At 37.0% G+C, this 92688-nt stretch carries 78 protein-coding genes and 1 tRNA gene (1 of these 79 cut by a window edge); 52 read left to right on the top strand and 27 right to left on the bottom strand.

Annotation, left to right across the window (positions count from 1 at the left end; genetic code table 11):
• Positions 1-144 precede the first annotated feature (144 nt).
• The 4 genes from BZG01_RS08840 to BZG01_RS08825 form a co-directional block, all read right to left on the bottom strand.
• Positions 145-2643, bottom strand: a complete 2499-nt coding sequence (locus tag BZG01_RS08840; RefSeq protein ID WP_101309468.1) for a TonB-dependent receptor — start codon at positions 2641-2643, stop codon at positions 145-147.
• Positions 2644-3510, bottom strand: a complete 867-nt coding sequence (locus tag BZG01_RS08835) for a FecR family protein (protein ID WP_101309467.1) — start codon at positions 3508-3510, stop codon at positions 2644-2646.
• Positions 3511-3996: an RNA polymerase sigma factor gene (locus tag BZG01_RS08830; RefSeq protein ID WP_101309466.1), complete on the bottom strand. Its 486-nt coding sequence runs from the start codon at positions 3994-3996 to the stop codon at positions 3511-3513.
• A gap of 99 nt (positions 3997-4095) precedes the next feature.
• Positions 4096-5043, bottom strand: a complete 948-nt coding sequence (locus BZG01_RS08825; RefSeq protein WP_101309465.1) for a hypothetical protein — start codon at positions 5041-5043, stop codon at positions 4096-4098.
• Positions 5044-5340: 297 nt separating this feature from the next.
• Here BZG01_RS08825 and BZG01_RS08820 point away from each other — a divergent pair, with 297 nt between their 5' ends.
• From BZG01_RS08820 to BZG01_RS08805, 4 genes are all read left to right on the top strand, one after another.
• Positions 5341-7296 (top strand): carboxypeptidase-like regulatory domain-containing protein, encoded by a 1956-nt coding sequence (locus BZG01_RS08820; protein ID WP_101309464.1) that lies wholly within the window; start codon positions 5341-5343, stop codon positions 7294-7296.
• Between the two features lie 189 nt (positions 7297-7485).
• Positions 7486-9273: a translation elongation factor 4 gene (lepA, locus tag BZG01_RS08815; RefSeq protein ID WP_101309463.1), complete on the top strand. Its 1788-nt coding sequence runs from the start codon at positions 7486-7488 to the stop codon at positions 9271-9273.
• A 244-nt stretch (positions 9274-9517) separates the two neighbouring features.
• The gene (locus tag BZG01_RS08810; RefSeq protein ID WP_101309462.1) at positions 9518-10216 is read left to right on the top strand and encodes a hypothetical protein; all 699 of its coding nucleotides are present in this window, start codon (positions 9518-9520) and stop codon (positions 10214-10216) included.
• A 319-nt stretch (positions 10217-10535) separates the two neighbouring features.
• Positions 10536-11234, top strand: coding sequence for a LytR/AlgR family response regulator transcription factor (locus BZG01_RS08805; protein ID WP_180327267.1), 699 nt, complete (start codon positions 10536-10538; stop codon positions 11232-11234).
• A gap of 56 nt (positions 11235-11290) precedes the next feature.
• On the opposite strand, the gene BZG01_RS08800 is transcribed toward BZG01_RS08805, so the two are convergent.
• From BZG01_RS08800 to aspS, 3 genes are all read right to left on the bottom strand, one after another.
• The gene (locus BZG01_RS08800) at positions 11291-11968 is read right to left on the bottom strand and encodes a hypothetical protein (protein WP_143470866.1); all 678 of its coding nucleotides are present in this window, start codon (positions 11966-11968) and stop codon (positions 11291-11293) included.
• Positions 11969-12119: 151 nt separating this feature from the next.
• Complete coding sequence (locus tag BZG01_RS08795; protein WP_180327266.1) at positions 12120-14276, bottom strand: TonB-dependent receptor; 2157 nt, start codon at positions 14274-14276, stop codon at positions 12120-12122.
• 334 nt (positions 14277-14610) lie between these two features.
• Positions 14611-16368, bottom strand: coding sequence for an aspartate--tRNA ligase (aspS, locus tag BZG01_RS08790; protein ID WP_101309458.1), 1758 nt, complete (start codon positions 16366-16368; stop codon positions 14611-14613).
• Between the two features lie 375 nt (positions 16369-16743).
• Here aspS and BZG01_RS08785 point away from each other — a divergent pair, with 375 nt between their 5' ends.
• Both BZG01_RS08785 and deoD read left to right on the top strand, forming a co-directional pair.
• Entirely contained in the window at positions 16744-17211 is a 468-nt protein-coding gene (locus BZG01_RS08785) for a nucleoside deaminase (RefSeq protein ID WP_101309473.1), read from the top strand.
• A gap of 267 nt (positions 17212-17478) precedes the next feature.
• Positions 17479-18195 (top strand): purine-nucleoside phosphorylase, encoded by a 717-nt coding sequence (gene deoD / locus BZG01_RS08780; RefSeq protein WP_101309457.1) that lies wholly within the window; start codon positions 17479-17481, stop codon positions 18193-18195.
• A 371-nt stretch (positions 18196-18566) separates the two neighbouring features.
• Here the strand turns inward: deoD and BZG01_RS08775 are convergent, their stop codons facing one another.
• The 3 genes from BZG01_RS08775 to BZG01_RS08765 all read right to left on the bottom strand — a co-directional run bounded on the left by BZG01_RS08775 (position 18567) and on the right by BZG01_RS08765 (position 21633).
• Complete coding sequence (locus tag BZG01_RS08775; protein WP_101309456.1) at positions 18567-19310, bottom strand: carboxypeptidase-like regulatory domain-containing protein; 744 nt, start codon at positions 19308-19310, stop codon at positions 18567-18569.
• Positions 19311-19777: 467 nt separating this feature from the next.
• Positions 19778-21001, bottom strand: a complete 1224-nt coding sequence (locus BZG01_RS08770) for a 3-phosphoshikimate 1-carboxyvinyltransferase (protein ID WP_101309455.1) — start codon at positions 20999-21001, stop codon at positions 19778-19780.
• 101 nt (positions 21002-21102) lie between these two features.
• Positions 21103-21633: an adenine phosphoribosyltransferase gene (locus BZG01_RS08765; protein ID WP_101309472.1), complete on the bottom strand. Its 531-nt coding sequence runs from the start codon at positions 21631-21633 to the stop codon at positions 21103-21105.
• 313 nt (positions 21634-21946) lie between these two features.
• Here BZG01_RS08765 and BZG01_RS08760 point away from each other — a divergent pair, with 313 nt between their 5' ends.
• The 10 genes from BZG01_RS08760 to BZG01_RS08715 all read left to right on the top strand — a co-directional run bounded on the left by BZG01_RS08760 (position 21947) and on the right by BZG01_RS08715 (position 30308).
• Complete coding sequence (locus tag BZG01_RS08760; RefSeq protein ID WP_101309454.1) at positions 21947-22408, top strand: hypothetical protein; 462 nt, start codon at positions 21947-21949, stop codon at positions 22406-22408.
• An 87-nt stretch (positions 22409-22495) separates the two neighbouring features.
• A complete protein-coding gene (locus tag BZG01_RS08755) occupies positions 22496-23098 on the top strand; it encodes an outer membrane beta-barrel protein (protein WP_180327265.1) in 603 nt (200 codons plus the stop codon).
• A gap of 43 nt (positions 23099-23141) precedes the next feature.
• Complete coding sequence (gene dprA, locus BZG01_RS08750; protein ID WP_101309452.1) at positions 23142-24245, top strand: DNA-processing protein DprA; 1104 nt, start codon at positions 23142-23144, stop codon at positions 24243-24245.
• Positions 24246-24448: 203 nt separating this feature from the next.
• Positions 24449-25783, top strand: coding sequence for an NADP-specific glutamate dehydrogenase (gdhA, locus tag BZG01_RS08745; protein WP_101309451.1), 1335 nt, complete (start codon positions 24449-24451; stop codon positions 25781-25783).
• Positions 25784-25903: 120 nt separating this feature from the next.
• Positions 25904-26680, top strand: a complete 777-nt coding sequence (locus BZG01_RS08740) for a TatD family hydrolase (RefSeq protein ID WP_101309450.1) — start codon at positions 25904-25906, stop codon at positions 26678-26680.
• Position 26681: 1 nt separating this feature from the next.
• Positions 26682-27716: an asparaginase gene (locus tag BZG01_RS08735; protein ID WP_101309449.1), complete on the top strand. Its 1035-nt coding sequence runs from the start codon at positions 26682-26684 to the stop codon at positions 27714-27716.
• A gap of 215 nt (positions 27717-27931) precedes the next feature.
• Complete coding sequence (locus BZG01_RS08730) at positions 27932-28753, top strand: MotA/TolQ/ExbB proton channel family protein (RefSeq protein WP_101309448.1); 822 nt, start codon at positions 27932-27934, stop codon at positions 28751-28753.
• 9 nt (positions 28754-28762) lie between these two features.
• Positions 28763-29212 (top strand): hypothetical protein, encoded by a 450-nt coding sequence (locus BZG01_RS08725; RefSeq protein WP_101309447.1) that lies wholly within the window; start codon positions 28763-28765, stop codon positions 29210-29212.
• Positions 29213-29265: 53 nt separating this feature from the next.
• On the top strand, positions 29266-29841 hold the full coding sequence (locus BZG01_RS08720) for an ExbD/TolR family protein (protein WP_101309446.1): 576 nt from the start codon (positions 29266-29268) through the stop codon (positions 29839-29841).
• The gene (locus tag BZG01_RS08715; RefSeq protein WP_101309445.1) at positions 29841-30308 is read left to right on the top strand and encodes an ExbD/TolR family protein; all 468 of its coding nucleotides are present in this window, start codon (positions 29841-29843) and stop codon (positions 30306-30308) included. The genes BZG01_RS08720 and BZG01_RS08715 overlap by 1 nt, the downstream gene beginning before the upstream one ends.
• Before the next feature lie 231 nt (positions 30309-30539).
• On the opposite strand, the gene BZG01_RS08710 is transcribed toward BZG01_RS08715, so the two are convergent.
• Positions 30540-30613, bottom strand: a tRNA-Arg gene (locus BZG01_RS08710).
• A 222-nt stretch (positions 30614-30835) separates the two neighbouring features.
• Here BZG01_RS08710 and leuS point away from each other — a divergent pair.
• From leuS to BZG01_RS08690, 4 genes are all read left to right on the top strand, one after another.
• Complete coding sequence (gene leuS / locus BZG01_RS08705) at positions 30836-33598, top strand: leucine--tRNA ligase (protein WP_101309444.1); 2763 nt, start codon at positions 30836-30838, stop codon at positions 33596-33598.
• A gap of 81 nt (positions 33599-33679) precedes the next feature.
• Complete coding sequence (locus BZG01_RS08700; protein ID WP_101309443.1) at positions 33680-34540, top strand: YitT family protein; 861 nt, start codon at positions 33680-33682, stop codon at positions 34538-34540.
• Positions 34541-34569: 29 nt separating this feature from the next.
• Positions 34570-35415: a YitT family protein gene (locus BZG01_RS08695; RefSeq protein WP_218973058.1), complete on the top strand. Its 846-nt coding sequence runs from the start codon at positions 34570-34572 to the stop codon at positions 35413-35415.
• Between the two features lie 99 nt (positions 35416-35514).
• Positions 35515-36789: a M23 family metallopeptidase gene (locus BZG01_RS08690; protein ID WP_101309441.1), complete on the top strand. Its 1275-nt coding sequence runs from the start codon at positions 35515-35517 to the stop codon at positions 36787-36789.
• Here BZG01_RS08690 and purN read toward each other — a convergent pair.
• Positions 36781-37341, bottom strand: a complete 561-nt coding sequence (purN, locus tag BZG01_RS08685) for a phosphoribosylglycinamide formyltransferase (protein ID WP_101309440.1) — start codon at positions 37339-37341, stop codon at positions 36781-36783. The genes BZG01_RS08690 and purN overlap by 9 nt on opposite strands.
• 201 nt (positions 37342-37542) lie before the next feature.
• On the opposite strand from purN, the gene BZG01_RS08680 reads away from it, so the two are divergent.
• From BZG01_RS08680 to rprY, 5 genes are all read left to right on the top strand, one after another.
• Positions 37543-37779: an acyl carrier protein gene (locus BZG01_RS08680; protein WP_096429419.1), complete on the top strand. Its 237-nt coding sequence runs from the start codon at positions 37543-37545 to the stop codon at positions 37777-37779.
• 21 nt (positions 37780-37800) lie between these two features.
• Complete coding sequence (gene fabF / locus BZG01_RS08675) at positions 37801-39054, top strand: beta-ketoacyl-ACP synthase II (RefSeq protein ID WP_101309439.1); 1254 nt, start codon at positions 37801-37803, stop codon at positions 39052-39054.
• A gap of 3 nt (positions 39055-39057) precedes the next feature.
• Positions 39058-39798, top strand: coding sequence for a ribonuclease III (gene rnc / locus BZG01_RS08670; protein WP_101309438.1), 741 nt, complete (start codon positions 39058-39060; stop codon positions 39796-39798).
• A 401-nt stretch (positions 39799-40199) separates the two neighbouring features.
• On the top strand, positions 40200-41690 hold the full coding sequence (locus tag BZG01_RS08665; RefSeq protein ID WP_101309437.1) for a sensor histidine kinase: 1491 nt from the start codon (positions 40200-40202) through the stop codon (positions 41688-41690).
• A gap of 6 nt (positions 41691-41696) precedes the next feature.
• Positions 41697-42383: a response regulator transcription factor RprY gene (gene rprY, locus BZG01_RS08660; protein WP_101309436.1), complete on the top strand. Its 687-nt coding sequence runs from the start codon at positions 41697-41699 to the stop codon at positions 42381-42383.
• A gap of 56 nt (positions 42384-42439) precedes the next feature.
• Here the strand turns inward: rprY and BZG01_RS08655 are convergent, their stop codons facing one another.
• The 4 genes from BZG01_RS08655 to BZG01_RS08640 form a co-directional block, all read right to left on the bottom strand.
• Entirely contained in the window at positions 42440-42745 is a 306-nt protein-coding gene (locus BZG01_RS08655; protein ID WP_101309435.1) for a hypothetical protein, read from the bottom strand.
• A gap of 128 nt (positions 42746-42873) precedes the next feature.
• Positions 42874-43068 carry a hypothetical protein gene (locus BZG01_RS08650; protein WP_101309434.1) on the bottom strand — a complete coding sequence of 65 codons (195 nt, stop codon included), beginning with the start codon at positions 43066-43068 and terminating at the stop codon, positions 42874-42876.
• Between the two features lie 163 nt (positions 43069-43231).
• Positions 43232-43447, bottom strand: a complete 216-nt coding sequence (locus BZG01_RS08645) for a hypothetical protein (RefSeq protein WP_124993950.1) — start codon at positions 43445-43447, stop codon at positions 43232-43234.
• Positions 43448-43579: 132 nt separating this feature from the next.
• Positions 43580-44743, bottom strand: a complete 1164-nt coding sequence (locus BZG01_RS08640; protein WP_101309432.1) for a 1-acyl-sn-glycerol-3-phosphate acyltransferase — start codon at positions 44741-44743, stop codon at positions 43580-43582.
• 209 nt (positions 44744-44952) lie between these two features.
• On the opposite strand from BZG01_RS08640, the gene BZG01_RS08635 reads away from it, so the two are divergent.
• From BZG01_RS08635 to BZG01_RS08560, 16 genes are all read left to right on the top strand, one after another.
• A complete protein-coding gene (locus BZG01_RS08635) occupies positions 44953-45708 on the top strand; it encodes a zinc metallopeptidase (protein WP_245870319.1) in 756 nt (251 codons plus the stop codon).
• Between the two features lie 331 nt (positions 45709-46039).
• The gene (locus tag BZG01_RS08630) at positions 46040-46477 is read left to right on the top strand and encodes a hypothetical protein (protein ID WP_101309431.1); all 438 of its coding nucleotides are present in this window, start codon (positions 46040-46042) and stop codon (positions 46475-46477) included.
• Positions 46478-47074: 597 nt separating this feature from the next.
• The gene (locus BZG01_RS08625) at positions 47075-47722 is read left to right on the top strand and encodes a CoA transferase subunit A (RefSeq protein ID WP_101309430.1); all 648 of its coding nucleotides are present in this window, start codon (positions 47075-47077) and stop codon (positions 47720-47722) included.
• A gap of 13 nt (positions 47723-47735) precedes the next feature.
• Positions 47736-48119: a 3-aminobutyryl-CoA ammonia lyase gene (gene kal, locus BZG01_RS08620; protein WP_101309429.1), complete on the top strand. Its 384-nt coding sequence runs from the start codon at positions 47736-47738 to the stop codon at positions 48117-48119.
• A gap of 9 nt (positions 48120-48128) precedes the next feature.
• Positions 48129-48953, top strand: coding sequence for a 3-keto-5-aminohexanoate cleavage enzyme (kce, locus tag BZG01_RS08615; RefSeq protein WP_101309428.1), 825 nt, complete (start codon positions 48129-48131; stop codon positions 48951-48953).
• 74 nt (positions 48954-49027) lie between these two features.
• Positions 49028-50062, top strand: coding sequence for an L-erythro-3,5-diaminohexanoate dehydrogenase (kdd, locus tag BZG01_RS08610; protein WP_180327264.1), 1035 nt, complete (start codon positions 49028-49030; stop codon positions 50060-50062).
• On the top strand, positions 50062-51324 hold the full coding sequence (gene kamA, locus BZG01_RS08605; RefSeq protein ID WP_101309426.1) for a lysine 2,3-aminomutase: 1263 nt from the start codon (positions 50062-50064) through the stop codon (positions 51322-51324). The genes kdd and kamA overlap by 1 nt, the downstream gene beginning before the upstream one ends.
• The gene (gene kamB, locus BZG01_RS08600; protein ID WP_101309425.1) at positions 51311-52318 is read left to right on the top strand and encodes a lysine 5,6-aminomutase reactivase subunit KamB; all 1008 of its coding nucleotides are present in this window, start codon (positions 51311-51313) and stop codon (positions 52316-52318) included. The genes kamA and kamB overlap by 14 nt, the downstream gene beginning before the upstream one ends.
• Positions 52319-52320: 2 nt before the next feature.
• Positions 52321-53718, top strand: a complete 1398-nt coding sequence (gene kamC / locus BZG01_RS08595) for a lysine 5,6-aminomutase reactivase ATPase KamC (RefSeq protein ID WP_101309424.1) — start codon at positions 52321-52323, stop codon at positions 53716-53718.
• Positions 53719-53802: 84 nt separating this feature from the next.
• Positions 53803-55353, top strand: coding sequence for a lysine 5,6-aminomutase subunit alpha (gene kamD, locus BZG01_RS08590; RefSeq protein ID WP_218973057.1), 1551 nt, complete (start codon positions 53803-53805; stop codon positions 55351-55353).
• A gap of 141 nt (positions 55354-55494) precedes the next feature.
• Entirely contained in the window at positions 55495-56283 is a 789-nt protein-coding gene (gene kamE, locus BZG01_RS08585) for a lysine 5,6-aminomutase subunit beta (protein ID WP_101309422.1), read from the top strand.
• A 92-nt stretch (positions 56284-56375) separates the two neighbouring features.
• Positions 56376-57038, top strand: coding sequence for a 3-oxoacid CoA-transferase subunit B (locus tag BZG01_RS08580; RefSeq protein WP_101309421.1), 663 nt, complete (start codon positions 56376-56378; stop codon positions 57036-57038).
• A 91-nt stretch (positions 57039-57129) separates the two neighbouring features.
• A complete protein-coding gene (locus BZG01_RS08575) occupies positions 57130-58335 on the top strand; it encodes an acetyl-CoA C-acetyltransferase (RefSeq protein WP_101309420.1) in 1206 nt (401 codons plus the stop codon).
• 230 nt (positions 58336-58565) lie between these two features.
• On the top strand, positions 58566-59705 hold the full coding sequence (locus BZG01_RS08570; RefSeq protein WP_101309419.1) for an acyl-CoA dehydrogenase: 1140 nt from the start codon (positions 58566-58568) through the stop codon (positions 59703-59705).
• A gap of 105 nt (positions 59706-59810) precedes the next feature.
• On the top strand, positions 59811-60596 hold the full coding sequence (locus tag BZG01_RS08565; RefSeq protein ID WP_101309418.1) for an electron transfer flavoprotein subunit beta/FixA family protein: 786 nt from the start codon (positions 59811-59813) through the stop codon (positions 60594-60596).
• Between the two features lie 143 nt (positions 60597-60739).
• A complete protein-coding gene (locus tag BZG01_RS08560; RefSeq protein ID WP_101309417.1) occupies positions 60740-61738 on the top strand; it encodes an electron transfer flavoprotein subunit alpha/FixB family protein in 999 nt (332 codons plus the stop codon).
• Positions 61739-61849: 111 nt separating this feature from the next.
• Here BZG01_RS08560 and BZG01_RS08555 read toward each other — a convergent pair whose 3' ends face one another.
• From BZG01_RS08555 to BZG01_RS08545, 4 genes are all read right to left on the bottom strand, one after another.
• Complete coding sequence (locus BZG01_RS08555; protein ID WP_218973056.1) at positions 61850-62368, bottom strand: hypothetical protein; 519 nt, start codon at positions 62366-62368, stop codon at positions 61850-61852.
• A gap of 42 nt (positions 62369-62410) precedes the next feature.
• Positions 62411-62533 carry a hypothetical protein gene (locus BZG01_RS21980; protein WP_281256423.1) on the bottom strand — a complete coding sequence of 41 codons (123 nt, stop codon included), beginning with the start codon at positions 62531-62533 and terminating at the stop codon, positions 62411-62413.
• A gap of 734 nt (positions 62534-63267) precedes the next feature.
• On the bottom strand, positions 63268-66849 hold the full coding sequence (locus BZG01_RS21975; RefSeq protein ID WP_101309416.1) for a PKD domain-containing protein: 3582 nt from the start codon (positions 66847-66849) through the stop codon (positions 63268-63270).
• A 2-nt stretch (positions 66850-66851) separates the two neighbouring features.
• Complete coding sequence (locus BZG01_RS08545) at positions 66852-67910, bottom strand: right-handed parallel beta-helix repeat-containing protein (RefSeq protein ID WP_101309415.1); 1059 nt, start codon at positions 67908-67910, stop codon at positions 66852-66854.
• A 294-nt stretch (positions 67911-68204) separates the two neighbouring features.
• Between BZG01_RS08545 and BZG01_RS08540 the strand changes: the two genes are divergently transcribed.
• Positions 68205-71093 (top strand): sensor histidine kinase, encoded by a 2889-nt coding sequence (locus BZG01_RS08540; protein ID WP_180327263.1) that lies wholly within the window; start codon positions 68205-68207, stop codon positions 71091-71093.
• Positions 71094-71099: 6 nt separating this feature from the next.
• Positions 71100-71939, top strand: coding sequence for a LytR/AlgR family response regulator transcription factor (locus BZG01_RS08535; protein ID WP_101309413.1), 840 nt, complete (start codon positions 71100-71102; stop codon positions 71937-71939).
• Positions 71940-71958: 19 nt separating this feature from the next.
• Here the strand turns inward: BZG01_RS08535 and BZG01_RS08530 are convergent, their stop codons facing one another.
• From BZG01_RS08530 to miaB, 5 genes are all read right to left on the bottom strand, one after another.
• On the bottom strand, positions 71959-72540 hold the full coding sequence (locus BZG01_RS08530; RefSeq protein ID WP_101309412.1) for a HutD/Ves family protein: 582 nt from the start codon (positions 72538-72540) through the stop codon (positions 71959-71961).
• 134 nt (positions 72541-72674) lie between these two features.
• Positions 72675-75095 carry an alpha/beta hydrolase family protein gene (locus BZG01_RS08525; RefSeq protein WP_101309411.1) on the bottom strand — a complete coding sequence of 807 codons (2421 nt, stop codon included), beginning with the start codon at positions 75093-75095 and terminating at the stop codon, positions 72675-72677.
• A 564-nt stretch (positions 75096-75659) separates the two neighbouring features.
• Entirely contained in the window at positions 75660-78908 is a 3249-nt protein-coding gene (locus BZG01_RS08520; protein ID WP_218973055.1) for a S41 family peptidase, read from the bottom strand.
• Between the two features lie 236 nt (positions 78909-79144).
• Positions 79145-79663: a GNAT family N-acetyltransferase gene (locus BZG01_RS08515; RefSeq protein WP_101309410.1), complete on the bottom strand. Its 519-nt coding sequence runs from the start codon at positions 79661-79663 to the stop codon at positions 79145-79147.
• Between the two features lie 100 nt (positions 79664-79763).
• Positions 79764-81095 carry a tRNA (N6-isopentenyl adenosine(37)-C2)-methylthiotransferase MiaB gene (gene miaB, locus BZG01_RS08510; protein ID WP_101309409.1) on the bottom strand — a complete coding sequence of 444 codons (1332 nt, stop codon included), beginning with the start codon at positions 81093-81095 and terminating at the stop codon, positions 79764-79766.
• Positions 81096-81524: 429 nt separating this feature from the next.
• On the opposite strand from miaB, the gene BZG01_RS08505 reads away from it, so the two are divergent.
• The 3 genes from BZG01_RS08505 to BZG01_RS08495 all read left to right on the top strand — a co-directional run bounded on the left by BZG01_RS08505 (position 81525) and on the right by BZG01_RS08495 (position 84868).
• Positions 81525-82358, top strand: coding sequence for a universal stress protein (locus BZG01_RS08505; protein WP_101309408.1), 834 nt, complete (start codon positions 81525-81527; stop codon positions 82356-82358).
• Positions 82359-82431: 73 nt separating this feature from the next.
• Complete coding sequence (locus BZG01_RS08500; RefSeq protein ID WP_143470865.1) at positions 82432-82944, top strand: hypothetical protein; 513 nt, start codon at positions 82432-82434, stop codon at positions 82942-82944.
• A gap of 22 nt (positions 82945-82966) precedes the next feature.
• The gene (locus BZG01_RS08495) at positions 82967-84868 is read left to right on the top strand and encodes an amidophosphoribosyltransferase (RefSeq protein ID WP_101309406.1); all 1902 of its coding nucleotides are present in this window, start codon (positions 82967-82969) and stop codon (positions 84866-84868) included.
• A gap of 209 nt (positions 84869-85077) precedes the next feature.
• Here the strand turns inward: BZG01_RS08495 and glsB are convergent, their stop codons facing one another.
• Together glsB and glsA are read right to left on the bottom strand one after the other, a co-directional pair.
• Positions 85078-86055, bottom strand: a complete 978-nt coding sequence (gene glsB, locus BZG01_RS08490; protein ID WP_101309405.1) for a glycine N(alpha)-acyltransferase GlsB — start codon at positions 86053-86055, stop codon at positions 85078-85080.
• 148 nt (positions 86056-86203) lie between these two features.
• Complete coding sequence (gene glsA, locus BZG01_RS08485) at positions 86204-87040, bottom strand: lyso-glycine lipid O-acyltransferase GlsA (RefSeq protein WP_101309404.1); 837 nt, start codon at positions 87038-87040, stop codon at positions 86204-86206.
• A gap of 207 nt (positions 87041-87247) precedes the next feature.
• Between glsA and BZG01_RS08480 the strand changes: the two genes are divergently transcribed.
• The 6 genes in view from BZG01_RS08480 to mraY are tightly spaced (at most 58 nt apart) and all read left to right on the top strand, a layout consistent with a single transcriptional unit that may run on beyond the window.
• Positions 87248-87709, top strand: coding sequence for a division/cell wall cluster transcriptional repressor MraZ (locus tag BZG01_RS08480; protein ID WP_101309403.1), 462 nt, complete (start codon positions 87248-87250; stop codon positions 87707-87709).
• Between the two features lie 58 nt (positions 87710-87767).
• Positions 87768-88673, top strand: coding sequence for a 16S rRNA (cytosine(1402)-N(4))-methyltransferase RsmH (rsmH, locus tag BZG01_RS08475; protein WP_101309402.1), 906 nt, complete (start codon positions 87768-87770; stop codon positions 88671-88673).
• A gap of 2 nt (positions 88674-88675) precedes the next feature.
• On the top strand, positions 88676-89056 hold the full coding sequence (locus BZG01_RS08470) for an FtsL-like putative cell division protein (protein ID WP_101309401.1): 381 nt from the start codon (positions 88676-88678) through the stop codon (positions 89054-89056).
• On the top strand, positions 89056-91173 hold the full coding sequence (locus BZG01_RS08465; protein ID WP_101309400.1) for a penicillin-binding protein: 2118 nt from the start codon (positions 89056-89058) through the stop codon (positions 91171-91173). The genes BZG01_RS08470 and BZG01_RS08465 overlap by 1 nt, the downstream gene beginning before the upstream one ends.
• 10 nt (positions 91174-91183) lie before the next feature.
• Entirely contained in the window at positions 91184-92641 is a 1458-nt protein-coding gene (locus BZG01_RS08460) for a UDP-N-acetylmuramoyl-L-alanyl-D-glutamate--2,6-diaminopimelate ligase (RefSeq protein WP_101309399.1), read from the top strand.
• A 2-nt stretch (positions 92642-92643) separates the two neighbouring features.
• Positions 92644-92688 carry the 5' portion of a phospho-N-acetylmuramoyl-pentapeptide-transferase gene (gene mraY, locus BZG01_RS08455; RefSeq protein WP_101309398.1) on the top strand. 1209 nt of this gene lie beyond the right edge of the window, so only the first 45 of its 1254 coding nucleotides appear in the window; it begins with the start codon at positions 92644-92646; its stop codon lies beyond the right edge, outside the window.

Here is a 92688-nt window from a genome sequence, read left to right as displayed (position 1 = left end):
GAGTCATACTTAATAATTGCTTCGAAAACAAACATTAAGATACTGATTCTTAAGGGATTATCCAAACTTAAACACTGCTTATTCTTCTCATTTTCAACATTATAAGTCAAAACTTAACGAACTATTGGAGTAATCAACTACCATTTAAATTGTGATTTTAAAATACAGACGTATTGAAGTAGGTACAGTTTCGGTATAGATACTGATCGAATTGATCTGATCCAATGGTATTTTCTCGTACGATTCGTAGGTGATGTTGTTGCGGTCTAGAATATTATGGAACAAAACTCCAAGTTCGCATTTTGTCTTTTTGGGATAGAACTTGTAGATAAGAGCTGCATCAAGTCTGGTGTAATCTGGTTCTGCAACAATTTTGTTTCGGCTTGAATAAATAGGAAAGCCTGATCCATAAATATAATTTGCTGAAATGTAAAATGGTTTTAAAGCCAGTAAGCCTGCTGTTTTTATTTCATGGCGCTGATCATGCAGTGCTCTGCGATACTCGTTGGTATTAAAATAATCAAAGTTTTCGAGAGTTTTGCTTAAGGTGTAGGAGATCCATAAGGTATGATCGCCCAGATCCTTTTTGGCAAAAATATCCAACCCGTAACTTTTGCTTTTACCCAAAGATATATTGCCTTCCTGCCGGTATTTGTAATATCGTGTATGTCCGTCAGTTTTTTTATAATATCCTTCAACGCTAAATGTAAATCCATTGTTGTTGTAAGATCCTCCGGCAACATGATGAACTGATTCCAACACGGGAATGTCTTTTTCATTGGCACCGACCCAAATGTAACGGAAATCTCCGGTTTCACTTACTACAGAACTTTTTGTAATGAATTGTTTGTACAAACCCCAGGCTCCATTGATCGCAACTCTCTCGGAAAGTTTTAGACTAAGAGAGATTCGGGGCTCCCAATAAACTTTTTTCAGATTGATTGGATAATTGGCCAGAAACCCTGCTTTTATGGAAACACCGTTGCTAATATTCAGATTGTTTTGAAAATAGCAGCCAATCCGGTCTGCTTTGGATTTTATGTGCAGGATATTGATATCGAGAGAATCTTCCTTTAAATTAACTTCATCGTTGATGTAATTAATTCCAGTCTCAAAATTCTGATCTTCAGCAAAAACAAATGAATTTTTAAGTGTAGCTCTGTATTCTAATATGTTGTTTTTTGATTTATCATCTCTTCTGAAAAACTCTTCGTTGGTACGAATTCTGGTAATGGACACCACATCGCTGGTTTTGGTGTCTAATTCAGACCGGGAAACAGATAGCGAGCTGGTGTTCCCATTCCGCCATACTTTTCCGTAGTTAATAGAACCACCAAACTGATCATTGCCTTCGTATTTGTGCTTTTTTGCATTTGTATACGATTCTGTTGTAATATCGTATGAGTAACGATCTTGTCCGGACATTAAACTAAGCGAAAAATTATCTCCGTTTTCCCAATTGCTTGTAAATTTGAAATTGAGATCATGAAATTTATAATCCGGAGCAACATCCAAATCACCCAAAGAGGAAGCTAAAGCTTTTCCTAAGCCTTGTCCCTGAAGATCTGCGTTTGATGAAGCATACTTAATCTGTTCATCTTTAAAAAGGTTGTAATAGGTTTGCCGGAAAGCCAACAGCAGAGAGGATCGTTTGCCAATAGGCTGTTCGTAGGATCCACTTGCTGTGATATTATTTAAAGTTAGATTTAGAGTCGGTTTAAGCCGACTGCCGTTTTTGCCGGTAATGTGCACAATTCCTCCAACCCGATCGCCGTAACGGACGTCAAAACCACCTTTTAAAACTTCAATGTTTTTTACGACCAAAGGATTCACTGCACCAATATCTTCATAAACATTTTTTAATCCCCAGAGGGTAATGTTATCGAATAATACCTGACTTTCACCTTCGTAAGATCCCCATATAATCAGGTCGTTTTTTTGCTCGCCGGCGGCAAGAATTCCTGGTTGCAAGCGAAGCAATTCAAATACAGAATTGTCGTTGTTGGTTGGTAAAAAACCTGCAATTTTATGATTTAATTTTAGGTTCCCTGCCTGATTGCCCATTTTAATAAATGTTTGAACAATTTTATCGGTAACGGTTATTTCAGGTAAGTCGGTGCTTGCTGCTGTTAGTAAAATATTTTGATTTGCTCCTTGGTTTACAAGAGTATCGTGAATAAAGTATCCCAAATGAGAAGCTAAAATCAGAAAGGTACTGTCTGTTTCTGAAGTAAACGAAAAGTTTCCCTGCTCATCGGTAGCCATGGGCGAATCGTTAATGGTAAGATGTGAAAAAGGAAGAGGTTCAAGACTTTCCTTGTCCATAATTTGGCCAAAAATTCGATATTGAGTAATTCTTTCTTCCGGAAAGATTAAGTATACCTCATTGGATTTTTGGTAATTAAGAGGAAGCTTACGCAGCAGAAAGTCTATTGTTTTATCTTTCGAAGAAAAAGATTTATCGAGACTTACGATATAAGCGGAAAGTAAATCGTTGTTAAAAGAAAGTTGAAAATCATATTGATCCCTTAGATCAATCAATACTTCGCTCAAAGCTTTTTTGTTGGCAGTAACTGTAATTTTTTGAGCAGAAATATTTGAAAAAACCAATCCTAATAATAGAAAGATGATGATTCGTTTCACTTATTGGGCATTAGAGGTTATGATGTAATTGTTGTTGGGTCCTTTTACAAATTTTAATCCAAGAGGCATGCATACAGTATGAAGTACCTTTTCTACAGATTTTTCTTTACCAAACTTCCCGGTATAAATTAAATCAAATTTCCCCTTTTCTACAATTTTAATATCATACTGTAATTCTATTTCTTCGAAAACCAGTTGCAATGGGGTTTTAGTAAATAGAAATAAATTGTTGCGCCATGATATCTTATCCTCTGTGTTTTTACATTTCTGAAGCTCTATTTTGCCATTTTTGGTAACGAAGGCGTGGTCGTTAGGCAGTAAAAGAATTTTATCCGATGTAAGAGTCGAAACAACTTTCACTTTTCCGGTGTAACAGGTTACTTTGTATTGATTTCCCCGGGCATATATATTAAAACTTGTGCCTAAAATATAGGTTTTCCCATAGTTAGAGGCAATTTCGAATTTGCTTCCTTTTGTAATTTTAAAGAATGCTTCGCCTTCAAATTTCACTTTTCTCGAAAATTTCCACCAGTAGGGTTTGTAGGATATGCTTGAGTTTGCGTTTAAATCGACTATTGACTGATCGGGTAAGTTTACACTTAAATGTTCCCCTTTTGGACAATGAATAGTTTTTGTGTAAAGATTAATAAAACCGGTGAATCCGATTAGTATTAATATACAGGCTGCTGCATATTTCACCCATTGCATCCTTATCACTTTAGCAGGTGCTGCTGGAGCAGAGGTTTTCTTCGAAAGCTCTTTCCATACATCCTCTTTGGATTTTGAATAGGCGACTTCGATTTTCGGAAGTGAATTGATAAAATCCATGTCCGGCTTGAGTTCGTTATGTTGCTTGTCCTTTTTCATTTATCTTCCTAATGCATTTCTTAAATACGAAAGTGCGTATGACATTCTTTTTTCAACAGCTTTAACGCTTAGTTCTAATCGGTCGGCAATTTCCTGGTATTTTAAGCCTTCCATTCTGCTCATTAAGAAAACAGTTCGTTGTTTTTCCGAGAGTTCCTCAAGTGCTGTTTCATATTTTGATGTTAGTTCCTGATACGCTAATTGATCTTCAGGTGAGTGATTGTCAATAGCAGGTTCTAACTTTACCAGGTATTTTTGGGCTACTTTTTCTCTTCGGTATTTACTGATAAAAAGATCACTTGCGATTTTGTAGAGTAATGATCGTAAAGGTTTCTCATCGAAATCTAAATTTTTCTCCCACAATTTCATGAAACTATCCTGCGCAATATCAGTGGCCAGTTCTTCATCCCGGGAACGGTAGTAAATATAGTTCCGGATTGAATCGAAATGGTTGTCAAATAAGAGTTTAAATTCTTCCTGTGTCAAGGCTCGGGGATTGGTTTAAGGTAAAAATAAACTTTTTCAGTGAATTTGGTGCAGAGTATTAAAACAATGCTCTGCACCAGTTTTGTTGATTCAAATCTACTATTTATCCCTAAGTCTTAGGTGTTTTCCTATTTCAATTTCTTCAGTTACTGTTTCACCGGCATCATTGGTATATGAGTAAGTTGCTGTGTTGTCACATTCCCCGTTACCATAATCAAGCCTTGCAAATTCAATTTGGTTCTGAGTAAAGATGACCAAACCACTAACAATTACCCGGCAGGTTCCAATTCTTACCAATGGATTTTCTGCATCAATTGTTTTCGAATATTCATTTTGCTCCGAATCTACACAGGTAACAGAACCCCTGATTTCAATTCTGTCATCACTAACATCCCATTTCGTATCCAAACCGGAAACCCATTCTCTGGTTCTCTCTGCAGTGCGGAAAAGAGTTGTTTCATCAGGAAAGGTGAATGTTAGTTCGCTTGTGCATGCAAATTTTCTGGATACGCCTTGTTCGCCAGTGAACTCAATACGTTTCCATCCATCAACAGCAATGCCATCAATCACTAAGTCGAGAGTAATTTCACGAACGGCTCCATCTGTAAAAGGAGCTGCTGTCAGCACAATAACAATGGTACCACTAAGAACGCGACCGTTGTTCAATACTGTTGAATCACCATAATCAATTGTAATTGTCATTGGGAAACGTGTGCTGTCTGCAAATTGTACCGCTACATTAGGTAATTGTTCGCCTTTGTAACGCTTCCAAAGCTGAAACATTTGTCGGTAACGTTCGGCTGCTGTACATTTTGTTGAAGAGGTAACCTCATCAAATGATTCTTGAGCAAATGAAAATAAATCGGTTTCATAATCAACCGATACCATAACATCTTCGGTTGATTCTTCAGAAGCAACTACTGTTTTAACCGTGTTGTTCAATTCAACCTGATCTTCGTTCAATACATCAATTACATCATCGCTTTTATCACAAGAGAAAAATATAACCGCTAAACTTACTATTAGTAAAAAAGAAAACTTTTTCATGATTCTTATTTTTTATGATTTTACATTTAAGTTTTATGAGCTCGCTTATTTGTGAACCGATAAACTGGAAAATCACCCTACCGGGAAAATAATATATTTTCAGCTTGTTGATATATTGTTAATTTTTTTGGATCATTTTTATTTATCTGCTTATAACTAAATCTTCTTATTCCACCTTAAAATATTGATGGATATCGTTGTTTTTTCATACTTAATCTAATTTAACTGTAATTGTTAAGTTATGATCTTAATAAAACTTAGTTTTGCGATAGAATTTTTAAATGATTTCCTTAAGACATGTATAATTATTTCAAGAAGTTTCTGTTAATTCCATTGCTTTTATTGGCAAGTAATTCAATTGCCCAAACCATAATTACAGGCAAAGTTTCCGATAACAATCAGGCGCTGCCAGGAAGCAGTGTTTACATTAAGAACTCCTATTTGGGAACTGTCACCAATGGTGAAGGTGATTTCAGAATAAAAATCCCGGAGAAATACAAGGCAGGCAAACTTCGAATTAGTTCAATCGGCTATCAAAGTCAGGAAATAAATTTGGCACAAAGCAAGTCGCCGCTTGCCATCCAATTGCAAAAAGATACCTGTAATTTGTCTGAGGTGCTGGTAATGCCAAAAGATACCTTGCTTGCTCTACTTCGCAGAGCTTACGGAAAAATAAAGGATAATTATTCGGATGTTGATACACGGATGAAAGGTTTTTACCGGGAATCGTACTTTGTTCCTGAAAGCAAAGAGTATTTGTATTTTGGGGAAGCCTTGCTGGATGTATTTAAAACACCTTATAAAACACAGTCGGAAGGACAGGTAAAGATTCTGGAGAGCAGAATGAATAAACATCCAATGTACGATTCTCTAAGTAGGGTGATGTGGTATGGAGGAATATATAGGCCATTGTTTGGGGATAAGGTTAAAGGGCGGATTGGATTTATTTCTCCTTCAGGTTTTAAAAAATACAGCTACTCCATTGCAAAGTCTCAATTGGATGGAAGGTCTGCTTACAAAATTGAGTTTGTACCCAAAGAGTCGAAACAGGTAGAATACAAAGGTGTGTTTTATTTGGATGTAGAATCGTTGGCTTATATGTATTTTGACTGCACTTATTCTGAATTCGGAAAAGATAAGAGAAATAAATATTTATCCAGACTAGGTAAGCTAAGGAGTAGTCTATGGAGTAAATCAAGAAGAATAAAAACAAAGTATTTGAAAAGGCAAGGGAAGTATTACCTGTCTTATATCTCCGATTGGGAGGAATTGTACAATGAAAGAACAAGCTTGAATTTAGTTCATTTTAATGAATATGTAACTACGAATATTTCTTTAGAGAATGTCGAGCCAATTCCTTTTCAGGAGCAAACCGAATATCGGGATGTTTTTTATTTGAAAGCTAAAGATTACTCCGAGTCTGACTGGAAGGATGAAACACTGATTGTGCCTGATACTTCCTTAAGTAAATTGATGGCGTACAATCCACAGGAGGCGGGCCAGCTTTTAAACAAGACTTATTCGTTGCCCAAAGGTGCTCAGTTTAAAAAGAAATTGATTGAAATTTTGACCAGAACGTATTTTGATTTTGATTTTGAAAGAAAAACGACTTCCGGAATTGAAAACGCAGCCATAGTATACACCCCGGATTCTCATCATAATTTTGGTAAGGAGTTTGATCCTGAAAACAAACAGACTTTTTCCTTTGGGACGAAAATGGGGTATAAGCTAAATTCTTTTTTTGATGTCAATTATTATTCTAAGACATCAATTGGGACGCATTTTTCCGAACTGGAATCTTTAGGCTTTGCCTATGAAACTCCGCTTATTAATCGGGGGCGACAACTTTTTTTGATGTGCGGGGTCAATTATTTCTTTTCTCAGGATGGATACCATATCGGCGATTTTGCCTCTGAATCGACCTTTAAAGCAGGAGGCAAAAAGTTTAGGGCTGATAAAATTGCTTTGTATGTGGGAAAGAAAAAACAGGGCGTTTCTTTTGATTTTGGGTTGCGAACCAAACTTCGCAAATTCTACAGTTTATTTGTTTCTGCAGGTTATCAGCTTGATCTTTCCGAACGGGACAGGTTATTTATACAGGAAAAATCAGGATTCTTTTTAACCCGGAAAAAGACAGATATTTCTTTGAAAGATTCTTCCATTCAATATTTTGAAGATGGAGTACAAACGACCAAAACCAGTTTTGATACTGATGATTTTTATTTGAAAGCCGGGATTCGATTTGTACTTTAATCTCAAATATATTGAATAAAACATTCTCATATTTTCATCAATACCAAATTCTTATTATTCCAAGGATTTGAATATCTTTGCGGATTCAGTTAGGGATTTATAATTGCCAATCACGAATAGATAAAAAAAACGTTCGTAAGTGGTAATTGACAATTCGTAATTACTAATTCTTAATTCGTTATTGATAAGATGAAGAACATACGTAATTTTTGTATCATAGCCCATATCGACCATGGGAAAAGTACCCTGGCCGACCGCTTGCTTGACGTGACCCACACCATTACCGATCGTGAGAAACAAGCTCAGGTATTGGATGATATGGATTTAGAACGCGAACGTGGAATTACCATTAAGAGCCATGCCATACAAATGGATTATGAGCTAAATGGTGAGAAGTACGTATTAAATTTAATAGACACTCCCGGTCATGTTGATTTTTCTTATGAAGTTTCGCGGTCGATAGCTGCCTGCGAAGGTGCTTTGTTGATTGTAGATGCAACTCAGGGAATTCAGGCTCAAACCATTTCCAATTTGTATTTGGCCATTGAGAATGATTTGGAGATCATTCCGATTTTAAATAAAATAGATTTACCCAATGCAAATCCCGAAGATGTTAAAGATCAGATTGTGGATTTGTTAGGTTGCGATGTGGATGATATTCTTTCGGCAAGTGGAAAAACCGGCGAGGGAGTACCTGAAATACTGGAGGCAATTGTTTCACGTGTTCCTGCACCTACCGGCGATCCGGAAGCTCCTTTACAGGCTCTCATCTTCGATTCGGAATTCAACTCGTTTCGGGGAATTGTTGCTTATATCCGCGTGATGAACGGGGAAATAAAGAAAGGCGACACGGTTAAGTTTGTAAATACAAAAAAAGAATACCAGGCTGATGAGATTGGTGTATTGAGGTTAATACAGGAGCCAAGAGCATCACTTAAAACAGGTGATGTTGGTTATATTATTTCGGGTATTAAAACTTCAACCGAAGTAAAAGTTGGAGATACCATAACACACAAAGAAAATCCGTGCAAAGAGGGAATTGATGGTTTTGCTGAAGTGAAACCAATGGTTTTCGCGGGTGTTTATCCTATCGATTCGGAAGATTACGAAGATTTGCGTGCGTCGATGGAAAAATTAAGGCTGAATGATGCTTCTCTTACTTTTGAGCCGGAATCATCAATGGCGCTTGGTTTTGGATTTCGTTGCGGATTTTTGGGCATGCTGCACATGGAAATTATTCAGGAGCGTTTGGATCGTGAATTCGATATGAACGTAATTACTACGGTTCCCAACGTTTCGTACATTGCTCACACCAAGAAAGGCGATAAATTTGAAATGCACAATCCGTCGGATATGCCGGATCCCAATTCATTGGATTTTATCGAGGAGCCATTTATTAGAGCACAAATTATTACCAAGTCGGAATATACCGGGTCTATTATGAATCTTTGCATGAGCAAACGGGGAATAATGACCAATCAGCAATACCTGACCAGTGATAGAGTAGAGTTGACCTACGAAATGCCATTGGGAGAGATTGTGTTCGATTTTTACGACAAACTAAAAAGTATTTCGAAAGGATATGCTTCTTTCGATTATTTTTTAATTGGTGTTCGACCCGCTAAATTGGTGAAGTTGGATATTCTTTTGAATGGTGAAGGAGTGGATGCTTTGTCTACTTTAATTCACTTCGATAATGCCCAGTCGTTTGGCCGGAGAATGTGTGAGAAATTGAAGGAATTAATTCCCCGTCAGCAATTTGATATTGCCATTCAGGGAGCCATCGGAGCCAAAATTATTTCCCGCGAAACGGTAAAAGCTGTTCGTAAAGATGTTACTGCAAAATGTTATGGTGGTGATATCACGCGTAAGCGGAAACTTTTGGAGAAACAAAAGAAGGGAAAGAAAAAGATGAAACAGATTGGTAATGTGGAAGTTCCTCAGAAAGCTTTCCTTGCTGTACTAAAATTGGACTAAATAATTATGAGTTATGAATTAGAAATGATGAATAATTCTGACCAATAAATTTTTAAAAAGCTGTTCTACTCTTAGGACAGTTTTTTTGTCTCTCATTATCTGTGTTTATCATTTCTTTCATAAATAATCTGCGTCTTATTTTAACCTTTCCTTAACTCTTTTTAGCTAAAGCTTAACTGCCTTTCGTTTAGGAGTATCGTAATTTTGATTGTAGAAATTATTATTTGAACCTAAAAGATAAGTTATGAAACGTTTATCACTCTATTTGTTGCTGGTTTGTTTTGCAGTTTTTGCTGCTCAAAGCTCTTCGGCTCAGAAGAAAGAAAAAAAAGATGAAAAACATGAAACGCATGTAAAGGTTAAGCTTATTGAAGATGGGAAAGAAACAGTTATCGATACTGTCTTTTATGATGCTGAAGGTCACCAAAAAATGTTTGAAATGATGGAATTAAAGGGAATGTCGGATTCTCTGATAAAAAAGCATCATGTTTGGATCTCTGATGATGGGGATGAGAATCATGGCAAGCACAAGAGAATAATGAAGACATTTGTTTTTTCATCAGATTCAGCTTGCGATGCTAAGGAGATGAGAGTAATGAATAAAATCAGAATTTCGGATGAGGATGGAAATGTAATTATTCATGGCGGCGATTCATGTATTAAAAAGGATATTCATATTGAAATGCTGGAAGGAGGAGATCATAAAATGCATATGATTGAATCTCATGGTAAAAAAGGAGAGAAAGTTTTTATTATCAACGATTCTGATGACGTTGAAGTGACTGAAGAGAATGGTTATAAAATCATCAAAATTAAAACTTCTGGTGATGAGAAAATGTGGATTGAAAAGGACAAGGATGTAGATATTACAGTAGAAGTAGAGGTTGATGATCAGAATGGTAAAAAAGTGAAGAAAATCAAGAGAAAGAAGAAAAAGGAATAGATCTTGAAAGGATCAAAACAAAATGCCTCGATATTGTCGGGGCTTTTTTGTTGATAAGAAGATGGGTTTTTTCCGTAAATTAAGAATGGCTGTCTTTAATTTGAACTCAAAAAATAAACTGGAAATTTTCTTATATTTATGTCCAATAACAAATTCGTATTGAGCCCACATAATGAACTTAAGCCAAATAAAAATCATTAATAGAAAGTACCCATTTTCGGTATTAAATCTGAAACATCTTTTTTTTATTGGAATAGCTGTAAGCGCAATTCTGTATATTTTTCAGCCTTTTGGGTTTTACAGTTATGAAAATAACAAAATGATCGCGTCGTTGGGATTTGGCACGATCACTTTTCTGTGTCTGCTTTTCATGAATACCTTCGTCAAAAAACAGCTTCATCAACTTTTCAATAAAAAGTGGACTGTTCTTAAAGAAATAGGGTACATCCTTTTCCTTCTGATTTTAATTTCCTTATCGAATTTGTATTATTTATCATTGATTATTAATGGTTTTCAGGTAAATGCATGGTCTTTTCTGTATACCTTATTACTAACAAGCGCGATTGGCATTTTTCCAATTACCGGAATGGTTTTAATTCGTTACAACAGGGCGCTTAAGAATAATTTGAGTCAGATTATTCAAGAAGGACGGAGTGGTGAAACAATGGAGCACAACAGCCCGATCACTTTTGAGAATGCAAACAAAACGGAGTCTGATTTTACAATCGAAATAAATAATTTCCTGTTTTTGGAAGCAATTAAAAATCATGTCCACATCTATTACTTAGTCGATGGACTTGTAAAAACAACAAGTATTCGTAACACGCTTACAAACCTGGTCGATCAGGTACAAAATGATGCTGTCTTTCAATGTCATCGCTCTTTCTTGATCAACTTAAACCAAATAAAGACGGCAAAAGGAAATTCGAACGGATATAAAATTCTCTTGAAAAATTACGAGCAGACAATACCCGTTTCGAGAAAATATGTTCCTGAATTTCAAAAAATAATATACTAGAGATTTGGATGATGAATCCATCATCCAATCTTTAAGTTTGAACGAATCAGTTGAAATTACTCTTGACTTGGACAATTTTGCTGAGCCGTTTTCAATTGTTGTTCTCCCCAATTTGGATCCAATTTGGTTTTTGGCGTAAAGGTTGAAAACATCAATTCTATTTTTTTTAAATCCTCACAAAAAGAAGATTGATCGGCACCCGTAAATTGAGCCATTCTGTTTTTAAACAAAGTCAATAATAGCACGGGGCGTGGATTTTCTCCATTGTAAGCAATTGCTTTGCTGTAAGCCGAAATTACTTCTTTGTAATAAATTTGCCCGTTTTGAGCTGGGTTTTGAGCAATTATTGCCAGGTAGTAGTAGCCTTCCAAAGTATAAACCTCCGATAAATTGGCCGATTTGTTTTGTTTTAAATTTTCAATTTTAAGCAAAGCCTCTTTTAGCAACACCTCTTGTTTCTCTATTGGTGCAGAGAAGGATGCTTTCAAATCAAGAAAGGCGATGTAGTAAGTTGTCAGCCATTCATCAGGAAACATAGTTTCCAATCTTTTTATTTCATTCACAACAGAGAGAAGGTCTGCTTCATTTTGTGCCGTACTTAATTTGGAAAGACTGCTTCCCAGAATTTGGTAAAACTCAGATTTTGTATTTTCATTAGTTGCAATTTGGTTTGTGCACAATGCCTGATTTAATAACATTACCATAAAAACGAGTACTACGCATAATTTTTTCATATGATTATAATTTTAGGTTTTTGCCATATGGAACTTTCCATGCCGGGAATAATCATCCCCTGTGTGCCAAAACACTTTTGCCATGGACGTTTCATATTCTTTAGTATTAAATGATTAGAATTTATTTTGTTGGTTTTTTATTTATTGATTGTTAAAAGCTTGATACATCATAGGCTGAATCGCTTTTTAGCGATATAAAAATGCCCACGTAATAGAATTGCTTTCTTGAATTGACTATTGGTTTGCGATTGTAAATCCCCTCTGTGTTTGTTGCGTTCGAATAAGTGTATCCATATACATTTTTCCTGCCTAAAACATTGGTGACAGATGAGTAGAGAATTACATTCTTACTTAAAAGAAAGGTCATGTTACAATCCAGGCTATGGTATTCAGGAGCCTTCGAATTGATAAAACCTGCTTTGTTTGGGTTGTTGTAAGGTCTTCCACTGGCATAGGAATATGTTAGTCCGGCATAAGCTTTTAAAGCAGGGATTGAATAGCGCAGTGATAAACTGGCATTGTGTTTTGTCGAAAATAGAGGAACCGATTCAACAGCGTAATCTTTGAATAATCTTTTTGAGTCGTTATAAGAGTATGCCAAGGTATATTTTAGTCGAAGCGGACTGCTTTCGCCGGATAAATACGCATCAATTCCTTTGCTTTTGCCGTATCCCAATGAGGAATAGGCATTATTTTGCAGCAAACCCAATCCTTCGTATTTTTTTTTGTACAATTCCACTTTTAAAACCGTTCCATTAAGTTCGTACGAACCGCTTAAAATATAATGCATGCAGGATTCTTGTTGTCCGATGTCATTTTTTGAGAACAACACACCATCTTCCTGTTCCTGAAAGTATTTGCCAACAATTGCTGATGCTTGAAAACCATTATTTATGTAGTTCAATGAAAGTCGGGGAGCTAAGTTCCAACTATTTAGTAGTTCAGAATACTCCACTCTTGCAGAAGCATTTGCGTACAAATACTTTTTCAATTTAAACTGATTGTCTAGATAACCTGCATATAAATTGCGTTGTAAATCATTGTCCATTAAAATGGCCGACAAGTTATCTTCATAGGTTTGGCTGTGGTTTTTTAAATATGCTTCTAAGCCTCCGCGTAGTTTATAAAATTTAGAGATGCTTTTTTCAATTTTGGCTTTCGCATGAAGTTCACTTTCGTGATCGGTAAATGCATCACCAACCAAATTTGTATTTTTATATTTGTTTGATGCGTAGGAGTAAGCAGTCCCCAAAAATAAATGATAATTGTTCTTTGTTCGGGTTGCAAAAGTGGAGTTGATGTAGTAATTGTCTCGGGCTAAGTCAAAATTACGGGTTGGAGTATTGTTCAAATCATCGGTTATGGTTCTAATAAAAGCTGTTCGGTCAATTCCTAAATACAATTTATAAACAGAATTCCTTCCTAATTGTGATCTGATCTGCACTTCACCGGCTAATGATCTGTAATCCTTTTTCCATTGATAGTCATCTGGAAATACTTTGCTGTAAAGGCTTTTGTTTGTGTAATTCACATTGGCCGAAACAGATGCCTTTTTCCAGGCATAAGTACCACCACCACCAATGCTCAATGGCGATGCATTTACGCCAATTTTTGTGCTCGAGGCTGCATCTTTTGTTTCCATAGGCAATATGGATGATAAAGCCTGACCATATTCAGAATCATATCCTCCTAATGATAAGTTGATGCCTTTGAACAGGAAGGGAGAAAATCTCGATCGGACAGGAGTGTTCTGGGCTGTTGAGGTATATGGGAACAAAACGTGCATTCCATCAATAAATGTTTGACTTTCCCGGGTTTCTCCTCCGCGAACATAAAGTTTACCATCTTCACCTACTTTTTGAGTTCCGGGGAGAGTTTGCAAGGCTCCGTAAATGTCACCATTCGAACTTCCTGTTAAAACCACATCAAGAGCATTCATTTTTTCTACCGTACGGCTTCTTCCAATGCTAAATGTGCTGGCAGTAACTACAATCTCATCCAAACCAAGTTCTTCCTGCTTCATGATAATAATCAGACCTTTTAAATTGGTAATTAGATCCTTCTTTTCATGTGTTTGATATCCCAGACAACTCACCACTAAAACCTGTTCTCCATTCGATGTACTTTCAAATTGGAAGAAACCTTCAGTATCTGTTGAGGCGCCTTCAACTGTTCCTTTTATATATACATTCGCTCCGGGTAAAGCTTGTTTGTTTTCATCTGTTACTTTACCTGATATTTTTATTTGAGCATTCAGCAGAAATAAATTCAGCAATAAAAATCCCATTAGGCAAATCGTCTTTTTCATTTGTATCGAGGTTAAAATCATTTTGTTTTAGATACAAGTATACATCCCCAATTGGGTTCTTTTCAAATGTTTGGGATTCATATCTAAAATTAGGGACTAATGACTATTGCCTGTGATCGGCGAAGAGAATTTGTGACGGATAACTAAGCTGTTTGGTGCATTTTTAACGGTTTTTTCCAGACAGTTTTTCTGTGTCTATCATTTTTTTTCATAAGTAATCTGCGTCCCATTTTAAACTTTCCGTGTTGTTTTGAAATCAGCGTCTAAATTAGAAAAAGGCACAAAAAAAGCTCCGATCATTTGATCGGAGCCTGTACTGATATTTTAAAGATCCTTACTTCAACTTCTTTCTGTAGTCAAGACCCAATTCAATCATTTGTGCTTCGGCAATCGGCGATGGAGAATCAATCATTACATCACGGCCCGAATTGTTTTTTGGGAATGCAATAACGTCTCTGATTGATTCGATACCTGCAAACATAGATGCTAAACGGTCAAATCCAAAAGCGATGCCGCCGTGTGGTGGTGCACCATATTTAAATGCATTCATCAGGAAACCAAACTGAGCTTGTGCCTCTTCATCGGTAAAACCAAGATGTTTGAACATACGGGCCTGAAGTTCTGTATCGTGAATACGAATAGAACCACCGCCAATTTCAACACCATTAATAACCAAATCGTAAGCATTGGCACGAACTTTACCCGGATCAGTTTCCAGCATATGGAAATCTTCCTTTTTAGGCGAAGTAAATGGATGGTGCATGGCATGGAAACGTTCTGAATCTTCATCCCACTCTAAAAGAGGGAAATCAACAACCCAAAGCGGTGCGTAAACATTTTTATCGCGCAAGCCTAACTGATTACCCATTTCCAAACGCAGTTCGCTTAGTTGAGGCAATGTTTTGGCTTTTTCACCCACCAAAATCAAAATCAAATCGCCTGGTTTTGCATTACAAGCTTCCGCCCATTTCTGCAATTGCTCTTCAGTGTAAAATTTATCAACCGATGATTTATACGAACCATCTTCGTTGTATCGCAGGTAAACCAATCCTTTGGCTCCAATTTGTGGTTTTTTCACAAAATCGGTCAACGCATCCAATTGTTTACGGGTATACGCAGCACATCCGGCAGCACAAATTGCCCCGATGTATTCGGCTTCATCAAAAACTTTGAAATCACTACCCTTAGCAATTACACTTAGGTCAACAAACTTCATATCAAAACGGATATCAGGCTTATCGTTACCATAAAATTCCATGGCGTCAGCGTAATCCAATCTTGGGAATTTGAAGTTCATCTCCACATCTTTCAATTTCTTGAATAAATGTTTGGTCAATCCTTCAAAAGTATCTAAAATGTCATCCTGCTCAACAAAGGCCATTTCGCAATCAATCTGTGTAAATTCAGGCTGACGGTCGGCACGTAAATCTTCATCGCGGAAACATTTTACAATTTGATAGTAACGGTCGAAACCGGAAATCATCAACAATTGTTTGAATACCTGTGGTGACTGCGGCAAAGCGTAAAACTCACCCTGATTCATTCTTGAAGGAACAATAAAGTCACGCGCACCTTCCGGAGTCGATTTTATCAATACAGGAGTTTCTGTTTCAATAAAATTCAACTGATCCAAATAGTTACGAACTTCGATGCCCATTTTGTGACGCAAAATTAAATTCTCGCGAACACAAGAACGGCGCAAATCGAGGTAACGATATTTCATTCTTAATTCATCACCACCATCGGTATTGTCTTCAATGGTAAAAGGAGGAATTGCCGATTTGCTCAAAATAGTTATATCATCAGCAATAATCTCAACAGCTCCTGTAGGTATTTTGTCGTTTTTACTTTGTCTTTCAGCAACCTTACCGGTAATTGCAACAACGAATTCACGGCCCAGTTTTCTAGCCTTTTCGCATAATTCAGTATTGCTTTCCATATCGAAAACAAACTGAGTAATGCCATATCTATCACGAAGATCAACAAAGGTCATTCCCCCCAGGTTACGTGCTTTTTGCACCCAACCACTAAGCGTTACCGTATCGTTTACATTCTGAATTCTTAATTCTCCACAAGTATGAGTCCTGTACATCTTATACCATTTTATGATTTAACAAGCTATTAGTTATTAGCCATTAGCTGATTCCTGTTATTTAGGTCTGTTTCTTTAGATTTACTGTCGAACAATTATTAATATCAATTGCAGTGGCTAATCACCAACAGCTTTCTGTTATCAACCTCGTTCTTTGTTATTGGTTTTGTTAACTTTGCGAAATTACTAACAATTTGCGAAACTGAATACGCTTTTATTAATAGATTGTTAAATTTTAGCGATAAGAAATAAAATTAGGTCTTAAATTGTATGAAAGCAGTAGTTTGCAGCTCTGTTTTCGGACAATTACAATATGAACCGTTTGCAGTAGTTATGGATAAAATATTCTTTCTCACATCTCAAATCTTTACTAATATGAACCAAGAGTCAGTTATATCTCCGTTTTCCGACGAATATTTTATGAAACAGGCCATGCAGGAAGCCCACAAAGCTTTCGAGGCCGATGAAATTCCGGTGGGCGCCGTTGTGGTGTGCAACAATAGAATAATAGCACGGTCGCACAATCTTACAGAGCGGTTGAATGATGTGACCGCTCACGCCGAAATGCAGGCCATAACTGCGGCAGCTAATTTTCTGGGGGGAAAATATCTCATAGACTGTACTTTATATGTAACTCTTGAACCTTGCAATATGTGTGCAGGTGCATTGGCGTGGTCGCAAATCTCAAAAATTGTATACGGTGCAAAAGATGAGAAAAGAGGATATACCCGTTTTTCGCCCAACCCAATGCATCCAAGAACCGAAGTAGTTTCTGGTATTATGGAACAGGAAAGTGCAGCTTTAATTCGCGACTTCTTTGCCCGTAAAAGAATGTCACTATAGAAAACGGAGAAAAGTGTAAAATAAAAAGGAGCAAAGTCCGATAAAATTATTATTTTTGCCTGCGGTAAGTAAAAAAGTGATTCGTAAAGTATCGTTGGGATAATTCTACTTTTTTAGCACGATTGCCTGCCAAACTACCATCCAACCAATTTATATCCATATTTTTTTCGAAACTGAATAGTATATAATGCTGTTTCTGTGTTTGGTTCTTGTGATCCTTGCCGGAAATCCATTATCTTTATTTGTAAATCTATAAATCAATATATCATGAGTGCACACAATGAAGCCAAAATGGGCGATATTGCTGAAACTATCCTTTTACCCGGAGATCCTTTACGGGCAAAATACATAGCCGATAATTTTCTGGAAGATGTGGTTTGTTACAATAAAGTAAGAAACATGCTGGGTTTCACAGGAACTTATAAAGGCAAGCGCATTTCTGTGCAGGGAACGGGAATGGGCGTACCGTCAATTTCAATTTATTCTCATGAGCTGATTACGCAATATGGTGTAAAAAACCTGATTCGTATCGGAACCTGTGGATCATTTAACGAAGATGTGCATGTTCGCGACGTAATTTTGGCGATGACATCCTGTACCGATTCAGCCATCAATAAGAACTTATTTAAAGGCATGGATTATTCTCCATGTGCCGATTTTGGTTTGTTGAGCGATGCCCATAAGGCAGCCACCGAACAAGGGGTAAATATTAAAGTGGGCAGTACATTAACGTCCGATATTTTTTATCACGATTTAGAAAATAATCCTGAACCATTTAAAATTTGGGCAGATTACGGCGTTTTAGCAGTAGAAATGGAAGCAACAGCTTTGTACACAATCGCAGCCCGAAACAAGGCGAAAGCTTTGGCAATTCTTACCGTTAGCGATCATATCCTAACCGGCGAGGAGACAAGTGCCGAAGAGCGCCAAACAACACTTCATACCATGATAAAAATTGGTTTGGAGACAGCAATCAGACAATAATTTTAGATCAGATACATTTATTGTAAGTATGGGAGAAGCTTTGGGGAGTTTCTCCTTTTTTTATTTTCTATTGATGCGATCCGGAAAACGGAGGTGCAATTAGAAATTGTGCATTATTAATTGCCAATTATTTTGGGCGTGCCCCTCAGTTCTTCGGGTCAGGCTTTATGTTCCAACTCCTCGCCCCAACACACAAATCCAACCCCAGCTGCGGGGTTTCCACTTCAATCCTTCACGCGAGCTCATCTGGTAAATATTATTATTCATGAATAAAAACTTGTTTCTCAGATTGTAAGTAAGTTGTTCAAATATGAAAATAACCTGATCCAATATGTGTCATTGATCATCATTAGGGGATAGCATGCAGGAAATTATAGGTATCCGTTTTTTTCTTTGAAATAAACCGCTTCACCTTTATCTCCATTTTCCAAATCGGTCATTTCTATCCTGAAAATATCATATCCTTTTTTACTCAATTCTTTCGGCGCATCAACATGTAATAAATAGCCATTGCATATTCCATCTGAAATATACTCTTTCACTTTCTGTTTCATGTTAATTTTTACCGGCACTTCATTTATGGTAACCTTTACATCAAGCAAATCAGGATCAGCGCAAAGATCTGTATAATCTATTGCTGATTTAGGAGAGGAAAAGTATTTAGATAAACTCATGGGTCTGCAATATATCGTATATCCGGGGCTTGCCCCTTCTATTTTAAAAACGGTAACTCCATAAATCTCTAGGCGGTGATAATGAATGTTCAACTCCATATCTTCTTCAGCAATAACATTCCAAGCCCAAAATTCAAGGCGCATATCCTCCGGTGATAATAGAGAATTCGATTTAGGGTACTCACATAGTTTCATCGATGCCAATGCAAGGTATTTTCCCTTTTTTACCTTCAGGGAATATCTTCCATCGCTGTTGGTATAGGTTTCATACATTGATTCTTTTCCAAAGTTTCTACCTTTTATTTCAAGAAAAGCACTGTCTTTGGCATTGCCTTCAAAATCAGTTACAATTCCCGAAATAGTTATAGAATCTTTTTGAGCGCTTGCATGCAAATACAGAGAGCAAATTAGGAGTAGAGCAAATAAAATCTTTTTTGTCATGTTTTTTTCAGTTTGGTTTTTATTTGACGCTCTAATTCGAAATAATGTTACATCCTTATCAGTAAATCATTCCTTAAGTACTTTTCGGTATTGTCTTCATTATCTTTTAAATTTTTTATACTGGTTAAAATATATTTTGATGTACATCAAAAATAAGTTTCATGTACATCAAAATAAAACTTGATGTACATCAAACTTATATTTTATAGCTAGTGTATGATCAACTTGTGCTTACCGCAGTTTTAGACCATCAGGATATAGCTATAGACAACAAGGTGGTTCAGGTTATTAAAATATTGAGGAGCTCACTTTAAGTGTCGTTCTCAGTGTGGTTAATAATTGGTTCCCACACTGAAATCGAGAGTGCCAGACTTATTTTAGATCAAATAGATTTAAATAACTGTAGTTTATAAAACAACCCCGTTAGGCTTAGCTTTAACGGGGTTGTTTCTAATATCATATAGGATTTATTCCTTCACTTCAAAACCCAATTCTTTTAGTTGTTCCCAAAAGTTAGGGTACGATTTTTTCACCACGTCGGGCGAATCAATTACCACATTTGGCCGAACCAGTGCGATGGGGGCAAATGCCAAGGCCATCCGATGATCGTGGTAAGTTTCGATCGCAATATTTTCCTCCTCTGCTTTTCGTTCACCATTCCAGGCCAATTCGCCTTCGGCCGGTTCGGTAAGAACGTAACCTAATTTTCCCAATTCGGTGATCAGAGCAAAAATACGGTCTGTTTCTTTAATCTTCAAAGTCTCTAAGCCGGTAAAGTGGAAAGGAATGTTTTTTAAACAGGCACAAACGGCAAATGTCTGAGCCAAATCGGGCATCTGATTAAAATCGAACTTTAGTTTTGTACAATTGGCTGCCATCTTTTCAATGAACATTCCCCGTTTCGAGAATTGAGCTTTAACGCCTAGTTTCTCAAAAACCGGAACCAATCCGGAATCACCCTGAAAACTGTTTCGTCTCAATCCATCTAAATACAGTTTTCCTTCATCGGCCAAAGCCATAAAAGCAAACCAGTACGATGCACCCGACCAATCGCCCTCAACCACATACGGAATTCGCTGATAAGCCTGATTGGCCACAAAAATTTCCTGTCCTTTAAATTCCGATTTCACACCAAACTCTTCCATAATATTCAGAGTCATTTCGATGTACGAACGCGAAACGATTTTTCCGCTTAGTTTAATCCGCAATCCCTTTTCAAGCGTAGGCGCAATTAAAAGCAATGCAGTAATGTACTGAGAGCTGGTGTTTCCCTTTAGCTCTACTGCTTCACCGGTAAGGTTCGATCCAAAAATTTTAAGCGGCGGATAACCATCTTTTTCCAAATAGGTAATTTGAGCGCCTATTGAGTTTAGAGCATCAACCAAAACACCAATGGGTCTTTCCTTCATTCTGTGCGAACCGGTTAAGGTCCATTCGCCAACAATTTTAGAGAGGTATGCAGTTAAAAAGCGCATGGTTGTTCCGGCATGTCCAACATCAAAACTATTGGTGTTGGAATTTAGAATGCTCTGCATTGCTTTTGAATCATCACAATCCGAAAGATTTTTAATCGGCTCAAAATTGCAGCTCAAAGCATTAATAATTTGAACTCGGTTTGAAATGCTTTTAGAGGCGGGAAGAACAATTCTTCCTTCCAGTAAATTATTTTTTTTCGAAATGGAGTATTGCATCGAACTCAGTTTTGTCTGTGTAAAATACCGGGATAGAACAAATCAGGTCATCAAAACCATTTTGGGTTAAGATGACCTGAATGATAATTTTTATGCTTTATTTAAAAGTGGAATACAGAATCAACTTCATATTGAGTAGCCAATTTATCACGGCCTTTCAAAAAGTCAAGTTCTATCAAAAAGTTCACGAAAACATTTTTCAAATTAAACCGACTCAACAAATCGATAGAAGCTTTTGCTGTGCCGCCTGTTGCCAATAAATCATCGTGCAGCAAAACTACATCGTCAGAATCTAAAGCATCCTGATGGATAAAAATTTCATCTTCTCCGTATTCCAAAGAATATTTCTCAGAGAAAGTTGGCGAGGGCAATTTACCAGGTTTTCTTACCGGAACAAAACCAGCACCTAAACGATAGGCTAAAACTGTTCCTAAAATAAAACCACGGCTTTCTAAACCAACAACCTTTGTTATTCCTTTGTCTTTATATTGATTGTAAAGAGTGTCAACTAAAGTTGCCAGATGTTTATCATCTTTCAACATGGTTGTGATATCCTTAAATACGATTCCCGTTTTAGGAAAATCAATTACGTCTCTTATCGAATCTTTTGCTTCCTGAAGTCTTACTTCCATTTTATTTTCTTTTTCCAAACCAGGAGTACGAAAACATCCAATTTCATTCCGTTTTTCTGTCTGTAAGACGCGAAAAATCAGAAGAAGTGGAACATTCACCCCCTCCTCACTTAATTATTCTACAATTACTAACTTGATATAGTGTGGGATAATTCCGGGTAAAAATAAAAAAGTCTGAGTAAATATTCATTATATATTAGTAAAAACTGCATTTATGATTTGAAATGAGAAACTATTTTTCAGATCCCTGGATTTTCATTGCTGAACTCCACTTTAGTTTTTACCTTTGATTAAATTCAATTTTAGAATCAAAATGACCATAAACAATCAAAATCGCGCAGCCTGGATTAAGCTTTTTTACTACGTGTTTATCTTTTTATATCTGGCGGTAAGCATTCTTTTAATTTATTTAAAGGCAAAGCCGATTTATCCAATTTTCGGAGCAATCAGTGGTTTCGTTTTTGCCTGCATCGCACTTAGTTTATCGCTCAATTTGAACTATATTATCTATCAGGAATCAGAAGAGAAAATAATTTTGAGATATTATCCGCTGCACCCTTTTCATCAGAAGTTCAAATCTATTGAAATTCCCAAAAGTCAGTTGTCTCATTTCGATTTAAAAAGAAAACTGTTTGGCTTACGGCCTGAAGTTACTTTGTATCAGCAAACAGAAAGAGGATTGGCAAAATACCCATCAGTTAGTATCTCTTCTCTTACAAAATTTAGTCAGGCGGAAATGATTAAATCATTGCAAAAGAATTCCAAAAAAAAGTAATAAGATTTACTTTTGCGGTGGAGCGTACTAAAACAGATTTGTATGCGTTATCAGTTCTGTAAATCCTTTATTGAAGATTATTATAACATGATTAAAAAAATTAAATGTCAGTTAGCACTGTTGATTGTGGTGCTTGTATTGCCAACTACTATATTGGCTCAGAAAAATGATGTACGACTTAATATTGGAATTCCTTTAGGAAAATATGGGAAGTTTGATCACAATTTTAATGGTTCTGATGAAACCAACTCGCCATCATTCATTATTCAGTTGGAGAAAAACTGGAAGCCTGATTTAAGTATTGGCGCTTATGTTGGCTATGCAGGGCAAAAGCATGAGTTCAATTTGGGTTTTGATGAGGTAAAATATAGCTATTATCGATTTGGAACGGTATTAACTTATGAGTTGAATGGCTGGCTTTCCGAAATGAATATTGCACCTGACAATGGGATTGAAATGTATGCCAGTGTAAAAACAGGGCTTTCTCTGGAGAATCGAAAATCTTCAATTTCCAGATTGGATGGGGGGAATGTCCCTACTGTTAGAACCAACAGAAATAACGAATTGCTTTTCGATCTGGGGGTTTTGCTGGGTACCCGTTACCATTTTTCAAATCAATTCGGCATTTTTGCAGAATTAGGTTGGGGAAATGCAGGATTTTTTACAATAGGAACAACCTTTACCTTATAAATATTTTGTAAATTAGTCCTCGTTTATTTAATTGGATGAATATATGGAGGATATTTATAAAATAGCTATTAGTTTTTTGAATGGGATAGGCCCGGTTAATACAAAGAAAGTAATTGCCTATACCGGAAGTGTTGAGGGGCTGTTTAAGGAGAAAAAGCAAAATCTGCTAAAAATTCCGGGAATCGGACAATCTTTTATTGATAAGCTGGATCGGGATAACGCGATTCAGTTGGCTGAAGAAGAGTTAAAGTTTATTGCAGATAATCATATTCGTGTTAGGTTCTATTTAGAGAAAGATTATCCGCAAAGGCTTTTAAATTGTGCCGATTCGCCTTGCACACTATATTATAAAGGAAATACTGATTTTAATGTGGCACGTACTATTAGTATTGTAGGAACCAGAAATGCCAGTGATTACGGACGGGAGATCTGCAATAAGCTGATACAGGATTTATCCGAAAAGGAGGTTAAGCCGTTAATTATAAGTGGTCTTGCTTATGGTGTTGATATTTGTGCCCATAAGGCAGCTTTGCGAAACCAATTGAAAACTGTTGCTGCAATAGGTCACGGATTGCATATGCTATATCCTTCGCAGCACAAAAGATATGCTGAGGAGATAGTTAACCAAGGGGCATTAATTAGTGAATTCACATCCAAAAGTAAATTCGATCCTAAAAATTTCGTTCGCAGGAACAGAATCATTGCAGGAATGGCAGATGCTACTATTGTTATTGAGTCAGCATCAAAAGGAGGTTCGTTGGTGACTGCCGATATTGCCAATTCGTACAACAGAGATGTTTTTGCATTTCCAGGCCGAACATCTGATAAAGGTTCTACGGGTTGTAATAAACTAATAAAAACGAATCAGGCTCACCTTATAGAGAGTGTTGCCGATTTGGAATACATATTAGGATGGGAAAATAAGAATAAGAGTCCTAAAATGGTTCAGACAAAATTATTTATTGAGCTATCTCCCGAAGAGGAGTCACTTGTTCAGGTACTTAAGGAAAAAGGTAACATGCCTATAGATAGCATTAGTCTGAAAACGTCATTTCCGATGAGTAAAGTGTCAAGTTTACTTCTGAAATTGGAATTTGAAGGCATAGTAAAGTCACTTCCGGGGAAAATCTACACTTTGAATACATGAATTTTATCATTTTTTTTTGATAAATGTTGTAGAGCAGAAAGGGTGGTTTTGTAAGTGGCTGATAATCAATTGTAAAAAGTTTACGAAAACGTTGTAAAAAAAATATTAATTTAATTTGCGATTTTAAAAAAATATATACTTTTGAACCAAGAACTAATATTTAAAACAACACAATCTAATTTAATTTCATAACATAGTTTGGCATGGAAGCAAAGATTAATGAATTCATGGAAGGCCTAAAGGCCAAAACTCCTGGAGAAGCAGAATTTCATCAGGCAGTTCAAGAAGTAGTAGAAACAGTTTGGGAAACTTATGATGCAAATCCTAAGTACAAAGCTGCGAAAATTCTTGATAAAATGTGTGAGCCGGAACGTACAATCATGTTTCGTGTACCATGGATCAATGATAATGGTGAAGTAGAAATCAACCGCGGATACCGTGTTGAATTCAATAGTGCAATTGGACCCTATAAAGGTGGATTACGTTTTCACCCATCGGTTACATTAAGTGCATTAAAATTTTTAGGCTTTGAGCAGACATTCAAAAACTCTTTAACAACATTACCTATGGGTGGTGGAAAAGGAGGTTCTGATTTCAATGCAAAAGGAAGATCAGATAACGAAATTATGCGTTTTTGTCAAAGTTTCATGACTGAGCTTTGCAGACACATCGGTCCTAATACTGATGTTCCTGCCGGTGATATCGGAGTAGGTGGTCGTGAAATTGGATATTTATTCGGACAATACAAGAGAATTCGTAACGAATTTGTTGGTGTATTAACTGGTAAAGGTCTTGAATTTGGTGGATCATTAATTCGTCCTGAAGCAACTGGATTTGGAGCTGTTTATTTCGCTCAGCATATGTTGGCTGAAAACAATGAAACCTTAAATGGTAAAATTGTTGCTCTTTCAGGTTTTGGTAATGTTACTTGGGGTGCTGCTCTTAAATTGGTAGAGTTAGGTGCTAAAGTTGTTACCATTTCGGGTCCTGATGGATATGTATATGATCAGGAAGGTTTAAATGCTGAAAAGATCGATTACTTATTGGATTTGAGAGCTTCTAATAATGATGTTGTTGCTCCTTATGCTGAAAAATTTGGTGCTAAATTCTTCCCTGGTAAAAAACCTTGGGAGGTTAAAGTTGATTTGGCTTTCCCTTGTGCAATTCAAAATGAGTTGAATTTAGAGGATGCTAAATTATTGGAAGCAAACGGATGTAAATATGTTGTTGAGACTTCAAACATGGGTTGTACTGCAGATGCAGCTTTCTATTTAGTGGATGCTATGGCTTTTGCTCCAGGTAAAGCGGCTAATGCTGGTGGTGTTGCTGTGTCTGGTTTAGAGATGTCACAAAACTCTATGCGTTTCAACTGGTCTACTGAAGAGGTGGATGAGAAGTTGGGTCGTATCATGAAAGATATTCACGATACTTGTGTTAAATTCGGTACAGAGAATGGACACATCAACTATATTAAAGGTGCTAATATTGGTGGTTTCGTAAAAGTTGCTGAAGCAATGTTGGCTCAAGGCTGCGTATAATATACTATATTGCCTACTATATAAAAGCCGGCTTTGCCGGCTTTTTTTAATTGATATTCGTTTATTATTAGTTTGGCAAGTCACTGCTGTTTGTATATGTTTGCAGAAAAGTTGTGAAAGATGAAATTGATTGATACCCATTCTCATATATATTCAGATGATTTTAAAGATGATATTGAAGAAATCATCTCAAATTGCAGGAAAGTAAATATCGGGAAAATCCTGCTTCCTAATATTGATTCGGAATCGATACCAAAAATGAATCGATTGGTGAAACGTTTTCCTGATATGTGCGTGCCCATGATGGGACTTCACCCTACATCAGTAAAAGAAAACTACAGGGAAGAGTTGGAGAATTGTAAAGCCTGGCTTGCAAAAGGAGATTATTGTGCGATTGGTGAAATAGGTATGGATTTGTATTGGGACAAAGCTTTTGTGAAAGAACAGCAAATTGTTTTCGATACTCAGATTAATTGGGCACTTGAAAGAGAGCTTCCAATTGTTATTCATGCCAGAGATTCATTCGATGAGATTTTTGAAATATTGGAATCTTACCGCAATAGTAGTTTAAAAGGTGTGTTTCACAGCTTTACCGGAAATACGGAGCAAGCTGTAAAAGCAATTGGTTTTGGATTTCTGTTAGGGATTAATGGAATTGTAACCTTTAAGAATTCCGGACTTGATAAAACAGTCGGATCTATTGGATTGGATCATCTGATTTTGGAGACTGATGCCCCTTATCTGGCGCCTGTGCCAAAGAGGGGAAAAAGAAACGAAAGCTCGTACTTGGTTCATATTGCAAGTAAGCTTTCTGAAATTTATCAGCTTAGCTTAGATGAGGTGGCCAAAACAACAAGTGCAAATGCGGAAAAATTATTCAATATTGAATTGAAGTAAAATGGAACAGAAACAAACTTCTATTTTAATAATATATACCGGAGGAACAATTGGTATGGTGAACGATCCTGAAACAGGTTCGTTGAAACCATTTGATTTTGATCATATCCTAAAACAGGTTCCGGAATTGAACGGATTTGGGTTTAAATTGGAATCAATAGCTTTTGAGCCATTGATCGATTCATCAAACTTAAATCCGAAGGTATGGATAAAGATTGTTGAAATAATAAAAGAGAATTATCAGAAATTTGATGGCTTTGTTGTATTGCATGGAACGGATACCATGTCTTACACTGCTTCAGCCTTGAGTTTTATGCTGGATAATCTGCAGAAACCAGTTATCCTTACCGGATCTCAATTGCCAATAGGTACATTAAGAACAGACGGGAAAGAGAATTTAATTACAGCTATTGAAATTGCTGCAGCTTATCAAAACGGACAAGCTATGGTGCCTGAAGTTTGTGTTGTGTTTGAGAATAAGCTTTTTCGAGGCAATCGAACTACAAAGCACAATGCAGAGCATTTTAATGCATTTCATTCTTATAATTATCCTGATCTGGCAAAGATTGGAATTCATATCAATTATAATTATTCGGCAATTCATTATCCCAGTCAAGTGGGAGAACTAGAAATATCAACCTCTTTGGATCTAAATATTGCGATCTTAAAGATATTTCCAGGTATAAATAAGACTGTGGTTGACTCCATTCTTAACAGTAAAGGATTGAGAGCTGTAATAATGGAAACATATGGAGCGGGAAATGCACCTACAGATAAGTGGTTTATAGACTCAGTTAAAGCTGCAATCGAGAAGGGGATAATCGTATATAATGTTACTCAATGTGCTGCTGGAAGTGTTGAGATGGGCTTGTATGAAACTAGTCTGGAGCTATTACATGCAGGTGTTGTTAGTGGTAGAGATATAACTACTGAGGCTGCGGTAACCAAACTTATGTATGTGTTGGGGAAAAACTTAAATTCAGAACAAATCAAATTCCTTTTAAATAAATCTTTGAAAGGTGAATTAAGCCAATAGTTTATTTGTTTTTCACATTTTTTTTGTAATTTGGTGCACTGTTTAGTCCCTTCTGTATTACATAAAATTAAATTCATGATTATCATGGAAAACTGATGTAGAAAGACTTTTCTTAATAAAAGGAATATTCAACTAAGTAATTAGTTGTTTTAGAGATCGTAATCGTTTAATTTTGTAAAAAATAATTTCGTTAATTAAAATTTGAAAAACAGACTATGAAAAAGTTATTTGCATTTATAGCAGTTATCGGGATGCTAAGCTTAGGAGCGTCAACAAACGTATTTGCTCAGGATGAGACAGCAGAACAAGCTACCGTAGATACAACGCAAGTTGCTGGGGAAGTTGCAGAAGAAGTTGTTGAAAAAGCAAGCCCGGTAATGGAAGAAGAAGCTATCGAAAGTACTTCTTTTCACCAAGTTGTGAAAAAACAATTCATCCAAGGTGGTGCGATGTTTATGAGTTTTGTATTGTTAACACTTATTTTAGGTTTAGCTCTTTCTATCGAAAGAATCATTTACTTGAATATGTCGACAACTAATACTAAAAAATTGTTCGCTAATCTTGAAGATGCATTGAACAACGGTGGCGTTGAAGCAGCTAAAGAAGTTTGTAGAAATACTCGTGGCCCTATTGCCAGTATTTTCTACCAAGGTCTTGATCGTATCGATGAAGGTATTGAAGTAGTTGAGAAATCAGTTGTTTCTTACGGTTCTGTTCAAATGGGTCTTTTAGAAAAAGGTCTTTCCTGGATTGGTTTGATGATTGGTCTGGCTCCTATGTTAGGATTTATGGGTACTGTAATTGGTATGATCGACGCTTTCGATTCTATCCAGTCTATGGGTACTATTTCTCCGGCAGCTGTAGCAGGTGGTATTAAAGTTGCTTTGATTACTACTGTATCTGGTTTGATCGTTGCTATGATCCTTCAGGTATTCTATAACTACTGTACTTCAAAAATTGACAGTATTGTGAACAACATGGAAGATGCTTCTATCTCTCTTCTTGATATCCTTGTAAAATACAACATGAAAAAATAATTTTAGACTATGTCAAATACATTGAGTAAATATTTAAATATTCTCACCTATGTAATGATTGGTCTAACAGCAATTTTTGTTGCCATGTTTTACTTAGGTGGTGATCTACCAAATCAAGCGGATCAAACACCTGTTTATACTGATGTTTTAATACAGTGGGCAAAAGCATTGTTTATTGTTTGTGCTGGTTTGGCTTTGGGTTTTCCTATCATTCAGTTAGTGACTAATCCTAAAGGAGCTGTTAAAGGTTTGGGTGGATTAGTTGGTTTGGGATTGGTAATCCTTATTGCTTATTCATTATCAGATGCAACATTGTTAGATCTTCCTGGTTATACCGGTGCTGATAACACTCCTGGAGCACTGCAATTTGCAGATACAGTACTTTACACCATGTACATTTTAGGTGTTGGAACAGTTGCAGCTATTGTTGTGACCGAAGTATTAAGAAAATTACGTTAAGTAAATGATCCGGGTTTTAATTTCGGATCGATATACCTTTAGATTATAATATTATGGCAAGAAAAACACCAGAGATTAATTCTAGTTCGATGGCCGATATTGCATTCTTGTTGTTAATTTTCTTCTTGGTTTCGACTACTATGGACATTGATACAGGTATCTATAAAAAGTTACCACCAATTCCAGAGGAAGAGGAAATAGACGCACCAAAGGTTAAACAACGTAATGTTTTAGCTATTTTGGTGAACCGCAACGATGACTTATTGGTTAATGGAGAAGTTCTTAGTATTTCGCAACTGCGCGAAAAAACAAAGGAATTTATCCTGAACCCGCTAAATAGTGCAGATTTACCTGAGAAAAAACTTACTACAATCCCGTTTTTTGGAGATGTAATGGTTTCAAAAGGTTTGGTTTCTTTGCAAAATGACCGCGGAACTAGTTACGAAATGTACATTAAAGTACAGGACGAACTTGCAGCAGCATCTCGTGAATTAAAAGATGAGAAGGCAATGCAAAAGTGGAACAAGAAATATGCAGACTTGAATGAGGAGCAGCAGGATGCTGTTAGGGATTATGTGCCAATGCAAATTTCTGAAGCTGAACCTAAAAATGTGGGAGGAAAAAAATAATGGGAAAATTTAAAAAAGGTGGTTCTAAGGAGCTTCCGGAAATTTCGACAGCTTCTCTTCCTGATATCGTATTCATGCTTTTATTTTTCTTCATGGTTAGTACAACTATGCGTGAAGTGGAATTGAATGTAGATATCATGGTTCCAAGTGCAAAAGAAATCGTGAAATTGGAAAAAAAGGATCTTGTTAGTAACATCTATGTAGGTGTTCCAATGAGAAAATTTGCAAAAACGATGGGTACTGAACCACAAATTCAATTGAATGATCAATTTTCAACAGTTGATGATATTCAGGCTTTTATTGCTGCTGAAAGAGAAGCAAGAAAAGAGGAATTACGAAACAAGTTGACTACTTCTCTTAAAGTTGATCAATATACCAAGATGGGTATTATTATCGACATTAAGCAAGAGCTTAGAAAGGCAAGTTCGTTAAAGTTGAATTATTCTACACGTGAAACAGCGGAATAATATTCCAGGTTTATACATATTTAAAAGAGAGTCCAAACGGACTCTCTTTTTTTTGCTGAAACTTTATTGTTCTTCCATTTTGAATAGTGTCTTTCTCAAGTCAATGCGTTTCATAAACACTTTAGATGTGATTTGTTGAAAGTGATAATTGTTTGAGGAGTATTCTTTTTTGATTGTATCCAATGGAATAAAATAGAAAAGCCAATCGATAATTATCGATTGGCTTTTTTGTGACCCGTACAGGATTCAAACCTGTGACCTTCAGAACCGGAATCTGACGTTCTATTCAGCTGAACTAACGGGCCGATTACGTGTGCAAATTTAGAAAAATATTTTGTTCTGCATCGCATCTAAATACATTCCTGTAAAGAAATATAATTCATTGTTTTAAACTTACATGCCTAAACCATTAGAATCCATATCTTAATAAAATAATACTTCCTTCTTAAACTCGGTAAATATTTATAAACTTTTGCTAATTTTGCGCTTTGAAACGCAAGAAATAACCATATTTTATCAAGATTAGCATGGAGTACAACTTTAAAGAAATAGAACAAAAGTGGCAGAAGTATTGGACTGAAGAGAAAACCTACAAAGTTGAAGTGAATTCTGAAAAGCCCAAATTTTATGTGCTCGATATGTTTCCATATCCTTCGGGGGCTGGTTTGCATGTTGGTCACCCACTCGGATATATCGCTTCGGATATATATTCCCGCTATAAAACTTTAAAGGGATTTAATGTGCTTCATCCGATGGGGTATGATGCTTATGGCTTGCCTGCTGAGCAATATGCGATCCAAACAGGACAGCATCCCGCTATTACTACAGAAACAAATATTACCAGATATCGCCAGCAATTAAACAAAATTGGCTTTTCATACGATTGGGATCGTGAAGTTCGTACTTGCGAGCCTGAGTATTATAAGTGGACTCAATGGGCATTTATTCAAATGTTCAATCACTATTTCAATATCGATTCACAAAAAGCAGAATCAATTGAGTCTTTGGTTACACAATTTGAGCTTTCAGGAAATGGAAAAGTGAATGCTGCCTGTTCAGAAACAGAAGTGTTTACTGCTGATGAGTGGAAAGGCTTTTCTGATATCGAAAAGCAAACTGTTCTTTTAAACTACAGATTGGCATATTTAGCCGATACAATGGTTAACTGGTGTCCTAAATTAGGTACCGTTTTAGCGAATGATGAGGTGAAAGACGGAGCTTCTGTTCGCGGAGGACACCCTGTTGAGCAAAAGAAAATGCGTCAATGGTCATTGCGTGTTTCTGCCTACGCAAAACGTTTGTTGGACGGTTTGGATAATTTGGAATGGACTGATTCTTTAAAAGAGATTCAGAAAAACTGGATTGGACGTTCTGTTGGTGCTGAAGTTAACTTTGGCGTGAAAGGTTCGGATCTGAAAATGGAGATTTTTACTACCCGTCCTGACACCATTTTTGGTGTTACTTTTATGGTTTTAGCGCCGGAGAGCGATTTGGTGAAGGAATTAACTACTCCAGATTGTCAGGCAAATATTGATGCTTACATTGAGGCAACCAGCAAAAGAACAGAAAGAGAGCGTTTGGCCGATGTTAAAACGGTAAGCGGTGCATTTACAGGTGCATATGCAATTCATCCTTTTACAGGCAAGGAAATACCTGTTTGGGTGAGTGATTATGTGCTTGCCGGATATGGAACAGGTGCAATTATGGCGGTGCCGGCTCATGATAGCCGCGATTACGCTTTTGCAAAACACTTCGACTTGCCGATTGTTCAGGTGGTGTCAGGTGGTGATATTTCTGAGGAATCCTACGATGCCAAAGAAGGACAATCCATGAACTCTGATTTTTTGAATGGATTGGATGTAAAAGATGCTATTGTAAAGGCAAACGAGGAAGTTGAAGCCAGAGATTTAGGAAAGAAAAAAATTAACTACAGATTGAGAGATGCTATCTTCTCTCGTCAAAGATATTGGGGAGAACCTTTTCCTGTTTATTTTAAAGATGGTATGCCTCAAATGATGGATTTGGATAAGCTGCCTTTAGAATTGCCTGAGATTGATAAATACCTTCCAACAGAGAGCGGAGAACCACCTTTAGGACGCGCAAAAGATTGGATTACCGAAGATGGATATCCAATTGAATTGAATACAATGCCTGGTTTTGCGGGATCATCGGCTTACTATTTACGATATATGGATCCTCGTAACAATGATGCATTGGTTTCTGCCGAAGCAAATGAATACTGGCAGGATGTTGATCTGTATATTGGTGGTACCGAGCATGCTACGGGGCACTTAATCTATTCTCGTTTTTGGAATAAATTCCTTTTCGATATCAATGAAGTATGTAAGGATGAACCTTTCAAGAAGTTGATCAATCAGGGAATGATTCAGGGACGATCGAATTTTGTTTATCGTGATAAGAAATCCAATAAATACATTTCTCACGGATTAATAGGGGAATACGATACCACAGCCCTTCATGTTGATGTGAATATTGTGAAAAATGATGTTCTTGATTTGGAAGCCTTTAAAAACTGGATGCCTGAATATAAGAATGCAGAATTTATTTTAGAAGATGGAAAATACCATTGTGGCTGGGCTGTTGAAAAGATGTCTAAGTCCATGTTTAATGTGGTAAATCCTGACGTAATTGTTGAAGAATATGGAGCTGATACTTTGCGTTTATACGAAATGTTTTTGGGGCCGTTGGAAGCGCATAAGCCATGGGATACAAACGGAATAGATGGAGTTCATAAATTTCTGAAGAAATTATGGAGGTTGTTTCATAATGAAGCAGGTGAATTTGAATTGACAAGCAGTGAGCCAACACAAGACGAATTAAAAGTTCTTCACAAAACAATTAAGAAAATACAGGATGATATTGAGCGTTTTTCATTCAATACCTCAGTTTCAGCTTTCATGATTTGTGTGAATGAGTTGTACACTTTGAAGTGTAACAATAAAGCCGTTCTTGAAAATCTTTTGGTTATTCTTGCTCCTTTTGCACCTCATGTTGCTGAAGAACTATGGGCTTTATGCGGGAATGCAACAAGTATAACGAAGGCAGATTTCCCGGAGTTCAACGAAAGTTTCGTTCAGGAAAATAATCATAAATATCCAGTTTCATTTAATGGTAAAATGAGATTTATATTGGAATTACCAGTAGGTCTGAGTAGGGATGAAATTGAAAAGGAAGTTCTTTCTTTAGAAAAATCTCAAAAATGGATCGATGGAAAAACGCCAAAGAAAATTATTATTGTTCCTAATAAGATTATAAATATAGTAGTATAAATAAATTATTCAAATAAGTTCCTGGCTTTAAGCTTTGTTGACTATTTGACAACAAAACTTAAAGCTTTTTTTTGATACGAGATGAAAATAAATTATTCTGAAATAAAATCCCTGGTAATAATTACAGTCGGGATGGCAATATATTGTTTTAGTTGGGCTGCCTTTTTAATTCCATCCGGTATAATCGGAGGAGGGGTTAGTGGTATTGGCACATTAATTTATTTTGCAAGCGCAAAAGCAATTCCTGTTGGCTATTCCTATTTTATTATTAATGCCTTTTTAATACTGATAGCTCTAAAAATATTGGGTAGTAAATTTGGTGTTAAAACAGTATTTGCGATTATTGTGGGGTCGGTATTACTTTCAGTTTTGCCGAAACTTATTCCTGAACCTTTAGTGAATGAGAAATTTATGGCTGCAATTATCGGAGGAGCATTGGCTGGAATAGGTGTTGGCATTACGATATCTCAGGGGGGGAGTTCTGGAGGTACTGATATTATAGCAATGATTATCAATAAATACAAAAACATCAGTCCCGGACGTATTATATTATATCTCGATATTTTTATCATTGCTTCATCTTATATAGTGTTTAAAGATGTACCTACCATTGTGTATGGTTACGTGGTAATGTCTATTACAGCTTACGCTATTGATATGGTGATTTCCGGATCGAAACAATCTGCTCAGCTTTTTATTATTTCGACAGAGTTTGAGAAGATTGCCAATGAAATTACCGGAACCATGAACAGGGGAGTGTCGGTGATGGATGCAACAGGCTGGTACTCAAAAGAAAATAAAAAGATATTGATGGTTGTGGTTCGAAAACATGAAGCTCCATCAATATTTAAATTAGTAAAACAAATCGATGGAAATGCTTTTATATCAATGGGATCGGTAATGGGGGTTTATGGCTTAGGTTTTGAAGAAATAAGAGGGTAGTTATTATGAAAAAAAGCAGTTCGATACAAATGTCAAAATTTGATTTTCAATCATACCTAATTATCACAATAGGCCTGTTGGTCGGTTCGCTTGCGTGGACCGGATTCATAATTCCTGCAGAAATTGTAGGTTCAGGTGTTGGTGGTATTGCAACTATGATTTACTATGTTACAGGTTTTAAGGTTGGGTATAGTGTTTTCCTTATCAACTCCGTTTTTCTTCTTGTGGCATTGCGTGTATTGGGTTTTGGTTTTGGGGTTAAAACCATTTATGGAATTACTGTTCTTTCCTTTTTTCTTTGGCTGTTTCAGTCCTTAATAACAGAACCTTTGGTTTCTGATCGATTCATGTGTGCTATCATTGGAGGAATACTGGCCGGTGCCAGTGCCGGAATGATATTGTCACGTGGTGGTAGTACAGGTGGAACTGATATTCTGGCGATGATGATTAATAAGTATAAGAATTACAGTCCCGGACAATTGTTACTTACTATTGATGTTGTTATTATTTCGTCTTCGTATCTGTTAGAGCATTCGATTGAACAGGTTGTGTATGGATTTGTTACAATGGGAGTAAGTGCCTATTGTGTTGATATGATTATTGAGGGAAGTAAACAGTCTGTACAGATCTTTATTTTTACACGAAAGCCTGATGAGATCAGAAAAGAGGTTGTTTATTCTCTTGATCAGGGAATAACTGTTCTTAGCGCAACAGGTGGTTTTAGTGGAGAAGATGTTAAAGTATTAATGCTGTTGGCCAGGAAGAGAGAGTCTCAAACCATTTTGAATATGATTAAGCTGGTGGATCCGGATGCATTTATTTCTCTGGGAAGCGTAATGGGAGTTTACGGAAAGGGATTCGATAAGATTAAATAGCAATTTCTTAAAAAAGCTTAAAACAGATATCTGTCAGTAATATTAGTTGTGTGACTATAAAAACAGTTATACCTTTAGGCCTCACAAAAATAAATATCCATGATAAAAAAATTCTTGAACTATAGGTTTCTATTAATTGCAGGTGCCGTTTTGGTAGGTTTAATTATATTTAAATGGTATTCAAACAAAGAGTTAGTAGAACAAATTGATCAGGAAGAAGTGGTAATTGACTCCTCAGAGGTAGCGCAGGTGCATTTAAAATATGGATTTCCCATTGAAGAGTTTTCTGTAGAAACTAATAAGGTAAAACGAAATCATAGCTTATCAACGATATTACGGCAATATGATGTTAGTTTTGGTACTATTGATAATATTGCAAGGAAAGCAAAGAAGGTTTTTAATGTCAGAAGGATTAAGTCCGGGCATGAGTATTCGGTTCTTTTCACCAAAGACAGTTTGAAAACGCCGGAGTACTTTATTTATGAAAACACTCCCGTTGAATATATCGTATTCGATTTACGCGATACTCTGGATGTATTTAAGGGTGAAAAGGAAATTATTCAACAAAGGAAGCAAATAAAAGGGAGTATTGAGTCGTCGTTATGGAATGCAATGGTTGAAGCCAATTCTGATCCTTTACTATCGATTGAACTTTCCGATATTTACGCCTGGACTATTGATTTTTTTGGCATAGGGAAGGGTGATCAGTTTAATGTTATATACGAAGAATCATATGTGGATGACAAACCAATTCATCAAATAAAAGTGATTGCTGCAAATTTTGTACACCATAACTCAGATAATTATGCCTTTGCATTTGTTGAAGGTGATAAAGAAGGTTACTTTGATGAAGAAGGTAAAAGTCTGCAGAAAGCATTTTTAAAAGCTCCTTTGCGGTATTCACGAATTAGCTCTAAGTTTTCTAATAACAGGTATCATCCTGTTTTGAAAAGGTATCGGGCCCATCATGGTGTTGATTACGCAGCGCCTACAGGTACACCTGTTCACACAATTGGTGATGGGGTTATTACCAAAAGAGGATATCAGGCAAATGGTGGAGGAAACTATCTTACTATTAAGCACAATAGCGTTTACACAACAACTTATATGCATCTTTCCCGGTTTGCTAAAAGAATGAATTCCGGCACCAGAGTTAAGCAGGGTGAAACAATCGGATATGTTGGAGCAACCGGTCTTGCAACCGGTCCTCATTTAGATTTTAGAGTTTATAAAAATGGAACTCCAATAAATCCATTGAATATGAAATCGCCTCCAGTGTCCCCAGTGAAAGAAGAAAACGTGCTTAGATACAAGCAGGAAATGGAGAAGTTGATGCAGGAACTGAATCCGAAGGAAGCAATTACTTTAGAGTAATTGCTCAATTATTTTAGGGAAGAATTCATGTTCCAGTTTGTGAATTTTTTCAGCAACATCTTCTGCAGAATCATTGGGCGAAATAGTGCATTTGGCTTGAAATACGATTTTCCCTTCATCATATTTCTCATTTACCATATGAATGGTAATGCCGCTTTCGTTCTCTTTATTATCAACAACTGCCTGATGGACTTTCATGCCATACATTCCTTTTCCACCATATTTTGGCAAAAGGGCAGGGTGAATATTAACAATAGAATTGGGATATTTACGCAGTAAATTAAGAGGAAGCAACCAAAGAAATCCTGCTAAAACAACAAAATCGACCTTTTTTTCAGCCAAAAAATCAATTATTTTATCCGTTTCATTAAATTCTGACCGGGAAAAAATTAAAGTTGGAATATTTAGGCTTCTTGCTCTGGAAAGTACAAAGGCATTGGCGTTGTTGGAAAGTATTGCCGAAATCTCGAATTCGGGTTTGTCGCTAAAATACCTTACAATATTTTCAGCATTACTACCTGATCCAGAGGCAAATATAGCTAGTCGTTTCATGTTGTATTTTCAAATGTAACTAAAACACACAAATATATGCAAAAGGCATTTCGCAGTGAAATAATTTCGCAGAAAAGGAAAAAGAATTACCTTTGACCGCAACTTTGTGAAATAAATTTGAATTATTTAGAGTAAATTTATTTCTTTGCACAGTTGAAAATTAATTAGTTTAAATATTTAATCACTTAAAATTTTAAAGTTATGTCTGATATTGCATCTAGAGTAAAAGCTATCATAGTTGATAAGTTGGGTGTGGACGAAACTGAGGTAACACTTGAGGCTAGTTTCACTAACGATCTTGGAGCTGATTCATTGGATACAGTTGAGCTTATCATGGAATTCGAAAAAGAATTTAATATCGCTATTCCAGACGATCAAGCAGAAAACATTGGTACTGTAGGTGACGCTATTTCTTACATCGGAGAAAACGCTAAGTAATTATTAACCAGAACCTTTTTTATGGAATTTAGAAGAGTAGTAGTAACTGGGCTCGGAACAATTAACCCAATTGGTAATTCTGTTGCCGAATATTGGGATAGTTTGGAGAACGGAGTGGGTGGATCAGGATTGATTACTCATTTTGATGCTTCAAAGTTCAAAACTCAGTTTGCTTGCGAAGTTAAAAATTTCGAGCCTAATGATCATTTCGACCGCAAGGAAGTTAGAAAATTAGATTTGTATGCTCAGTATGCTTTGGTTGCGGCCAAACAAGCTATTGAAGATTCAAATCTTGACCTTGAATCGGAAGATTTAACAAAGGCTGGAGTAATCTGGGGTTCTGGTATTGGCGGAATTAAAACTTTCTTAGATGAAGTTACAGGATATGCAAACGGGGATGGAACTCCTCGTTTCTCTCCTTTTTTCATTCCTAAGATGATTTCTGATATTGCCGCCGGTCATATTTCAATGAAATATGGATTCCAAGGACCTAATTATGGTACTGTTTCTGCATGCGCTTCGGCTTCACATGCAATGATTGATGCAATGAATTACATCCGTTTGGGTAAAGCTAATATCTTTATTACAGGAGGTTCTGAAGCATCTATCAATGAAGCAGGGTTGGGTGGATTTAATTCTATGCAGGCATTATCTACAAACAACGAAGAGTATAAAACTGCATCTCGTCCGTTCTGTAATACCCGTGACGGTTTTGTTATGGGTGAAGGAAGTGGTTGCTTGATATTTGAAGAATATGAGCACGCCAAAAAACGAGGAGCAAAAATTTATGCTGAAATTGTTGGTGGTGGAATGTCTGGTGATGCTTATCACCTAACAGCAACTCATCCGGAAGGAAGAGGTGCGATTAACGCTATGAAAATGGCGTTAGAAGACGCTTGTCTGAAACCAGAAGAAATTGATTATATCAATGTTCATGGAACTTCAACACCTGTAGGTGATATTCCTGAAACAAAAGCGGTTCAGACTGTGTTTGGCGATCATGCCTATAAATTGAACATTAGTGCTACAAAATCAATGACTGGTCACTTGCTGGGAGCAGCAGGAGCTGTTGAAGCTATTGCCTGTATTTTGGCAATAAATAATCAAACTGTTCCTCCTACAATTAACTTTAGCGAGGCGGATCCTAACATTGATGAAAAACTAAACCTTACACTTCATAAGGCTCAGAAACGCGAAATTCGCACAGCTTTGAGTAATACATTTGGGTTTGGTGGTCATAATGCTTCAGTTATTTTCAAATCATTCATTGAATAATTTGTGGTAAAGTCTATATTTCAATCCATAAAACTTTTTTTCTATCCTGAAAGGGAGTTTTATGGATTGTTTTTTGATTCACTGGGAGTTAAACCTAATAATCCGGATTTGTATGAGCTCGCTTTCATACACAAATCTGCAACCATCCAAAAAAAAGGTTACGGTTTAAACAATGAACGTCTCGAATATCTTGGGGATGCTATTCTTGGTGCTATAATCGCCGATATTCTATACAAGTACTTTCCCAATAAGGACGAAGGTTTTCTTACCCAAATCAGATCTAAAATTGTCAGCAGGCAATCCTTAAATAAGCTGGCAGTTAAAATTGAACTCGACAAGCAGGTTGTCTCCAATGTGAACTTGAATAATAACAAGCATATTTACGGAGATGCATTTGAAGCTTTTATTGGAGCTATTTATCTCGATCAAGGGTACGACAAAACAAGAAAATTTATCGAAGATAAGATTTTTAGAACACACATTAATTTGGAAGAAGTGGTTACTGTTGAAACCAATTTTAAAAGTAAATTGATTGAGTGGGCTCAAAAAAATAAGAAAGATGTTTATTTTGATACACACGAAGGTGGTATTGATGATGCATTGAATTTGCCTTTGTTTACTTCTGAAGTTGAGGTGGAAGAAGTGAAAATGGGAACCGGAAAAGGCACATCTAAAAAGGAAGCACAACAAAAAGCGGCTCAGGAAGCTCTTACACGAATAAGTCAAATGGAATTGGCTTTCTAAATCTCTTCGGTTACATCCTGTTATTGATTTTCAAAAAGAAATTTGCGGTTGGTTTTAGGGGATTTTAACGTCTTGTTTGGTGCATGAACGGCATAAAAAAAAGGACGGTAACCACAACCGCCCTTTCATCTAACTATTAACCAAAATTTTTAATCAAGGAGATTGTTTCTTATAGATTCGCTCTCCGTTGGCAAATATAGTGTCAAATTATTAACTTCAAAGTCGTTTTTGTGAAAATTTATCAAAAAACAGCCGTTTTTGTCTAAAATAGATTAAATCCAAATCTATAAAGTGGTGATGAGTTTTGGTAACTGAAATTTTGGTAATTGTATCCATTTAAACTTGTGTTAAAGATTGTTAAGCTGGAATAGCTGCAGCTGCTTTTTTTTATATTTGTATCTATGAATCAAAAATATATTTGGCTTGTAACAATTGTACTCTGTATTTCCTTATCTGGATTGATATTGGTTCAGATTAACTTTTTTCAGTCAGCCTCTAAAATTAAAGAAGAACAACTGGCGCTTACAGTTAGTAAGGCTCTGGATCAGGTTGTCTCAGAATTAGAAAGAGCAGAAAAAGAGCAGATTATTTTGGAAGGTGATGTTTCCAATTTTACTAATGGTACAATTATCAGTTCTAAAAGTTCAGGGTTTAATATAAATATACCGATGGATTTTACTCATGAGAAAGCCAGATTGAGTTTTTATTCGGAGAATACAAAATATGATATTGGGGAAGGGGTCATAAATCCGGATGGTTTATCTGTACTTTCTAAAATGCAGATGCAATTTAATAAAACGATAAATACCGGCAATTCATATGCGTTGATAGCCGGACAATTGGCTAATTCACGGCTTCCGTTAAGCGAAAGAATTAAAATGGAAAAATTGCCTCAGCTTATTCAGGAAAAACTTCGTGAAAATGGAATTAAGCTGAATTTTGAGTATGCAGTAAAATCAAACAACAAATTCGAAAAAAGATCAAAGAATTATTTTCGAAATCCTTCTTTCGAAAAATACAGCAAGCAGTTGTTTCCCAATGATTTTTTCTCCAATCTAAACTTTTTATATATTTATTTTCCCGGGCAACAGAGGTATATGTTACAGTCATACTCTTTGTTACTTCCATCTTTCATATTGACTCTGGTTTTAATTCTTTCCAGTGCATTCACGATTTTCATTATTTTTCGTCAGAAAAGATTATCGAATATAAAGAATGACTTCATTAATAATATGACTCATGAGTTTAAAACTCCTATTGCAACTATTTCGTTAGCTTCTCAGATGTTGAAGGATAATACTGTTACTACAACCGCATCAACAAGAGATCATATTGCAAAGATTATTAATGACGAAAGTCGGAGACTAACCTATCAGGTTGAGAAAGTTTTGCAGATGGCGGTTTTTAATGAGGTTAGAATGAAATTGAAATTGAAGACAATAAGTGTTCATAAAATAATTCAAAATTTATTACCTAACTTTACTATAAGAGTTGAAGACAGAAAGGGGAATATGTATCAGAATATTGATGCAGAGCATGATCTGGTAATGGCTGATGAGGTTCATTTAAGTAATGTAATTGCGAATTTATTGGATAATGCCATTAAATACTGTAAAGATGCTCCGGAACTTAGTATTAGTACAAGAAATAAAAATAAGGGTATTGTTATTACGGTTACAGATAACGGCATTGGAATTTCGAAAGAAGATCAAAAAATGATTTTTGAGCGTTTTTTTAGAGTACATACGGGAAATGTTCATGACGTTAAAGGATTTGGTTTGGGATTGTCTTACGTTAAAAAGATAGTAGATGCCCATAATGGACAGGTTAGTGTTGACAGTATACCTGATAAAGGATCCAAATTTGAAATATATCTTCCCTTAAAAAAATAGATACATATGGAACAAGTTAAAATTTTATTAGCAGAAGATGACGCTAACCTAGGACTTCTGTTAAAAGAGTATTTGGTTGCAAAAGGCTACAACACCACACTTCGTGAAGATGGCGATAAGGCATACGATGAATTTTTAAAAAATCCATATGATCTGTGTATTTTTGATATCATGATGCCGCATAGGGATGGTTTTACTTTGGCCAAGGATATTCGTTTGATCAATAGTGAGATTCCAATCATTTTCCTAACTGCAAAGTCGATGAAAGAAGATGTTCTGGAGGGTTTTAAATTGGGAGCCGATGATTATATGACAAAGCCATTTAGTATGGAAGAGTTATTGGTTCGTATCGAAGCTGTTCTAAGAAGAACTTCAGGGGTAAAAAGTGAAAATACCCAGGAGGAGTTTAAATTAGGGCGCTTTTTATTCGATTCAAAGAAACAGTTTCTTCAGGATGGTGAATCAACAATTAAGCTGACAACGAAAGAATCAGAATTGTTAAAACTTCTCTGTAATAATGTGAATAAAGTTTTGGAACGAAATTTAGCTCTTAGAACGATCTGGTCGGATGATAATTATTTTAATGCCAGAAGTATGGATGTGTATATTACTAAGCTAAGAAAGCATTTAAAGCCTGAGCCGGGCATTGAAATCATCAATGTTCATGGTCGAGGATATAAACTAATCATGTAATAGTTACCTGATATAGAAAACGCCGGTTATTTGACCGGCGTTTTTTTATGAGATATTTATTCTGAAACCTTTTCAGTAGAATCAGATTGTTCTGCTTTCTTTTCTTTTTTAGTGACTTCTTTTTCGCGTTGTATCATATCCTGATACATACTCCGCATGAATTTAATCCCAAATTGCAAAGCGTCTTTTTTGCTCTGAAAATTTGATTTGATTAATTGATGCATACTTAATTCTTCACTCGGATCATCGGTATAATAGAAAATATCAATATTAGGTCTGTTCCCTTTCTTTTTGATTTCCATTCCGAACCAGGTTTCGAATTCCTGGTCTCCTACTTTAATATGACGTACAAATTTTATCATCTTCTGATTTTTTTTCCGTTGCGAAGATACTTCATTTTTTTTTAAGGATGAATATTCAAATTTGAGATGGTATAAAAAAAGAGGATCTTCAATTGAAGATCCTCGAGATTTAAAAAGTAACTTACTTATTATAATGAGAGCTGAGGGTTGGTAACATCAGAAAGTATCTCATGATAGCGACCCGAATAATTTTCCAGACACCAATTTTTAAGTTTCTCAAAATCAGTTGGTGTTAGCCACTGAAAGGCTTTTGTCAACTCTTTACGAAAAAGAGCAAAATCAAAACTTACATTAGCGAGGACGATTTTTGTTTGTTCAAGCATGATTATTCAAGTTTATAGTGTTTAACAGAACTTGTTCCACTAAGCTACAATTTTCTTTGAGGATTGAAGAATACATTAAGAAGTCTTAACATTTTTTACGGTTTTATTAATGTAAGCTTATTCATTTATTGTTCTCAGGTTGAAGGCGTAAAAAAAGGAGCTGCTATAGCTCCTCATTCTGTTTTTTTTCCAACTCTTTAATCTTCTTTTCCTGATTGTTCAATAATACCATCGAAATTGTAAGAATGAACATGACAATCAGTTCAATATAGATTCCGCTCCTGTCAGGAGTTTCTGCCGAAGAGTTCAGGAGGTTTAATATTGCAGCCACCATAATTAAAAAGGTGGACATGATTAGCAGGAGTTTAATTAGTTTCATGTGTTTTTAATTTTAGCGAATCTTAATAGGTGAGTTGCGGAGTATTTATTCCAGATGAATTTTATTTATAGAATGAAATTATTAAAAAATCAGTTCAAAAAAAAATGGCCTTCCTAAGAAAGCCATAGTATTTTATTTGTCAGGGACAAAATCCGGTTTTTTTAATTCCAATCTGTTTTTGACAGGATTCGCATAGATTTCCAGGAATATATGATTTAATCTTTCAAGATTTCCTTCATCCGGATTAATTTTCTTTTCCATGTGCTTTAAGAAAAGATCTTTTTCTTCAGATGTATATTTATCCGCGAACTCATCCGTTTTGTTTACGATATCGTAGGCAATGTAATTGTCAGGCCAAAGTTTGTAGTTCTTGTGTATTCTGTAGTCAATCAAATCAGCAAGAGCTTTGAATTTATCTCTGCTGTCATCCATTTCTTCAATAACGTCAAGCATTATGGAGATCGGTTTTCCGATAACAAAATTAACGCGGCCTTTTTCATTAACCATTCCTTTGATCATGCTTCGTAAATCGTCCTTAGGAGTTTTCTTAAAACCTTCTTCGGTTTCTTTTTTGTATACTTCTAAGGTTTTCATTGCATCGCATGGCTCGTATTCGTATGAAATAGCAACAGGAACAATTCGTAAGCTTTTAAAGTGCTCAGAGAAAGTAACATCTCCACTCATTTGCAGCATTTTCAACAAGCTCTGTTGAGTTCTGTCATCACCATCTTTGGTGCGTCCTTCTCGTTGTGCTATCCAAATAGATGATTTTTTAGTGTTTAATGCATACTGTATGTAAGATGATAATTGCTTAGAGCTGGTAAGCATCTGACGAACAGTTACGTTTCTTTGTACAACGAAGCTTTTGTTTAGTTTAACTAAATCGGCTATCCACGGTTGAATTAAGAGATTACTGCCAATAGCGATTTCAGTTGTTTCAAAACCATTGTTGTAAAGCATCACGTTAAGTAAGGCTGAATCCAAAATGATATCTCTATGATCCGAAATAAATAAATAACTTTCTTTTGGATCAAGATTTTCCAGTCCGTCAATGGTTATTCCTTTGGTGGTGTGGTCAATAATGTGTTGTGCCAGTCGTACAATGAAGTTGCTCTGAAATTCCTTTATTGTTTTTACTTCTCCCAATGCTTTCACAATCATTTCTTTCGAAAATCCTGGAAATAACTGTTGCGAGAATCGAATAAAAGCTTCTTCTTTTATTAAACGTCCGATGGTTTCTACAACTTCGGAATCGTTATATGGTCGAATAGCATCAAAATCTGAGTCAGTGAACATTGCTTGGTTCTTTTTGTTTTAAGGAATGGCAAAAATAAGCAAATTATATGGAATGTCTAGGAAATGGTGCCTGCTTTTTGTTTTTATTGATGTTTAACTCCCTTGAAATTCAAATATTTACATTTGTGAATAGGTGCACTATCTAGCTGTGTTTGGGGAGGATGGCTCTTAATTAAGGTGTTGCAATAACTGTCAAATCGACATGAAATGTGTTTGAATCAATCTTGGCAGAGAATTTGAGTTTTTTATCTGAAATGTCAGTTAAATTAATTGGAGGAATTGTAATGGGAGGAATTTGGATCATATTTATTGCTTTTACTTTGTTGAGCTGGCTTGTGAGCAGTCAGTTAAAAGCAAGATTTAAAAGGTATTCTCAAATACCTGCGGCGAATGGCATGACAGGACGCGAGGTGGTTGAGCAGATGTTGAGGGATCATGGTGTGAGAGGGGTAAGGATTGGTTCTGTTGATGGTCAGTTATCGGATCATTACAATCCGGAAAATAAAACCATTAATCTGAGTAAGGATGTTTACCATGGTAGAAGTATAGCGGCAGCAGCAGTAGCTGCGCATGAAACCGGACATGCAATTCAACATGCCGAAGCATATGCATGGCTGCAAATGCGATCGGCTTTAGTGCCCATTGTTAGTTTTAGTTCCAATTGGATACAGTGGTTGCTTCTGGCTGGAATTGTTATGGTGAATGCTTTCCCTCAACTACTTTTGACAGGGATAGTACTGTTTGCCGGCACTACTCTTTTTAGTATTATCACCTTGCCTGTAGAGGTGGATGCTAGTCGAAGAGCCTTGGTTTGGTTGAAAACATCAGGTATTACAACTTATGAAACACAGAAAAGTGCTTTTGATGCATTGAAATGGGCGGCATATACTTATTTTATTGCAGCTCTGTCTTCCTTGGCAACATTACTTTACTATGTAATGATTTATATGGGAAGAAGGAATTAGACTCTTAAATGAGTGAAAAAATTAAAAAGTATTGTCCTTTTACTATCAGAAAATTCAGTGGCTGATGTAAAAGGACTTTTTTGCTTATACCAATTTAATTTCAAAATAGACTCTAATTAAAATGAATTAATTTTTAGTTGTATCGAAGCAAAGCCATGTTACGATGCATCTTTTTTAACTAAGATATAGCTGAAAAGAAACATTTTATAAGGCATGTTTTGGTATTATTTCTATATCGATTGATTCCTGGTGTTTGTAATAGTTCTGCTAAAAAGTGAAGAATTAGAATCCTTTTTCTTATTTTTAATCTTTCAAAATAAGAAAAAGAGATATGACTAAAATAGCAAAATACGGATTTGTGCTTTCCTTCGTTTGGGTAGGATTTTTATTGGCGATTAGCTTTATGGAAGCCTGGGTTAAGTTTCGGGCTGTGTCGCTTGACCTGCCAACAGGATTGGATGTGGGAGTTCATGTGTTTGGCGCTTTAAATATGATTGAGCGCCTCTTTTCAGCAATGCTTTTGGTTTATGTGTTTATCAATTATACCGATAAAGTTGTTGTGCTTACCGGCTTAACGATTTTCACTTTTGTAGTTGCTCAGTCGGGATATTTGCTCCCTGAATTAAATCAGCATGCACAGTTAATTATTATGGGAATGGTGCCTGAGAAAAATTCAATTCACCACATATACGTGCTTATGGAAGTTGTAAAATTGGTGGCATTGCTGGTTTTGGGGTTCAGACAAGTGCGAATATTCAAACAAGCATAGTTTTCCTGAAATTGTAATTTCTTACGCTCTGTATTCCTAAAATACAGATGGAAGCCGAGTAGAGTATGGTTTCTTGCACATTTGTTAAAAAACAAACAAATTAGTTTGTGGCAAAGTTCGGATTCTCCCAAAAATAATTTTAATAGCTGTTACTTTAAATAGGCAGATTTTACTCTTAATTTAATCGATTGTTGAGTTGTAAGCATTAATATTTGAAGTTTTTTTGTAAGAAACCGTTAAAATATTAGATAGTGTTGTAAAACATATGTGTCAGTAGTTGAAAAGGTATATGTTGTACGGCATGTTTTTGGTGTGATAGTTTATGTAATCAACGATTAAAATTAACACTAATGTTAAAATAACAACATTAAAATGGTCAAAAATTGCCTTTTTGAGCCTTTCTGCAAGCTTGTTTAGAATGAATAAAAAGACTGAAGAGTTTCATATTTGTGCCATTTAGAATGGGTCTTGATACGGAACTCTGCAATCGTTTCCATCAGTGCTTTAAAAAATTATCTTTGTTTCGTAAATAGACTAAAGACTTCTGTTTTATTGATTTCAGAAGTTTATTGGTAAAACGGTAAAAACTATTTTTTGATGAACAAGATAATCTCAATAAAAGAGGCAGTTGCTAAACTGCAGGATGGAATGACCATCATGATCGGAGGATTTCTTTCGGTTGGAACTGCGAATAATATGATCGATCATATCGTTTCTTCCAACGTTAAAAATTTAACAATTATTTGTAATGATACGGCTTTCGCAGATAAAGGTCTGGGAAAATTGATTGCCAACAGACAGGTTGTTAAGGTGATTACTTCTCATATTGGAACAAATCCTGCCACGATTGAGCAAATGAATAATGGAGAGATAGAAGTGGAATTTAGTCCTCAGGGTACTTTGGCTGAGCGCGTTCGTTCTGGTGGAGCTGGTTTAGGTGGAGTTCTTACTCCAACAGGTTTGGGAACTATGGTTGCCGAAGGTAAGGAGATTATAACTGTTGATGGAAAAGAGTTTTTGCTTGAGAAACCTTTGCGGGCAGATGTAGCTTTGATTGGAGCAAGCATTTCTGATACTTTGGGTAATCTTACTTATAGAGGAACTACTCAGAATTTTAATCCATTAATGGCTACTGCAGCCGATTTGGTAATTGTAGAAGCTAAGCAGATGGTAGAGGCTGGAACACTGAAGCCGGAAGAGGTGAAAACTCCATCTATTTTTGTAGATTTTATTGTAAACAACTAACTAATATAGACAAATGGAAAAGGCAATGATAAGAATGCGCATGAGTTCTCATGACGCTCATTATGGTGGAAATTTGGTTGATGGAGCAAAAATGCTTCAGTTATTTGGTGACGTAGCAACAGAATTATTAATCCGTCGTGATGGTGATGAAGGATTGTTTGCAGGATACGAAAATGTTGAATTTTTGGCTCCTGTTTATGCAGGGGATTACATCGAAGCAGTTGGTGAAATTATAAAAGAAGGCAACTCAAGCCGTAAAATGACTTTCGAAGCCCGCAAAGTAATTGTGCCAAGAACAGATATTTCTGAATCAGCAGCTGATTTTCTAGAAGAGCCAGTTGTAGTTTGCAGAGCTGTCGGAACATGTGTTACTCCTAAGAAATCTCAACGTAAATAATTATAAGCCATGGAAAAACTGATCATCACAGCAGCCATTTGTGGCGCAGAAGTTACCAAAGAGCACAATCCAAATGTTCCTTACACTGTTGAAGAATGTGTACGTGAAGCAGGTTTGGCTTATGAAGCAGGAGCAAGTATAATTCATCTTCATGTAAGAACCGATGATGGAACACCAACTCAAGATAAGAATCGTTTCAAAATGGTGATGGATGCGATTCATGCAAAATATCCTGATGTAATTATTCAGCCATCAACCGGTGGAGCTGTTGGTATGACCAACGATGAAAGATTGCAGCCAACTGAGTTGAACCCGGAAATGGCAACTCTTGATTGCGGTACTTTGAATTTTGGTGGCGATGAGATCTTCGAGAATACTGAAAATACCATTAAGTATTTCGGTGAGAGAATGATTGAGAGAGGAATTAAACCAGAATTGGAAGTGTTCGATAAATCGATGATCGACATGGCTCTTCGTCTTCACAAAAAAGGATTCATTAAATCTCCGATGCACTTTGATTTTGTCATGGGAGTGAATGGCGGAATTTCAGGTACTCTTCGCGACTTTGTTTTCTTAAGAGAAAGCATTCCTGCTGATGCAACTTATACCGTTGCTGGTATTGGTCGTTTTGAATTTCCATTGGCAACGGCTGCTATTGTTGATGGTGGTCATGTGCGTGTTGGATTTGAAGACAATACAATGATCTCAAGAGGTGTTGTAGCAGAATCGAATGGTCAGTTGGTTGAGAAAGTAGTTCGTTTGGCGAAGGAATTAGGCCGCGAGATTGCAACACCAGCCGAGGCTCGGGAAATTTTAGGATTAAAGCAAAAGTAGTTAGTACAAAGTAATTGGTAGGTAATCAATTTTACTAAAGACTAATTACTATTTACTCAATACTAAATATAGAAATGAACAAAGGAAATAAATACGGAACACACAGAGTACTTGAACCAAAAGGTACTCTTCCACAACCAGCTCAAAAGTTGGATAACAGCATGTCGATTTACGACAATGAGGTTTTGATTGATGTTCAAACATTGAATATCGATTCGGCAAGTTTTACTCAGATTAAGGGTGCTTGTGATGCTGATAAAGCAAAAATGGAAGAAATGATTCTCTCTATTGTTGCTGAGCGTGGTAAAATGCAAAATCCGGTAACGGGTTCTGGTGGAATGTTGATTGGAACTGTTAAGGAAGTTGGTCCTAACTTTCCAAATCAGGATTTAAAGGTTGGTGATAAGATAGCTACATTGGTTTCTTTGTCATTAACTCCTCTCAAGATCGAAAAGATTACAAATATTAATCTTTCTAACGATCAGGTGGATGCAGAAGCTCAGGCTATTCTTTTTGCGAGTGGTTTGTATGCTGTTCTTCCAACAGACTTGCCCGAGAAATTGGCTTTGGCAGCTCTTGATGTTGCCGGTGCTCCTGCTCAGGTAGATCGTTTGGTGAAAGAAGGCGACACGGTTTGTATCATCGGTGGTGGTGGAAAATCGGGTGTGCTTTGCTGCTATCAGGCAATGCAGAAAGTTGGGACAAAAGGAAAAGTAATTGTTGTGGAATATTCTAAAGAAAACGCACAGCGAATTAAAGATCTTGGATTAGCAACTGATGTTATTGTGGGTGACGCTACCGATGTCATGAATGTTTACGCAAGCGTAACCGAAATTACAGGTGAAGAAGGATGCGATGTAGTAATCAACAATGTAAATGTTGCTTCTACCGAAATGTCATCAATCCTAATCACTAAAGACAGAGGATGCGTTTATTTCTTCTCAATGGCCACATCGTTTAGTAAAGCTGCTCTTGGAGCAGAGGGTGTGGGTAAAGATGTTGATATGATTGTTGGAAATGGTTATGCAATTGGACATGCCGACCTAACATTAGATATTATCAGAAATTCAAAAGGAATTAGAGAATTGTTCGAAAAATTATATGTGTAATGACTAACAACGACAGACGAAGAGATATGTTTCCTGAGGTAACCGATATTCAGTGGAATGACTGGAAATGGCAGGTGCGTAACCGTATTGAAACATTGGATCAGTTAAAGAAATACATTAGTTTGACTGAAGAGGAAGAAGAAGGAGTTCGCAGATCATTGGCATCATTGCGTATGGCTATTACTCCATATTACATGACTCTTATTGATCAGAATAACCCAAATTGTCCGGTTCGTAAGCAGGCAATTCCAACAGCCGCAGAAGTATATCATTCTCCGGCAGATCTTTTGGATCCATTGCATGAGGATGAAGATTCTCCTGTTCCTGGTTTAACTCACCGTTATCCGGATCGTGTTTTGTTTCTGATAACTGATATGTGTTCGATGTATTGCCGTCATTGTACCCGCCGTCGTTTTGCCGGACAGTCCGATGCTTCAACTCCTCAGGATAATATCGAGAAAGCAATTGAGTACATCGCAAATACGCCGCAGGTAAGAGATGTTGTTCTTTCAGGTGGGGATGCTTTGTTGATCAGCGATGATAAATTAGAATATATTATCAGCCGTTTACGAGCTATTCCTCATGTTGAGATTATTCGTATTGGAACACGTACTCCTGTTGTTTTGCCACAACGTATTACCGATAATTTGGTGAAAATGTTGAGTAAATATCATCCAATTTGGCTGAATACTCATTTTAATCACTCCGACGAGATGACTGAGGATTCAAAAAATGCATTGGCCCGCATGGCAAATGCAGGGATTCCTTTAGGAAACCAATCGGTACTTTTAAAAGGGGTGAATGATTGTGTTCACATCATGAAAAAGTTAATGCACAACCTGGTAATGAACAGAGTTCGTCCTTACTACATTTATCAGTGCGATCTTTCGATGGGATTGGAGCATTTCAGAACTCCGGTTTCAAAGGGAATTGAGATTATTGAAAATCTTCGTGGTCATACTTCTGGTTTTGCAGTACCAACTTTTGTGGTTGATGCTCCGGGTGGTGGTGGCAAAACTCCGGTGATGCCTCAATATGTAATTTCTCAGAGTCCTGGAAAAGTGGTGATGAGGAATTTTGAAGGAGTGATAACAACCTATACTGAACCTTCTCATTACGATAATAAATGTGCTTGTCCTGATTGTGCTATGAATGAGAAACATGAAGGAGTTGCGTCACTACTAAATGGAGATAAGTTATCTATAGAGCCAGATCATTTGTCGAGAAAAGACCGAAATAAAAAGATAGATGCCGTTTCTTAACGACATAGATAAATATAGTAGTCTTTCGATTGTTGGACTTGAAAAAAATACCGGAAAAACCGAGTGTTTGAATTATGTGCTGTCCCGGCTTCGGGACAGCCGTAAACAAATTGCACTTACGTCGATTGGTATTGATGGTGAAAACCGTGATCAGGTTACACAAACAAATAAGCCGGAAATTGAGCTTAGCGAAGGGATGATATTTGTGACTTCGGAATTGCATTACAAACAGCGAAAGCTGATATCTGAAGTGATAGATGTATCCCGTCAATCAACCAGTTTAGGTCGGTTGGTAAGCGCAAAAGCTTTAACTAAAGGCAAGGTTCTTTTATCGGGACCGGTTAGCAATCATTCCATTAAGGAGTTAATTGCTGATTTAAAAAATAAAGGTGTAGAGCTGTGCATTGTTGATGGTGCTTTATCCCGCAAAAGTATAGGATCACCAGCTGTAACCGAGGCCATGATTTTGGCAACAGGAGCAGCTCTTTCGGCAAATATTACGCAATTGGTTTACAAAACTAAGTATGTGTATGATTTGATTCAGTTGCCGGAAATTGAAATGAAATTGAAAACTCAATTATCTGAAGTAGATAATGGCATTTGGGCGATCGATTCGGAAGGCAAGTTTCAGGATACTGGAATTAGTTCTGTTTTGTTGATTCAAAAAGAAAAAGATAAGCTTTTTCAGCATGGCAATTGCTTTTTTGTGAGTGGCGCTGTAACCGATCAGTTTTTAGATTTTTTGAAGAATCAGAAACAGATTTCTGAAATAAAGCTGATTGTCAGGGATTTTACAAGGGTTTTCGCCAGTCCTGAAACCTATTATGCTTTTGTAAAGCGAGGAGGAAGAATGCAGGTATTGAATAAAACCAATTTATTGGCAATTACGATCAATCCTGTTTCGCCCGATGGTTACCGATTAAATTCGGATGAGTTGAAAAATGCATTGCAGGAAAAGGTAAATGTTCCCGTGTACGATATAAAAAAATTGTAGTAATGTTTCGAAAAATAGTAGCACACACAAGCGGATTGCAATTTCTAATGGAGGATCTTGATTTAAGATCCCCAATGGGAAGACGCTGCCTGCTGGATTCGAAAATGATGTGTTGCAAAAATGAAATTGCTACAGAATTGAACCTAGTTGATCAGCTGGTGCAAATTTTGGATCTTAACTCAGATTTGATTTTTAAAATTCAGAACAAATTAATGCATTGCCGTGATATACGCGGAAGCGTGAATAATTTGCTGGGGAATTTAGTTCTTGATGATGTTGAGTTGTTCGAAATTAAGGTATTTGCTTTATTAGCTCAGGAAATTGTTGAGCTTCAAAAAGAAGAAAAGCAGAGTTTTCTGGAAATTCAAGATTTGAGTGAATTGATTCGATTGTTGGATCCTCAAAATACAAAAATTCCATCTTTTTACATCTACGATAATTACTCAGAGGAATTGGCCGAAGCTCGAAAAGAGTTGAAATTAGCTAAGAGTAAGAATGGTGATTCTGATTTTGAGATTGAAGCTTTATTCAGCAAATCACAGGCAATTGAGGCAAAGGTTCGAGAGGATCTATGTTCTAAAATCTCTTTACACGGAGCCGGTTTAGCAAATGCATTACAGCAACTTGCTCATTTGGATTTATTAATCGCGAAAGCGGTTCAGGCCAAAAAATGGAATTTTAGTAAAGCGACTGTTTCAGAAGGAAATACAATATATCGGGGCTTGTTTAACCCCATGATTAAAAATGAACTGGCAAACCAGAATAAAGATTACCAGGCTATAGATATTGAGCTTGAAAGTTCGGTTTGTGTAATTACAGGAGCAAATATGGCTGGGAAAACGGTGGTGTTAAAAACACTTGCTCTTTGTCAGTATTTGTTTCAGTTTGGCTTTTTTGTTCCGGCTGCATCGGCACAAATCAGCATTGTTGATCAAGTAATGATATCGGTTGGCGACGAGCAATCAGAATTGAATGGCTTGTCTTCTTTCGCCTCGGAAATGTTGAATGTGAGCCGTATGGTAAAAGATTCTAAAAGCCATAAAAATGTTTTGGTTTTGATTGATGAATTGGCTCGGACAACAAATCCGGTTGAAGGATTAGCTATTGTAAATGCTGTAGCGGATATTTTTTATGAAGGGAAAATTAGAAGTGTTATTACCACACATTACAGTGGATTGAAATCCAAGTTCAGAAAACTTCGGGTGAAAGGTCTGGATAAGGATTTGGGTGCAAATGTAATCACCCACAAAAATATTAACAGTTATATGGATTATTCATTGGTGGAGGATCTTGAAGGGGAAGTTCCTCACGAAGCGCTTCGGATTGCTTCTTTATTGGGAATCGATAAAGAGATTATTGATCGGGCGCAGAACCAATTAGCGAGTAAGAATAAATTATGAGTTGTTAGTTATAAATGATGAATTGTGTGATAGCATTTCTTTATTTATAATTCATAATTCTTAAATCATAATTAGGAAGAAATGATGAGGAGTAAACTAGGTCTTGACTTTAAAAAAGTTGGATACGCCAAAGAGGTGTCGAAGCGAATTGCAGACGATGTTCAAAAATTCGTAGACAACTACTCAACTGTTGCAGTTGAGCGTACTTTGTGTCGTCTTTTGGGAATCGATGGAGTTGATAACAACGAGGTGCCACTACCAAATGTTGTTGTTGATGTACTTCAGGAAAAAGGAGTTTTGAGCGAAGGTGTAATGTTCTTTTTGGGAAATGCTGTTTTGGAAACAGGTTTAAACCCACAGGAAATTGCAGAAAAAATCGCTGTTGGAGAATTGGACTTAACAACAATTCCAGTTCATGCAACCGAGGAAATTCACCAGGCAATTCAACCTTTTGTGATAAAAAGCATACAGGTGATTAAGGATCGCAAAGCGAAAAGAGATAACTACCTGAATACAATTGGCGAAGGTGCTAAACCTTATTTGTACGTGATTGTGGCTACAGGAAATATCTACGAAGATGTTGTTCAGGCTGAGGCAGCTGCTCGTCAGGGTGCTGATATTATTGCAGTAATCCGAACTACCGGACAAAGTTTGTTGGATTACGTTCCTTATGGAGCAACCACCGAAGGTTTTGGTGGAACTGTAGCAACTCAGGAGAACTTCCGAATTATGCGTACTGCATTGGATAAGGTGGGCGAAGAGGAAGGCCGTTACATTCGTTTGTGTAACTACTGTTCTGGTTTGTGCATGCCCGAAATTGCAGCAATGGGAGCAATTGAAGGTTTAGATGTGATGTTGAACGATGCATTGTACGGTATCCTTTTCCGCGATATCAACATGCAGCGTACGATTGTCGATCAGTATTTCTCAAGATTACTGAATGGTTTTGCAGGTGTAATTATTAACACCGGAGAAGATAATTACCTGACAACTGCTGATGCATTTGATGAGGCTCATACAGTGTTGGCTTCCGATTTTATTAATGAGCAGTTGGCATTGGTTGCCGGTATTCCTGAAGAGCAAATGGGATTGGGGCATGCTTTTGAGATGACTCCCGATTTGGAAAATGGTTTCCTTTATGAATTGGCACAAGCGCAAATGATCAGGGAAATTTTTCCGAAAGCGCCTCTAAAATATATGCCACCAACAAAATTCATGACTGGAAATGTTTTTAAAGGTCATGTTCAGGATGCATTATTCAATCAAATTTCAATATGGACCGGACAAGGAATTCAGTTGCTGGGAATGCTTACCGAAGCAATTCATACACCATTCATGTCCGACAGATATCTTTCTATTGAGAATGCAAAGTACATTTTCAACAACATGAAGAGTATTGGCGACGAAATGGAATTTAAAGAGGGGGGAATTATTCGTCAGCGAGCAGCAAAAGTTTTGGATGATGCAACTGAATTGGTTGAGAAAATCGAAAAGGAAGGATTGTTCACAGCACTTGAAAAAGGGATTTTCGCTGATATCAAACGTCCAAAAAACGGCGGTAAAGGTTTAGCTGGAGTTGTAGAAAAAGGAAGCAACTACTTCAATCCGTTTATTGAATTATTGCATAAGAAGTAACAAGTATAAAGTACAAAGTATCAAGTCCAAAGATTTGTGTTTTTGGAGTCGGAAAGTCACCCTTTCAGGGGGGATTAGGGGGGTGTTAAAAGACACGGCTGCGATTGCATTTGATATTTAAAATATAAAGGAGACAAAAAAATGAGTGGAGGTCTTTATTCAACCGATTCCAACGAATTTGATAAAACACTTGATCTAACTAAGATCAAGCCTTACGGCGATACCATGAACGATGGTAAAACTCAGGTGAGTTTTACTTTGCCGGTAGCCAAAGGTGATGAGGCAATTGAAGCAGCCAAGCAGATGATGAGGAAAATGGGTTTCGAAAATCCTCAGGTGGTGTATGTTCAAGAGTTAATGAAAGGGTTTACATTTTTCAATTGTTATGGAAATTGTATTCATACGGTCGATTTTACAGGAATTACTGTTCCTAAAGTGGAAGCAACGGCTATGGATATGCACGAAACGGATGATTTCATTAAAGAAAACATTGGTCGTTCGATTCGTGTATTAGGTGCCAGTACAGGTTCCGATGCGCATACTGTTGGAATCGATGCCATAATGAATATGAAAGGTTTTGCCGGACATTACGGTTTGGAGCGTTACGAAATGATGGAAGCTTTAAACATGGGAAGTCAGGTGCCAAACGAAGAGTTTATCGCGAAAGCAATAGAATTCGAAGCAGATGTTCTTTTGGTATCACAAACAGTTACTCAAAAAGATGTTCACATTAAGAATTTGGTAGATCTGGTTGAGCTAATGGAAGCTGAAGGATTGCGCGAGAAAGTAATTTTAATTTGCGGCGGACCGCGGATTTCTCATGAGTTGGCAAAAGAATTGGGTTACGATGCCGGTTTTGGAATGAATAAATATGCCGATGATGTTGCATCATACGCAGCTCAGGAATTAAGCAGAAGATTAAATAAATAGTACAGAGTCGCTAGTACTTAGTCGCTGGTAGAACTGGTTACTAAAGTCTAAAAACTAGTTACTGATAACTAACTACTTATTACTCAAAAGACATGGATAAAAATGAAATCAGAGAGGTAATTGCCAGGAGAGCTGCTCTCGAATTACACAATGGTGATGTAGTAAATCTTGGAATTGGATTGCCAACAATTATCCCAAATTACGTTCCTGAAGATGTGAATGTGATTTTACAATCGGAAAACGGATTGTTGGGGATGGGTGTTGCTCCTGCTGAAGGAGATGAAGACCCTGATTTTGTGAATGCCGGAGGTGGATTTATTACTTGTAAAAATGGTGCCAGCAGTTTCGATAGTTCTGTTTCTTTTGGAATTATTAGAGGTGGTCATGTTGATGTTACTATTTTGGGAGCCCTTCAGGTAGACGAAAAAGGAAATTTAGCAAACTGGATTATTCCAGGCAAAAAAACTCCGGGAATGGGAGGAGCTATGGATTTGATCGTTGGAGCCAAGCGTGTGATTCTTGCTATGGAACATACTGCACGCGGAAGTCATAAAATCATGACGGATTGTAATCTTCCATTAACTGCAGCAGGTCAGGTAAACATGATTATCACAGAAATGGGTGTTATGGATATCGTTCCGGAAGGAATTCTTTTAAAAGAGATCAATCCTTTATTTACCATTGAGCAAATTCAGGAAGCTACCGATGCAAAATTAATTATTGCTGAGGATTTAATTGAAATGCGTAAAAATTAATAATAGCAAGTAGCAAGATTTCAGTATCAAGACGTACTGCCAGTTATTCTTGGTACTCACTACTTAATACTATGTACTAAATACGAATATTATGAGCAAAGTATATATTGTTGCAGCCAAGCGAACTGCAATCGGGAAATTTTTAGGAGCATTAACTCCTGTTAAAGCCACTGATTTGGCAGCCACAGTAATCAAGAACATCATTGACGAAACCGGCGTTGATGCGGCTAAAATTGATGAGGTTGTTGTTGGTAATATCCTTATGGCTGGTCAAGGTCAGGGGATTGCCCGTCAGGCTTCCATTAAAGCTGGTATTCCTCAGGAAGTTCCTGCTTACGGAATCAACATGATTTGTGGTTCAGGTATGAAAACAATCAATTTGGCCTATGCGAACATTAAAGCCGGTGAAGCGAATTTGATACTTGCCGGAGGAACCGAGAACATGTCGGATGCTGGTTTTGTAATGCCGGGCACAGTTCGCGGCGGACACAAAATGATGGATTTGAAAGCAGTTGACCACATGGTTTTTGATGGTTTAACAGATGCTTTTGAAGGATACCACATGGGAATTACAGCAGAAAACATTGCGGCTAAATATAACTTAACGCGCGAAGAGCAGGATGCTTTTTCTTTTGCTTCTCAGCAAAAAGCAATGGCCGCTCAGGATAAGGGAAATTTTAAGAATGAAATTGTTCCTGTAGAGATAAAATCCCGCAGAGAAACAATCATTTTTGATGCGGATGAATTCATTAATCGTGGCACCAGCGCTGAAAAATTAGCTGGTTTGCGTCCCGCTTTTAAAAAGGATGGAACGGTAACTGCAGGCAATGCATCGGGTATAAATGACGGTGCTGCTTTTGTACTGGTTGCTTCGGAAGAAGCTGTTAAAGAGTTTGGTTTAACTCCTCTTGCAGAGATTGTGGCTACCGGACAAGGTGGTGTTGATCCTGCAATTATGGGGATGGGACCTGTTCCTGCAATTGCAAGTGCATTGAAGAAAGCGAATATGAAATTGGAACAAATGCAAGTGTTGGAATTGAACGAAGCTTTTGCGGCTCAATCATTGGGAGTAGTAAAACAATTGTGTGAAGATCACGCTGTTGATGCTGATTTCTTTGCTGAAAGATGCAATGTGAACGGAGGAGCTATCGCTTTAGGTCACCCAATTGGAGCCTCAGGAACCCGTATTACCGTAAGTTTAATTCACGAAATGAAACGTTCCGGCAAAGAATACGGATTGGCTTCACTTTGTATCGGAGGCGGAATGGGTACTGCAATTATTTTGAAAAATGTTTAAATAGTACTGAGTAATTAGTTTATAGTAGTTGGTACAAGACAAAGTTTATTTATAGTACTAACTACTAGTGTCAAGTTGAACCTGAAAATAGGTTTAACCAGTCAGAGTGCGAAGCTCCTGACAGCGTTAATTCCACAGGTATTCAACATTGTTTGGGTAACACATTACCCGAAATAGCATGGTGGGTCTGATACTAATTTCTAACGACTAATTACTATTATCTGAAAAGAATGAATTTTAGCTTAACAAAAGAACAGGAATTATTCCAGCAAATGATTAAGGATTTTGCTGAGAATGAAGTGAAACCTTTGGCTGCTGAAGTGGACGATTTGGAGCGTTTTCCGATTGAGACAGTAGAGAAGATGGCCAAAATTGGAATTATGGGCATTCCTATTCCAAAGCAATATGGTGGTGCAGGCGGCAGTAATGTAATGTACTCGATGGCCGTTGAAGAGTTATCTGCTGTATGTGCAACTACAGGGGTTATTGTATCGGCTCACACATCATTGTGTGCGGCTCCTATTTTGGAGCACGGAACAGAGGCACAAAAGCAAAAATACCTTCCTAAGCTTGCATCCGGAGAGTGGATTGGTGCTTTTGGTTTGACTGAACCTAACGCAGGTACCGATGCTGCAGGACAACAGACAACCGCAGTTGAAGATGGCGATAATTATATCATCAACGGAAGTAAAATATTTATTACCAATGCAGAATTTGCTCACGTTTATGTGATTTTGGCAATGACTGATAAATCACAAGGTACACGTGGGATCACTGCTTTTATCATTGAGAAGGGAACTCCTGGTTTTTCTATCGGAAAGAAAGAAAAGAAAATGGGTATCCGCGGATCTGCAACCTGCGAATTGGTATTCGAAAATTGTATTGTTCCTAAGGAAAACATGTTGGGTAAATTGAGTAAAGGTTTCGGTATTGCTATGAAAACCTTGGATGGCGGACGTATTGGTATCGCGGCTCAGGCTTTGGGCATTGCTCAGGGAGCTATCAACGAAACAGTGAAATATGTGAAAGAAAGAAAGCAGTTCGGGCGTCCGATTTCTGCCTTTCAGAATACACAATTTCAGTTGGCTGATATGAATACCAAAACGGAAGCTTCGCGTATGCTGGTTCGCAAAGCGGCTTACAAAAAAGATGCTAAACTTCCTTATTCGGTTGATGCTGCAATGGCTAAATTGTACGCTGCCGAAACTGCCATGGAAGTAACCAATAAGGCAGTTCAACTTCACGGAGGATATGGTTATACCAGAGAATATCCGGTGGAACGTATGATGCGCGATGCAAAAATCACCGAAATCTACGAAGGAACATCAGAAGTTCAGAGAATGGTGATTTCAGCCAATATGTTAAAATAAGGATTTAATTATTCGTAGGGACACGACATGTCGTGTCCGTTTAACACGAAACGATTTAAGGACACAACATGTCGTGTCCCTACAATCCCAATAAAAAGAAAAGAAATGAAAATAGTTGTCTGTATTAAACAGGTACCGGATACAACCGAAATAAAAATTGATCCGATTACGGGAACTTTGATCCGTGACGGTGTGCCAAGCATTATGAACCCTGATGATAAGAGTGGTTTGGAAATGGCATTGCAGTTAAAAGATGAAAAAGGAGCTCATGTTACCGTAATTACCATGGGGCCTCCTCAGGCCGATTTAATTCTTCGTGAAGCTTACGCTATGGGAGTTGATCGTGCGATCCATTTAACTGACCGGAAATTTGCAGGAGCAGATACTTTGGCTACTTCGCATGCTTTGGCAGGTGCATTACGGAAGATTGATTTTGATCTTTTAATCACAGGCCGTCAGGCGATTGATGGTGATACTGCTCAGGTAGGTCCTCAAATTGCTGAGCATTTGGATTTGCCCCAGGTATCTTATTTGGAAGATTTAAAATTCGACGGAGATAAAACGTTCACAATGAAACGTCATATCGAAGACGGATACCAAATGCTGGAGGTAGAAGCCCCTTGTGTAGTAACCGTTCTTTCATCGGCAAATACACCCCGTTACATGAATGTTGGCGGCATTGTTGATGCCTATCAAAAAGAGGTTGAGGTTTGGGGATTCAACGAAATTGAAGTTGATGAGAAAGATCTGGGATTAAAAGGATCACCAACAAGCGTACACAAAGCATTTGCCCGTGGTTTGAAACCTGCAGGCGAGCTTTACGAAGTTGGTACTGATGAGGCTGTAGGAATCATCATCAAGAAATTAAAAGAGAAATTCATTCTAAACTAGAAACAATTACCAATTATAAATTACGAATTACGAGTTGTCAAGCAGATGTTGGTTTTAGACTGTCATTTGAAATTGATAAACCAATTGTAAAAGTTTCCGTAATTCGTAATTATTTATTCGTAATTACTTATTCGTAATTGATCATGAAATTAGAGGAATACAAAGGCATTTACGTTTTTATCGAACAACGTGAAGGCATCATTCAGAACGTAGCTTTAGAGTTGCTTGGACAGGCCAGAAAGCTGGCTGATGAGTTGAACGACAAAGTGTACGCAATGCTATTGGGACATCAGATTACTGATCAGGCACAGAGCTTAATTGCCCGTGGTGCCGATGAGGTGATTGTTGTTGATGCCCCAGAATTAAAAGAATATACTACAGAACCATATACACAGGCAATTTGCCAGATTATCAACGAAAGAAAACCGGAATCTTTATTTATCGGGGCAACCACTTTGGGGCGTGATTTGGGGCCAAGAGTTTCGGCCCGCGTTGGCACTGGTTTAACAGCTGATTGTACCAAAATTGAGATTGGTGAAAATGGCGAAATGCTAATGACCCGTCCTGCTTTCGGAGGTAACCTTATGGCGACTATTGTTTGTAAAAACCATCGTCCGCAAATGGGAACGGTTCGTCCGGGAGTATTGTTTGCCATGGATGCTGACGAAAGTCGTACCGGAGCTATCGTGAACTACGAGGTGAAATTCAATGCTGCTAAGTTTCGTGTGAAATTGTTGGAAACCGTAAAGGAAGACAACAATTTAATTGATATTACCGAAGCCAGAATTTTGGTTTCAGGTGGACGTGGAATTGGTAATAAAGAAGGTTTTGAGGCAATGGATGCATTGGCAAACACATTGAATGCGGAAGTTTCGGCTTCCCGTGCCATGGTTGATGCCGGTTACATTGGTCACGACCGTCAGGTAGGACAAACAGGGAAAACTGTTCGTCCCGATTTGTACTTTGCATTCGGTATTTCAGGAGCCATTCAGCATGTTGCCGGTATGGAAGATTCCGACTTGATTATTGCCGTAAACAAAGACAAACACGCACCAATTTTTCAGGTTGCTGATTTGGGTATCGTTGGGGACGCTAAACAAATCATTAAAAAGCTAACCGAGAGATTGGAGAAACAAAATTAATCACACCATTAACTACAAGTTGAAAGACTCGCTCGATTGTTTTCGGACGGGTCTTTTTTTGTGAAACCTGACGGAGTCTTTAGACCCGTCAGAGTTGTAAGAGATGAAGAATTAGATTTCCAACCAGTCATCCATCTCGATAAAATCGACCTGTTGCAGATGCATATATTTAAAATTTGTTTCATCATCGAACCATTCAATTACTTCTTTTCGTTTCAGATTGGTCGGTTTGCCCGATAAACAAGTCAGATAGCTGCTCCACGGATAGTCCACAGCAATATCCGTAAATCCATGATGGATTGGGTTGTTGTGGATGTATAAGACCAGTGTTCGGAAATAAGTTTCGTCATCCACAAGTTTTCTTTTAAAAGGGCGTTCGAAAAGGGATCCTGTTCGCTGGTACTTTTTATTAATGTATTTGGAGCAGGCATTAAAAAGATGTGAAAAGTGTTTTGTGGGATTTGGCTTTTTGATACCAACTCTATCAGGTTCTTCGAACTCTGACAGGTTTTCATCCGGTTGGGTTTGAAACCTGACGGAGTCTTTAGACCCGTTAGAGTTTAAATGTTTGTAAATCCCAATTTCTTTCTCCGATTTTATTCTAATCAGTAAATGAAAATGATTAGGCATTAAAACCCAGGCAAAGGTATCTGCAACAGGCTCAATATACTTCTAGTAAAGTTTTAGGAAGTGCTTGTAATCATCTGTCTCCCGATACAAATTACATCCATCAATACCACGATTATAAATGTGATAGTAAGTATCATATTCTAAAGGAATCGTTGCTGACGGCATTTTGTTTTGGTTAGTTATTGTTTAAACCAGACAGGTTTATTTACAGTTTATTTGTTAACCTGTCTGGTTTTTTCTTTTTGGTTCTGAATTGATTTTAAAAATACAAAAACAATAATCAAATTTTATTAAATCAATCAAATTATTGTTTATTGGAGTGATTCCTTTAGCTAAAGCTTCTAAAAAACATCCTTCAACATCAAGGCAAGGTTTTATATTATTTTGCTGATATTATTACTATATCAGAAGAATAAACGAGAGTATTTGCGTAACAGATTGTATGCTCAGCTGAATGAATGATGCTGTCTGCAAATAAAATTATACTGTCTGCTGAATAAATAATCTATTCAGATGTCATCTGAATATTTCTTTTTCTCATCGGAAACAGTTGTTTTTTCATCTGATATTATCATTCATTAAGATGACTTGTATTAAATTTATCTGAGTAATCTAATTTATCAGTTTTATTGATTAATTATTAAGCTGAGTATATTATTTCGAATAAGTTGAGAGCCATGGCGGGCGAAAAAAATCGAAAAGTTTTAATAATTGCATGCCGATTTGAAACCCAAAAAGGCAGATACATTTAACAATCAATAATTGCGGAATAGGTGTTGAGTTTGTTTCGATACAGAATTTTGTGAAGCCTTTGCTGTATGCAATTGAGATCGTAAATAAAAAGGGAACCCGTTACAAACAGATTCCCTTCCCTCTAACTAAAATGTACTTCTACTACATCATTGTTTAACAATTTTGAAGCTGACAGCTTCGTTTTGGTTGATAAAGTGAACAAAATACAATCCTGCCGGATAACTTGTCAAGTCTAGAGTGGTTGTTGGTTCCAGTTGTTTGTACAAGATTAGTTTTCCGGCTGAATCGAACAGTTTTACCTGTATGTTGGTTGAGTAATTGAAATTTTCATGCAAATCGATCACCAACTTTCCTTTTGTTGGGTTCGGATAAATGGAGATGTTCTTTTTGATAAGCTCTTCGATTCCCACCAAAATGACTTCTACCTGTTCGGATATTTCTGATTTACATCCATACTGATTCCAAACCTCTACGGAATAATTTCCATCCAGCGACGGCGAGAATTCCTGATTGGTGGTTCCATTCTGCATTTCGTTGTTGCGATACCATTGGTATTCTGTGGCAGAGGTTGAATACAGTACGCCATCGATGTAAGTTGCGACAGGAATTTCCGGTAAATCATGAACGGTTACTAATACTTGATCGGCAGCCGAACAGCCATTGCTGTTTTCCACACGAAGAGCGCAGGTGCCGGTTGAACCGATTTCATGTGCATATGTTCCTTCCACATTGTTCCAAAAGTAGTGAGCGTAGTCATCCGAAACCGTAAAAGTATGAGTTTCACCCTCGCAAAGATCAATATCGTCACCTAAATTAATATCCGGACTTTCATTAAAGGTAAGAGTCGCCGCATCCGTTGCTTCGCAACCATTGGTATCCACCACTTTCAAAGTATAATCTCCTTCCGCCGAAGCGATCAATTCGTTTGTACCTTCTGTATTGTTCCAGAAATACTGCGCAAAATTATCCGCCACACTAAAAGAATGTTCACTGCCTTCGCAGATTTGCACATCGGCCCCTAAGTCAACAGATGGAGCAGTATGGAAAGAAAGATTTGCCACGTCAGTTGCCTCACATCCATTGGTATCCACCACTTTCAGAGTATAATCTCCTTCCGCCGAAGCGATCAATTCGTTTGTACCTTCTGTATTGTTCCAGAAATACTGCGCAAAATTATCCGCCACACTAAAAGAATGTTCACTGCCTTCGCAGATTTTCACATCGGCCCCTAAGTCAACAGATGGAGCAGTATGGAAAGAAAGATTTACCACATCTGTCGCTTCGCATCCGTTGTTGTCCACCACTTTTAGGGTGTAATCTCCTTCCGACGAAGCGATCAGCTCATTTGTGCCTTCTGCATTGTTCCAGAAGTAGTGAACGAAATTATCCACTGCACTAAAAGTGTGTTCACTGCCTTCGCAGATTTTGATATCGGAGCCCAAATCAACCGATGGTGCAGTGTGGAAGGAAAGATTTACCACATCTGTCGCTTCGCATCCGTTGTTGTCCACCACTTTTAGGGTGTAATCTCCTTCCGCCGAAGCGATCAGCTCATTTGTGCCTTCTACATTGTTCCAGAAATACTGCGCAAAATTATCCGCCACACTAAAAGAATGTTCACTGCCTTCGCAGATTTGCACATCGGCCCCTAAGTCAACCGATGGTGCAGTGTGGAAGGAAAGATTAACCACATCTGTCGCTTCGCATCCGTTGGCATCAATCACTTTCAGAGTATAATCTCCTTCTTCGGAAGCGATCAATTCGTTCGTACCTTCTGCATTGTTCCAGAAGTAGTGAACGAAATTATCCACTGCACTAAAAGTGTGTTCACTGCCTTCGCAGATTTTGATATCGGAGCCCAAATCAACCGATGGTGCAGTGTGGAAGGAAAGATTTACCACATCTGTCGCTTCGCATCCGTTGTTGTCCACCACTTTCAGGGTGTAATCTCCTTCCGCGGAAGCGATTAACTCGTTTGTACCTTCTGTATTGTTCCATAAATACTGCGCAAAATTATCGGCTGCACTAAAAGTATGTTCGCTGCCTTCGCAGATTTGCACATCAGCACCCAAATCAACCGATGGAGCAGTATGGAAGGAAAGATTTGCCACGTCAGTAGCTTCGCATCCGTTGTTGTCCACCACTTTTAGGGTGTAATCTCCTTCCGCGGAAGCGATCAATTCATTTGTACCTTCTGTATTGTTCCAGAAATACTGCGCAAAATTATCGGCTGCACTAAAAGTGTGTTCGCTGCCTTCGCAGATTTGCACATCAGCACCCAAATCAACTGTTGGTATTGCATGTATGCTAATCAAATCTGTCATGCTTGAAACATCTGATAAGGAATAGGTATCATTGGTTGCTGTTAATGATACGGTAAACGAACCAGCTGTATCGTAAGTGTGCAGAGGATTTTCTTCGGTACTTGTACTTCCGTCACCAAAATCCCAAAGGTAAGTTTCCCCGTCGGTTGAGTTGTTGGTGAATTGTACATCTGTTGGTCCGCAGCTTTCTGTTTTGTCGGCGATGAAATTGGCAACAACCCGAGCTAACCTATTAATTGTATCGGTAGTTGCAACGCTCCACTGTTTGGTGTCATCAAGGAATTGAACATGAATGAGCTGATTGTCTCCAATAGGAAGATGATCAAGATGAATGGATTCTGACAAGGTGAATGGAGTAATCGATTCACTTAAATCAATTTGTTTGATACTTGTTACATCATCATTAAACCAATATCGGTACGAAGTAATTTTTCGGGCAATAATTCCGGAATTGCTGCCATATTTTCGAATAAAAGATGTCGCTGGAACGCTCCATTGATTCGAATCATCTTTGAAGCGCATGTGTATGGAATGAAAGCCACTTGCCAGCAGTTTGGTGTCCAAAACCTGATTGATTACAGCAGTATCGGTTAAAGGCAAAGATGAGGCAATTCGATTGCTGAAATCATCATCTATCCAGTATTCAAAACCATTAATTTTTCGAACGATACTTTCTGTTCCAATTTCGTATTTTCTGAAAAAAGAAGTTGCAGGAGTGCTCCATTGCTTTGAATCATCGCGAAAGCGAAAGTGTATGGAATGGAATCCGGTTGCTAAGGTTTTTGTATCCATCACCTGATTCAGATTGGCGATGCCGGTAACAGGAATTGCCGAAGCATGTCTGTCTGCGAAATTATCATCAATCCAGTATTCAAAACCATTAATTTTCCGAACGATACTTTCTGTTCCAATTTCGTATTTTCGAAAGAATGATGTTACCGGAGTACTCCATTGCTTTGAATCATCGCAAAAGCGAAAATGAATGGAATGAAAGCCTGCAGCCAAACTTTTTGTATCCATCACCTGATTGAGATTGGCAATGTTTGTCACAGGAATGGCTGAGACGATCCGACTGGCAAAATCATCGTCTATCCAATATTCAAACTTCGAAATATTGCGGGTGACCGCAACTGTTCCGTCAGGATATTTCCTGAAAAAATCAGTTACTGGCACAGACCATCTTTTGGAATCATCTCTGAACCTGAAATGGACAGAGTGAAAACCATTGGATAAGCCGGTAGTGATTGTATTATTGCTTAATTCAAGTGTTGCAACTCCCGTTTCTGTAACTGATATTCGAGATGTAAAATTATCATCGAACCAGTATTCATACTTGTCAATGTTTTGGGAGTAAAGAGTATGCGTAATTGAAAAAAGCAATAGTAATAGAATTACTTTTTTCATATTTATCTGTTTTGAGCTGAGATTTTAAATTGAATTGGAAGATCGCCATCGGTATTGGTTGTTCTTGATATGGTTTTTTCTTCGATTAATGGAATAACAGGTGCACAATTGTTTTTGTAAGGAGTTGGATTATCTAAATTGTCTTTGGTTCCGTAAATTCCGATTTGAGTTCCATCGTCTCCGTTAATAGCGTCGTAAGGAGCCTGTAAATGCAAATCAAAATCGTAAGCGTAAATTGTTGTGCTCCCGTCCCAACTTGTAAAAACAGATGCGCCGTTTGATGCTGCTACGATTTGATTACTGGTAAAAGTATTGTCGGCTATTGGGTTAGTTTGGTAATCGTAGTTGCTGATGATAAGATTTTTGTGCAGTGTTATGTTGTTGCAGTTTCTGAGTAAATCTGCAGTGGTTGTTCCATTGTAATAAATAATATTACTTTCAAGAGTACATTCAGCGCAGTTATAACACTGGTAATTTACTGCACCATGTAAAAATATGTTGTTTGAGAATAATCCAAATTTTGCGTTTTGAACATATCCAGTGGAAATTATGTTTTTTTCGAAAATATAGGTCGTACAATTATTGATGTTGATATTGCCTCGGAAAATACATTCTGAAACTATAAATGATGATGAAAAAGTAATGGTTGTGGGTAAGGTAATGTTTCTCATGTTGCACCGGCTAATGGTATATCCTGTTAGATCTGAGGCATTGTAACCAGCCATATCGATATCATCGCAGTAAACACCTTCTATTTTGCCTTTTATGGCACCGGCTCTAACATAAATAACACCCGAAACTTCTGTTATTCCTGTTGCTGCAGTAGTGGTTGGATGATGTCCGGCACCAAATATTGTGAGTTCTTTGTTAATGTGAAGATTTTCGATAAAGTTACCGGCCGAAATGTAAATGGTATCGCCTGCTGCAGATGCTGTTATGGCAGTACTGATTGTATTGTACATACTTGCAGTACCTTGGTGGTGAAGAATAACCCGTCTTTGTGCTTGTCCGGTAAAAACGATTGTAAAGAAAACAGTGATTAAGAGTAGAAGTTTTTTCATTTTTTTGAGTTTTAGATTTGAATTTTCTTTTAAAAGTAGTTGGATTCAACGGCAAGTCACAGAAGAAAATAACAAGTGGTAATTTGCGGTAATAAGTGGGCGTTTTTTAAGAATCAAGCATATATATATTCTGACAGTTTGTTTCCTTTGGATTGTCTTATTATTTACCACTTGTTACTCTATCTGCTCACTTGTTATCTATTGAATCATAATTCAGAATAGAATTCCTATCTTGGTATTTGTATTTAAAAACCCCTTATATCTAAACTCAAAATGAGGAGAAGCTGTCTCATCATGTTCCTGATTTTTTTGACTTTTTCTGTGTTTGCACAGCAGCGTCCATATATCAATTATACAACTCATTCGGGTTTGCCTCAAATTCAGGTTCGGGCAATTCATCAGGATCATTTAGGATACATTTGGGTAGGAACTAAATCTGGTTTGGTGAAGTTCAACGGAGAAGAGTTCGAGAATTACCTGCCAAATCAAAGTATTTCCCAAATTGAAAGCGATTCGAAAGGACGGGTTTATGTGAAAACCTACGATCAGCTTTATCGATTTGATGGCAGGGATATGTTGCTGTTAACTGACTTCAAAAATCCTGCTGCGGTGATTATAGGGAATAAAGAGTATTGGATCTTGTCTGAAAATTGTCTTTTTCAGTATCAGGATACATTTGAAATAAAGCGGTTTGTGCCGGATGTGGATTTTAAAGGGGTCATAAACTCGGTTGCATATGTAAAGGATAAAGCTGGAATGTATTTTACAATACAGGATTTAAATCAAATCTTTAGTATTGTAGATGGAAAAATTGGGCGCGAAATTAAATTTGAAGGTGCTAAAAATCGAAAGGTTTTAGCTTTAAAGGGAGAGGTAATTGTTTTGGTGGAGGAGGAAAATGAGGACATACATTATCTTAATCCGGTTGATAAGAGCAATTATTTTAGTGTTTACCGAACCAACAACCAGGTGGATAGTATCAAAATAAACCATTTGCCCGTAAAGGATTACCTTTATGTCAACGACTATTCTTTTTACCGTTTGGACAGTGTTACAAAATCCTTCACAAAATTTGATTTGGCTTTTATAAAAGCACCATATCCCGCTATTTTAGACCGGGACAATAATATTTGGGCTGGTTCGGACAATGGCTTGTATCAAATATTCAACGGACCTATATCCAATTTTCCCCGAAGCTTTATGAATGATTTCTGGACAATGATTAAAGGGGATGACGGTCATTTTTATGGTGCTGTATATAAAGATGCTTTGTATCGTTTGGACATGAAATCTCAGACCAAGGAGGAAATTCTTGCTCCGGGACCATTCCACCGCAAGGAGACTGATTATTATTATGGTGCTTCGAAAGATAAAAAGGGTTTTCTGTATTTTCCAACGCATTACGGATTGGTGAAATACAACTACAAAAACACAAAGAAATTCGATACCGGAATTTCATTGATCACGAAATACGATTCTGTTAGCAACCGAATTATATTCGGACAAATGAACGGACTTGGTTTTATCGATGAGAAGGAAAATATTGAGATCCTGATTGATTCAAGCAAGCAGTTAGTTCCTTCGCATCCTAAAACAATAGATTTTGATGAGGAGGGAAATATTTGGATTGGGACAAATGGTTGTCTCACCAAATACGACCGAAAAAAGAAATGTTTTTCAAAAATAGAGGGAGGTCCTAAGTATGGTGTTTTTTCCATCCATAAAGATGTAAAAGGAAATTTTTGGATGGGAGGGAAGGATGGTTTGTGGTTTTACAATTCACAAAATAAGGAATTTAGAAGAGTCGACGATGGAATTATCGAAAACAATATTGCCGGAATTATCTCGAAAAGTGATGAATTACTGATTGTAGGAACTTCTTTGGAGGTTTTTGCCATGGATTTGGCATCATTTTATTCCAAAGGAAATATCCGCATGAAGCTGTTTAATTTTCGAAATGGCTTTTTGTCCGAGGAGGTTTGTCAGAATGGTTTTTTACTCGATAAAGATTTGTTGTACGTTCCTTCTACAACATGCACTTCGGTTATTGATCTGGCTAAAGTCAATTTTGATACTGATTTTTATGATGTGCGAATTACAAGTCTAAATGATAAGGGAATAAGTTATTCGGATACAATTACCAGATCAGTAATTTGCATGAAAAAAGGTTGCAATGAATTGGATTTGTCTTTTGAAGCGATAGGTTTTGGTTTGCCAACCAATCCAATGTTCAAATACAAGTTGGATGGTGTAGATAGGATTTGGAGCGATTGGACAAAAAAGAAGTATGCAAACTATCGGAATTTGGCTTCGGGAAATTATTGTTTTCATGTTATGGCACGCCCAGGCGGAAATCCAAATGTTACAACACAAAAAGAGGATCATTTGCATCTTAAAATTTCGTTGCCTTTTTATAAGGAGCCTCGTTTTTATCAGCATACTTTAATTGGTTTTGTAATATTGGTGTTGATACTTGGTTTTTTTGTTCATTCCAGAATGCATATTAAAATGAAAATGTTGGATCGGGAACGAAAAATAAAATTTCTTGAAATTGCCACGCTCCAAGCACAATTAAATCCTCATTTTGTTTTTAATATTTTATCGTCAGTACAGAATTTAATCAGTTTGCATAAGCCCGAAAAGGCCAACGAATACCTAATTAAGTTTTCGAGATTAATTCGTGCTTACATGGAGGCATCTATTAAATCATCAAAGGTTTTATTGGGAGCTTCGGTTAGCAGCGAAATTACGATTAAAGAGGAAGTGGATTTATTACAGATGTATATTGAATTGGAGCAGGTAAAGCACAAAGAACGGAAGTTTGATTTTGAAATTAAATTGGATTCCGATGATTTACAAAACAAAACAATTCCGCCGATGATTTTGCAGCCTTTGGTAGAAAATGCAATTAAACATGGTTTGGAGCCTGCTGATAGAATTGGATTTCTGCAAATCCATTTTTCGGATCGGGAAGATGGTGTGGAATGTATTATTCGGGATAATGGAATTGGACGGGAACGCTCTCAGCAAAATAAAAAGGATTCAATTAAATTATATCAGTCAAGAGGATTGGAACTAATCAATAAAAAAATTGAAATTCTCAACGATCTGGATTATAAAATTAAGATTGAATACAAAGATCTTGATGAAGGAACAGAAGTAAGTGTGACATTTACTAATTAGCAGGTTATGCAAGAAGTTTATACAACATTGGTAGTTGAGGATGTTGAAGATACATCAAACTACATTAAACAAAGAATCGAAAAATTGTGTCCTTTAATCAGAGACATTCAACAAGCATTTAGTATTGATGATGCCTATGAAAAGATTAAAGCGAATCATTTCGATATCATATTTCTAGATATTCAATTGCCTAAAGGAACGGGTTTTGATCTTTTGCGAATGCTTTCGGATGAAGGCAAAATCGACTTCGAAATCATTTTTATAACTGGCGAAAGTGCAAAAGAGTTTACCCTTAGAGCCATTAAATATTCGGCTCTCGATTTTCTTTACAAACCTTTAGATGATACGGATTTGATAACTGCTGTAAATAAGGCAACCGAGAAATTAAAATCACAATATTTCAACCGACAAATAAGCTTGCTTTTAGATCGGGTTGGGGACAGTAACATAAATAAAACCAATAAAATTGCTTTGCACCTGCACAATGGTATTGTCGAATTTGTTACTGTCGATGAAATTAAATATCTCGAGGCCGATGGGGTAATTGCCTACGTATTTTTAAGAAATGGGAATCGACTCACTACCACCAGAAATTTGGGTTACTATAAAGAGATGCTGATGATAGATTATAATTTCTATCCCATAAGCAATAGCTTATTAGTAAATCAAGATTACATTGTGCGTTACAATCATAAGGAACTGCAATTAACTCTTAACGATGGCACTATTTTGTTTGCCTCAAAGCGTTTTGGGAAAAGCTTTAAAGATACTTTTACTCAGCAAAATAATAACGGATCAAAAGTTTTGCGAAGTATTGCTCACCTGTGGAAAAGGATGCTCGAGTAATATCTGACAAGCCGAAATTTTAAATGGTGATTTTCGAGAGGATCACCTCACTATCTCTACTTCCTGTTAGTTGCAGGTTTGCACTGCCAAACTGAGTAATCACCAAGAGGTTTCCTTGTTGCAGCTGATGAATTTTCTGATTTATAGTCAGACTAATTTCACCTGAGAAAATATATCCAATCAGGAAATCCGTTTCTTTTTCAAGAGGTAAATTTACAATCTGTTTCTTTTCAATAGAAAGAGCAGTGATTTCTCCTTTTGCAGTGCCGCGTGTCATCAAATTAAAGTCAATGCATTTTCCAATCGATGAGGTTTTCCACACTCCTTCAAAGCTGTCTGTATCGAATTTGCCAAGCTTTTTGCTGTAACGATTTTTGTGAATGATCTCAATCGCGCCATCTAAAATCATGATTTTTCGGGATACACCGGGTAGGGAAGTAAAATCGGATTTCTCAACTTCTACCGTGGCTGTGCTTAGTCTAAAAGCAAAATCTCTTTGCTGGTAATCTGATTTTGCAGGGTAAATATAAAGTTGAGTACTTGTTCCGCCCGACCAATTAATTGTATTGAAGTCTTCAGTCCTACTAATTTCGAAATTCATGTTGTCGTTTGTTGTATTTGGAAATCAAAATTACGAAAGACAAATGAGATTTAAAGTGCAGCTTCCCATTAAAAAAAAGGGAATTCATCTTTACTAATGAATTCCCTTCTTGTATAAAATTGAAACTTGCAGACTTATTCCATTTTTCTGTTTTTAACGTATTTCTCAAGCCACTGATCTTGTTCCCACAACATATGAAGGATACTCTCTTTGGCTCTGTAGCTATGACTTTCTTTTGGGAAAATTACCAAGCGAACGTTAGCTCCCAATCCTTTTAGTGCGTTAAAATACCGCTCACTTTGCATTGGGTAAGTTCCTGAATTGTTATCTGCTTCGCCATGAATTAACAGCAAAGGAGTTTTCATTTCGTCGGCATGCATAAAAGGCGACATTTTGTAGTACACTTCAGGGGCGTCCCAGTATGAGCGTTCTTCGCTCTGAAAGCCAAATGGTGTTAATGTTCTGTTGTAGGCACCGCTTCGGGCAATTCCGGCAGCAAACAAATCGGAATGGCTTAATAGATTGGCCACCATAAAAGCACCATAACTATGTCCGCCAACGGCAACTTTATTTCTATCGATATAGCCCAAAGAATCAACCGCATCAATTGCGGCCTTGGCATTTGAAACCAGTTGCTTACAGAAAGAATCGTTTGGTTCTGTTTCACCTTCACCAATAATAGGGAATGAGGCATCATCTAAAACAACATAACCCTTAGTTACCCAGTATATTGGCGATGCCCAATATGGATAGGTAAACTCGTTTGGATTTTGAGTGTTTTGAGAAGCACTTGTTTTGTCTTTAAATTCCTTTGGGTAAGCCCATAAAATCATTGGCATTTTTTCTTTTTTATTTACATCATAACCTACAGGAAGATATAACGTTCCGGATAGTTCCAAACCATCTTCGCGTTTGTAGTTTAAAACTTCTTTGTGCACGTTTTGGATGCTTTTAAAAGGATTCTCGAAATTGGTAAGCTGCTTTAGCTTATTTTTATCGATATCTCTAAAATAATAATTAGGATATTCGGTTTTAGATTCAATACGCACCAATAACTTTTTGTTTAGAGAATTAAAATCCTGAATGTCTTCAATTTTGTCTTCGTAAGTTGATTGATACAGGCGTTCGGTTTTTTCGGTCTTCAAATTTAACTGATCAACAAAGGGATATTGCCCTTTTTCACTGTAACCATCTCCTATTAAGAATGCATTATCACCATCTAAAGCCAGTACATAGTTTCCGAATTTGTTTCTTTTATGTACAAAGTTTCCCGGATCATTGTATTTGTCCTGATAGTTTCGATCCGAAATTATTTTGGGTTTCTGACTGGCATCCGATGGATTAAACATGTAGGTTTTTATATTTCTGGTATTCCACCAGTAATCCATGGCAATTGCAATATTGTCGTTGCCCCAGTCAATAGTATAGAATCGATTGATCGTTTTTAAGATACTTTTTGGCGTGCCGTTAAATGGAGCATCCAGTTCAAATACTTCATCTCTAAAATCCACTTTATTTTCAGGATCTCCGTCATCAAGAGCTTCAGTATAAATTAAAGTGGCGGGTTTATCATCTCGCCAATTCAAATCTCTTCTTCCGGTTCTTATTGCCATAAATCCTTTTGGCAGTTCTTCAATCAAAGGCACTTCCAAAACTGTTTGCACCATTTCGCCTTGGCTCGAATATATTGTGGTTTTAAATGGGAATCTTGAGTAGGGAACCAGATAGGAAAATGGTTTTTCGATTGTGGTTAGCATTACATAGTTTCCATCAGGAGAAAAGGTAATACTTTCAAACATTGCTGCACCTAACCATTTTTCTTTATCTCCGTTAAGGGATATTTTGTAAAGATCCGAAAGTGCCAATTGTTCAAAATTGTATTCGTCATTTTTGTTTTTCAGCAAATCCTGATAGGTTCTGTTTTGAGCTTTACTTCCTTCATTAACAGATATTGTTGGTCCGGTTGGAATACTGTTTTTTGTATCGATGAGTTCTTTTTTGTCTTCAGAAATCATTTTCACCAATAAGGATTTACTGTCTTCGAACCAGTTAATTACATCGCCCATATTGGCATTAACATTGGCTTCTGTTAATTTTGCAGCAACAGCCTTTTTAAGATCCAAAACCCAAATTTCAACACCATCTTGGCTTGTATTAGTGAAAGCGATCATTTTCTGATCGGGTGACCATTTGAAATTAGCTAAACGAGGATTTTCCGGTAATCCTGTTACGGGTTTTGGACTCGTATTTGTTTCTTTTAAATTAATTAATTTCAGATCGTTGTAATAGTTTGTTCTACTACCGATATTTGTTTTTGGGTTGATTCGTAAACCACCCAGACGCAACTCAACTTCAGAAAGTTCAGCAATGGTTTTATACGAATCACGATATCGTAAAACCATAAAATCTTTACTTTCATCAATAAGTACCGATGGGGCAACCTTCACATCAACTAAATCTAAGATCTCAGAGGAAGGCTTCTGATAAGTTATGTTCTCCTGAGCATTCGCACTTGAAAAGCCAAGGAGTAAAGCCAGATAAATGAATCGTTTCATAATAGAATTTTTATTTTCGATGAATTTTTATGTATAGTTGTTTTGTTTGTTATTACTTTAGATCATCAGCTTGTTAAGCTAACAATAAAGTTGATTGTTCTAAAATATTCCAAGACTGTTTTTTAAGATGTTGTAAATAAAAAACCGAAAATAGCAACGGCCCCTATTCCGTGTTATTTTCGGCAAATTATGTCTGTTCAGGTTTTGAAAAAAGTAGGAGAACAGACCCCTATAATTCCGTTTGCCAGTAGGTTAATAAAAGCGGTCAGGAATATCTCTTAAAATTTTATTTAACATTGTTAATCAACAAAAACCATACCAGTAAAATGAGATCGAAACTCAATTCATTTGAGGTGATCAAAGGAGGGATGAGCTTCGTCTCATTTACACTTAATGGTTCAGTTTATTCAGAATATGTAGTTCTTAGTTGTTAATCGTATTTAATACATTTTAAACCTGATTCCATTTGTGAGCTGTTTGTTCGTTCGTGAGATGTCTTTTGCCTGCAGAACACTTCTTCCATCAGGAAGAAGTGTTTGATTGCAGGTTCATTGATTTTACAGACTATTTTTCATCAATTTCTTTTAATAAAGACTCAACTGCTTTTTTAAGCTGCTGATCATCACCTTTGGTTACAACTTCGTAGTCATTTCTAACTTTAATATCCGGTTCTATTTGGTGATTTTCAATGTATTTTCCTTTGGTGTCTTTTACTCCAACCATTGGCATACCGAAATATAAAGTCGGATCCTGAAGAGTTTCCCACCATACAGCAGTCATAGTGCCGGGAACAGGCATCCCAACCAGTTTCCCGATTTTTAATGTTTTGTACACATATGGAAATGCACAGGCATCAGAATAATTACTCTCACTAATTAAAACAGCAGATGGTTTTTTCCACTTGGAAAGTGGTTCTGTTCCAAAATCCTGTCCTCTGGGTGAAAGGGTAGAGTACACTTTACCACTAAGCAGAGTTGCTAAATCGTCGTGCAGCCAGCCTCCGCCATTAAATCTTGTATCAACAATAATAGCTTCGTAAGTACCATATTTACCCAGAATTTCAGAATATACTTTTCGGTAGCTTTGCGAATCCATTCCTTTTACATGAACATATCCAATTCGTCCGTTCGACAAGCGCTCGCATTCTTCCTGACGTTTTTTCACCCAACGTTCGTATAGCAGTGTGTTAATGCTCGAAACAGGTTTTACAGTTTCTTCCCAACGTTCTTTCGTGTATGGATTGTAAAGGCTTAGTAGTACTTTTTTGCCTGCCTTGTGGTTTAATAATGGGTAGTAGCTTTCGTTTTTCGAAATTACATTCCCATCAATTTTTTCAATGATAGTACCAGCTATAATTTTTGAATCGGCTTGATTCAGCGGCCCTTTTTCAATGATTTCGGCAATTCGCAAACCGTCACCTTCGTAATTCCAATCAAGGATGGCGCCTAATTCTGCTGTTTGATCAGGATTTTTTGAGTTGGCGCGATAACCGGAACCGGTATGCGAAGCATTTAACTCACCCAATAACTCACTTAGCATTTCTGCAAAATCGTGATTGTTGTTGATATAAGGTAAAAATCGTTTGTATTCACTTTTGTAAAAATCCCAGTCAACTTGATGCATTTCAGGATCATAAAATTTTCTTAACATGGTGCGCCAAACATGTTCAAAAAGATATTCTCTTTCTTTGGCTTTATCCAAATACATCTCGGCAGTGTAGCTGATGTCTTTTCGTTTGTTTGTCGCAACATCTACTTTAATGATGCTGTTGCCTGACATTAAAAACAGGTTTTTTGCTTCCTTGTCGAACTGCATAGCGCCACCGCCGCCTTTTAAGTCAAGAACTTTTTTCGTTTCTTTCTCTTCCAGATCGTTTACCCAAAGATCATATCCACCTTCGAATTTACTTAGGTAAAATAATTTTTTCCCATCAGGAGTCAGGATTGCATCAGAAAGTTTGGAAGGATTGATGGTTAAACAAATCTGACGATCTTCCATTCCTGAAAATTCAATGTTTAAATCTTCAACTTTGTCTTTGTCTTTTTTGTCCTTTTTATCCTTTTTCTTGTCTTTGTCATCGTCCTTATCTTCCTCTTTCTTAGCTTTTTCAGCTTCTTCTTTTAATTCTTTTTCTTCTTTTGAAAGTTTGAAGTCATCAAATGCTTTCTGGTTAAAGAATTGAATGTAAACATCCGATTGTGAGCCCCAGCTTCCATGACTACGGTATCCACGTTTGTCGGTGAACCAAATCATTGCATTTCCTTTTAATGACCATTTGGCATCAGAATCGCTGTAGCCGCTTTCAGTAAGGTTAATCACCTTCTGATTTCCCTGAGCATCAACCATTGCTGCGTCAGGCATAAAAATAGTGTGAGGATAAATATTAACAAGAAACCATTTGCCGTCAGGCGACCAGTCGTAATGCTGATCTCCGTCAGAATAAGAATAGTTCCATTTTTTGCCTAGTATCGTTCTAACTTTTTTCGATTCTAAGTTGATTACCTTTAGGATAACGCGATCTTCCAAAAAAGCAACTTCTTTGCCGTCAGGAGAATATTTTGGTTGAAAGGTTTCTGCAGCAATTTCCAAAACTGCCTCTTCTTTTAAAATGGTAGAGTTGGCAAACTGAGTTTCATCTTCCCTCGTCATTTTGGTTTGGTACAAATTCCAGCTGCCGTTTCTTTCCGAAGCATATAGTAAAGCTTTTCCATCAGGACTAAAGCTTACCGAGCGTTCCTGTTCCGGAGTGTTGGTAATTCGTTTCGTAGTTCCGTATTCAACAGAGGTCACGAAAACTTCTCCACGTACAATGAAAGCAACTTCTTTTCCGTTTGGAGAAACGCTCATTTCGGTAGCGCCACTGCTTAGTTTTTCAAAATTTACTTCATTTTCTTTATTGTCAATAGCAATAGCAACTTCTAATTTTACAGGAGCTTTTCCTTCTTCCTGAGTATAAATTTCACCATTCCAGGAATAACAAAGTTTGTTGCTGTCAGAAATGCTTAAGAAACGAACCGGGTGTTTCTCAAATGTACTGATTTGAGTCAGTTGGGTTTTATCTTTTACAGGAGCTTTCCAAACATTAAAACTGCCTGATTTTTCTGTTAGATAGTAGATCTCATCATTTGATACATTAAATACAGGATACAAATCCTCACCTTCAAATGTTGAGAACATGCTGTGTTTTTTATTTGAAACATCATACAACCAAATGTCTCTGGTAACTGCCGAGGTATGATGCTTTCTCCAATGATCTTCATATCCTTTACTGTCACGGTATAATATGTACTCCATATTTTTACTGTACTTTGCATCCAATGCCGGCGAAGTAAGTATCTGTGAAACTTTGCCGCCATTTACAGGTACACTGTACAATTCAGGAAGTACGCCTGACGGAAACATTGCATTTTTGAAATCATCACTAATTGTTGAAGAAAATAGTATGTTTTGTCCGTCTGGCGTAAAACTAGATGGTATTTCTCCTTTTGAATTAAATGTAATTCTGTTCGGAGTTCCTCCTTCAACAGGTATTGTGAAGATGTCAAAATTCCCGTATCGGTCAGAAGCAAATGCGATAGTTTTGCTGTCGGGAGACCAAACAGGTTGGTAGTCGTAGGACTGGTTGCTGGTTAGTGCTGTGGCATTACCACCTTCCGAAGAAATGGTAAATAAATCGCCGCCATATTCAAAAACAACAGTTTGACCATCCGGAGAGATTGACGGATACCTCAACCATTGAGGATTATCCATACCGAGAAGACTTTGTGCAAGAGCAATTAAAAATGTGGTGATGAAAAACAACTTTTTAATCATGTTTTGTCGAATTGTGTTAAAAATTAGGACATAGGTTTTCCATGAACAATAATATTAATTCGATGGTAGTATCATAATTTGTACCAAAGCTAATAAGCTGTTGATTGTGTGTGTGGTTGTGCTGAAGGTGTTGTGCTGTAGATAATTATTATTGTTCGGATGTGAACAAAGTACTGTTCGTTTTCGGACTGCTTGTCTGCAGTTATAATAAATAATTACAGTGAAAATTTCGAGATTTACAGGTCGTTAAATTCCTTTGGGTATTCAACACATCCGGAAACGGTTTTTAGAGCGTCTTTTTCCAATTCAAGTGCCATAAAAACTTCATTTGGCACATCAAAAGTACATGTGATATTGAATTTGGAAGCTGGAGTAAAACCAAATTCAGGGTAATATTTATCGTGCCCCAATACAATTACAGATTGGTGCCCCATTTTTTTTGCCTTTGCCAATCCATTCTCTACCAATTGTGACCCAATTCCTAATCCTTGCAATTCAGGTATTACCGACATGGGTGCCAAGGCTAAAGAATCAAATGTGTTATTCTCAGATTTAATTTCGATTGGAAAGAATAAAATATGACCAACTATTTCATTTCCCATGCAAGCAACTAGGGAAAGATCTTTGATGAACTTTTTGTTTTTTCGAAGTTTTTCAACTAATAATCCTTCAGCTTCTCTACCAAATGCCATGTCGTTAATCATGGATATCGTTTTGTAATCATTCTTGTTTTCCGGTCGAATCTGAATTTTCATAGTAGTAAGGTTTTGATGCAGGCTGTCTGGCAAAAATACCAAAAAAATCCAACACAACTGAATAATTCAGCCTTGTTGGATTTTAATATGTGTATTCAAATTAAACTGCTTCTCCGACAAGAGTTGCTTTGGTGCATTCTTTAACAATTACATTTGCCAAATCGCCAACTTGATAGTTCTTTTTGGGAAATACAATCACTTTGTTTTGTGATGTCCTTCCATATACATCCTGTTCAGATCTTTTGGAAATTCCTTCAATCAAAACTTCGAAAACCTGTCCAATATCACTTTGATTGTTTTCCAGCGAAATCTGATTTTGCAGAGCAATCATCTCTTCTAATCTTCTTTGCTTTACCTCTTCGGGAACATTGTCTTCTAAATTCTTGTAAGCAAATGTACCCGGACGTTCTGAATATTTAAACATATAGGCTAAATCGAATTTCGCCCATTTCATTAATTCAATGGTTTGATTGAAATCTTCTTCGCTTTCATTATGGAATCCACAAAAAATATCGGAGGAAATTCCACATCCAGGTATAATTCTTCGGATGGCTTCAATTCTGTCTTTATACCATTCCTGCGTATATTTTCTGCGCATGTCTTTCAAAACGGAATCACTTCCTGATTGCACCGGCAAGTGAATAAACTTACAGATATTATCATGTTTGGCAATGGCTTTTAATGTGTCATCACTCATGTCTTTAGGGTGTGACGTTGCGAACCTGATTCTCATTTCAGGAACGGAAACAGCAACCATCTCTAAAAGCTCAGGGAAGCTGACTTCAGAAACAGAATTCTTAAAAGCAAATGAATTTACATTTTGGCCTAAGAGAGTAACTTCTTTGTATCCTTTTTCAGCCAAATCTTTAACTTCTTTTAATATACTTTCCGGGTTTCGGCTGCGTTCACGTCCTCTTGTGTAGGGAACAATGCAGTAGGTGCAGAAATTATTGCAGCCTCTCATGATAGAAACAAAACCAGATATGGAAGTTTCATCAATTCTCGACGGGCAAATATCTTTGTATGTTTCGGTAAGGGAGAGTTCTATGTTGATTGCTTTTTCTCCATTTTCAGCTTTTTTCACCAAAAGAGGTAAATCCATATATGCATCAGGTCCTACAACAATATTTACATTTTTTTCCTGATCAAAAAGTTTCTCTCCGAGTCGTTCAGCCATGCAGCCAATTACACCAACTAATAGTTTTGGGTTCTTTTTCTTTAATTCGCTAAAACCTTGAACTCTTCCCCGAACTCTGGTTTCTGCATTTTCACGAACCGAGCAGGTGTTTACTAAAATTACATCAGCTTCTTCGCGGTTTTTTGTAATGATAAAACCATCATGTTCCATTATCGAAGCTACAACTTCACTATCAGCAACATTCATTTGGCAACCGTAAGTCTCCAAAAATAATTTTTTGTTGTTATTGCTCATTTCTGTATTTCCCTTATAATAAATTTCGTGCAAAGTTATATTATCTCAACTGAATGACAAGAAAAGGAGAGGTGATTTAGAATGGGTAAAGAATAATGGATTGCGTTTCAGAATTCAGGATGTAAGCTTATGATTATTAATTGGATGGTTTTTAGTTGATTAATTTGTACTTTTAGTAGGAGATCGAAACGATTTTCATCAATATTTAAGTAATGGATATTTAAGTTTATATTGGCTTGGTAATTGTGTTTGTTGCTAAATATTTTTGTGTATTTTTATCCCGCAAATAAGGGGTTCGGGAAGAACTTGATTTAGAGTGGGTTTGTGAAAAATTAATCTCTTTTAAAACCTGTTTGGATGGTATGTCGTTCAGATTTAGGAATAGTTCTTGTGTTACGGTTATAAAGTGTTAATGTAAAAGTAGACATCATGAAACGTATTTTAGTTCCAGTTGATTTTTCTGGTGATTCTCTCAAGGCATTGAGGTTTGGCATTTATTTGGCAAATAAATTGGATTGTCATCTTAGGATGATTCACGTGCAGAAGTCTGAGAAATTCGAAATCCCTTTTCATTTCGAGGAATTGAAAAATGAAATCATTCATACCGTACAAGAATATTTCGAGAAATTGACTGAGCTTCATTCTGCTGACTATTGTGTCAGGAATGGAGTTTTTGATTTTAAAATAAGAACAGGAAGTGTTTATCGCGAAATTGTAAATCAAGCAAAATACGGCGATGCATACATGATTCTTATGGGAGCTTACGGAGCTTCCGGTTTCGAAGAATTTTTCATTGGAAGTAATGCTGTTAAGGTAGTTACGAATGCCACTTGTCCTGTTATAACGGTACAAAAAGAATTCACTAAGGGGCAGGTGAAAACAATTGTAATGCCTATTGATGCAAGCACTGATACAAGAAAGAAAATTCCATTTGTGTCTGAAATTGCTTCCCGATGTAATGCGAAAGTTCATATTTTGGGCGTTCATGAAACTTCCGACACCAATGTGATCGGGAAGATTGAACATTATATGAGACAGGCTGAAGACTATTTTAAGGATGGGAATATTGACTATGTGAAGAGCATTCGTAAAGGAGACAATAATACGTTTTCTTCTCTTGATTATGCTCGTGAAGTAGATGCGGATTTAATTGCAATTATGACAGAACAAGCTGAAAGCTCGATTAATATGTTTTTTGGATCTTACGCTCAACAAATGATAAATCGTTCTGAAATTCCAATATTATCCGTTCCTAACGATTAATTAATGAATCCGGCAGCTGATTTAACAGATGATTCATCTTCTGGTTTTATTAGGTGTTTATAAACAACAAAAAATGCAGTACGTTAAAATATTATTCTTATCTGTCTTTATTCTGTTAGGTGTCTCATCAAATGCGCAATTTGTTGAAGATGTAAAATTTAGTGGCGAACAAAGAGTAGACTCGCTGGGGAGTGTTAGGCTCATTCAAGATGATCGAATTAAAGAACTGCTCGATACGGATAAAATGATTAGCTCAAAGGATCCGGGATTTTCAGGATACAGAATACAGATTTTTTCAGGTAGAAGTACCGATCGGGAAAAAGCATTTAAGATTAAGAAAGAGTTTAAAGAGCTGTTTCCTGAAGAAAGGGCTTATGTAGTATATAAAGCCCCTGATTTTAGGGTTAGTGTCGGTAATTTTCGAAGTAAAATAGAATCTATTGAGCTTTACAAAGCTTGTTTAAAGTTCTTTCCGAATTGTTATCCGGTTAAGACTTATATTTTATTTTCAGATTTAATACCAAACGAGCAAGATCTTGAAGAGCTTATTCTTGATGAAGAGGATAAACAACAAAATGCAAACTAAATAACCATTTAAGAAGTTAATAATGAGTGACCAACTAAAGCACGAGTGTGGGATAGCAATGATTCGATTGCTAAAACCTCTTGAGTACTATCAGGAAAAATACGGATCGTGGAGATATGGTATTCAAAAACTCTATCTGTTGATGGAAAAACAACACAACAGAGGCCAGGAAGGTGCTGGAGCTGTTGGGTTGAAATTGGACATGCCTCCAGGGAACAAATACATTCATCGTGAGCGTTCATGCAGTGATCAGCCAATAAAAGATGTTTTTGACGGTGTATACAAAGAACTGGCGGCTGCAGAGGCAAAATATCCTGATAAATTTAATGACCCTGTTTGGGCCAAAGCAAACTTACCCTTTGCTGGTGAAGTGTATTTGGGACATTTAAGATACGGGACTTTTGGACGGAACAGTATTGATTTCGTTCATCCGGTAATGAGAGAAAATAACTGGAAGTCCAGAAATCTGGTGTTGGCCGGAAACTTTAATCTGACTAATGTTGATGAGCTATTTGATTTGTTGGTTGGATTGGGACAACATCCTAAAAATTATACTGATACAGTAACAATTCTTGAAAAGGTCGGGCATTATTTAGACGAAGAAAACCAAATGTTATTCCGTCAGTATAAAAATGATGGTTTATCGAATCAGGAGATATCCCCTCAAATAGAAAAGAATATAGATATACAAAAGGTGCTTTCGGGAGCCAGCAGAGATTGGGATGGAGGCTATGCAATTGCAGGTATGTTTGGACATGGAGATTCTTTTGTGATGAGAGATCCCTGGGGTATTCGTCCGGCATTTTATTATCATGATGATGAGATTGTTGTAGTTGCTTCGGAAAGACCGGTTATTCAAACAGCTTTAAATGTTAGAGCAAATTCGATTAAAGAAATTGCTCCGGGAAATGCTGTTATTGTTCGTAAGAATGGTGATGTTGCCGAGGTTCCTGTGCGCGTTGCTCAAAAAAGAAGATCTTGTTCTTTCGAAAGAATCTATTTTTCCCGGGGAAGCGACAGGGATATTTATAAAGAAAGGAAGAGACTGGGGCAATTGTTGACTCCGGCTATCTTGGATTCTGTTAATCATGACATTAAAAACACTGTTTTTTCATTTATTCCAAATACTGCTGAAACAGCATTTTATGGCATGATGGAAGGTGTTCGACATCACTTAATGGAGCAAAAAAAGCAACAGATTCATGATTTGAACGGAAGTTGGACTGAGGAAAAACTTCAGGAGATTATCTCTGTTGAGCCCAGAGTAGAAAAAATCGCTATTAAGGATGCGAAAATGAGAACCTTCATTTCCAATGATGAAGGGCGTGACGATTTGGTAGGTCATGTTTATGATGTTACTTACGGGATTGTTAAGAACCAAGAGGATAATCTGGTTGTAATTGATGACTCTATTGTTAGAGGGACAACTTTAAAGCAAAGTATTCTTCGGATTTTAGATCGTCTTCATCCAAAAAAGATCGTAATTGTTTCTTCAGCTCCTCAGATTCGTTATCCTGATTGTTATGGAATAGATATGACGCGAATGGGTGAATTTATTGCTTTTAATGCTGCAATTGCAATGCTGAAAGAGCGTGGTTTGGAAGCTATAATTGATGAAACATATAAGAAGTGTAAAGCTCAGGAGAATCTGCCTAAAGAAGAGGTGGTTAACTTTGTGAAAGAAATTTACAAGCCTTTTACTGCGGAAGAAATATCGGATAAGATTGCGGTATTGCTTACTCCGGAAGTGATGGATGCTGAGGTGAGGATTGTTTATCAGACAGTTGAAAATCTTCATGTTGCTTGTCCTGAACATACAGGTGATTGGTATTTTACAGGAAACTATCCAACTCCAGGAGGAAATAAAGTGGTGAATACTTCTTTTATTAACTATTGTGAAGGAAATGACAGACGGGCTTACTAAAATAAGTTCGATATAAAATGGAAACCCGTCTTGCGAAAGGCGGGTTTTTTGTTTGGATGTGTTGCAAAAAAGAGGGTGTCCAAAAAGTATAGTTCCATTGTCATTCTGAGCTTGCCGAAGAATCTTTCACTCTGAAAAACAGATGTTTCGACTTCGCTCAACATGACAATCCGATACAAAATATTACTTTTTGGACACCCTCTTTGAGATTATTTCTTTTTAAAAATATTCAGTTTTGTTTTTGGAAGCTTGATGTGCAGTAAAGAAAGGTAAGACGCCGTGTGCCGGTCTTTCTTGTTCTCGTAAACATCGGCAATTGTAATCATGATACCTGTTTCTTCAACATCTCCAAAATGTGTGTTGATGGCTGTACCAAAGCACTTCATTGTAGGGGACAATCCCATGTAAGCATTAATAAGCGGAGGAACATTTTCTCCATTATTACGAACATTTTGTGATAGAACTTTGTAGTTCTCCTCAAAAGTATCTTTGCAAAAATCTTTTGCTAACTGCTCTGTGTCCATATTGGTTACAAGAGGAGTTGTAGGAGTGGCAAGTTTGTCCGGATCGTTGAACATTTTATTCATGAAATACAGGATGTGATTTCGGGCATCTCTGTTGTAATCAGGATACATCGTTACTTTGCCAAAGAAATATTTAATTTCAGGATAATCAACAATTAAAGCACCTAGGCCATCCCATAAATTATCAAGCGCATATAAACTTTTACGGCCTTTTCTGATTGATTGATATTCTGGTTGTACGAACGACCTCCCCAATTCAATCATGTGAGGCATGTAGTTCTTTTTAAATTCATCCGAAAAATTAAACAACCTTGAAGTTGCAAGATAGATTTCGCCATTTTCATCTTTAGGGGCCTCGCTGCACAAAATATAACGGTAGCCGCCAAGAATTTCTTTTGCCTTAGGATCCCAAACAATTAATTGATGATATGGTTTTTCATCCAGATCAAAATCATCAATATCAATATCTTTACCTGTACCTCCTCCGGCTTTACGGAAAGTAATTTCACGCAAACGTCCAACTTCTTTCATTAAATTAGGAGAATCATGATGAGTGAAGCAATAGATTTCATTCGATCCCTTGTTGGTCTTGCGTACAAATCTTTCTTCAGTCAGTTCTTTCTCAAGCTCCTCTCGTGGTACAGGGGGAATAATTTCTTTCATCAGTCGGTGTATTGATTCCTTTGCAAGGATAATTATTATTTTGGTTTTTTTACTAAAAATGATTTTCAAAAATACTTACATTATCGATAATAATGAATAGTACCGTGGCTAATATTTGATAAAACGAATAAGCCTTAAGGATAAGGATTTATTGATTTGCTAAATTATATGTTTTCTCTTTCATTTTTTCAGCCCACTTGTCATACGACATACTTTTGTCAAAGGTTTGGTATGAGACAGGCTTACCTACGCAAATAGTGAATTTTTTTCCTCTTTGCTTAAAAAGCTCGTTTGGCAAATATAACATTTCCAAATTAGATTTTAACCTTAGGAATTTCCTAAGATTGGCAAGGTTATAAAAGAAATTAGAGTTTCTTCCGTTAATGTGAATAGGTACTATATCGCGTTTGTATTTTTTTGCCTTCGAAATAAAACTTTTTTTCCATTCTAAATCTTCAATTTTCCCTTTTTGTTTTCGGGAAACTAAACCTGCCGGAAAGGTGAGTATTGTTGCTTCCGATTGGTAGGCTTCTACTATTGTTCTTGCAGCTTCTTTTGCTTGCCCTCCATGTTTGTTTATTGGTACAAAAACATCTGATAGGTTCTTGATATTCATTAGGATATCATTAACCAAAAACTTAATTTTCGGAAAATGCCTGCCGAAAATGCTGATTAAAATAATTCCGTCGGGACCACCTAATGGATGATTGGAAGCGAAAATATATCTGCCGTCTTTATTGATGTTTTCAAGACCTTTAATCTCAAAAGTAATTTGAAGTTCTTCCAACACACTATCTGCAAATTCAATACCTTCTTTTTGATAGTTTCTTGATAAGAAATCATTAAGCTCTTCCTGATGGATGATTCTTTTAAGGTAGCGAATTATAAACTTAGGGAGTAGTTTTGAAATTCTTTCACTTTTACTTGCAAAAACCTTCTCTATATCAATTTTTAAATAGCTCTCAGGAGTGTTTTCTTTTTGCATAAAAATCTTAAATATTTTAATATAGTTAGCAAATATCGCAATTTTCTTGCTTTGTTTTTCAAAGATTTATAACAATCTCAATATAATTGAGTGATAATTAGTTGAGATGCTTGTTAAAAGTTATTAACAAAACCATAAAAGTGGGAGTATGTGGTTGAAAGTGGGTAAATTTTTCTCTAATTTTACAATTGTAAATTATTTTTCCCAATGGTAACATTTATAGGTGATTATCCTTGTAGGTTGGACTCAAAAGGCCGTGTTTTGCTGCCTTCTGCTTTTCGGAAGCTCCTTAATGGAGGTTCTGAAAACCGTTGTGTTCTAAGGAAAAATCTTTACGAAAAATGTTTAGACCTCTACTCTATTTCGGAATGGGAGAAGCAAACCGAGATGGTGCGGGCAAAGGTGAATCCTTTTAATAAGAAGCATGCAGGATTTTTGCGGGAGTTTTTTAGAGGTACTGCAGAGGTCTTAATTGATGGGAATGGACGGATTTTAATTCCTAAGAAATTTTTTGATTTTGCCGGATTTTCAAAAGATGTTACCCTGGCCGGACAAGATGGGAAAATCGAAATATGGGATACTGAAACTTACGAAAAATCAGCTCTTGGACAGGATGGATTCAGCACTTTGGCTGATGAAATTTTAGGAGGAGATTTAAATAACGGGTAATCGTTGAGTATGAGCATTTAGAGTTGTTCCTTTGTGTTTCAATTAAAAAGATAAAAAAATGAGTACATACCATATTCCAGTTTTACTAGGAGAGAGTATTGAAGGGTTGGATATAAAACCAGATGGAATCTATGTAGATCTCACTTTTGGTGGAGGAGGCCATTCAAGGGAGATTTTAAAACATCTTACTGCAGGCAAATTGATTGGCTTTGATCAGGATGTGGATGCAGAAGAAAATGTGCCAAAAGACGATCGGTTCATATTTGTCCGTCATAATTTCAGGTACTTTAAGAATTTTATGAAATATTTAGGTTACCCTAAAGTGGATGGGATTTTAGCCGATTTGGGTGTTTCTTCTCATGAATTTGATGTAGCCGAACGAGGTTTTTCTTTTCGTTTTGACGGCGATCTTGATATGAGAATGAATCAGGATTCGAATTTTACTGCTGCTGATTTATTGAATGAGTATAGTGTTGAGGATTTGTTTCGAATTTTCAAATTTTACGGAGAGGTTAAAAATCCAGGCAAGCTCGTGCGGTTAATTGATAATCAAAGAAAAGAAACGCCGTTCACTACCATTCAGCACTTTAAGGAAGTGATTGCTCCTTGTACGCCTAAGTTTAAAGAGCATAAATATTTAGCTCAGGTATTCCAGGCTATTAGGATAGAGGTGAATCAGGAGATGGATGTTTTGAAGGAAATGTTATTGCAGTCTGCTGAAATGTTAAAGCCGGATGGAAGATTGGTTGTGATCACCTATCACTCTTTGGAGGATAGATTGGTGAAGAATTTTATTCGGGATGGAAAATTTGAAGGCAATGCAGAAAAAGATTTCTTTGGGAATGTGCAAACGCCGTTAACCGCGATTAACCGAAAGGTAATTCTTCCGGGTGAAAAAGAGATTGAGCTAAATGGAAGAGCGCGAAGTGCGAAACTTCGGATTGCTCAACCTAAATCATTATAAGGATGTTTAAATTTCGAAAAAAATACAACGATTTCATTAAGCCTAGTGAGGAACTGAAAGAGACGTCTTCAGGTTCGGTCAAGGATTTTATTGATGGAAGTATTTTAACGAAAACGGAAGTGGTGCAACAGTTGCCTTTTATCATTTTCTTAGTTGTTTTAGGAATTTTTTATATCAGCAACAGGTATCGTTCAGAAAGAGTTTATCGCGATATGGTAGGTTTGGAGCAAGAGTTAAAGGAGCTAAGGTTTGAGTCGATAACAACAGCCTCCGATCTGATGTATATGAGCAAGCAATCGGAAGTTGTAAAAAGAGTGGAAAATGAAGGTCTTGATTTGATAGAAGCAACAGAGCCTCCCATTAAAATATATTTAGAGAAGTAGTGCCGATAAAAAAGGATATCATATGGCGGGTAGGGGCGATCTACACTTTGGTGATTATTTTTGCAATACTCATTGTTGGTAGAGTGGTAGCCTTGCAATTGTTCGAAGGAGATAAATGGAGAAGTAAAGCTCAGTCTCTTTCGCAGCGAGATGTGATCGTGTCGGCCAATCGGGGAGATATTTGTGCCGCCGATGGACGGCTTTTAGCAAGTTCATTGCCTTACTATCAGTTGCGAATGGATTTTCGTGCTTCCGGATTGACAGATTCTCTTTTTCGTGCCGATGTTGATTCTTTGGCACTTTGCTTATCGAGGTTTTTTCAGGATAAATCTGCAAAGGATTATAGAAATATGCTTTGGAAAGCGAAGTATCGAACCAAGTCGAACCGGTATTTTTTAATTCACCGAAAGAAAATTAATTACATCGGACTTAAAAAGATCAAGACCTTTCCTATTTTTCGTTTGGGGCAGAATAAAGGTGGATTAATCTGTGAACAGGAAAACAGACGCATACAGCCTCACTTAAATCTGGCCAACAGAACAATAGGATATTTGCTGGAAGGTGAACAAAATCAGCAAATTGGTAAGGTGGGTATCGAAGGTGCTTTTGAAAGTGATTTAAAAGGAGTTGATGGCATAAGTATCATTCAAAAAATGTCGGGCAGATGGTTGCCTGTAAATATGGTCGAGCCTAAAGATGGGAACGATTTGATCACTACCATTGATGTGAATTATCAGGATGTTGCTGAATCGGCTTTAGAGCAACAGCTTGTAAAATACAACGCACATCATGGATCTGTGGTTTTAATGGAGGTGAAAACGGGAGCAGTTAAAGCAATAGCCAATTTAGGTTTCGATGAAAAATCACAATCATATAAGGAAGATTATAATTATGCTATTGGTGAGGCAACAGAACCTGGTTCAACATTCAAGTTGGCTTCAATAATGGCTTTGTTTGAGGATGGATATGTTGGGCCTATGGACTCTGTGGATACGGGGAATGGCGTATTTAGCTATTACAAAGAAAAAATGCGCGATTCTCATGAAGGCGGATATGGAAAAATAACGGTTCAGGAGGCTTTTGAAAAATCATCGAATGTGGGGATTTCGAAATTGGTAAACGATCACTATAAAAACAAACCTCGATCGTTTATTAATCGTCTTTACGAGTTTCGGTTGAATGAACCATTGGGGCTTGCTATTAAAGGAGAAGGAATTCCAAGTATCAAATATCCTGATGATCCATCATGGTCGGGAGTTTCTTTGCCTTGGATGTCGATTGGGTATGCGGTTCAGCAAACACCCTTGCAGACTCTTACATTTTATAATGCAATAGCCAATAATGGTAAGATGATGAAGCCTAGATTTGTAAAGGAATTGAGGTATCACGGCGATGTAATTCAAACTTTTGATAAAGAAGTCTTGAAATCTAAAATCTGTTCCGGAGAAACACTTAAAAATGTGAAAAACATGTTGGAAGGTGTTGTTTTAAGAGGAACGGCCAGAAACCTGCGGAATGCGAACTATACAATTGCCGGAAAGACTGGAACGGCACAAATAGCCGATAAAAATAAAGGTTATAAAGTTAAAGTGTACCAAGCTTCATTTGTTGGGTATTTTCCTGCTGATGATCCAATGTATTCGTGTATTGTTGTGATTAACCGACCAAATAAAACCAAAGGGTTCTATGGAAATCAGGTTGCCGGTCCTGTTTTTAAAACAATTGCAGATAAAGTGTATGCGATGAGCTACTCAATGCATCCAATAAAACCGGATGATGCAAGTTTAGAACCAAAGGTGCCGGTTTCATTGAATGGATATAAAAATGATCTGGACAAAGTGTTTGATGAATTAAACATTGAAATAGCGAATAAAGATATTCAGTCGGAATGGGTGATCACTTCGCGGAAAGACTCAATTATTGAATACAAATACAGAACAATTAAGAAATTTATGGTTCCGAATGTAAAAGGGATGGGTGTTCAGGATGCACTGTATATATTGGAAAATGCAGGACTGAAGGTTCGGGTAAAAGGCTTGGGATCTGTGTCCGGACAATCCATACAACCAGGAGCTTATTTTAATAAAGGAGATCATATTACAATCGATTTATCTTAAAATGTGACAGATGGGAATAAATATAAATGAACTGTTTGGTTCGGTAAATATACAGAGCATAAAGGGGAACAGGGATGTTGAAGTGAATGAGATTCATTTTGATTCCCGAAAGGTGAAACACGGCGATTTATTCGTTGCGTGCAGAGGAACCATGTCTGATGGTCATGATTTTATAGATACAGCAGTTGAAAAGGGAGCAACGGTAATTGTATGCGAAGAGTTACCTGACAGCAGTACTTCTGAAACAACCTTTATTGTGGTTGAAGACTCTTCGGCCACGCTTTCGCAGATAGCACATAATTTTTACAACAAACCAACCGAAAACATACAACTGGTTGGTGTAACAGGAACAAACGGAAAGACCACAATTGCGACACTTCTTTATGATTTGTTTCGAACACTTGGCTATAAAGTTGGCTTGTTGTCAACAGTTTGCAATTATGTGGATGAAAAAGAAATTAAGGCAACTCATACTACCCCGGACGCATTGCAGTTGAATGCCTTGTTGGCGGAAATGGTTGAGGCCGGATGCGAATATTGCTTTATGGAAGTTAGCTCGCATGCTATCGATCAAAAGCGGGTTGGTGCATTGAATTATAAAGGAGGAATTTTTACAAATATTACTCACGATCATCTCGATTATCACAAAACATTCGATGCTTATTTAAAGGTGAAAAAAGCTTTTTTTGATCAGCTGGGGAAGAAATCATTTGCCATTACAAATGCCGATGATAAAAATGGAAAGCTGATGCTCCAAAATATGAAAGGGCATAAATTTACCTATTCAACTCGTTCTTTTGCTGATTATCGCTGTCAGATTTTAGAAAAGCACTTTACAGGAATGCTTTTGGAAATGGATGGCACAGAGATATGGACCAACTTTATTGGTGATTTTAATGCTCATAATTTATTGGCTGTTTATGGTACAGCTCGTCTTCTGAATCAAGACAAAGATGAGGTATTACGAGGAATAAGTGAGTTGAAATCTGTTGATGGAAGGTTCGAAAGTATCATTTCTACAGATGGCATTATGGCTATTGTTGATTATGCTCATACTCCGGATGCCTTGAAAAATGTCTTGGAAACAATCGAAGCTTTACGAACAGGAAACGAGCAGGTAATAACAGTTGTTGGTGCCGGTGGCGATAGAGATAAAACCAAAAGACCATTAATGGCAAAAATTAGTGCCGAATTAAGCGATAAGGTAATTCTGACATCGGATAATCCAAGATCGGAAGATCCTGATCAGATTATCAAAGATATGAAGGAAGGAGTGACTGCAAACAATACTCGAAAAGTATTAGCGATCACAGACAGAAAAGAAGCTATACGAACAGCCTGTATGTTAGCGAAAAAGGATGATATTATTTTGGTCGCGGGGAAAGGTCACGAAGATTATCAGGAAATAAAAGGAATTAAGCATCATTTTGATGATAAGGAAATAATCAAGGAAATTTTTAAGCTGTAGTTATGTTATACTATTTATTTAGGTATTTAAATCAATTGGATTTTCCA

This window comes from Labilibaculum manganireducens (genome assembly GCF_002843385.1).
Taxonomy (GTDB): domain Bacteria; phylum Bacteroidota; class Bacteroidia; order Bacteroidales; family Marinifilaceae; genus Labilibaculum; species Labilibaculum manganireducens.
Note: the sequence above shows the minus strand (reverse complement) of the source record. Positions and strands in the feature narration are given on the sequence as shown.

Bases quoted from the DNA above. Each gene is read 5' to 3' on its own strand.
- BZG01_RS08835 (WP_101309467.1), bottom strand. From the start codon at position 3,510: ATGAAAAAGGACAAGCAACATAACGAACTCAAGCCGGACATGGATTTT.
- BZG01_RS08825 (WP_101309465.1), bottom strand. From the start codon at position 5,043: ATGAAAAAGTTTTCTTTTTTACTAATAGTAAGTTTAGCGGTTATATTT.
- BZG01_RS08820 (WP_101309464.1), top strand. From the start codon at position 5,341: ATGTATAATTATTTCAAGAAGTTTCTGTTAATTCCATTGCTTTTATTG.
- lepA (WP_101309463.1), top strand. From the start codon at position 7,486: ATGAAGAACATACGTAATTTTTGTATCATAGCCCATATCGACCATGGG.
- BZG01_RS08810 (WP_101309462.1), top strand. From the start codon at position 9,518: ATGAAACGTTTATCACTCTATTTGTTGCTGGTTTGTTTTGCAGTTTTT.
- BZG01_RS08805 (WP_180327267.1), top strand. From the start codon at position 10,536: ATGATCGCGTCGTTGGGATTTGGCACGATCACTTTTCTGTGTCTGCTT.
- BZG01_RS08800 (WP_143470866.1), bottom strand. From the start codon at position 11,968: ATGAAAAAATTATGCGTAGTACTCGTTTTTATGGTAATGTTATTAAAT.
- BZG01_RS08795 (WP_180327266.1), bottom strand. From the start codon at position 14,276: ATGAAAAAGACGATTTGCCTAATGGGATTTTTATTGCTGAATTTATTT.
- aspS (WP_101309458.1), bottom strand. From the start codon at position 16,368: ATGTACAGGACTCATACTTGTGGAGAATTAAGAATTCAGAATGTAAAC.
- BZG01_RS08785 (WP_101309473.1), top strand. From the start codon at position 16,744: ATGAACCAAGAGTCAGTTATATCTCCGTTTTCCGACGAATATTTTATG.
- deoD (WP_101309457.1), top strand. From the start codon at position 17,479: ATGAGTGCACACAATGAAGCCAAAATGGGCGATATTGCTGAAACTATC.
- BZG01_RS08775 (WP_101309456.1), bottom strand. From the start codon at position 19,310: ATGACAAAAAAGATTTTATTTGCTCTACTCCTAATTTGCTCTCTGTAT.
- BZG01_RS08770 (WP_101309455.1), bottom strand. From the start codon at position 21,001: ATGCAATACTCCATTTCGAAAAAAAATAATTTACTGGAAGGAAGAATT.
- BZG01_RS08765 (WP_101309472.1), bottom strand. From the start codon at position 21,633: ATGGAAGTAAGACTTCAGGAAGCAAAAGATTCGATAAGAGACGTAATT.
- BZG01_RS08760 (WP_101309454.1), top strand. From the start codon at position 21,947: ATGACCATAAACAATCAAAATCGCGCAGCCTGGATTAAGCTTTTTTAC.
- BZG01_RS08755 (WP_180327265.1), top strand. From the start codon at position 22,496: ATGATTAAAAAAATTAAATGTCAGTTAGCACTGTTGATTGTGGTGCTT.
- dprA (WP_101309452.1), top strand. From the start codon at position 23,142: ATGGAGGATATTTATAAAATAGCTATTAGTTTTTTGAATGGGATAGGC.
- gdhA (WP_101309451.1), top strand. From the start codon at position 24,449: ATGGAAGCAAAGATTAATGAATTCATGGAAGGCCTAAAGGCCAAAACT.
- BZG01_RS08740 (WP_101309450.1), top strand. From the start codon at position 25,904: ATGAAATTGATTGATACCCATTCTCATATATATTCAGATGATTTTAAA.
- BZG01_RS08735 (WP_101309449.1), top strand. From the start codon at position 26,682: ATGGAACAGAAACAAACTTCTATTTTAATAATATATACCGGAGGAACA.
- BZG01_RS08730 (WP_101309448.1), top strand. From the start codon at position 27,932: ATGAAAAAGTTATTTGCATTTATAGCAGTTATCGGGATGCTAAGCTTA.
- BZG01_RS08725 (WP_101309447.1), top strand. From the start codon at position 28,763: ATGTCAAATACATTGAGTAAATATTTAAATATTCTCACCTATGTAATG.
- BZG01_RS08720 (WP_101309446.1), top strand. From the start codon at position 29,266: ATGGCAAGAAAAACACCAGAGATTAATTCTAGTTCGATGGCCGATATT.
- BZG01_RS08715 (WP_101309445.1), top strand. From the start codon at position 29,841: ATGGGAAAATTTAAAAAAGGTGGTTCTAAGGAGCTTCCGGAAATTTCG.
- leuS (WP_101309444.1), top strand. From the start codon at position 30,836: ATGGAGTACAACTTTAAAGAAATAGAACAAAAGTGGCAGAAGTATTGG.
- BZG01_RS08700 (WP_101309443.1), top strand. From the start codon at position 33,680: ATGAAAATAAATTATTCTGAAATAAAATCCCTGGTAATAATTACAGTC.
- BZG01_RS08695 (WP_218973058.1), top strand. From the start codon at position 34,570: ATGTCAAAATTTGATTTTCAATCATACCTAATTATCACAATAGGCCTG.
- BZG01_RS08690 (WP_101309441.1), top strand. From the start codon at position 35,515: ATGATAAAAAAATTCTTGAACTATAGGTTTCTATTAATTGCAGGTGCC.
- purN (WP_101309440.1), bottom strand. From the start codon at position 37,341: ATGAAACGACTAGCTATATTTGCCTCTGGATCAGGTAGTAATGCTGAA.
- BZG01_RS08680 (WP_096429419.1), top strand. From the start codon at position 37,543: ATGTCTGATATTGCATCTAGAGTAAAAGCTATCATAGTTGATAAGTTG.
- fabF (WP_101309439.1), top strand. From the start codon at position 37,801: ATGGAATTTAGAAGAGTAGTAGTAACTGGGCTCGGAACAATTAACCCA.
- BZG01_RS08665 (WP_101309437.1), top strand. From the start codon at position 40,200: ATGAATCAAAAATATATTTGGCTTGTAACAATTGTACTCTGTATTTCC.
- rprY (WP_101309436.1), top strand. From the start codon at position 41,697: ATGGAACAAGTTAAAATTTTATTAGCAGAAGATGACGCTAACCTAGGA.
- BZG01_RS08655 (WP_101309435.1), bottom strand. From the start codon at position 42,745: ATGATAAAATTTGTACGTCATATTAAAGTAGGAGACCAGGAATTCGAA.
- BZG01_RS08650 (WP_101309434.1), bottom strand. From the start codon at position 43,068: ATGCTTGAACAAACAAAAATCGTCCTCGCTAATGTAAGTTTTGATTTT.
- BZG01_RS08645 (WP_124993950.1), bottom strand. From the start codon at position 43,447: ATGAAACTAATTAAACTCCTGCTAATCATGTCCACCTTTTTAATTATG.
- BZG01_RS08640 (WP_101309432.1), bottom strand. From the start codon at position 44,743: ATGTTCACTGACTCAGATTTTGATGCTATTCGACCATATAACGATTCC.
- BZG01_RS08630 (WP_101309431.1), top strand. From the start codon at position 46,040: ATGACTAAAATAGCAAAATACGGATTTGTGCTTTCCTTCGTTTGGGTA.
- BZG01_RS08625 (WP_101309430.1), top strand. From the start codon at position 47,075: ATGAACAAGATAATCTCAATAAAAGAGGCAGTTGCTAAACTGCAGGAT.
- kal (WP_101309429.1), top strand. From the start codon at position 47,736: ATGGAAAAGGCAATGATAAGAATGCGCATGAGTTCTCATGACGCTCAT.
- kce (WP_101309428.1), top strand. From the start codon at position 48,129: ATGGAAAAACTGATCATCACAGCAGCCATTTGTGGCGCAGAAGTTACC.
- kdd (WP_180327264.1), top strand. From the start codon at position 49,028: ATGAACAAAGGAAATAAATACGGAACACACAGAGTACTTGAACCAAAA.
- kamA (WP_101309426.1), top strand. From the start codon at position 50,062: ATGACTAACAACGACAGACGAAGAGATATGTTTCCTGAGGTAACCGAT.
- kamB (WP_101309425.1), top strand. From the start codon at position 51,311: ATGCCGTTTCTTAACGACATAGATAAATATAGTAGTCTTTCGATTGTT.
- kamC (WP_101309424.1), top strand. From the start codon at position 52,321: ATGTTTCGAAAAATAGTAGCACACACAAGCGGATTGCAATTTCTAATG.
- kamD (WP_218973057.1), top strand. From the start codon at position 53,803: ATGAGGAGTAAACTAGGTCTTGACTTTAAAAAAGTTGGATACGCCAAA.
- kamE (WP_101309422.1), top strand. From the start codon at position 55,495: ATGAGTGGAGGTCTTTATTCAACCGATTCCAACGAATTTGATAAAACA.
- BZG01_RS08580 (WP_101309421.1), top strand. From the start codon at position 56,376: ATGGATAAAAATGAAATCAGAGAGGTAATTGCCAGGAGAGCTGCTCTC.
- BZG01_RS08575 (WP_101309420.1), top strand. From the start codon at position 57,130: ATGAGCAAAGTATATATTGTTGCAGCCAAGCGAACTGCAATCGGGAAA.
- BZG01_RS08570 (WP_101309419.1), top strand. From the start codon at position 58,566: ATGAATTTTAGCTTAACAAAAGAACAGGAATTATTCCAGCAAATGATT.
- BZG01_RS08565 (WP_101309418.1), top strand. From the start codon at position 59,811: ATGAAAATAGTTGTCTGTATTAAACAGGTACCGGATACAACCGAAATA.
- BZG01_RS08560 (WP_101309417.1), top strand. From the start codon at position 60,740: ATGAAATTAGAGGAATACAAAGGCATTTACGTTTTTATCGAACAACGT.
- BZG01_RS08555 (WP_218973056.1), bottom strand. From the start codon at position 62,368: ATGCCTAATCATTTTCATTTACTGATTAGAATAAAATCGGAGAAAGAA.
- BZG01_RS21980 (WP_281256423.1), bottom strand. From the start codon at position 62,533: ATGCCGTCAGCAACGATTCCTTTAGAATATGATACTTACTATCACATT.
- BZG01_RS21975 (WP_101309416.1), bottom strand. From the start codon at position 66,849: ATGAAAAAAGTAATTCTATTACTATTGCTTTTTTCAATTACGCATACT.
- BZG01_RS08545 (WP_101309415.1), bottom strand. From the start codon at position 67,910: ATGAAAAAACTTCTACTCTTAATCACTGTTTTCTTTACAATCGTTTTT.
- BZG01_RS08540 (WP_180327263.1), top strand. From the start codon at position 68,205: ATGTTCCTGATTTTTTTGACTTTTTCTGTGTTTGCACAGCAGCGTCCA.
- BZG01_RS08535 (WP_101309413.1), top strand. From the start codon at position 71,100: ATGCAAGAAGTTTATACAACATTGGTAGTTGAGGATGTTGAAGATACA.
- BZG01_RS08530 (WP_101309412.1), bottom strand. From the start codon at position 72,540: ATGAATTTCGAAATTAGTAGGACTGAAGACTTCAATACAATTAATTGG.
- BZG01_RS08525 (WP_101309411.1), bottom strand. From the start codon at position 75,095: ATGAAACGATTCATTTATCTGGCTTTACTCCTTGGCTTTTCAAGTGCG.
- BZG01_RS08520 (WP_218973055.1), bottom strand. From the start codon at position 78,908: ATGATTAAAAAGTTGTTTTTCATCACCACATTTTTAATTGCTCTTGCA.
- BZG01_RS08515 (WP_101309410.1), bottom strand. From the start codon at position 79,663: ATGAAAATTCAGATTCGACCGGAAAACAAGAATGATTACAAAACGATA.
- miaB (WP_101309409.1), bottom strand. From the start codon at position 81,095: ATGAGCAATAACAACAAAAAATTATTTTTGGAGACTTACGGTTGCCAA.
- BZG01_RS08505 (WP_101309408.1), top strand. From the start codon at position 81,525: ATGAAACGTATTTTAGTTCCAGTTGATTTTTCTGGTGATTCTCTCAAG.
- BZG01_RS08500 (WP_143470865.1), top strand. From the start codon at position 82,432: ATGCAGTACGTTAAAATATTATTCTTATCTGTCTTTATTCTGTTAGGT.
- BZG01_RS08495 (WP_101309406.1), top strand. From the start codon at position 82,967: ATGAGTGACCAACTAAAGCACGAGTGTGGGATAGCAATGATTCGATTG.
- glsB (WP_101309405.1), bottom strand. From the start codon at position 86,055: ATGAAAGAAATTATTCCCCCTGTACCACGAGAGGAGCTTGAGAAAGAA.
- glsA (WP_101309404.1), bottom strand. From the start codon at position 87,040: ATGCAAAAAGAAAACACTCCTGAGAGCTATTTAAAAATTGATATAGAG.
- BZG01_RS08480 (WP_101309403.1), top strand. From the start codon at position 87,248: ATGGTAACATTTATAGGTGATTATCCTTGTAGGTTGGACTCAAAAGGC.
- rsmH (WP_101309402.1), top strand. From the start codon at position 87,768: ATGAGTACATACCATATTCCAGTTTTACTAGGAGAGAGTATTGAAGGG.
- BZG01_RS08470 (WP_101309401.1), top strand. From the start codon at position 88,676: ATGTTTAAATTTCGAAAAAAATACAACGATTTCATTAAGCCTAGTGAG.
- BZG01_RS08460 (WP_101309399.1), top strand. From the start codon at position 91,184: ATGGGAATAAATATAAATGAACTGTTTGGTTCGGTAAATATACAGAGC.